The organism is Tepidibacillus sp. HK-1, assembly GCF_001748485.2.
Taxonomy (GTDB): Bacteria; Bacillota; Bacilli; order Tepidibacillales; family Tepidibacillaceae; genus Tepidibacillus_B; species Tepidibacillus_B infernus.
Genome location: NZ_BDGM02000003.1, coordinates 1 through 115,343, shown reverse-complemented (window position 1 = coordinate 115,343; position 115,343 = coordinate 1). Strand labels below are relative to the sequence as shown.

Sequence of the window (115,343 nt, the reverse complement as noted above, 5' to 3'; positions counted from 1 at the left end):
CAAGAACAATTGCAAAAAGAAATGATTCGTTTGGGTGTACGGCAGTATGCCAATTCCAAGGTAGTGGGTAGTCATCGAGTGAATCAATGGATTGAATCCGTGATGGCACGGAATACCCATAACACGATCGAAGTAAAGGGCAAATCATTTGTTTTAGCCACAGGTGGAATCCTGGGTGGAGGACTAGAGCAATTGGTGAATGGTGTGACAGAAACAGCTCTAGGATTAGAAGTGGATGAGCAAGGCAATCTTGTGAATCCATGCGAGAATCTTTTTCTCGTAGGAGCTGCACAAGGTATAGGTGTCACAAAATACGGCATTACAGGTGGAATTTTTTCGATTCTATCCAGTTATGAGTCGGTGATCAAGAATAGCTATCGTTTACAAGTAGGAGGAGAACAACATGATAAACTTACTCGAAACCAGTTATGATCAATGTCTCAAATGTAATGCTTGTGTAGTCAGTTGTCCTGTCTCCAATGCAACACTAGATTTTGGTGGACCAAAACATCTAGGACCTGAGCTGAAACGATTGATGGAGAATCAAGAACTCATTGATGATCCACGTATTGAGCTATGTACGCTATGTGGAAACTGTGATATCTCTTGCCCAGAAAATGTGCATGTCACTACGTTAACAGCACAAGTCAAAGCTATTCATGCGGAGATGTTAGGTACTAAGTTTCGCGATAAAATCTTAAGTCGAGCAGAACTTGTAGGAAAAGTGGCTTCAACTTTTGCACCAATCACAAATACAGTGATGGAGATCAAACCCGTGCGTAAAATAATGCAAAGGATAATGGGAATTCATGCTGAACGAAAATTTCCTAAGTACACCTTCAATAATTTCAACCGTCGTTATAAAAAGAAAACGGCAAAAACGAAACGAAAAGTGGCCTATTTTGTCGGTTGCTATGCTACATATAATGCCCCTGAAGTAGCTGAGGCTTTTGTGGAAGTCATGGCTTACAACGGAATTGAAGTAGCATATCCTGAACAACATTGTTGTGGCATTCCTATGTTAGCAAACGGCCAAATGGATCAAGTGATGAAAAATGCAACATTTAATGTGAATAGCCTGCTTGAATATACACGTCAAGGATACGATGTGGTACTCACTTGTACTAGTTGTACTTTAGCTTTGAAAAAAGAGTATGTTTCTATTTTAAATATACCTGGAGCCGAGGAATTAGCAGAACATGTATATGATGCTGATGAATACTTAAGAATGTTGCATGAGCAAGAGGAAATGAATACGAATTTGGCTCCAATGAATGTAAAAGCAGGATACTATGCTCCTTGTCACATGAAATCCCAAGGAATTGGCAACCCAGCCATGGATGTTCTTGAACTGATCCCTAATTATCAAATTCAGGATTTAGCTGCTGGTTGTTGTGGCCAATGTGGAACTTTTGGATTTAAAGAAGAGAAATTTGACCTATCGCTAAAAATAGGAATTCAGATGAAGGAAGCAGTGGAAGAATTAAATGCAGATTATACAGTAACAGAATGCGGCATGTGCAAAAATCAACTAGATCAGCTTACAGATAAAAAAGTATTACATCCGATGCAAATTCTATCTGAATCTTATAATAATGCAAACAATACAAAAAAGCGGCACGCCTAATGGAATGCTGCTTTTTTAATACCCACATTTTACAAACAAATGTATAATAAATGCTGAAGGTTTTCATACAACATTTTATAAAAGGAGTTGTGTGTTCGTTTTATTAGTTCTTAGAATATATCTAGATTTTTCGTTTGCAAAAAATCAGATCAAGAATATAGCAGACCTAATCATTGTAAAATATTCCAATTGAATTTAAGCAATATCATTAGCTTTGGACTTATGTGGCTTGTGTTTATCATCGTTCGTTAATATGGGATTTTCTATAGAAATGCTTTTAACATAGAATAGAGCTAATTTTTTTGAATTGAGAGCGAAGCAGTTCTCTTTTTTTACTAAAAATATTGATTCAGGTTATGAAATTTCTACATTTATTCTTAAAATGACATAACCTAAATTAGCTAATGTTATCGTTTTCTGGTAGAAATATTAAAGAGTAAAGTTATTGACAAGTTGTTTAAACAGGGTTATATTCAAATCAAGGTAAAAAATTTCCTAAAATTTTTACTTGAATTTTTTTGTTTTTTAAACGATAATGTAAGCGTAAACAAGTAAGGGTTTTCTGAAAAGGGATACGCTTAATTCTACTAAAAAAGGAGGGGGGAGATTGAAGGAGAAATACCGAAAAGTGTTCTTAATCTCTAGTATTTTGTTGTCTGTTGCGGTTATTGCAGGAATTGGGGTGTTCTATTCATTGTTGGCGCAAAAAACGATTACTTATAAAAATCCTGTTGGAGATATGACTGACATTGGTGATCCGTTTGTATTGAGAACAGGGAACTCCTATTATATGTATGCAACTTCTGAAGCTACAAGGGGATTTAAAGTATGGAAATCTAATAACTTAGTAAGTTGGGAATATAAAGGGTTGGCATATGATCATTATGAGCAGGCAAACAGATGGGCAACTGGTGATTTCTGGGCTCCAGAAGTGATTAAACACGATGGTATGTTTTATATGGTTTACAGCGCTCGGAATAATGATGGATACTTACGGATTTCAATTGCAACAAGTAAAGATCCATTAGGACCATTTAAAGATACTAGCGTTGATATTATTAAAAAAGAAGGTTCCTATATTGATGGGCATGTCTTTATTGATAATGATGGGACACCCTATCTATATTATGTTAAGGATAACTCTGAAAATATCATCAATGGAAAACACGTCAGTCAAATATATGTTCAAAAAATGGATCAGAGTCTAACTCAATTAATCGGTCAACCTCAATTGCTAATTACCCCAGATCAACAATGGGAAGGTCTTGACAGAGACTTTCAATGGAATGAGGGTCCATTTGTTCTAAAACATGATAAAAGATATTATCTTATGTACTCAGCCAATTTTTATGCAAGTGCAGATTATGCTATCGGATACGCTGTTTCTGATCATCCAATGGGTCCGTTTAAAAAAGCTAAAGAAAATCCAATCCTATCAAAAGATCTCGAACATGGAATATCCGGCCCAGGTCATAATAGTGTAACTCTTGGACCAGATGGTGAAAATCTTTACATTATTTATCATACTCATACTTATCCTAATGCACCTAGCGGATTAAGACAAATGTATATTGATAGGCTTTTTTTTGAAGATGGAAGAATAAAAATTGAAGGACCTACTTATTTGGAACAGGAAATAAGAATAGATTAAAAAAACATTATTAAAATTCACATCTTTTAATGCAAATGCTAACAATAGACAATGAAGAATTAAAGGAGGAAAGAGTAAGATGATTAAAGTTTCAAAATGGGTTAGCTTAATGCTGGTAGTCGTATTGGTGTTTACATTATCTGCTTGTTCAGGCAGTAATTCAAATGATAATGCGGATAACTCAGGAGCAAGTGGTGCAACAAAAGTTGTCTTTTGGGCGCCGTTTTCAGGCCCGGATGGCCAATATATGAAAGATATGGTTAAAAAATTTAATGAAGAGAATCAAGGAAAAATCAATGTAGATTTAAATATCGTTCCACAAAATCAATACTATAATATGATTGATTTAGCTTTTTCTGGAAAACAAACGTTACCAAATTTAATGATTATGCATACTGACCAAATTCCAACATATGCAAGTAAAGGTTTATTAGAAGATTTAGGGACTTTTGTTCAAAAAGCTGGATTAAAAGAAAGCGATTTCGCTATTACGGCTTGGAATGCATCGCTTATTAACGGAAAGCGTTATGGTATTCCACTAGATATTCATCCATTGGTATTATATTGGAACAAAGATTTATTTAAAGCTGCGAACTTAGATCCAGAAAAACCACCAAAAACTCGTGAAGAATTCTTGCAATATGCTCAAAAATTAACTGATGTAAGTAAAGAACAATATGGTTTTGTCGTTCCAACTTTATGGCCACAACAATTTATTTTCCCAACAGTTTTATATCAAAATGGTGGTCAATTAGCTGATGCTTCAACGAAGAAGGTTACTTTTAATAGTCAAGAAGGTGTTGAAGCTTTACAATTCTTAAAAGATTTAATTTTCGAATATAAAGTTTCGCCAGCAAATGTACAGCAAGATGGAGAGGTAACTTTATTTAAACAAGGTAAAAATGCAATGCATTTAAATGGGCCTTGGATGATGGCCGCATGGGAAGAGGCAAAAATTAATTATGGAGTTGCACCTGTTCCAATGTTAGGGACAAAAGAACAATCCGTGTATGCAAATGGACATAACTTTGTAATCCCAGCTAGTGTAAATGATGAAAAAATAAATGAAGCCGCACAAACCTTTATGAAATGGATTTCTGAAAATGCAATTGATTGGGCGAAATCTGGTCAAGCACCTGCATCGGTGAAGGTTAGAGAATCTCAAGAATTTAAAGATATGTACCAACAACCAAAAGTAGCCGAAGAGTTTGAATATGCAAAATTCAGTCCGCAAATTGAAAAATGGGGACAAATTTCTAACCCATTATGGGAAAATGTTAATTTGGCATTATTGAATAAATTACCCGTAAAACAAGCGCTTGATGAAGCAGCTAAAAAGGCACAACAAATCATTGATGAACAAAAATAGCCTTTAAGATGTGAACCTTTAATGGGGGAGAATTTCTCCCCCATTTCTATAAGGAGGACAATATGAAGCGAAAAAACTATCTAACATCTTATTTGTTTTTATTACCTTATACGTTGGCGTTTTTATTTTTTATGGTTGTTCCACTGATTTATGGAATTTATATTAGTTTGCATGATTGGGAATTAATAGGAAATGCTCACCCTTTTATAGGATTTGAGAATTATATAGACTTGTTTAATCCAGATAAACGAATTCATACAATATTTTGGGATGGGCTTTGGAAAACCATTAAATTTGTTATATTTAGTGTGCCATTTTTAGTTGTTGTTGGTCTGGTATTAGCATTGATAATTAAGAATTTGCCAAGTAAATTCAAAGGATTCTTCCGTTCGATCTATTTCTTGCCAACAGCCATATCTGTAACGGTGATTTCAGTTTTATGGCTATGGATCTTAGATACAAATAGTGGTTTAATTAATGCTTATCTATCCGATTTAGGAATACCTAAAATAGCATGGTTAACGACTACTTCTTGGGCATGGGTATCAATTGTAGTTGCAACCATTTGGTGGACAGTAGGGTTTAACATGATTATCTTTCAAAATGCCTTAGATGAGGTGCCACAGTCCTTATATGAAGCAGCAGAAATTGACGGAGCTGGGTCATGGCAAAAATTCATAAATATTACCTTACCGTCTATTAAAAATGTGACATTGTTTATCTTTGTTACCTCTACAATTGCTTCATTTAATATTTTTGGGCAGCCATTTTTAATGACTCGTGGTGGTCCCGGAACAGATACAAAAGTACTGCTAATGAGTATATATGAAGAAGCTTTTTCAAATTTATCTTTAGGTACAGCAACTTCTATGGCTGTAAGTTTATCTTTAATTATTATGTTGGTCTCCTTACTTCAGTTCCGCTTGATGGGCAAAGAAGGAAAATAGAGGAGGTTAAATAAATGAATAAAAAAATAAATAAAATATTACTTGTACTACTTGCGATCTTAGTCAGTCTATTTTTTATTATTCCTATTTTATGGATGGTTTCAACATCTCTAAAGACTGATGCAGAGGCTTATTCCTCTATAATTCACTGGTTTCCTGAAAGACCAACACTAGCGAATTACATTTATACTTTGTTTGAAAATACGAATGAGACCCCAGTTTTAGGTTGGTTAGCGAATTCAATTTTTGTTGGGGTATCTGGTTCTTTATTAGTAGTAATTATAGATGCTCTAGCAGCCTATGCGTTGGCAAGATTAGAATTTCCATTTCGTAAAATAATTTTTGGGATGTTCCTTGCAACGATGATGATTCCATTTATTGTTATTTTCTTGCCGCTTTATTTGGAATTTAACAATTTTAACTTATTAGATACGTATTGGGCTTTAATCTTGCCGTATACCTCGAATGCTTTTGGTGTTTTTTTATTAAGACAATTCTTTTTAACCATACCAAAGGATATTGAAGAAGCAGCAATGATTGATGGAGCAAATAAATTTAAAATTTTTTTGACGATTATGCTTCCACTAGTCCACCCTGCATTATTAACACTCGGCATATTTACTTTTATATCTATTTATAATGACTTTTTATGGCCATTAGTCGTCACTTCCTCGCCGGAAATGAGAACTGTTTCCGTTGGAATTGCCATTATGCAATTAGGAAGTTTTGTAAGCTCGCCAAGTAAATTAATGGCATTAACAACAATTGCTACGATTCCAATGTTAATAGTCTTTATTTTTGCACAAAAATACTTTGTTCAAGGAATTACATTTAGTGGAGGAAAAGAATAGTATTGACTTTTAAAGTGATTATTACATGATACGAATAATTGACTAGAATATAAATGGAGATGAATGTTAATGAAAAAAATCCCTCGATCAGAATACCCCAGACCACAACTAGTACGGAAGGATTGGTTCAATTTAAATGGCGAATGGTGTTTTGCCTTTGATGATAATAATGTTGGCTTAAAGGAAAAATGGTTTCAAAAGGATGAACCATTTGATCGAAAAATTAATGTTCCATTCGCATATCAAACGAGATTAAGTGGAATTCATGATCCTTCGTTCCATGACTGGGTTTGGTATAAAAGAGAATTTACGATTCCAAACGAATGGAATGACAAAAAAATTCTTATTCATTTTGGTGCCGTAGATTATCGTGCATGGATCTATGTTAATGGACAATTTGCTGGATATCATGAGGGTGGACATACACCTTTTTCCTTTGACATTACTGAACATCTAACATGGGAGAAAGAATCGATCGTTGTAAGAGTTGAAGACCCATCGACTGATGAGACCATTCCAAGAGGAAAACAATTCTGGATTGAGAAATCGGATTCCATTTGGTACACACGTACAACAGGTATTTGGCAAACGGTTTGGGTAGAACCTGTGAACTCGACTAGAATTTCGAAGTTAAGATTGACTCCAGATATCGATCGTGGTTCGATTGACGTAGAGTTTGACGTAATAGGAGAATTTGCGAACAAGAAAGCAGAAATTGAAATTCAAATTAAGAATGATTTCGTTGCTCGAGATACAATTGAAATCTACGAGTCGTACAATAAGCGTTCAATCAATCTATATAATCAACATATTTTTAGAACAGGGTTCCATCATAATGGTTGGAATTGGACACCAGAAACTCCAAATTTATTTGATATAAAGATTACTTTAAAAGATGAAGATAACCAAAATGTTTTGGATGAAATAGAATCTTACTTTGGTCTTAGGAAAATTCACACAGAAAATGGTATGGTTTATCTAAACAATAAACCTTATTACCAAAAACTCGTTCTCGATCAAGGATACTGGGAAGATGGTTTAATAACTGCCCCAACAGATGAAGACTTAAAGAAAGATATTGTTTTAGCTAAAGAAATGGGTTTTAATGGCTGCAGAAAACATCAAAAAGTAGAAGATCCTCGTTTCCTATACTGGGCTGATCAATTGGGATACTTGGTCTGGGGTGAGTGTGCGTCATCGCCTTATTATAGTCAAGATGCTGTAGCTAGGCTAACAAAGGAATGGATTGAAATTATTGAACGGGATTATAATCATCCCTCTATTGTGGCTTGGGTTCCGATAAACGAAAGTTGGGGAGTTCCAATGATTCGGGCAAATCACCAACAACAACATCATTCATTAGCGATGTATCATCTGATTCATTCGTATGATCCAACTCGTTTAGTCATTTCAAATGATGGTTGGGAGTTAACGAAAACAGATATTTGTGCGGTTCATAATTATAACCATGGAAGTGAAGATGAAAAAGAAAAATACGAAGCATTTAAAGAGTCTTTATCCACCAAAGATGCTATTCTTCACTCACAACCTGCACGTCGTCGGATTTATGCCAATGGTTTTGAACACCAAGGGGAACCTATTCTTCTAACAGAGTTTGGGGGTATTGGTTTTAAAGTTGGTGAGGATGCTGGATGGGGTTATACATCTGTTAAAAATGAGCAAGAGTTCGTTGCGGATTATCGCAGAGTTCTTGAAGCAGTCTATGCTTCAAAAATTTTACATGGATTCTGCTATACACAATTAACAGATGTTGAACAAGAAATTAATGGCTTACTCACGTATTCTCGAAAACCAAAATGTGATTTGAAAAAAATTAAAGAAATAAATGAAACTTGGCATAATGAAATTATAAAAGACAAAATTAACTAAAAATATTATTATAATAAAAATCTTACTATATTTTTACTAAAATTTTTTATTAACTTATGTTATAGTAGTTTTGAATAAAAGAATTCAGATTAATAAGAAGAAAGGAGTAGCTTAGATGGCTACAATTAAGGATATTGCAGAAAAAGCAGGAGTTTCCATTGCAACTGTTTCTAGAGTGTTAAATTACGACGCAACGTTATCGGTAACTGATGAAACAAGGAAGAAAATCTTTGAAGTGGCTGAAGAGCTATCCTATAAAAAAAGATCAGTTAGAACTTCAACAGCAAAAATTGCAATGATTCATTGGTATACCGAAAAGGAAGAATTAGAAGATTTATATTATATGTCTATCCGCTTTGGAATTGAACAACGTTGTCAACAATTAGACATCCAAGTTGTTAAATATTTTTATAACAATTTAGAGGAGATAAAACAAGAAGAGATACAAGGAATGATTGCAGTAGGTAAATTCAGTGAAAATCAAGTGGCGACACTGGCTGAAATTACAGATCATATTGTATTTGTTGATTATAGCCCTGACGAGGATGCCTATGATTCGGTTGTTGTTGACTTTGAAGTTGCAACCAAAAAAATAATCAATTATTTAATTGAAAAGGGGCATCAGAAGATTGGCTATATTGGTGGCCGAGAAACATTCAAAGATGGGTCAGCAGAAATTGAAGATCTTCGAGATAAGACGTTTCGTTCATACATGCAAGAGCTTAACCTTTTTGATGAAAATTACATGTATATAAAAACCTTTACAGTGAATGATGGGTATAAAATGATGAAGCAGGCAATTCACGATCATGGAGAAAACCTGCCAACAGCCTTTTTTGCAGGAAATGATTTAATCGCTATTGGCGCATTACGAGCTCTGCTTGAGGAGAATATTTCTGTTCCTGAACGAGTAAACATTATTGGAATTAATGATATTAGTGTATCTAAATATATTTATCCCTCATTAACAACATTAAAAGTTTATACGGAGATCATGGGAGAAACAGCAGTTGATTTATTGATGGAAAGAATATCAGGACGAAAGATAGCAAAAAAGGTTTTCATTGCAACCGAACTAATTAAACGAAATAGTAGTTTTTAAGATACCATCAAGATAATTGAGGGGAAGTTGTTTTTATGGATATTCAATTACTAGTTAATAAATTTTATGAAATATTTCTAAAAGGAGAAAGCGAGGAAATCCGCGCTTTCTTCTCACCAGGCCGAATTAATTTAATTGGTGAGCATACCGATTACAATGGCGGTCATGTATTTCCCTGTGCGATTACTTATGGCACATATGGACTTGTAAGAAAACGTGATGATCGATCGGTCTACTTATATTCAATGAATTTTTCAGAAGCAGGAATTATTAAATTTAATCTGGATGATTTAGATTATAAAAAAGATCATGGTTGGGCCAATTACCCAAAAGGGATGATTCGTTATATACTGGAAGCTGGTTGGAAGGTTGAATCAGGATTTGAAGTGCTAGTATATGGTAATATTCCAAATGGAGCAGGCCTTTCCTCCTCTGCATCACTAGAAATGTTAATCGGGGTGATGATCAATGAGATTTTTACACTAGACATTGATCGTTTAGAACTTGTTAAACTTGGCAAAAAGGTAGAAAACGAATTTATTGGTGTAAATAGTGGTATTATGGATCAGTTTGCAATTGGAATGGGTAAAAAGAACAATGGGATCTTCCTAGATACGAATACCCTACACTTTGAATACGCACCAATAAATCTGACAAATTATCAAATTATCATCATGAACACAAATAAAAGAAGAGAATTATCGGATTCGAAATACAATGATCGTCGCAGTGAATGTGAACTAGCACTTTCTCAGCTTCAAAAAGAACTTTCGATACAAACATTAGGTGATTTATCAGAAGAGGAATTTGAGCAACACAAAGAGTTAATTGAAGATGACGTTCTAAGACGAAGAGCTAAGCACCCAGTTTATGAAAATCAACGAACGATAAAGGCCCTTCATGAATTGAAAAATAGAAATATTGAGAGCTTTGGCCAATTAATGAATGCCTCTCATCAATCATTAAAAGAAAATTATGAAGTAACGGGGGTTGAACTGGATACATTAGTAGAAGCGGCATGGCAACAAAAAGGAGTATTAGGGGCAAGGATGACAGGCGCAGGATTTGGAGGTTGTGCAATTGCGATTGTTGAAAATGATGAAATCGAAACATTTATTCAAGAAGTAGGAAAAAAATATAAAGAAAAAATTGGTTATGAGGCCACATTTTATGTAGCAAGTATTGGCGATGGTACAAAAGAAATTACCATGGAGGTTGGACTATGAGTATTTTAGTACTTGGTGGTGCTGGATATATCGGTTCCCATGCCGTTTATAAGTTAATTGACCAAAATGTTGAAGTTGTGGTTGTAGATAATTTACAAACAGGACATCGACAAGCGATTCATCCAAAAGCTAAATTTTATCAAGGAGATATTCGCGACAAAGAATTTTTACGCCATGTATTTGAAAATGAAAAGATCGATGGTGTTATCCATTTTGCTGCAAATTCACTCGTTGGAGAATCAATGGAAAAACCATTGAAGTATTTTGACAATAATGTATATGGCACACAAGTATTATTAGAAGTAATGGTTGAATATGGTGTCAAGAATATTGTCTTTTCATCGAGTGCTGCTACCTATGGGGAACAAGAGGTGATGCCTATTACAGAAGATGCTCTAGCCGTTCCCACAAATGCCTATGGGGAAACGAAATTAACGATGGAGAAAATGTTCAAATGGTGTGATGCTGCACATGGAGTAAAATATGTATCCTTACGTTATTTTAACGTAGCAGGCGCTAGACCAACAGGTGAGATTGGCGAAGACCATCATCCGGAAACACATCTTATTCCAGTGATTCTACAAGTTGCTTTAGGCAAACGTGAATATATCTCTATTTTTGGTGATGATTATGATACAGAGGATGGAACAGGAATCCGTGATTATATTCATGTTGAGGATTTAATCGATGCACATATCCTTGCTCTTCATTACCTACAAAATGGAGGGAAAAGCGATATTTTCAATCTTGGAAGTAGTAAAGGGTTTTCAGTAAAAGAGATCATTGAAGCTGTTCGTACCGTAACTCAACATCCAATTCCAGCAAAAGTTGCACCAAGAAGGGCTGGCGATCCTAGCAGACTTATTGCTTCGTCTGACAAGGTTAAAAAAATTCTTGGTTGGAATCCCCAAAGAACATCGATTCATCAAATCATTGAAGACGCATGGAATTGGCATCAATCACATCCTAACGGTTTTAATGATTAGGAGGGGATGTTATATGGAAATATATTCAGCTATACAGGCACTTGTCACACAGGCTCTCTCTGTTCAATTAATAAATATAGAAGATGAAATCTATACACGAAACCAAATTTTATCTTTACTAGCATTGAATGACTTTCCAGAGGAAGTAAAACTGGATATTGATCTAGATATCCCTGGTTTATTGGATGTGATCGTTAATTTTGCAGTAAAGAAAGGTATAGTTGATGATTTGCAAGCAGAAAAAGAAATCTTGTCTGCGAAGATCATGAATGTATTTTTGCCAAGACCTTCAGACGTAAATAAGGAATTTTACGAAAAATACAGTAAAGATCCTGCTGAAGCAACAAATTATTTTTACAAGTTAAGCAGAAATAGCAACTATATTCAAACAAAGAGTATAGCAAAAAATATAAATTATGTTACAGAAACACCCTTTGGAGAACTAGATATTACGATTAATTTATCTAAGCCAGAGAAAGACCCAAGACAGATCGCACGAGAACGGGAACTGAAAATCCCTTCTACTAAATATCCGAAATGTTTGCTTTGTATTGAAAATGAAGGCTACGCAGGGAGGATTAACCATCCTGCTCGTTCAAATCACAGAATCATACCAATTGAATTATCAGAGGAACCTTGGTTCTTCCAGTATTCTCCATATGTTTATTACAATGAACATAGTATTATTCTATCTGGTGAACATAGGGATATGAAGATAGATAGAGGGACATTTCAAAGACTATTGGAGTTTGTCGAAAAATTTCCTCATTATTTTATTGGTTCAAATGCAGATTTACCGATTGTGGGTGGTTCAATCTTATCTCACGACCACTATCAAGCTGGAAATTATGAATTTGCAATGGCAAAGGCGGTTGATGATTATACATTTTCGTTAAGTAATTATCCATCTATTCAAGCTTCTGTCATTAAATGGCCAATGTCAGTAATTCGTTTAAGGGGAAAAGATAAGGAAGAGCTTGTTGATGCCTCCAACGTGATTTTGGAAAAATGGATAAATTATAATGATCCAGAAGTAAACATCATCGCTTATACAAACGAAACAAGGCACAATACCATTACACCGATTGCCCGCAAACGTAATGGTCAATACGAGGTTGATCTTGTTTTACGAAATAATCGTACGAGTGAGGAATATCCGCTTGGTATATTTCACCCACACCAAGATGTACACCATATTAAAAAAGAAAATATCGGTTTGATTGAGGTCATGGGCTTAGCTGTTTTACCTGCACGTTTAGCAACAGAGTTAGTTGAAATAGAAAAGTTCTTATTGGGAATGCCACATCAGGTGAAAGACTATCATATGCAATGGGCTAAGGAGATTAAAGAACAATATGGTGCATCAATTACTAGTGACACAGTAAAGGATATATTGAAAAAAGAGGTTGGATTTAAGTTTCTAAAGTGTCTGGAAGATGCAGGGGTATTTAAGCGAGATGAGGTTGGGCAAAAAGCTTTTAAACGATTTATTGAACAATTATAATTGATTGGAGTATTGAACATGAAAGTGGTAAAGGAAAAATTTGCAGAGTTGGACGGGCAGATCGTTAGGTCTTTTACACTAATCAATGATCATGGTATGGAAGTAACCAGTATTGATTATGGATGTATTATTACTCGTATTATGGTACCTGACCGCTTTGGTACAATTGAAAATGTTGTTTTAGGTTTTGATACACTTGACGAATACGTACAGCATTCCCCTTATTTTGGTGCAATCGTGGGTAGACATGCTGGTAGAATTAAAAATGCGGAATTTGAATTAGATGGTAGGATCTATCATTTAGCAAAGAACGATAATGGTAACCATCTTCATGGTGGATTACAAGGATTTGACAAAGTAATATGGCATGTAGAGGTAAAAGAAAATAAAGATGATGTCAGTCTAGTATTTCAATATATTAGCAAGGACGGAGAAGAAGGCTATCCAGGGAACTTGCAGATGAAAGTGATATATACACTAAATAATAGTAATGAGTTAATCATTGAATATGAAGGGATAAGTGATCAAAGAACGGTAATCAATGTTACCAATCACTCTTACTTTAATTTAAGCGGGAATCTAAAAAGAAACATTCTTAATCATGTATTAACATTGAAAAGTGATCGGTTTCTTGAATTGGATGAACAGTTGCTACCTACTGGACAGATACTCTCTGTAGAAAATACAGTTTTTGATTTTAGAACAGGACGAAAAATACGGGATGGAGTTGTATCAAAAGATCAGCAAAATGTATTAGCCGGAAATGGTTATGACCATCCATTCCTATTATCAGAAAATAATAATGATGAAATATATTTACAGGATACTGAAAGTGGTAGGGCTTTAATCATTGAAACAGATCAACCGGGGGTTGTCCTTTATACTGGTAATCAATTATCTGAAGATTTTACAATACGAGGTGTAAAAGCGCAACGTTATCTTGGTTTATGTCTTGAAACACAAGGTCTACCAGATGCTATTCATCATCCCAATTTTCCATCAACAATAGTTGAGAAAGATGAAATATATCGATCTGTTACAAAATATAAATTTAAGACAAACTAGTTGGATTTAATTTTCGTCATATAAAGTGGCACGCTTATCAGCATGCTGCTTTATCCGTTCTATTCATAAAGAGGGTTTCTTTTTTTTGTGTTGAGCCGTTTTTGAAATCTTTTCTTCAAAAACTTTTATGCATAATTTTAATATTGTATAATAAGAATAGAGAAGGGAAGGGACAAGGACAGGTTGCCCCTCCCGGAAGGATGTGCTACCTACTTTAGCTGATTGGGGCCATCCTTTTTTTTTGGTTAGATTAAATACTTGCCCAATTGAAACCAAGGATGAAAAGAGATAGTATAAAATAGGGTTTATAAAAATGGAATACATTTCATGTTGAAGGGTAGCCTACAAAATAGGAAAAAGTTGATAAAGAAAGGTGAGCAAGCAAATGGCAAAACAGCAAATTGGTGTGGTAGGTCTTGCCGTTATGGGCAAGAATCTAGCCTTAAATATTGAGAGCAAAGGATTTTCCGTATCTGTATATAATCGTTCTCGTGAAAAAACAGATGAATTAGTCAAAGAGGCAAAAGGAAAGAACCTTATTGGTACATATAGTATTGAAGAATTTATTGAATCCTTAGAAAAACCAAGAAAAATCATCATTATGGTCAAGGCAGGAGAACCAACTGATGCAACGATCAATCAACTAAAGCCCCATCTAGAAAAAGGGGACATTCTGATTGACGGTGGAAATGCCTATTTTATGGATACCATTAGACGAAATAAAGAGTTAGAAGCAGCAGGAATACGCTTTATTGGCGCAGGTATTTCCGGTGGAGAAGAAGGGGCATTAAAAGGCCCTGCAATTATGCCAGGGGGGCAAGAAGATGCCTATAAATTAGTAGAGACTATGTTAACTAGCATCGCTGCAGAAGTGGATGGCCAACCTTGTTGTTCTTATATTGGCCCTAACGGTGCAGGTCATTATGTAAAAATGGTGCATAATGGAATTGAATATGGTGATATGCAACTGATTAGTGAATCTTATCATTTATTAAAAGAACTTTTACAATTAGATGCAAACGAACTGCATCAAGTATTTTCTGAGTGGAAGCAAGGAGAGTTAGATAGTTATCTGATTGAAATCACAGCAGATATTTTCACCAAAATCGACGAAGAAACAGGTAAACCCCTAGTAGATGTGATTATGGATGCAGCAGGACAAAAAGGAACAGGGAAATGGACAAGTCAAGGTGCTCTTGATTTAGGAGTTCCCCTTCCAGTCATTACAGAGTCTGTATTTGCTCGTTTTATTTCAGCACTTAAAGATGAACGTATCAAGGCTAGTAAAATTTTAAATGGTCCAAAGAGAGAACCGTTATCAGAAGATAAAACGCAATGGATTGAAGACATTAGAAGAGCTTTATATGCAAGCAAAATTATTTCTTACGCACAAGGTTTTGCCCAATTAAAAGCCGCGTCTAAAGAATATGATTGGAATTTAAAATTTGGAGAAATCGCTATGGGCTGGCGCGGTGGTTGCATTATTCGGGCGAAATTCTTACAGAATATAAAAGATGCATTTGATCAGAATCCACAATTAGAAAATTTATTATTGGCTCCTTATTTTCAAAAGATCCTTGAGAGTTATCAAGATTCTTTAAGAAAAGTGGTATCGATTGCTGTATTAAATGGAATTCCCGCACCAGGTTTTGCGAGCGCAATCGCTTATTATGACAGCTACAGAACTGAGAGACTACCAGCTAATTTAATTCAAGCCCAAAGGGATTATTTTGGAGCTCATACCTATCAACGAATCGATAAAGAGGGTACCTTCCATACAGAATGGTTAGAAAAATAGATGAGGATGTTGTTATAGAATGTCGGCAATTCAACGAAAAGGCGAATGGTTGGAATTTCGCGTTTCTAATCAAGAGCATGGGAAAACGATCGAAGAAGTGTGTAAAACCAACTTACAAATCTCTGGAAGAATGGTTCAAAAATTAACACATCGAAATGGTATTCAGGTGAACGGAAAAAAGAGCTTTCTAGCTTACAGACTAAAACCAGGGGATCGGCTTCAGATAAAAGTTTTTGAACGAGAGAATTACGGGCTAGAACCAGAGCCAATTCCAATCGACATTCTCTACGAAGACGATCATGTTTTAGTTGTGAACAAACAAAGTGGAATTTCTGTTCATCCAACAGATCCAAGCCAAAAAGGAACATTGGCTCATGCAATTGCTTTTTATTACCAAACGCAAGGTTTGCAAACCAAAGTAAGGCATATTCATCGTTTGGACAAGGATACGACAGGAGCAATCTTAGTGGCGAAGCATGCTTTAGCTCAAGCGATTTTAGATGAAGACTTAAGGGAACGGAAAATTAAGAGGGAGTACTTAGCCATTATCTCAGGAATTCCTAATCCTCCTAAAGGAACCATTGATCTGCCTATAGGGAGAGATCGTCATCATCCTACACGTCGCAGAGTATCAACGGGTGGTGACACTGCAATCACTCATTACCAGGTGATCGAAACCTTTGAACATGCATCAATGGTTAAACTTCAACTAGATACAGGAAGAACTCATCAAATTCGTGTTCATCTTGAGTATATTGGCCACCCATTGTTTGGGGATACTCTTTATGGGGGGTTGAAAAAGGGAATCAATCGCCAAGCTTTACATGGAGTAAAGTTAAGCTTTAATCATCCATTTCTTCACGAAAAAATTGAGATTGAAGCCCCTATACCTGAAGATATAAAAAATCTGATTCGAGAACTTAAAAATGAAAATTAGATAAGATTAAAAAAAATAAATAAAAAGGGAAAAAATGCTTCTACCTAGGTAGGAGCATTTTGATTTGGCATAACGTAAAACAGGCTAAAATAAAGCGTTTTCAAAGTTTTTTTACCTAAATCAAAAATAAATTTTAAAAAAAAATTTTAAACCAAAAAGTCCAATAATGGCAATTGGTTAAGCGTTTTCAAAAATTTACAAGAACGAAAATTCAGAAAAAAAGCAATTGACATGTAAATTTTACGGCATTATAATTCCAATAACACTTTAAAAAATTAAAGCAGTTGTTAAGCAATACGTAAAAAGATGATGATAAGGACAAGTAACAAAGGAAACCGTTATGTTCAGAGAGCTAAGGAAAGCTGAGATCTTAGCCGTAACCCCTTTGCGAACTCACCTTTGAATCAACTTTGTGAACTGATCGATATAGATCACAGTAATAAAGTTCGGCCTTGGCCGTTACGCCATGACGTGCAATCTTTTACTGCACGTATCGAGGTTTTCCTTTGTGAAAAGGAAAGCGAAGATGGGTGGTACCACGAAGACTTCGTCCCAAATGATGTGAAAATTCATGTCATTTGGAATGGAGTCTTTTTTGTATATTCCAAAAGCAATGATGGAATATACAAGCTAAACAAACTAAAGCGAGGGAGGAAGAAAACAGATGAATTCACATAAAGTAACAAAAGGAATTGAAAGAGCACCACACAGAGCTTTGTTTAAAGCAATGGGGATTACCGATGAAGAGCTACAACAACCACTGATTGGTGTAGTGAATTCCTTTAGTGAGATCGTGCCCGGTCACAAACATTTACGTCGGTTAGCTGAAGAAGTGAAAGCAGGAATTAGAATGGCGGGCGGTACTCCATTTGAAGTGAATACGATTGCCGTATGTGATGGGATTGCGATGAACCATACGGGAATGCAGTATTCTTTAGCCAGTCGTGAATTGATTACAGATAGTGTTGAAACAGTAGTGTCTGCGCATCAATTCGATGGTCTAGTTTTAATGCCAAACTGTGATAAAGTGGTTCCAGGTATGTTAATGGCTGCAGCAAGATTAAACCTTCCTTCCATCATTTTAAGCGGTGGCGCGATGTTAGCTGGCCAAGTTGGAGAACAATATGTAGACTTATCTACTGTTTTTGAAGCGGTTGGCGCAGTAAAAGCAGGTAAAATGTCAGAAGAAGAATTACAGATTTTAGAAGAAAGTGCATGCCCAGGTGGTGGTAGCTGTTCAGGAATGTTTACAGCAAATTCAATGAATTGTTTAACAGAAGCCCTTGGAATGGCGTTACCTGGAAATGGAACGATTCCAGCTGTGATGGCAGCAAGAGATCGGTTAGCCAAATACGCTGGGATGAAAATCATGGAATTAGTAGAAAAAGACATTCGTCCAAGTCAGATAATGACCAAAGCAGCATTTGAAAATGCATTAAAAGTAGATATGGCTTTGGGAGGGTCATCCAATACAGTTCTTCATGTGTTAGCGATTGCCCATGAAATGGGAGTAAAGCTCACCCTAGAAGAAATTAACCAAATTTCTGCTGAAACCCCGCAACTTTGCAAATTAAGTCCTGCTGGTTCTAATCATGTGGAAGTCTTAGACCGGGCTGGTGGGGTATCTGCAGTGATGAAAGAATTGATGGATCATGGGTATTTAAATAAAGAAGTGCTTACTGTATCAGGAAAAACCTTAGAAGAAACGATTTCGAAGATGGAGGTAAAAAATAAAGATGTCATCCGATCTGTAGAAGATCCTTATTCACAAACAGGAGGATTGGCCCTTCTTTTTGGTAATCTAGCTCCAAATGGGGCAGTTGTAAAACAAGGAGCTGTTGCACCAGAAATGTTAGTTCATCAAGGTCCAGCAAGAGTATTTAACGGGGAAGAAGAAGCAGTAGAAGCAATTATGGGTGGAAAAATCCATTCAGGGGATGTCGTTGTCATCCGTTACGAAGGCCCAAAAGGGGGTCCAGGCATGAGAGAAATGTTAACTCCTACTTCTGCCTTGGCAGGTATGGGATTAGATTCAAGTGTCGCCTTGATTACGGATGGACGGTTTTCAGGAGCAACACGCGGTGCATCGATTGGCCATGTTTCACCGGAAGCAGCTGCCTTTGGTCCAATTGCAGCAGTTGAAGAAGGTGACATCATTTCCGTCGACATTCCAGCCCGAAAAATTGAAGTTGAATTAAGTGAAGAAGAAATGGAAAGTCGATTGAATCGTTTAAAAGAAAACCCATATGTCAAGAAGGACTTAAAAGGATATTTAAAACGCTACGCACAATACGTCACATCAGCAAATACAGGGGCAGTTTGGAAGTATTAAAATTTCCCATAAAAGTGACAACTATCTTCGGAGCGAACTCCGATTACTTTTGCGGGGGTCAGGAATATGGGAAAGAGAGGTTTAGTTTCTTTATTAAAAATGGAGAGAAAGGTGGAGAGAAAATGCGAGCAGAAGCCTATCAGCATGTAGAGGAGCAATTGGTAGAGGAACCGGTAATCGTGATGAAAACGGGTGCGGAGATGGTAGTTGAGTGTTTAAAACAAGAAGGAGTTGATGTCCTGTTTGGCTATCCTGGTGGGGCGGTTATTCCCATTTATGATGCATTGTATGATTCTGGTTTAAAGCATGTCCTTTCCCGGCATGAACAAGGTGCGATCCATGCAGCCGATGGTTATGCGAGGGCAACGGGAAAAGTTGGGGTTTGTATAGCCACCTCTGGACCTGGTGCCACTAATTTAGTAACAGGAATTACAAACGCATTTATGGATTCTATTCCACTTGTCGTAATTACTGGTCAGGTTCCAACCTCATACATTGGAACAGATGCTTTTCAAGAAGCAGATATTACAGGGATTACGATGCCAATAACCAAGCACAACTACTTAGTACAAAGAATAGAAGATTTACCGAAAATCTTAAAAGAAGCTTTTTACATTGCTAGGACAGGTCGTCCAGGTCCTGTTTTAATCGACATCCCAAAAGATATTTCTGTTCAGTCAGCACCATTTGTTTATCCAGAAACGGTTCATATTCCTAGCTACCAACCTACAGTTGATCCAAATCCAAGTCAAGTGACGAAAGTAATCAAAACGATTCAACAAGCGAAAAGGCCACTTATCCTAGCTGGTGGGGGAGTCATTCTTTCCAATGCTTCTAAGGAACTGCTTCAATTTGCGGAAAAATTACAGATTCCTGTAACCACCACACTGATGGGAATAGGAGGGTTTCCTGCAAGCCATCCTCTATGGTTAGGGATGCCTGGAATGCATGGAACCGTAACTGCCAATCATGCGATTCAAAATGCGGATTTACTCATTGCTTTTGGTATGAGATTTAGCGATCGTGTGACAGGAAAAATTGAAAGATTTGCACCAAAAGCAAAACTGATTCATGTCGATATTGATCCAGCAGAAGTTGGCAAAGTGGTTACTGCACATTTACCACTAGTTGGTGATGTAAAACGTGTACTACAAAAATTGGTCAAAGAAACAAAACACCTTCATCATAACGATTGGATCGAACATCTACAACAATTAAAAAAGGAAAAACCAGTAAGATACAGGGATTCTAAAGAACGAATAAAAACTCAATATGTCATTGAACGATTATCCGATTTTGCGAGTCAGGATGCAATCGTTTCTACCGATGTTGGGCAACATCAAATGTGGACGGCACAATTTTTTAAATTTGAAAAACCTAGAACCCTATTAACTTCAGGTGGTCTTGGAACGATGGGGTTTGGTTTACCTGCAGCAATCGGTGCCCAGTTAGCTCATCCAGATAAACAAGTGATTTGTATTTCAGGTGATGGAAGCATTCAAATGAATATTCAAGAGTTGGCGACAGTTGCACAAGAAAATATCCCGATTAAGTTAGCGATTATGAATAATTCTTTTTTAGGCATGGTACGGCAATGGCAAGAGCTATTTAATGAACGACGTTATTCTTCTACAACCATTACGAATCCAGATTTTGTTAAACTTGCAGATGCTTATGGGATTCTCGGATTGAAGGCAACGAAGAAAGAAGAAGTAACTGAAGTGATTGAAAAAGCATTCAACCATCCTGGACCTGTTGTGATGAATTTTATAGTTGAAAATGAAGAAAATGTTTTTCCATTTGTTCCTGCTGGAGCTTCTTTGGATGAAGCGATGGAAGGGGATGATTTCTAATGAAGCATACTTTATCGATTATCGTCAATGATCAAGCTGGTGTGTTAACAAGAATTGCAGGGATGTTTAACCGAAGGGGGTTTAATATCGATTCGATTACTGTTGGAAGGACAGAAGGAATAGGCTTATCCCGAATGACGATTGTAGTCCATGGCGATCAATCATTGGTTGAACAAGTGAAGAAACAGTTGCATAAGCAAATTGATGTTCATAAGGTGATGGATATTACGAATGAACCGATTGTGACAAGGGAATTGGTCATGGTAAAAGTGAGAGCAAATCCTGCTTCATTGCCAGAAATTACCAATTTAGTTGAGCCATTTCGAACAACAGTTGTAGATGTATCTCATAATACGATTACCATTCAGGCAACAGGGGATGAAGATAAATTGAACGCCATGATTGAATTGCTTCGTCCGTATGGAATTAAAGATTTGGTACGTACAGGATTTGCTGCAATTCAAAGAGGTTAAAAGGAAAATATCCATATGAAAGATATATACTTACAATTTACATTATCTGAATATTAAAAATATTAAATACCTAGGAGGAGAAAAAACGATGAAAATGTACTATGATCAAGATGCTAATTTGGAAGTTTTACAAGGGAAAACAATTGCGGTGATTGGCTATGGTAGTCAAGGTCATGCACAAGCACAAAATTTACGGGATAGTGGATTTCACGTTGTGATTGGTTTAAGGAAAGGTAAATCATGGACACAGGCAGAGAAAGATGGATTTGAAGTTTATACGGTTAGTGATGCGGTAGCCTTAGCAGATCTTGTCCAGATTCTGCTTCCAGATGAACGTCAAGCTTTCGTGTACAAAGAAGAGGTAGAGCCTAACTTGAAACCAGGCGCAACTTTGGTTTTTTCCCACGGGTTTAATATTCATTACGGCCAAATTGTGCCATCTTCAGAACATGATGTTATTATGGTGGCACCAAAAAGCCCAGGCCATCTGGTACGTCGAACCTATGAACAAGGCGCTGGAGTTCCTGGATTACTAGCTGTTTATCAAGATGCCTCAGGGCAAGCGAAGGAAGTTGCTTTAGCTTATGCCAAAGGAATTGGTTGTACCAGAGCAGGAGTAATTGAAACCACGTTTAAAGAAGAAACAGAAACAGACCTTTTTGGAGAACAAGCGGTATTATGTGGTGGAGTTACTGAATTAGTCAAAGCAGGTTTTGATACCTTAACAGATGCAGGATACCAGCCAGAAATTGCCTATTTTGAATGTTTGCATGAATTAAAGCTGATTGTTGATTTGATGTATGAAGGCGGACTTAGCTATATGCGTTATTCCATTAGCGATACAGCACAATATGGAGATTTCATGACAGGAAAACGGATTATTACTGAAGAGACTAGAAAAGAAATGAAAAAGGTATTAAGCGAAATCCAAAATGGGGAGTTTGCAAAGAGTTGGATTTTGGAAAATCAGGTGGGAAGACCAGTTTTTAATGCGATCAATCGCAAGGAACAGGAACATATGATTGAACAGGTAGGAACAAAGCTACGAGAAATGATGCCTTTTGTCAAGGTGAAAAAATAAAATGGGAAATGGGGGACCTCAAATGCGAAAGGTTAAGGTGCTTGATACAACATTAAGGGATGGAGAGCAATCAGCAGGTGTTAATTTGAATGAAAGTGAGAAAAAGGAGATTGCCAAACAGTTGGTTCGATTAGGGGTTGATGCAATAGAGGCAGGGTTTCCTATTGCATCACCAGGAGATTTTCAAGCTGTAAAAAAAATCGCAGATGAGGTTAAAGGAGCAACGATTGTTGGTTTTGCAAGGGCGACAAAGACAGATATTGACTCTGTTTATGAGGCAATTAAACATGCAGAAGATGCGAGAATTCATATGTTTATTGCCACCTCGCCTATCCATATGCAATATAAATTGCGTAAATCTCCTGATGAGGTATTAGAGACAGCTGTTGAGATGGTGAAATACGCAAAGCGATATTTCCAAAATGTGCAATTTTCTGCTGAAGATGCTGGAAGAAGTGAATTAGAGTTTTTAGCTAGATTTACTAAAGCCATTATTGATGCAGGGGTAACGATTGTCAATATTCCTGATACAGTAGGATACATGATGCCAAATGAGTATGGAGCCATGTTCAAATATCTTAAGGAAAAGGTTCCTAACAGTGATCGAGTATGGTTTAGTGCCCATTGTCATGATGATTTAGGGCTAGCTGTTGCCAATACCCTAGCAGCAATTGAAAATGGAGCTGATCAAATCGAAGGAACGATCAATGGAATTGGTGAAAGGGCAGGAAATGCCGCACTAGAAGAAGTGGCTACTGCTTTATACACTAGGAAGGATTATTTTAACGCAACCACCAATATGCAATTAGAACAAATTGCACGTTCTAGTAAATTAGTAAGTAAACTTACAGGAATGATCGTTCCAGGAAACAAAGCGATTGTTGGTGCAAATGCCTTTGCACATGAATCTGGAATTCACCAAGATGGAATACTAAAAGAAAGATTAACCTATGAAATTATTCGACCAGAGGTTGTTGGATTTCCAAGTAATAAACTCGTTTTAGGAAAACATTCTGGCCGTCATGCTTTTAGAGAAAGATTGGTTGCGCTTGGTTTTACTTTAACGGATGAGCAAGTAAATGTAGCTTTTCAAAAATTTAAGGAGCTCACGATGAAAAAGAAAGAGATTATCGATGATGATTTAATGATGATTATCGATGAACAACAATTAAAAGAAAGCAAAAAAGAGGAAGAGTATCAGTTAGATTATCTTCACATTGCAGGCGATACTGCCGTTTCTACAGCAATGGTGCGTGTTAAGCTACCTAATGGCGAATATAAGGAGGAAGCAGCTCGCGGAGATGGACTTATCGATGCAGTCTATAACGCTATTGATCGTGTATCTGAACTTACCATTCATTTAAAAGATTATCAAATTAAGTCTGTGGGCTACGGAAGAGATGCAGTTGGAAGTGTTCATATCAAAGTAGAATATCAAGGTGAACTTTTTTCTGGTCGAGGCATGTCAACCAATATCGTGGAGGCAAGTGCTAAAGCATATATTGATGCCATGAATCGTGCCATTCACAAAAAAGGTCGATTGGACTATCTAAATGTTGCTCAAAGAGAAATCGGATAAAAACACTATGGATAGGAGAGATAAAGATGGGGATGACATTAGCAGAAAAGTTATTGGCAAATGGAGCTGGCTTGAAAGAAGTAGAACCAGGGCAACTCATCAAAGTAAAAACAGATGTTGTATTAGGAAATGATGTCACAGCACCTGTAGCTATTCAGGAATTTAATAAATTAGGTGTAAACGAAGTCTTTGATAAGGAGAAAGTGGTGCTTGTACCCGATCATTTTGTTCCAGCCAAAGATATAAAATCAGCAGAATTATCTAAGCAAATGCGCGATTTTGCTTATGATAAACAAATTAAGAACTATTTCGAGATTGGTGAAATGGGGATTGAACATGTTATTTTACCTGAAAAAGGCCTCGTCCTTCCTGGGGACATTGTAATTGGGGCTGACTCCCATACCTGTACATACGGGGCATTAGGTGCTTTTGCCACTGGTGTAGGAAGTACAGATATGGCTGCAGCTATGGCCACAGGGGAAACATGGTTCAAAGTTCCTGAAACGATCAAATTCCATTACCATGGAAAACTTAATCCATTTGTTGGAGGAAAGGATTTAATTTTACACACCATAGGGAAAATAGGCGTAGATGGTGCTAGATATCAAGCAATGGAATTTGTAGGGGAGACCATTCGAAAGCTTTCGATGGATAATCGCTTTACCATGTCTAATATGGCGATTGAAGCAGGGGCAAAAGTAGGATTGATTGAACCTGACGAGGTGACTCTTCATTATGTAAGAGATCGAGCTAAACGACCATTCAAATTGTTCTATAGTGATGTCGATGCGAAATATGTTGAAGAGTACGATTTCGATGTATCTAAAATCGAACCAACGATTGCCTTCCCGCATTTACCAGAAAATACTCATCCGATTAGTGAAGTAGGGGAAATCTGGGTGGATCAAGTGGTGATTGGTTCTTGTACAAATGGTAGATTAGAAGATTTACGTGCTGCTGCACAGGTACTAAAAGGGCAGAAGGTGAACCCAAATGTACGTTTAATCGTCTTCCCTGGAAGCCAAAATATTTACCTTCAAGCGATGAAAGAAGGATTAATTGAAATCTTTATTACTGCTGGTGCTGCTGTTAGCACCCCAACCTGTGGACCCTGTTTAGGTGGTCACATGGGAATTCTAGCAAAAGGGGAGCGAGCGATCTCTACAACAAATCGGAACTTTGTCGGAAGGATGGGACATCCTGAATCTGAGGTATATTTAGCAAGTCCTTATGTGGCAGCAGCTTCGGCAGTGAAAGGAAGAATTGCTAGTCCAGAAGAAGTTATAAAACCAGGGGAGGTGGCCTAAATGCGATTGGAAGGAAACGTGTGGAAATTCGGAGATGATGTAGATACTGATGTCATTATCCCTGCTAGATATTTAAATTCAACTTCACCTGAAGAGCTAGCTCTTCATTGTATGGAGGATGCAGATGCCACCTTTTCGCAAAAAGTAAAACAAGGGGATATTCTTGTGGCTGGCAAAAACTTTGGTTGCGGTAGTTCTAGAGAACATGCTCCGATTTCAATTAAAGCTGCAGGAATTTCCTGTGTGGTTGCAGAATCCTTTGCACGAATCTTTTATCGCAATGCGATCAATATAGGCTTACCGATATTAGAGTCACCTGAAGCAGCCAAAGAAGCAGAAGAAGGGGATCAGTTTGTAATTGAGGTTGAGACAGGACTGATTCAAAATGTAACAAAGGGAAAAAGCTATTCTTCTACACCTTTTCCTGAATTTATGCAAGAATTAATCAATGCTGGTGGATTGATTTCCTACGTGAAAAGGAGGATTATGAATGCCTAAAATCGCAGTATTGCCTGGAGATGGAATCGGACCAGAGATTATGGTAGAAGCGCTAAAAGTATTAAAAACAATCGAAGAGCAAAGTGGAGTTCAGTTTGAATTAGAGGAATATTTGGTAGGTGGGATTGCGATTGATCAGACTGGGAATCCATTACCACCAGAGACATTAGAAGCTTGTTTGAAAAGTGATGCTGTATTATTAGGTGCGGTTGGTGGACCAAAGTGGGATAATCTTCCTGGGGAATTAAGACCAGAGAAGGCTCTCTTAGGAATTCGTAAAGAATTGCAACTCTATAGCAATTTACGACCTGTGAAAACACATGAATCATTAATTGATGCGTCTACCTTAAAACCCGAAGTGATTCAAGATGTGGACTTACTTGTGATTCGTGAACTCACTGGAGGAATTTATTTTGGTGAGAAAACACAAGAAATGACTGAGAGAGGAATACGAGTTACCGATTCTCTTACTTATACAGAGGAAGAGATAGAGAGAATTGTTCGCCTTGGCTTTGAAACTGCAATGAAGCGTCGAAAAGTATTAACCTCTGTTGATAAAGCAAATGTTCTCGAATCTTCTCGCGTTTGGAGAAAAGTAGTTGAGAAGGTTGCAGCAGACTATCCAGAGGTAGAGTTAAATCATATGTTAGTCGACAACTGTGCGATGCAGCTTGTTCGTTATCCAAAACAATTTGATGTGATCGTGACAGAGAATATGTTTGGGGATATTTTGAGTGATGAAGCAGCCATGTTAACAGGTTCAATTGGAATGTTACCATCCGCAAGTATTGGTACAGAAAAAGTGGCCATGTATGAGCCGATTCATGGTTCTGCACCTGACATTGCCGGCCAAGGACTAGCGAATCCATTAGCTACCATTTTATCGGTTGCCATGATGCTTAAATACTCGTTCAATATGGATCAAGAAGCAGAACAGATTGAGAAAGCAGTACAGCAAGTGCTTGATGCAGGTTATCGTACAAAAGACTTAGCTACAAATAAAATAGAATCCACTAAACTTACAGGAACAAAAGAAATGGGGGATTTAGTAGTTCAAGTGCTAAAAGGGGAGTTTATCTCTTAATTTCTGAGTTTATTGAGTCCATTGTAAAAATAATTATAGAATCTTTTTACCCTAACTTCTTAGGGTATTTTTTTTTAAACGCTAAAGGTTATGGTAGTCCCCTTGTCTACATAGAATGGATATTGAACCAAAGGACTTTCTTTACCATTAAAAGAAAATGAGGAAAAAGCTATGAAAACTTATACTATAATAACGATTGGGGCGATCATCCAAGGAATCGCGATGGATGTTTTTCTATTTCCAAATAACATTCCATCCGGAGGGGCAGGGGGGTTAGCAGTTCTACTCAATTATTTGTTTCAAGTTCCTGTAGGATTTGCTTTATGGTTTGTTAATTTTTCAATGCTCCTTGCAGGGATAAAATGGTTAGGGAGTTCTAGTGCGATTGGTACCATATACAGCATTTCAGTAGCATCTTTAACCATTCATCTATTTGATGCACCATGGTTAAGGGAATATACCAATGTTTGGGGTGATCTTTTCATTGGATCCATCATCTTAGGGTTTGGTGTAGGGATTTTGTTAAGACAAGGAGTTTCTAATGGTGGTGTAGGTGTTCTTGCTTTAATTATCGCAAAATATAGGAACACAACGCCAGGAAAACCGCTTTTTTGGATCAATGGATCGATCTTTCTTCTTACCGCATCCATTATTGCTTGGCAAATCATTATTCAGGCGATTCTTTCCCAATGGATTGTAGGGAAAATCGTTGATTTTATTTATCATTTCACCCTTCATCCTAATGTTGTAGTGATTCAATCTATAAATATTCGTAAGAAATAACACCAAAAAATGGGCGGATACATATCATAGGATGTAATAAGTTTGTATATTCCTAAAGCCACTGCTTTTGGAATATACAAACCATTTGACACATTAAAGAAGAGGTGTTGATATGTGAAGTTCAAACTGTTTATGATTTCTATTGTTTTGATACTGGTCCTTACAATCGTTAGTGGATGCTCTAATTCAAATGGTACCGTAGATAATTTTCCAAATAAGCCGATTCAATTGATTGTTTCTTTCACACCTGGTGCTGCAACAGATACTCAAGCGAGAATCATTTCCAAATATGCAAGTAAATATTTAGGGCAAGAATTAGTGATCGTAAATAAACCGGGAGGTGGAGGATCTGTCGGTTGGAATTCCTTCTCAACCGTTTCACCAGATGGATATACCTTAACAGCCTATAATTTACCCCATATCATTACTCAACCTCTTGTTGGTCAAACGGCTTTTTCAGTAGATGATTTTGAGCCAATTATTAACTGGGGCCAAGATCCAACGGTTTTTGTCGTAACGCCAGATAGTCCAATCAAGGATCTTAAAGATCTGATCGAAAAAGCACAAAAATCTCCAGGGGTTCTTACAGTAGGAACGGCGGGAAAATTTGTAGGGCAACATATGGGAATGTTATTATTAGAAAAATCTGCATCCATTGATTTAAAAGATATTCCCTATAAAGGTGCTTCGGAATCGATTGCAGCGTTACTAGGAAAACAAACGGATTTAGTATCTGGCAACTTATCGGATATGTATCGTCTAGGGGATCAAGTACGAATTTTAGCGATTGCAACAAAAGAACGGCATCCATTAGTTTCTAATGTTCCTACTTTTACTGAATTAGGTTATCCAGAAGTGATCATAAGTACAGACAGAGGGATTGCTGCACGAAAAGGTACACCAGAAGAGATCATTAAAAAACTAGAAGAAGGATTTTTGCAAATCATGAAAGACCCTAATTTCTTAGAGGATATGAAAAAGGCCGGCGCTGATTTATTGATTTTAAACCATGAAGAAGTGAAGAAAGAATTTGAAATGAGAAAAGGCCTTTATGAAAAATTAATCAAAAGCGTTAATATCAATGAGTAGTAAGAAATAAAAAGAGGAAAGATCAATCATTACTTTCCTCTTTTTTTTTTTCAATACTCGTGGGTTCCCACAAAAATAATCGAAATATGTTCGAAGGAAGTCATTGCTTTTGTGGGTTTTCACTTACCTTAAAAAGAAGTTTAATAAGTTTAGTGCCAAGCCACTAGGGAGAGGTACTTTGATCAAACCTGAAAAAACCAGATACATGATTAGAGTAAAGGAAGTAGAGATAAACATAATCTGATAGAGATTGGCAATTCTTTTTCTTTGTAAATATACATAAAATGGAACAGAAATCATTAAAATTAAGACTTGAGTATAGAAACCTAAAATATCCGTTAATAAGCTAATGACAGAAATAAACGTTAAAAAATAGATGGTATTTAATGGGGTTCGCTCATGATCGGTTATCCTTTTGATATGAGAGTTTAAGATCAATTTCACAATCTGAATCATATTAAAAAGAAGCAGTAAAGATAGTGTAATCAGTGGGAAGAGCTTCATTTCAAAAGCTAATGACCTAACATTGTAAATAGCAACTAATGTGAGTACGCTAAAAATTAACCATGAAATTCCTTGCCAGGTAAGAAGTGAATGCAGTGAAAAGGAAATGTCTCTTTTTTCCTTTATACGATCTTTTTTCTTAAAAGATTGCCATAAGGAATAGGATATGGTTAAGATGGTGAGGGAAATGAGTATCCAATTATAAATTCCTGTGGTGAAATAGTGAAAAATAGATCCATCGGATTCCCCTAAGGCTATGCCTTGTAGAAGTCCCTCTTCTGCAATAGGCCCCAAGATAAATCCTAAAGCAACTGGAGCAGGGGAAAAATCGAATTTTTGAAAGAGATACATGAAGATCCCAATGATCACCATAGAATAAATATCGAAGGTGTTATTTTGCGTTGTGTAGGCGCCAATGATGGAGAAAGAGATAATCACCGGGGCCATAAAATAATTGGGGACGTTCACTAACTTGCTCAAGTAACGAATTGCAATCAACCCAATCAACAAGAGAAGAATTTGAATCACTAACATGCCATAAAGGAATAGATTAGCAACCTCTGCATGTTGGACGAATAAATCCCGACCAGGCCAAATTCCATGGATCATTAATCCACCTAAAAAAATGGCTGATGTGGGTGATCCGGGAATCCCTAATGTCAATAAGGGGATCAGTGCACCGCCAACTTCAGCGTTATTGGCACTTTCCGATGCGATAATACCTTCTTTATTTCCTTTGCCAAAGGCTTCTTTATTTTTCGAGAATCGCTTTAGTTCATTATAAGCCATAATGCTAGCAACATTTCCACCTGCACCTGGAGCAACGCCAACAATCAGCCCTACAATGCTTCCTAGTGACAATGCTTTAAGGTTTTTAAAGACATCGGCAAAAGAAGAAAGAAGCGAAGTTTTTTTTGAACTAGAATATCGATAAATTTGGCTTCCTTGTTGATGATTTCTCAAGTTTTCAATTAAGCGCAATGCTTGAGGAAAGGCGAAGAGTCCAATCAAAACGGAAACGACATTTAACCCTCCTACAAAAGAACTCATTCCAAACGTAAAACGAGGCATTCCAGTCATTGAATGAATCCCAATCATAGAAATGAGAATCCCAACCGCACCGCCGATCATATTTTTAATACTTGAACCATCAGAAATCACTGCAATGATGGTAATTCCAAAAATGGCGATCCAAAAATTTTCAGTGGCTCCAAAACGTAAGGAAAAATCAGAGAAAACAGGTGCGAAATACAATAAAAGGAGCATTCCCAGTATTCCACCTATTGTCGAGGAAATTGTAGAAAGCTCTAGTGCTTTTTTCGCTTCACCTTTTTGTGCCATTGGGTATCCTTCAAAGGTTGTGGCAACAGAAGCAGGAGCACCGGGAATATTAAACAAGATGGCAGGAATAGAACCACCATACACGGCACCACTGTATATGCCACCTAATAAAAGCAGCCCATATTCAGCAGGCAAAGAGAATGTAAAGGGAATCGCCATCGCCACACCCATTGTTGGAGTAAGCCCTGGTAGAGCACCAATAATGATGCCAAGCAAAACACCGATTGCCATGACAAAAAGATTTACTGGTTCAAAAAGTTGTAGAAAAATATCCATTGTTACACCCCCATATACTGTTCAGGGATAGGATATTCACCTAGAAAAGCAGGAGTGTGCCTATTTTTTGGGAAGTGTTTTTTAATTTTCTTCCAATTGGATTTTTTTTCCTCCAACTGATAAGTAAGCATAAATATCAGCCTCTGACTTTACCTTTTTTAGCCCTCCTAAGTAAGGCTTAATCAGATCCTTAAAATCTCCTTCAACCCCACCTTCTTCAAGGTTTCCATGAACGTAAATTTTGTTTTGGTTGAAAATGATGGTTACAAATCCCACCGCTTTTTGGTTTTGGTCTACGATATTTAAAATTTGGGTATCTTGTGCAATCAATTCTGGGGAGAAATAGATTTGCAAAATATTTTCCTCCTTTTTCTATTGCAAGTTTATTGGGAGTTTGTATATTCCATAAGCAGCGACTTTTGGTAGTGTATTTCTTACCTTATTTTTTATTCAAAATGAATTTTTAATTTTTGAAACAAGCTTTCAATCTCTTCTGATGAAGGGGATTGTGGTTTTACATGAATCATGGCCAAAGATAAAATAGCAACGATGAATGTTAAACCTGCTGTACTTAAAAACATCCCTGTTCTTGACCATTCCATCAACCAACCAAAAACTGGAGGGCCAAAAGCAACTCCTAAGAAGCGAACTGATCCATATAAAGAGGTAACGAACCCTCTTCTTGTTTTTTCCACAGAACCTGTAATAAAGCTATTTAAACAGGGGAGAACCATTCCGGTACCAACGCTGCTGATCACTAATACAGCAATAAAAGGGATGAGTTTTGTGAAAAAGATAAGCGTAGCAAAAGAAATCGTCATTAAAATTAATCCGATAATAATTAAAGACTTCATCAGATAAAATTTTTTCTTAATTTTGCTACCTGTGATATATGCTGTCGTCATCATAAATAATAAGGGGATAGCAAGAATGAGACCTTTAATAACCCCATCAATATGATATTTTTTTTCCAAAGTGTCCGATAAATAAAAAAGGATTCCAAACAATGTGAAAAGACCTGTAGCACCTGCTAGGTAGGTAACAAATAGCCATCTTCCTTCATGTTTAAAGACAGAAAATAATCCTTTTACATACTGTCCTAAAGGAGGAGGAGGTTGTTTTTTGGGATTTTCTCTAATGAAAATCCAGGTTAATAGAATAGAAACAGAGCAAAATGCCGGGAAAGCCCAAAAAACGGCATACCAGGAAATTAAAGCTAATAAGGAACCGACAATAGGGGATAGAACCTTTCCAAATCCATTGGAAGCTTCTACAAGGCCAAGTACTTTGCTCTGTGCCCCACCTTTAAACAAATCACCTGTTAATGCCATAGCAATTGGAGCCGTTCCAGCTGCACCAATGCCTTGTAAAGCGCGTCCCATTACTATCCAAAAAAATGGCTTAGTAAACCAAGCTGCCGCAGCTCCAGCTAAAAATCCACCCAATCCATAAAGAAATAAAGCCGGTAAGATAATTGCTTTTCTAGAAAGTCGGTCAGATAGATAACCTAAGATGGGTATTGTAATCGCTGCCGCTATAGAAAAAACGGTAATTGTCAAGCTGACTTGAAATTGGGATAAGTCCAATTCTGATTTCATTTTCGGTAATATGGGAATTAACATAGAATTGCCTAATGTCATAATAAGAGGAATGGACCCAATGGCTAAAACGGTCATTCCAGTTGGTTTTTGGGAGGACAAGTTTAAAACACATCCTTCATTCTTAGTTGAAGCACGATACTATTTTTTCAAAGATACTAGAAAAATATTCTTTAAAATAGATGAAAATCCTATATAAAAACAAGAACCTGACAATTCGTTTGTCAGGTTCTTTTCATGTTAATAAGCACGGGCAAACATAACAGTAGTGGTACTTTCTTTTCCACAGCACACACATTTTCCGCTACCTTCTCTTTGTTTAAATGGGATATTACGAGCCGTTGCTCCGGTTTCTTCTTTTATTTTATCTAAACAAGCGATATCCTCACACCACCAGCTTTGCATAAAGCCTTTTTCTTTTAGCAATTGTTCTTTCATTTCCTCAATGCTATTTACTTCAAAAGTATGAGTTTCCATAAATGCTTTTGCTTTATTAAACATATCTTCTTGAATTTGATCTAACTTAATTTTAATCGTTTCAACAATATTAGCAAGAGGAAGAAACTCTTTTTCACCAGTGTCCCTTCTTGCTAAAACAAATTGTCCTTTCTCAATATCTTTAGGGCCTAGTTCGATTCGGATTGGTACGCCACGCATTTCATACTCATTGAATTTCCATCCAGGTGTATATTCTTCACGGTCGTCTACTTTTACGCGTACACCTTGTTGTTTTAATTGTTGGGCTATTTCTTGAGCTTTTATTTTTACTCCCTCTTTATCACCACGAAGGATTGGTACGATAACCACTTGAATAGGTGCGACACGAGGAGGTAAAGCAAGACCACGGTCATCACTATGGGTCATAATCAGGCCACCGATCATTCGAGTCGAAGATCCCCATGAGGTTTGGTAAACATATTGTAACGTATTGTTTTGGTCGGAAAATTGAATCTCAAATACTTTAGAGAAATTTTGGCCTAAATTATGTGAAGTACCAGCTTGTAATGCTTTACCGTCACTCATTAAAGCCTCGATACTATAAGTATGATCAGCACCAGCAAACTTTTCATTTTCAGTTTTCTTACCAACGATAACAGGCATAGCAAGGACTTCTTCAACAAAAGATCGATATACTTCTAACATTGTTAACGCTTCTTCTTCTGCTTCTTCATTTGTAGAATGAGCAGTATGACCTTCTTGCCATAAGAATTCAGATGTACGTAAAAATGGTTTCGTACTTTTCTCCCAGCGCATCACGTTAGCCCATTGGTTTAATTTCATAGGTAGATCACGATAAGATTGAATCCATTGGCTCATCATCGAGCAGATAATGGTTTCAGAGGTTGGACGAACCACAAGGCGTTCCTCTAAAGGCTCATTTCCGCCTTGAGTAACCCATGCAACCTCCGGCGCAAAACCTTCAACGTGACTCATTTCTTTTTGTAAATAGGATTCAGGGATTAAGAGTGGGAAATAGGCATTATCATGTCCAGTTTCTTTAATTCTAGAGTCAAGTTCCTTTTGCATATTTTCCCAAATGGCATAACCATATGGCTTAATCACCATTGTTCCTTTGACAGGACCGTAATCCATTAAATCTGCCTTTTTCACAATATCTAAATACCAGCGGGAATAATCTTCTTCTTTACTCTGGATTTCTTTAACAAACTTTTTGTCTTCCATTTCTAACGCTCCTTTTTTAATGGTAAAAAATAAGGAGCCATTTCATCCTAAAGGACGAAAGACTCCGTGGTACCACCTTTATTAACACATAGAAAAAATCATATGTGTTCACTCAACCCTTGTAACGTAAGGGGAACGATCAGTTCCTCACAGATTTCTCGGGAATGGGTTCTGTTTGTAGATTGGAAGAACTTGCAGCCAAGGTTCTTCTCTCTATAGCAATCGAAACAAACATACTAGTTCCTTCATCGAATTGCATTTATTAGGTTAATTGTTATTTTATTATAACGATTGAAAATAAAAAGTCAAGTATACAAGAAAATATAGTTTTTAGTTTATTTAGGTTATTTTGCAGTAAGTAATGAAACAAAGTCTTTAAATTTATAAATTTGTTTATCATGTTCAATTAGTTTAGCTTCAAGGTATTTAAGATCTTCTTTTGTAGTCATATTTTCCATGATATGATTAACGTTTGCGGATAGCTCTAAAATAGCAAGTTTTAGTGCATCAAAGTCTTCTTTTGTCGCCATTTTCTCAAGATCTTTCTTTGTAGCCATAGATTGTCTGATGGACTCAAGTTCGTCTTTAGTGGCCATGGATTGTCTGATGGACTCAAGTTCGTCTTTAGTGGCCATAGATTGTCTGATGGACTCAAGTTCGTCTTTAGTGGCCATAGATTGTCTGATGGACTCAAGTTCGTCTTTAGTGGCCATGGATTGTCTGATGGACTCAAGTTCGTCTTTGGTAGCCATAGATTGACGGATTGCATTTAGTTCGTCTTTCGTAGTTAGTCTGAAAGATTCAAATTCAACCTTAGTAGCTTGTTTGAAAGATTCAAGTTCTTCTTTAGTGGCCATGGATTGCTTAACTTCTTTTAATTCGTTAAGGATTTGAAATAAAATTTCTTCGTTCATTCGTAAACACCCCATCTTAAGATTATTACGAACATGTATTTTTCAAAAATGTAACTGAATAAGCTTGTACAACTCTTAACAAAAATCGATCAAAAAATTAGCTATATAACTATATTGTACCCTAGAAGATGATAAAATGGAAGTAAAACCGATTGGGAATATATGTTCGCATGCCAAAATTATACAGCTTAACGGGTGTTCTGTCAACAGGGAAAATCCACTTCAAAAGAGAAGTGGACTTAACGAACGATGCTTATTTTTGTTTTAATATATCCCTTGCCACAACGACACCACAAGCGCTTGCTTGGGCAAGGCCTCTTGTAACACCTGCTCCGTCGCCACCCACATACAAGCCTTTAATTTCTGTTTCAAATGTATTCTTTAGCTTTGGTCGAGCTGAATAAAATTTTGCTTCAACTCCATATAAAAGTGTATGCTCACTAGCAAAACCAGGGGAAACTTTATCTAGTGCTTCAATCATTTCAATGAGACTCGTTACCGTGCGATGAGGAAGAACCAGTGCTAAATCACCTGGAATGGCTGTTTTTAAGGTTGGTTCAACAAATCCTTTTTTCATTCGTTTTTCTGTTGAGCGTCTGCCTTTCTTAAGATCGCCGAAACGCTGAACAATCACATTCCCATTACTTAACATATTGGCCAAACGAGAAATATATTTGGCATATTGAATCGGTTCGTTGAATGGCTCTGTAAAATGATGGGAAACAAGCAAGGCTAAATTAGTATTAAATTGCTTTTCGTAATCTTCTTTAAAAGCATGGCCATTTACAGTCATCACACCACTATGATTTTCAATTACTACACGACCGGAAGGGTTTGAACAAAAGGTTCGGACAGTATTATTAAAAGTAGGGGTGTTATAAATGAGTTTTGCTTCATACAGATGTTCATTGATATCTGTCATCACCGTATTAGGCACTTCCACTCGAACACCAATGTCTACTTGGTTATTGGTTAGAGTAAGACCTTGTCCTTTCAAAAGATTGGCTAACCATTCACTTCCATCTCTGCCAGGAGCAATAAAGACGTGATCGGAAAAAAGAATTTCATCGTTTTCTAAAACTATACCTTTCATCTGTTGATTTTCAACGATGATTTCTTTTACTTTTGTACGATGTCGAATCTCTAATCGATCTTTTAAATATTCATAGATTCGAGTTAAGATCTTTAAATTTTCTTCGGTCCCCAAGTGGCGGACTTTTGCTTTTAATAGTTTCATACCCACTGATGTGGCCCTTTGTTCAATTTCATGAATTTTTTTTAAAGAATAAAGTTCTTTTTTCTTTGCTTTTAATTGTTTTTTTTGTTCTAACGTTGTATCTTCGTCGATTAATATTTCTAATTCATCAATTTCATGTTCCAATGCTTTTATCGTTTCCGAAACTTGCAAACTACCATGTGTTTCTTCCGTAGCACCAAAAGAAAGATTGATTTGATCCACATATTCAATCAGATCTAGTAACTCAGCGGAAGGAATATAATCTCCCATCCAGCCACCAAAATCCGTGGTGATGTTAAACTTTCCATCGGAAAATGCACCTGAGCCACCCCATCCTCCTGTAAGGGCACAGGTTGGGTAACAGCTTTGATATTCAAATCTTTTAGTTGTCGGGCATTCAGTTAAAATCCCTTTATGAATAGGACATGAACGATGATAGATATCTTGTCCTTTGTCTATGAGAATCACTTTTAATTCTGGATTTAACTTGGTTAATTCATAGCTTGCAAAAATTCCAGCTGGTCCAGCACCAACAAGGATTACATCATAATAATTTTGTGTGTTCATCTTTATCACCCTCATTCCTGAATTTCCATTCATAATGATAACATAGAATAGCTAAAATACAAACAATATTTTTTAATATTTATTTAATGTTCGTATTTTAATTGATGTGTACATTGTTTCTATATCATATTTTCATTAATTTGGACAAATTGTCGAACTAAGGGGGATAAAGTTCTAAGTGAAAAACTAAAACATCAATCCTACAAGTTCATCGGATTCAAGGTTCTCTATGACATTATTAAAAAATATTAAAATAGAGTGCTCTATTCCCAATTGAATGAGCACTCTTTCATGTTCCTACTCCAAATCCTTCTTTATTTTTTTTCCTAATTGTTTTGCGGCTAATATTGAGTCCTCATCTTCCAAAACCTCTTTTGGCTTGACTCCTTTTCCGATCACGTAACCAGCAAACTCCATTTGTAAAAATTGTGAAATTAATTGAAATTGTTGAACAAGAGGTAACCCAGTTAGAGGGGAAGCTGGTCCACCAACGATCAACACATACATTTTCTTTCCTTTCATGATTTCTTTAAAATCATATTCCTTACTACGTAAACTTCCAGTCCACCGATCAATAAAGTTTTTTAAATGTCCAGACATTCCATACCAATATAATGGGGTAACAAAGAGTACAGCCTGATGATTTAGCATTTTTTGAGCAATCTCTTCATAATCATCTTCTACAGGTTGAAAGCCTTCTTCTGAATGTCTTTTATCTACGATTGGTTTAATATGATAATTCATTAGATAAATCTCATGGTAATCTTCTTTATTTAATTCTTGTAATAATACTTTGGTCAAGGATTCTGAATTTCCATTTTTTCGTGAGCTCCCATAAAGGGTAAGAAGTTTCATTTTGGTTAGCCTCCCTAAATCCTATTTTAAATAATAATGTATGCTAGAAAAAAGGAAATATGAATAACATAAAAATAAAGGGCTAGGATTTTTTCTAGCCCTTAAACGAAAAAGAAAGTAATAACACTCTTCTAATTATATATATTTTTTACGCAAATTGTTTTTCAATTTCTTCTAATATGGAAACGTCAAGACTTAGATCTTGTTTTGTTATTGCGATTTCTGGGAAATCTGGTGTTAATTCTTGGAATGTTGGACGATCTTCTTTAAAGAGGATTCCTGTTACTAAGCCGTTTGTTTCACGAACTTTTTGAATGGCTTGCACACGGTCAGTTGGATCATAGTTTTCAAATGAAGAAACATCCACCAAGTTTTCTTTGTAATAATCATAAGTGTTCACTTTATTAAAGGTTACACATGGACTATATACGTTAACTAATGCAAAGCCTTTATGTTGTAAAGCTGCCTTCATGATTTCATTTAGGCCTTTAATATCCCCAGAGAAGCCTTGAGCCAAGAAGGTAACACCATTCACTAATGCTGTTTCTAATGGATGAACAGGGCTTTCAACACTTCCCTTTGGAGAAGATTTTGTTTTAAAGCCTTGGGCAGAAGTTGGACTTGTTTGACCTTTTGTTAAACCATAAATATTGTTATCCATGACGATATATGTCATGTTCACATTACGGCGTACAGCATGAACGAAATGGCCAACACCAATTCCGTAACCATCACCATCTCCACCTGCTGCGATCACTTTTACATCTTTATTTCCAATGGCAGCACCTTGAGCAATGGGTAAGGAACGACCGTGTAGGGTATGGAATCCGTATGCACGGGTATATTCTGAAATTTTACCAGAGCAACCAATACCACTAATGATTGCAATATCATGTGGTTCCATGCCTAAGTCGACAGCAGCTTTTTGAACGCCTGCCATCACACTGAAATGGCCGCAACCAGGACACCATGTTGGTTGATCTCCACGAAAATCTTTCATAGTAGCCATATTATATTACCTCCTTAGCCATTATTGCATTGATTTGGTCAACAACTTCTTTTAATGTAAATGGATTACCATCGTATTTTACAATGCTTCCTAATTCTTTACCTGTATTACATTCCATTTGAATTAGACGTTTTAGCTGTCCAGTATAGTTATTTTCAATCACAACCACTTTCTTTGCAGCTAAAATATAGTCTGTTAAAGATGTATCAAATGGTGTAAGGCGTTTGATATGGGTGTGGGTTACTTTTAACCCTTGTTTTTCTAAAGATTTTTTTGCTTCTTGAAGAACACCAAATGTTGAGCCAAACCCAATGATCAATAGATCTGAATCTTTTGTGCCATCTACACTAAACCCTTGATCAGTAAGAGTTGCGAGTTTACCTAAACGTTTTTTCATCATGTTGACACGGTTTGTTGTATCCTCATCAATATGGCCGGTTTGGTTATGTTCATTGGAGTTTGCTGTATGAACACCACCTTTTTGACCAGGAATAGATCGGTTTGAAATCCCATCTTCTGTTACTTCATAACGCAAGAAATAACGATCTTCATTTTGAGCGACTTCTTCATCTGAAAGCAACTTACCACGGTTGATTTGAATTTTGGAGAAATCTAACTTATTCACTGTTTGATTAAATAGGGATAAATATAAGTCCATCGCTAAGATGACAGGGCATTGATACTCTTCCGCATAGTTAAAGGCTTGTGCTGTCATATAAAAAGCTTCTTCAACAGTAGAAGGCGCTAATACAATACGAGGAATCTCTCCATGTCCTGCATTGATCATCGTATTTAAGTCAGCTTGTTCATATTTGGTTGGTAGACCAGTTCCAGGACCCCCGCGTTGAGTATTCATAATCACTAGTGGGGTTTCGGAGATACCTGCTAAACCTAGTGCCTCTGTTTTTAGGGAAAAACCTGGTCCAGAAGTAGAGGTCATTGCTCGTACACCAGAATATGCAGCACCAATCGCCATGGTAATTCCTGCAATTTCATCCTCTGCTTGTACAACAGTCCCACCCACTCGTGGTAATTCTTTCTTTAACCATTCCATTACTTCAGAAGCTGGAGTAATAGGATAAGCAGATAGGAAACGACATCCACCTGCTAAAGCACCAAATCCAACTGCAGCATTACCGATCATTAAGCTACGACTTATTTGTTGCTCAGGTTTTTCTAATTGAATCACAGATAATTTGCCAGCTTTAATGAATTCTTTTGCTTTTTTGTGGCCTGCACGAACCGCGTTTTTGTTCATGCTGATGATCTCTTCACCTTTTTTACTAAATTTGTCTTCAATTAATGAATCAAAAAGATCCTCGTCTAAACCAAACAATGCGGCGGATGCACCAAGTGAAACCATGTTACGAACGATTTTCCCGCCAATTTCTTCAGCCATTTGTGTAAGCGGTAATATAAAGGTGGTAATATGGTTATTTTTCTCGACAGTTTCTTCTTTTCCATCACGAAGAATAATTGACCCTTCACTCATCACTTCGAGGTTATTGTCGATTGTTTCTTGGTCAAGTGCCAATAATACATCAGTATAATCACCATGATAATAAGCTGGTTCAGTGGTAACACGAATCTGATAGTGGGTATAACCACCTTTAATACGAGAAGCAAAATGCTTATTGGATGAAATAAAATAACCTTTTCGTGCCAATGCTAAGGCAAAGATTTCACCAGTACTGTCAATACCTTCACCTTGTTGGCCGCCAACTTTCCAAACAACTTCATTTCGCATAATAATACTCCTTCCCATTTCAAATATAACAGTTTTAACAATTCCTGAATAAACAGGTGTTAAAATAATTTAAAACTATAGTATATTAGCAAAACAAGCCTATAAAACAGTTGTGGAAAATATAATACTACAGTTTATTTATTACTATTATAACGTTAAAAATAGTAAAAATAAATATAAAAAATACTTTTGTCTGTGTATTTTTAACGATAAAAAAAAGCCCCTAGTTTACTAGGGACTAAGTTCGTTTAGAAACGAATATATGAACGAGAAGATCTCGCTTATAATTTTTCTACATTAGCAGCTTGTGGACCGCGTGCACCTTCAACGATTTCAAATCTAACTCTTTGGCCTTCATTTAATGTTTTGAATCCTTCGCCTTGGATTGCGGAGAAGTGTACGAATACATCGTTTCCACCTTCAACTTGAATAAATCCATAGCCTTTCTCAGAATTAAACCATTTAACTGTTCCTTCTTGCATAAAAAATACCTCCTAAATTCGCGTTACAACGCTTACCTTTTGCCATTATTCAATATGGATGATAAGAAATAAAAAAACGAATTTACACAAAAGATGTAAGACGAATAATACGTAATACATCAAATTGTAAATCCGTTCATTATTCAAATCTTACGAACACATATGTAATAATGGTGGGACTATAATAACATGAATTTTTTAAATTGTCAATCGTAATTGAATTTTACTATTTAAATAGTTAAAATGAGGTAAGATTATTAACAGTAAGGAGCGGTACAATGAATCAAGTGATCGAAATCATGAAAAACCATCGAAGTATTCGTAACTATTCGGATCAAGAAGTAGAACAGAAAAAAGTTGAAGCGATTCTTTCTGCTGCACAGCTGGCTTCTACCTCCAACTTTATCCAAGCTTATAGTGTGGTTCAAGTCACAGATCAAGAAAAAAGGAAGCAATTGGCTCACTTTAGTGGGGATCAAACCTATGTTGAACAGGCTCCAGTATTTCTCGTATTTTGTGCAGATCTTTTTCGCTTACAACTAGTTGTAAAAAAGGAAAAGATTGAGCCAGATTTCTCAACATTGGAGAGCCTTTTGCTAACGACGATCGATACAGCTTTGTTTGCCCAAAATGTGATGCTTGCAGCTGAATCCTTTGGTCTTGGTGGTGTTTACATTGGTGCAATTCGTAATCAACCTCAGGAAGTGAGTGCAATTCTTGAGCTTCCTGAACTGGTGGTTCCGTTATTTGGTATGTGCCTTGGCTATCCTAAAGAACCCGTACCAGAACAAAAGGAACGTTTACCCCTATCTGTGATTCTTCATCAAAATAGCTACAATAAAAATCAGCTGAATGTGATTAAACAGTATGATCAAAAAATAGAAGAATACTATGTAAAAAGAACAGATGGAAAAAGAAATGATAATTGGTCGAAGATGATGGCAAGATTATTTTCGAAACCTTTAAGAAATCATTTACGTAGATTTATACAAGGTAAAGGGTTTAACATGGAATAAGGGGGAATCGTTTTGATGTTAATTTGGTGGATATTAATTATCCTGTCTTTTCTAATTAGTTTTATTGGGATTGTTATGCCAGTGATCCCGGGCGTTCCGTTTATTTGGTTAGGTTTTGCCATCTACCATTTCGCTATTTCCCCTTTGGTAGGTTGGCAATTTTGGCTCACGATGCTTCTATTCTCTGCTTTAATTTTTATTGTGGACTTTGTAGCAAGTGGCTCTTGGGTCAAGAAACGTGGGGGTTCGAGACAAGGGGCCTGGGCAGCAGTTTTAGGAATGATTATCGGCCCTTTGTTGATTGGACCTTTAGGGGTGATCATTGGTCCATTTGTTCTAGTGATCACAGTTGAAATGATGAGAGGGGTTCAATTTAAAAAAGCAATTCAAATCGGTACCGCTTCTTTAATCGGTTTATTAGGCGGAAGCATTGCAAAGGTTATTTTACAAATGGTGATGATTGTCCTTTTCATCTTTCGTGTGATCGACTAAGTGCGATTAAATATATGTTGAATTCACTAAGTCTAGTCATTGTTGGTTTATTCTTATTTCCTATTGTATTTCTTTTTTCTTAAAAAGGAATCGCAAAAGACAAAGAAAGGAATTCCAAAAAAAGGAATTCCTTTCTTTAAATTTTAACGGAACCCCACAAAAGTAATCAAAATACGCTTCGAAGGAGGTCGTCACTTTTTTGGGTGTTTTTTTAATCTTTTGTTAGTGATTCCATTTCATTTACATAAGCTTCTTCATCGTCACTTGTTGCTGTATGCCAGTGTTGTTGTTCTGAGGTTACTTTAGAGGTAACGCTAGGACCCATTTGTTGTTGCTGCTTTTTATCCTTCTTAGTCATGTTAGATCCTCCCTATTACAATTAGAATTATCTGACTCAAAAAGTCATTATTCTTAGTATGTTCTAGATTTCAAGGAATTCACTTGGTATATATTGGTTCCTGTTTAAACGGCTTTGGTTCGGAGATGATGGTTATTACAAATGTATGTTGAAATAGATCGATCAACAAACGAAAGATCGATGGCTTTAAATAGCCTTGAAAATAAAGATGAAAGGTGCTTGAAAATTCTTTTGTGCATTCATCTATGGCTAAATTTAAAATTTCTTGAAAGTTATTTTTTTGCTCTTGGAAAATATAATGAGCTAATTTCTCTCTTTCTTCTTTTGTATACTGTGTATAAAAATCATTGTTTGCAAAACCTTCTTTAATCGTATCAAGTGCAATTGAACAGGAAAAACCAGCGATTTTTCGAATAAATGAATGAAAATCTTCTTCGTATTTAAATAGCTCTTCCTTGGTTACTTGGAGGGGAGGAAGACGATTAAATACATCTTCAACTTCAATAATAGTTGTCAAAACAAATGGAAACAAAAAATCATGATGCTTGTGATATCGCAATAGATATTTTTTTTCATGTAACATCGCATTTGCTAATGATTGATATGATAACCCCATTGTTTTCACTTCCTTAATTATAATCATACTAGACAAGGAATAAAGTGTCACCAAAAGATGAAAAATAATTAAACATGCTTTTAATTAAAAAGGAATATCATGAAAAGCAACTGAATAGTTAATCATGAGATATTAAATGGTCAGATCAGCAAATGGAGGTACGAAAATGAAAGTTCAGAAGTTATGGTTAATCGTGGGATTACTATTAGGGGTAAGTTTGTTACTTACTGTGACTCTTAATCCACCCACTTTTACAAGCCAAAAAGAAAGTACAACATCGAACGAACTTGCGGGTTCTGAAAAAATGGATACACCGGTAATCCACCTAGACGAAGAATCTCCAGAACAAACGGTTGGAATCAATCGGTGGAATAAAGCACCTGATTTTACATTGACTGATGAACAAGGACGAGAAATCTCCTTGTCGCAATTTGCTGGGAAAAAAGTATTGTTAAATTTTTGGGCTTCTTGGTGCCCGCCTTGTAAAAAGGAAATGCCTGATCTGATCCGTATTTATGAAAAAAATAAAGATCAAAATGTAGTTGTTTTGGGGGTTAACGTAACGACTGAAGAAAAGAGCATTGATAATGCAATACTATATATGAAAGAAGCCGGAATTTCCTTTCCCGTTGTCTATGACGTAGAGGGTGAAGTTACAGAACTTTATCGAATTCAAGGGTATCCAACCAGTTATTTTATTGACACAAATGGTGTAATTCAACAAAAAGTGCTAGGTGCAATCGTTTATGATGATGTAGAGACGATTTTAAGGGATATGAATTAACAAGTAATGGGATAAGCTGGGCAGGAAAAGCCCAGTTTTTTTATGTCTACTATTATTTAATGAATTTTTAGAATTTTTAGAAAAAACTATTGAAAGTCTGTTATATAACAATTATAATGACTTTATAACAATAACGTATCAAAGGAGGACATCGATATGAAAAATGCGAATATAGGTAATTATGAAGAAACATATCATCGTTTTCAGTGGACAGATGCAGAAAAACACTTTACTTGGGCAAAAACAGACAAAGTGAATATTGTGTATGAAGCGATTGATCGCCATGTGGAGGAAGGAAAAGGAGATCATCCTGCTATCTTATATTGGGATGGGCAAAGGGAAGAAACGTATACTTTTGCAGATTTAAAACAACTTTCATCTCAATTTGCAAATGGATTAAAAAATTATGGCATACAACAAGGAGATCGTGTATTTCTTTTCATGCCACGCAGTCCTGAATTGATGATTTCTTTACTTGGAATTATTCGAATTGGGGCGATTGCTGGTCCCTTATTTGAAGCATTCATGGAGGAGGCGGTCAAAGATCGATTATTAGATAGTGGTGCTGTAGCAATTGTGACGACACACCAGCTTCTTTCTAGGATACCAATTCATGAATTACATGAACTTAAATATGTGATTTTAGTCGGTAGTGAAGAGGTAGAATCACCAAATCAAGTATTATATCAAGATCTAATGAATCATTCTCAGGAATATACGATTGAATGGGTTAGCCGAGAAACACCAATGCTGATTCATTATACTTCTGGGTCAACGGGAAAACCAAAAGGGGTTTTGCAGGTACATGATGCGATGTTACACCAATATATGGCAGGAAAATGGGTATATGATTTAAAAGAGACTGATATCTATTGGTGTACTGCAGATCCCGGCTGGGTAACGGGAACATCTGCAGGAATATTTTCTCCATGGTTAAATGGTGTTCCAATTGTTGTCCGAGGTGGGAGATTTAGTGTAGATGATTGGTATAAAACGATTGAAAAATATCAGGTTACGGTTTGGTTTAGTGCACCTACGGCATTTCGGATGTTAATGCGGGAAGGAAATGAGATTCCAAGAAGGTATGATCTTTCTACATTAAGGCATATTTTATCAGCAGGGGAGCCCTTAAATGCCGAAGTGATTCGTTGGGGTGAAGAAGTGTTTCAGCAACCAATCTATGATAATTGGTGGATGACAGAAACAGGAGCATCGATTTGTGCCAATTACAAGACAATCCCTATTCGACCAGGATCAATGGGAAAACCAATACCTGGCATACGTTTAGCAATTGTGGATGACAAAGGAAAAGAATTACCACCCTATGAAATGGGGAATTTAGCGATAAAAAAACCATGGCCTGCGATGTTAAGAACGATCTGGAACAATCCAGAAAGATATCAAGAGTATTTTATTAACGATTGGTTCATCTCAGGTGATAAAGCTTATCGAGATAAGGATGGCTATTTTTGGTTTCAAGGAAGAAAGGACGATGTGATCAACACCTCAGGTGAACGAGTAGGCCCATTTGAAGTAGAAAGTAAGCTGATCGAGCACTGGGCTGTTGCTGAAGCAGGAGTCATCGGGATTCCTGATGAGCTTAGAGGGGAAGTAGTTAAAGCATTTATTACTGTTAAAAATGGAGTCGTTCCCACAGAAAAACTAAAAGAAGAAATTCGTCAATTTGTAAAAGAAAATCTGGCTGCACATGCCGCACCAAGACAAATTGAGTTTATTGATACACTCCCCAAAACAAGGTCAGGAAAAATTATGCGCCGAGTATTAAAAGCATGGGAATTAGGATTACCACCAGGCGATTTATCTACAATGGAAGTTTAACTAAAACAATCCCTTGAAATCACGTAATGTGATAATCAAGGGATTCCATATGTTTAAGGGTATGTCATTTTTAATGTAGTATTATTTTATCTCACCATGTACCCAACTGAACAAAGTTGCATGCTCTATTTCATCATGTTGAATGGAATAAAGGAGATCGCGAATGGTTTGGCAAAACACGGAAAGATACATTTCCTTGTAGAATTTAGCAGCTTCCACTTCATCAACAAAAGCCTTTTGAAGTCCATCATAAAAGTGTTGGAATTCTACCTTTTCTATCTGAATTTCTGGTTTTTGGCCAGTTAAGCGAATATATAATTGTGTTAATTGTTTATTGTGTATTTTTTCATCATCTAATGCCGTTTTGACACTGTATTTCGCTATTTCGGTTGGTGCCATGGTTAATAGTTGTTTATAAAATTGAATAGCCGCTCTCTCATCAGCAATCGCCTTTTTAAGATTTTTTAAAAACTGTGGAAAATCTTTAAAACGCAAGGACATCCAATCCATTTGTGGATATGGATACATTATTCTTTCCATCGGTTACATCCTCCTAGGCATTTCATTTTCCATATAGTCTATGGCCTAGCAAAAGAATTGGTTATTAAAACTAAAAAAATGGGCTTGTATCTATATATTTGTCTCGTTTCCAACAAGTTACTAGGTACAAAACCCTTTCTTTTTTATAAAATCAAAATGTATGAATGTGAACATAATGGAAGGGGAATTTTTACATATGACAAAAAGATGTGAATGTGGGGCGGAGATGGAGATCACTATCAGAACACTTTATTTTAACAAGAATGTAGAGATTAAACACGTACCAACCTATACTTGCCCAGTCTGTTCCCTAAATCAAGTGATGGATCAAGTAAAAAGCAAACTAATAGAAACCATAAAAAAATTAGAGTCTTCAGAAAAGAAAAAGACTGTAAAATTTGATGAAGTCTCCGAATTTACTCAATTGATGATGATGGTATACCAAGAACAAGAATTTTCTTCTAATGGAACTATGCTACAGGAAGAAGTTCAACAGTTATTAGAGCAATATTTACTAGAAGAAACAAAAGAAGAATATTGGGAAAAACAAATACATAAAAAGATCGAGCGTTATGTTCAATAATTATTTTTGCCGGGTCCTAATAAGCAATGGAAAGTATGTATAAAAAAGGCCACCAAGTATATCACTTAGTGGCTAAGTTTATTTATTGAGTTATTTCAATCAGAAATCTATGATGTTGCCTTCATCTGTGTTTCTTTTTTTTGTTGTTCAAAGTCCTCTTTGTATTGTAGCTGATAAAGATTATAATAGAGTCCACCTTGTGTGAGCAGTTCTTGATGAGTTCCCATCTCACGGATTTTCCCTTTATGCAGCACAATGATTTTATCCGCATGCTGGATTGTTGAAAGACGATGGGCAACGACAATCGTTGTACGTCCTTTAATTAACTTGTTTAATGCATCTTGGATTAAAAGTTCTGTTTCTGTATCAATATTTGCTGTTGCCTCATCTAAAATCAGAATGGATGGGTCAAAGGCTAGAGTTCTTGCAAAGGCCAATAATTGTCTTTGTCCTTGAGAAAGGGTAGACCCTCGTTCTTTTACTTCCTCATGATATTGGTTCGGTAATTTCTCAATAAAATGATGGGCATTCACATAGTTGGCCACTTGTTTGATTTCCTCGTCTGTTATATCTGGATTATTTAAGCGAATATTGGAGTTAATATCGCCTGCAAATAAGAAGACGTCTTGTAACACGACTCCAATTTGCTTTCTTAATTCGAATTTATCCATTTGACGAATATCTACACCATCAATTTTAATCGTGCCTTTTTGGATATCATAAAAGCGACCCAAAAGGTTAATGATTGAGCTTTTTCCTGCTCCAGTTGCACCTACAAAAGCGACCATTTCCCCAGGTTTAATCGTAAAGTTCACATCCCTTAAAACCCAATCCTCATTTTGATAGGCAAACCATACATGGTCAAATTCGATTTCACCCTTTATTTTATCTAGGTGTATTGGGGTACTTGGATTAGGGATGGAATCTTTTTGATCAAGTAACTGGAAAATTCGTTCTGATGAGGCCATAGCTGATTGCATGATTGTATATTTTTCCGTTAAATCATTGATCGGTTGGAAGAAACGACGTATATAATCAATAAAAGCATACAACACCCCGAACTCTACCGCTCCTTGAATTACATTTTTACCCCCAACCCAGAGTAAAAAGGTTAGAGAAATGGAATAGATAAAATCCATTGATGGGCGGAAGATTGCAGCTGTTTTCAATTCTTTCATATTGGCTTCGTAATGAGAAGTATTGATTTGATCAAATTGTTCAAATTGTTGTTTCTCACGTTTAAAAATATGAACCACACGCATACCTGATAAGTTCTCATTTAGGGTTGCATTGATTCTAGCAAGTCGTGTACGTACGATACGAAATGCATCTCTAGCTAACTTTTTATAAACAGTGGAAGATAAAATGATAAGGGGTAAAGCAATAAAACTGACCAATGCAAGTTTAACATTTAATTGCAGCATCACAATAATAATACCAATAAGAATAAAAACATCTTTAAACAAATTAACTAATACGTTGGAATACATATCGTTTAACGTTTCAGTATCGTTAGTGACCCTAGTTACGAGACGACCTACAGGATTCTTGTCAAAAAAAGATAAGGGTAATGTTTGAATATGAGAGAAAATTTCCTGCCTCATATTAAAAATAATCTTTTGACCTGTATATTGTAATAGATAGGTTTGAATATAGTTTAGAATAAAGCCTAGAACTAAAAATCCAAAGAAAATAGCACCAATTTTATAAAGGGAAGAAATATCTTTTTGCCTAAAAATCCGTAGATCTTCATCTGTTAAAGCTTTGGTTGGATACGTTTTGCCATTTTGAGTAAGGATTAGTTGACCATTTTCTTTTATCCATTGATAGGGTTGGTTTTTTGCTATAATCCCTTTAACTAAGTAATATTGATTTTTCTCTTCAATGATTTGATAACGTGGTAAGTGATCTACTTTTTCTTCCGTTAAATTTTTTTCCCGAACGAATTCTTTCCCTTGAAACAGCACCCCTTCTTTATTTGCTTTGCCTGGTTCAAAAGCAACCATTGGATCACTAATCGCATTGATATGATCATCTATCGCGATTTTGATTAAGTAAGGGCCAGCTAGATCAAGAACTGTAATGATCATGAGCAAGGTAATGGTCAGTATGATCAATAACCGGTAAGGTTTGGCATATTGAAGCAAACGTTTCATCAATCGATAATCATAAGCTTTGCCAATTGCTTCTTCTTCATGAATGTTTGACATTTCCTCACATCCTTCTTAAATCTGATTGGCAATCATCTCTTCTAGCAACTGTTTTTGGTATAGATCATAGTAGTGGCCTTGAAGCTCCATTAAATGGCCATGGGTTCCTCTTTCAACGATTTTTCCTTCATCTAGAACAATAATTTCATCCGCCTCTTTCAGTGTAGAGATCCGGTGAGCAATAATAATACTGGTTCGATTTTTCATCAATTCATGTAGTCGTTTTAAAATCGCTTCTTCTGTTTTTGTATCTACTGCAGATAAACTATCATCAAGGATTAAGATGCTAGGGTTCTTAATTAGCGCTCTTGCAATCGAAACCCTTTGTTTTTGGCCACCGGAAAGAGTAACTCCTCTTTCGCCAAGCAGTGTATCAAATTGGGCTGGAAAATCTTTGATATTATCTAACACTTGAGCATCATCAGCTGCCTTTTCTACTTGTTCTTGGGTATAATGATCTAATCCAAAACCAATATTTTCGCGGATCGTCGTCGAGAATAAGAAGTTATCTTGGGGAACATAACCGATATGTTGTCGCAATACTTCTAAAGGATAAGACTTAATATCTCGTCCGTCGATTTTGATCATTCCTGTACTAACGTCATATAACCTGACTAATAGATTGACAAGGGTTGTTTTGCCACTTCCTGTTTTCCCTACAATAGCAAGGGTTTTACCTTGAGGAATTCGGATATTGATATCAGAAAGCACTTCTTTAGTCGTACCAGGGTAGGTAAAAGAAAGATGGTTGAACTCAATTTCGCCTTGTATTGTTGTTAAATCTGGATCCACCAGTTGAGGATGATCAACGATTTCTGGCTCTGTGGCAAAAATTTCATTTAAACGGGACATAGAAGCAGATCCCCGTTGGAGAATGTTAATCACCCAACCAATTGCCATAATTGGCCATGTTAATAAGCCCAGGTAACTGTTAAAAGCAACAAAATCACCTAATGTGATTTGTCGGTTGATGACAAGGATGCCTCCATAGGCTAGAACGATAAGAAAACTTAAACCTGAGATAAATTGAACCAGTGGGTTAAAAATCGCTTGGATTCTAACAAGCTCCATATTTTTATCTACATAATCTTGGTTGGCATGTGTGAACTTTTTGATTTCTTCTTGTTCTTGGACAAAGGCTTTAATTACTCGAATCCCAGAAACATTTTCCTGTACATTTTCTGTTAAATGAGAAAATGATTCTTGTGCTTTACGAAAACGTTGGTGAATTAATTTTCCAAAATGGCTGGTTAACAACGCCATAAAAGGTAATGGAAGTAGAGCGATGATGGTTAATTTCACGGAGATGGTTTGAACCATCATAAAGATCGTTGCACTTAATAAAACCAAAGTATCAAAAATCATGACGATACCTGGGCCGGCAGCCATACGTACCGCATTAATATCATTGGTCGCATGAGCCATAAGGTCACCCACTTTATGGTGATTATAATAATTGGTAGATAACTTTTGGAAATGGGCAAATAAATCGCTTCGTAGTTTATATTCCAAAAACCTTGCTGTACCCATTACATACATTCTCCATAAATATCTGAACAGGAACATGAAAAAGGCAACAGCAATGATAGAAAGTCCATAAAGGATCATGCTTTTTGTTGTGATTGATTGATTTTTCAAATCATCTGTAAAGGCTCCCAAAATTTTAGGTAGAATAAGCTGAAGAACGTCGACTGCTATTAACCAAACGATTCCAATGATATAACGCCATTTGTGTTTGATAAAAAAGTCTTTTAAGGTTAGAAAATGTTTCATGCAAGCCACCTCTGAGAAAATTTCGCCATACGAAATAATAATAACATAAAACAAATAAAAAAAGGCCAACAAAGTACCAAAAAGTACAAGTTATGTCTGATTTCATCTAAAGATTTTATGATACAATACACACAGTATGAAAACTATCTAAGAAATAGCTTTAATGAAGAGTGAAAAGAGGATAAGAAAATGAAGAAAAACAGATTATGGATATGGGGAATTCCTTTAATTTTTATGGTTTTGATGTTAATAACATATCAGTTGCAGCAACAAAAATGGCTGATGATTTTGATCATTATATTCAATCTTCTTTCCTATTTTGTCTTTGGTTATGACAAGCATAAGGCAAGAAGGGGTAAGTGGCGAATACCAGAACAGCTATTCTTTGTTTGGGCTTTTTTTGGAGGCGCTATAGGGATCTTTGCGGGTATGCGTACTTTTCACCACAAAACCTTACACCCATCATTTAAATATGGAATTCCCATCCTTGTGTTGGTTAATATTTTATTGTATAGATGGTTTATTTATTAGTTATGATCGTGTCATATGAAAGTGTTACATAGTTTCCTTTAAAATTGTAGACATTAAATAATGACTATTCATTAAGGGAGAAATTACATTGAAGCCGCATATCATGCGTAAGTCAGAATTTTTGTCTGACAAAGGATCACGGTATGGTAATTATTTCCACGAGTAAAGCGATCTTTTTTCTATTTAAAAAAACTCCTTTTTAAAGGAGTTTTTCTTGTCTTCTCTTATTGGTTTTATCCTAACCAGGACAGAATTTTATCGATTAGATTCTTAATGAAATTTAATAATTCTCTGAAGAAGGATTTAGCTTCTGGATTGTTTTGGACAAAGTTTTGAAAACCTGTCTTTATTTGGTCTAATCGTTGACTCACTAAATCCCAATCGATATTGGCATTTTGCAGCTTTCGAAGTAACGAGATTAAGGAATTTAATTCGTCACCGGTTAATTGGATATTTAAATCCTGAGCAACTTGCTCAATTAAAGCCCTTAATTCTGCATCAGATAATTTTGCTGATTGCTTAGCCAGCTCTTCCTTAATGCGTTTCATAAATTCAACTGCTTTTTCTTTGTCGCCAATTTGATCGGCCAATTGAGCAGTTCTAACCATTTCTTCGTTGGCTACTTTTTTTACATCTTCATTAATTTCTTTGCCTGTGGCTTGTTCAAAAGCTTTAATAATCCCAGTTAAAGCAGCAGTACCAGAAACAGGAAAGGGTGCAGTTACCTTTATTTCTGCATCAGAGATACCTGCGGTTGTTAATGCACTTATATACATCTCATTGGTAACCCATGTGATATTGTTGCTATCAATGGTTAATCCCGAGCCTGATTCTCCAAAGGTAATCATTGACGAAGAGATCGCTTTGGAACCAATCACCTTTGCAGGAAGCGTATCACCTAGATATTGGTGTTCTTCTTGATTGGTTACTTCAACAATTGGTACGTCTTGTGCGGCCTCAAACTGCTGAAGTATTTGATCTCTTTGGGTTTTACTTAAATCTTTTCCTAATGTAATGATTTGACTGCCTGCCATCGAATCTGCAAAAACAGGGTTGATACTAACAAATAAAAATATGGAAATGAACATGATTAAACTTAATTTTAATTTAAATTTGTTTTTTATTTTAATCATTCTTGATCCCTCCATTTTAACATTATAAACCAATTTTTTAAAATTTAGTACAAGATAGGTTTTTTTATTCATTATTAAATAATCGTTCGTGAATAGAAGGAAATATTAATGGGTAGAAGACGAAATCGCAATAAAACCGTAGTACCTGAAGCAAGGCGAGCATTAGCAAAGAAACGATAGCCGTGATTTGACGAAAAGGAGAGAAAATCCTATACTGTATTTGAAATAGAGAGTGTTATACTTTCTTCCTTTTTAAAAAAGGGTTTGTGGAATGGAGGGATGGTTTTGAAGGTTAATGAGATTATGCAAATTCTCAAGGAACAAGGGTATAAACTAACAGAACAACGAAAAGAAATCATTGAAACGATTTTTAAACAAAACCGTTATGTATCAGCAAAGGAAATCTTAAATGAAGTTCAAGACCGATTCCCTGGCGTTAGTTTTGATACCATATATCGAAACCTATCCATTCTTTCAGATCTAGATCTACTAGAAGAAACCCAATTTGAAGGGGAAGCAAAATACAGAGTTACTTGTATCGAGGATCATCACCATCATTTAGTTTGCACAAAATGTGGGCAAACCTCGGTATTACCTGAGTGTCCAATGGATTTATTACAAGGTTTAGCAGGTGACTTTAGAGTCACTGGGCATAAGTTCGAGATTTATGGATTATGCAAAGAATGTCAACAGGGAAAAAATACCTGAAACTTTTTAGGACATGTTACGTTACTCTAAATATAGAGAAAAATATCAATACATTTACCATAAATTTACCATATAAAAATTTAAAGGGTAGAAATGGGTTGAGGAATATGAATAGTAATCAATATACAATTGAGCATAAAACAGGGAAAAAAGATGAATTTCTAGAGCGGATCCTTGAACACAGCCGCTATTTATACCATTTGGCTTATCGGTTAACCGGTAATCAAGAAGATGCTGAAGATTTGACGCAAGAGACCATGTGGCAGGCTCATCGTAAATCGGACAAGTATGTTTACGAAAAGTCTTTAAAAGCTTGGCTTAGAATGATGATGACAAACCGATTTAGAGATAAAGTTAGAAAGAAAAGTTTAAAAGTGGTGGCAATTGAAGATCAAGTACTCTCACCAACTCAAGTAAGCCAATATACACCATCTGTTGAGGAACAAGTAGAACAAAAATTAGCTCTTGAAAAAGTAAAAAATGAGATAGAACAGCTCCCTGATATTTATCGCAATGTACTAATATTGCGCCATTTTGAAGGATATAGTTATAGTGAAATTAGTGAAGCGCTGCAAATTCCCGAAGGTACGGTAAAAACACAACTGTTTAGAGCAAGAAAAATGCTAAAAAGCAGACTTTCAAATTAAGGGAGTAATGCCTATGCCTATGTCTTGTGGTCGCTATGAACGTTTAATTCAGGATTATGTTGATCAAACCATTAGTGAAGGGGAAAAAAGGGAATTAAATGAACATATAAAGTATTGTGATCATTGTAGAGAAGATCTGCAAGATATGGTAAAAATGGTTTCATTGATGGAAGACATCTCTTTTATACAAGAGGAAAAAGGGAAAAAAAGAGCAAGAAGGATAACTTATAAATGTATCACTGCTTGTTTTGCTGTATTTAGTGCATTTTTCTTGGTTGTATATGATCCTTTAGGTATCGGTTTGATGAATTTTAAAAGAAATCTTCCTGTTTATCGAAATTATGTCTTTGCAGATGATACGGAGCAGTTACCGATTCCATTAGAAAACCCTGAAGTGATTTTACTTCGACCTAAGAGTAGAGGGATGGTGTTATTACGAACCCATCGAAGTAACGAGCACGGGGAGCATCAATATATTGATGTAACCTGGGTTTATCCTAGTGCCTATAGTCAAATTCCAACATTTAAAACGGTTTTTCCCTCTGATCATTATGTTTTTGTTGATGTTCCCGATAAAAAAACTCTTATGGAAATCATGACTTTTATTACTGGTTCTAAAATTGAATTTGATGAAGAGAATATTCAATTTCCTACTTCTGTAGCTCTTGTACAAGAGGAAGGACATTCTACTTTTAAAGCCTTTCAATTTCCTAAAAGCAAGGATAAGGTTAGTCAATTATTTGAACACTTTACAGAAGTCTCATATCAACAACCATTGCAACTACAATAATGAATCTTCACCAATGAAATGTTTGGTGAAGATTTTTTTAAAAGATTAAGAAAGTATAACTTTCTTCCATTTGTCATTTAGGGGTTTGTATGGAATACACAAACCTTTTCTTATGGAAAGGAAAGTTTTGTGTTAAAATGTTGTACAGAGAGAGGTTAGGAGGGATGAAGGTGCTGCAAGATAAATACATAAAGCTTCAAAAAATTTTAAGTGAACTTGAAAGCGTGGTTGTCGCCTTTTCAGGTGGAGTTGACTCTACATTATTGTTAAAAGTTGCAATAGATGTTTTAGGATCTGATAAAGTAATAGCCGTTACTACGGATTCAGAGTCTTACCCATCTAGTGAGCTGGTATTAGCAAAACAAACTGCTAAAAAAATAGGGGCAAAACATATTGTGATTGAAACATCTGAGTTGGCAATCCCTGGATATAAAGAAAATACCAAAAATCGTTGTTATTTCTGCAAAAAAGGATTATTTGAAGAATTAGCACCGATTCAATTAAAACATGGGTTTAAACACATCGTTTTTGGTTTAATTGCTGATGATACGAATGACTATCGGCCAGGAGTGAAGGCAGCAAAAGAGCATGGGGTCAGAGCCCCACTTCAAGAAGCAGGATTATTTAAAGGGGAGATTAGAGAATTATCCAAGCAACTTGAATTAGAAACATGGGATAAGCCTTCTTCTGCCTGTCTATCTTCTCGGATTGCTTATGGAGAAGAAATAACGGTGAAAAAGCTAACAAGGGTGGAACAATCTGAAGAATATTTAAAGAGACTAGGTTTTCGTCAAGTGAGGGTTCGTACACATGGCGATATCGCGAGAATTGAGGTTGAGCCAGATAAACTAAGTAAGATCGTGGAGATGCATCAAGAGATTACTTCGATGTTACATTCTTTTGGATTTGATTATGTAACAGCTGATTTAGAAGGATTTAGAAGTGGAAGCATGAACAAACTTTTACAAAGATAGTAGCGGGTTTGTATATTCCATAAGCCGTGTTGGAATATACAAACCTTTTCTTATTCCCAGTATAATTCTAATTGATCCCCTTGTTTAATGGGGGTATTAAAATCTCCTTCTTCCCCATTCACTTTAATCACAAATTTACTTGCCCCCGATGGTGGAGTTGTATCAAATTCAACATAGCGAAAAACATCACTAAAAACGATTTGCTGGTCTTCCACATGAATGGTGATGTCACTATTCTGCTCGATAGGGGAATCAACAGAATTTTTTTTGTTATTGATGAGTACCTGTAAGCTAGAAGGTTGAATATGAACAGGCTTCCCATTAAATATCACATCTATCCCCCATTGGAAATCAGGATTCTCATTCATTAAATCACGTATAGTAGGATACGGGTTTGTTTCTTTTGCAAAGGTGATCACATCTCCGCCAGCGATCGGTTCTTTCAATAAAACCTTCTTACCATTGCGGAAAAGATCTTTAGAAACATAGACGATTTTTCTAGGCTCTCCTTGAAAAATAAATTGTATGATTTTCTCTTCAAAAGGGATCGTTGAGAATCCAGAAAGGATTAAAGCCTCTTCAATATTTCTAACAGAATGAAAAACGATCGAATCGCGATCTGAGATTGGTGTAGAAAAATCAACATCGATTCCATTGATCTCAACTAAAACAGGTAATTCAAGCAATTTTCCATCAATTGTAACTTGATAAGGGCGAATAGGACTTAATAAAAGGGCTTGATCCAATGTAAGGGTAGCATTTTTACCATTTTTCCCAGCCTTTACTTCAATTTTGTCTCCATTAGCCACTTGAGTATCCATTGTTGCAGGTACTTCATTTAATAAAATTTCTGGCAGAGTGCCATGCTCTCCAGGAATGATTTTCATCTGACCATTAATATTAACAGTCATAGCAAGCCCTGGTCTACCATATAGACTTTTTATCGAAATTCCTGCAGCAATTAAAACATCGCCAATGGTTAGGGTTTTCATCTCAAACAAATGAATAAATTCGCCATTCACTTCAATGGTAAAATATTGAATCGGATTTTGACGAGAAGAAATCCCTATCCCGATGGGCGTAATCAGTTCAGGGCCTTTAACTAGATTTTTTGGCCAAATGATTGGCTGTTGAATCGCATCTGCCCCTCTAACAGCAACTCTTTGTCTAGGTAGATTTAATATTGTTGCAATTTTATCGGAAAGTTTTGGTGTCTGACTACCCCCGCCAACCAACATCACAGCTTGTGGAGATTTACCCCCATTTAATTCAATGATTTTATTTGCAATTTGAGTTGCCAATTGTTCAATCTCTTGATCGATTTGTTCGATGAGTTCACTAGAGTTAAGTGTGTAAGACATCCCTAAAATATCAGAAAAATGAACGGTCTCTTGTGTCGAACATTGCCGCTTTATTTCCTCGGCAATATGAAAATCTAAAATGTAGGATTGACTGATGGCTTCGGTAATTTCATCTCCAGCAACTGGCACCATTCCATAAGCGATAATCGTCCCTTCTGCCGTAATGGCGATATCTGAAGTACCTGCACCTATATCGACAAGTGCGAGATTTAATTTTCTCATCGATGGTGGTATCAATACATGGATAGCCGCAATTGGTTCTAATGTTAGTGCCTCCAACCCTAACTCAGCACGTGTAAGAGAGGAAAGAAGTGAATCAACGACCACACGAGGAAGAAAGGTAGCGATGATTTCCACTGTTGCTTTTTGTCCTCGTTGATCAATCAGATTACCGATAATTTGATCATCTAAAAAATAATTGATCACACTGTAGCCGACACAATGGTAATGGGTCGTATCCTCGATCTGGCTCTCTGTTGCGATTTGTCTTTGTGCTTCTTGAACAGCAGATAATTCTAAGGCGCGAATATCTTCTTTTCTAAGTAATGGTTGACCCTGAATCGATATATCTAACTTTACACGACGAGTTTTTAGAGAACGACCAGCTGCTGCAACGGCTACGTTATGTAAGGGGCCGTTATTTTGCTCTAATTCTTTTTTTACCTGTGAAATAATTTCAGAAACCGCTACAACATCATGAATTTGGCCATCCAACATCGATCGTTCTCTATGTTCAATCATTTTCAAATCTTTTATTTCAAATTGTCCTTCTTTAGTAGGAACTAAAATCAAACCAACAACAGTTCGTGTTCCTATATCTAAGGCAAAGATGGGAAGATGTTGTTCCAAGTTTGCCCCTCCTTCGACAAAATTTCGACAATATCTGTATTATTCTCTATTGGTGAAGAGATTCCTTTTTCATTTTGAAAGTAATTTGGGCCTTTTATCCTTTTCATTTTAACGATAAATCTGTATAATCTAAAGTATATTTTTTACAATACTTCGGAGGTGGCTTATTATGAGTAATCAAGAGTTAGATGAGTTAAGATTGAGATTAGATGAAATTAACTTGCAGATTTTGCAGTTAATCAATGAAAGAGCTGAGATCGTTCAGGAAATAGGTCATCTAAAAGAGAAACAAGGTACAAAGCGTTTCGATCCTGTTAGAGAGAGAGAAATGCTTGATAAAATTGTAGCTCATAATCATGGCCCATTTGATGACAATGTAGTTAGACATTTATTTAAAGAAATCTTCAAAGCTTCTCTTGAGTTACAAGAAGAGGATAAAAATAAACAGTTGTTAGTTAGTAGAAAACGTCATCCTGAGGACACGATCGTAAAGGTTGGGGATGTGGAAGTTGGAAGAAAGCCAGTGATGATTGCAGGTCCATGTTCAGTTGAGACCGAAGAACAAGTAGATACTGTTGCAAAAGGATTAGCTGAACAGGGGATAAAACTGATTCGTGGTGGCGCATTTAAACCAAGAACTTCCCCTTACGATTTCCAAGGATTAGGTATTGAAGGACTTAAAATATTAAAGAAAGTAGCAGATCGGTATGGGCTAAAGGTGGTTAGTGAAATTGTTAACCCTGCTGATATTGAAATGGCTACCCAATATGTGGACGTGATTCAACTTGGTGCACGAAACATGCAAAACTTCGAATTACTTAAAGCAGCTGGCCAAATTAAAACTCCGGTTTTACTAAAAAGAGGTTTGGCAGCGACGATCGAGGAATTTTTATTTGCAGCCGAATACATTGTTTCAAGGGGAAATAATCAAGTGATTTTAGTAGAACGTGGTATTCGTACCTATGAGAAGTGGACACGAAATACCTTGGATATCCTTGCTGTTCCCATTTTAAAACAAGAAAGCCACTTACCAGTGTTAGTAGATATTAGTCATTCTGCTGGACGTAAAGATATTGCGATTCCTATAGCAAAAGCAGCTTTAGCTGCTGGGGCTGATGGTATTATGGTGGAGGTTCATCCTGATCCAGCTGTTGCATTATCCGATGCAAATCAACAACTCAATTTAGATCAATTTAACGAATTGATGACTGCTTTAAAGGGTTCCCAATTATTATAGAATTTTGCGATTTAAAAGTAGCTCATAATGAAACGTTACCACTAAGGTTAGCGTTTCTTTTTTTAATACTAAAGAAAGCATAACTTTCTTGTCATGATTAAAATGGGACCCCGTAAAAGTAATCGGAATACACTTCGAAGGAGGTCGTCACTTTTGTGGGCTATTTTGTATGGTTATGGTATTAAATTGGGGAAAATATATGAAAAGATTGTAGGAATTGCTTTTTTGACGTAGAATAATTAACATTAAATGATGAAAATTAATGAAAATAAATTAGTCGAACGGAGAGATTGAAATGCCAGTAACTATTTATGATGTAGCCAGAGAATCTGGAGTATCAATGGCTACGGTTTCAAGGGTCGTTAATGGGAACCCTAATGTAAAACCAAGCACAAGAAAAAAGGTTTTAGAAACCATTGAAAAGTTAGGTTATCGTCCAAATGCAGTAGCAAGGGGATTAGCGAGCAAGAAAACAACAACGGTCGGTATCGTAATCCCAGATATTTCCAATGCTTTTTTTGCCGAAGTTGTTCGAGGAATAGAAGATATTGCAAGTATGTATCACTATAATATTATTTTATCCAGTTCAGATAAAAAGGTGGAGAAGGAGTTAAGTCTAATCAATACCTTATTGGAGAAACAAGTGGATGGCTTGTTGTTTATGGGAGCAGAAGTGACAAATGATCATTTAGAGATTTTTAAAACCTCAACCGTTCCAATTGTACTAGCAGCTACCAAAGACCCTAGCAAAATGTTTCCATCTGTAGATATTGACCATTTCCAAGCAGCAAAGGACGCTGTCAACGCCTTTATTCAGGGTGGACATCGTAAAATTGCCATCATTACTGGGCCACTGACTGATCCTTTAACTGGATTAGATCGATTTAACGGATATAAGGCGGCTTTAGAAGAAGCGAATATACCATTTGATGAACAATATGTTCGCGTAGGGGATTATCATTATGAATCTGGTCTGGAAGCAATGAACGACTTTCTTTCCTTAGCAGAAAAACCAACAGCTCTCTTTGCCGCTAGTGATGAAATGGCTGTGGCTGCGATTCATGCTATTCAAGATAATGGACTTCAAGTACCGCAGGATATTGAAGTAAGAGGATTTGATAATATACCGATTTCATCAATGGTAAGGCCATTACTTTCTACAGTTGCTCAACCTCAATATGATATTGGAGCAGTTGCAATGAGATTTTTAACGAAACATATGAATGAGGAACCAATCACAGACCAGTTTGTCATTTTACAACATCAATTGATCAATAGACAGTCAACGAAGTAGCGAACTTGTTCAATACAAAAAACAACCTATAATGGATAAACCATCATAGGTTGTTTTTTTAGATTAAGAAAGTATAACTTTCTTCCATTTGTCACTTAATTGTCATTTAAGGGTTTGTATATTCCATAAGCTGCGACATAGCGTGACTAGCAGCTTTAGCTGTGTAGCACGACTTGTACACTTTGTGTGCCTTTAGAAGTGCCCTTCTCTCCGTAATCTTTATTCATAGAAGGGCACGGATGACGGAGAGCGATGGAATATACAAACCTTTTTTTATATTATTGATTTTTCACTGGGATTTTGACTACTTTAGATGGTTCAGATTCACCATTTTCATTCGTTGCTGTTACACGGTAATAAGCATCACCTAGTGGAACAGATGGATGAACGAAAGTGGTGCCTTCTGTTGTTCCAATCAATTGGTATTTGCCACCTTCTACATCACTAAAGTAAACATTGTAATTAAGTACCTGATCTTCTACAGGATTTGCAGCCCAGGTTAAGGTAACTTGTAATCCAGATGCACTTCGCTCACCAGAGACCCCTTTTGGCCGTTTTGGTATAGTCGCAGCAGGTGGTTCATTTGATGTTCCATCTTGGTTTCCTTGATCTTGAGGTTCATCTAGTCCAATGGGTAGGCTCGTATTGCCCACGATTGCTGAAGGGTTAGACTCATTATTTGCAACATCAACTGTTGTAATGTAATAAGCAAAAGGCCCATTATTTGCTCCTTGATCTGTAAAGGAATACCTTCCTGCTTTTAGATCTGTTTGCTTCACGACACCAACTTTTGTAAAGCCTAAATCTGAAGCAGAAGCACGATAGATTCTGTATCCCACCACACTATTACTTAGATTCTTTTCCCAAGAGATCGTATTTTTATTTCCTTGGGTTGTGATGCTAGGCGATGAAGGTGGAGCAGGTTGCCCTGCAGATTCCCTTGGGTCAGACTCAGTTGGTAATTCTTTATCAACATCTAATGGCTTTGGTTTTCCAGGTGGGATAACATAAGGCTCTCGTTTAAAGAAGATTCCTGTATCCACCATGTCATCAGGCGTTTCATCTTTAGCCAAATAACGTTTACCGTTAAATTCAACCACTCTCGCTTTTTCTAAAGAATCATCAATCTCTGTTGGAATGAATTTTTTATTAAACCAGTCAGTGACTAAATAGCCAGCTTCTTTTGTCAAGTCAGATGGTAACTTTCCAGAAGTACTAGATACCTGCATTTGAATTAATCCACCTGGTCGTTCAAATTTTGCATTTGCAGGAGATAATTCTGGGTCAGCTTTAAAAATTTCTGTTATAATCTTACCCCAAGATGTTTTAGCAATATTACCAGATCTAATGGTTGTTGGATAATCGTAACCTGTCCATACACTTAAAGTAATTTCAGGTGTGTAACCCACAAACCATAAGTCTTTTGTGTCATTCGTTGTTCCTGTTTTACCAGCAACATCTCGACTGCCAATATATCTCAAAATCGTTTTTGCTGTTCCATCCTTAATAACGGTTCTTAACATATCCGTAATTAAATAGGAAGTTTGTTCGCTAAAGACGACTTCAGGTTTTGCTTTGTGTTCATAGACCACATTGCCATCACGATCCACAATCCGTTCAATCATGTAAGAGTCAAGATGGGTACCGCCATTGGCAAAGGTTGAGTAAGCACTAGCCATCACTTCTGGTGATGATTCAATCGTACCAATCGCTGGAGTCAAACCAGCTTCAAGGAATCTTTTTTTATTTAATTGAAAACCAAGTTTACTTAAAAATTCGTAGCCATTTTCTGGGCCAACCATTTTATATACCTTTATGGCAGGAATATTAAATGATTGATTTAATGCATGTCTAGCCGTTATACGGCCATTATATTTGCTGTTCCAATTGTCTGGCTCCCATTTTCCACCTAATGGGATATCATCAATTGGAGTTGCTGGCTGAACCTTACCTAATTCAAGAGCTGGACCATAATCCAACAATGGTTTAATCGATGAACCGGGTTGTCTTTTTGTCGTTCCTCTAAAATTAGAATGGTTGACAGCAGAAACATTATAATCGCGTCCACCAATAAAACCTAAGATAGCTCCTGTCTTATTATGAATGAGTGTAGCACCGATTTGGATATCTTCATTTTCAAGGTGTTTCGTTTTTCCATCTCCTAAAGAGAAGTTATAGGAGATTGGATTTGGAAAATTCTTAGGGTCTTTTGCCACATTATTCATCGCTTCATAGATTTTACGATCTACGGTCGTGTAAACTTTGTAACCACCACTTAAAATCTCTTGTTTGGCATTTTCTAATGCTTCGCTATACTCTTTAGCATCTGGCGTAATCCCTTGCGCTTCAACAAACTTTTCAGCTGCTTGGTTTTCCACCTCTAAGATTAAGTAGGGATATTTACTATACGCTTTTTTAGTGGAGGTATCAAAAGCAGCCTTAATGTCAAATCTAAGGGCTTCTTCATATTCCTGCTGAGAAATAAATTTTTCCTCCAGCATACTCTTAAGTACTAATTCCTGACGTTTCTTTGCCAAATTGTAGCCTTCTTCATCAAACCCCTTGCTATTAAATGCAGAATATGCAGTAGGGCGTTGGGGGATTCCAGCTAAATAAGCAGCTTCGGCTAGATTAAGTTCACTCGCATTTTTGTTAAAATATCCTTTTGCAGCTGCTTGAATTCCATAGACATTATTTAAATTAGCAGCTTTACCAAACGGGATTTTATTTAAGTAGGCGGTGAAGATATCATCTTTTGGCATCACTCGTTCCATTCTTAAGGCCAGAAAGATTTCCTTTGCCTTTCTTTGATAGCTTTTTTCTAAAGAAAAGAACGTATTTTTGGCTAATTGTTGAGTAATTGTACTTCCACCCGTTTGAACATCACTTTGAAAAATCTGTTGAAGAACGGCACGTGTGAAAGCTTTAAAATTAACACCATGATGATCATAAAAAGCACGGTCTTCTACCGCAAGAAAAGCATTTTTTACGTTTGGTGAAATCTCCTCAAATTTTACAAACCGACGATCTTCATCATTTCTAAAAGCACCGATCAGTTCAAAGGTACCATTCTTGTCTTGATTAGAGAAGTATGCAAAACCAGTTTCCGTGTTTTTAAATACCTGTTTGCGTATTTCCTCAGCACTCCGAACTGGTTCATCTTTTACAAGTGCGGCAACAAAACCTGTGGCAGTCCCTGCACCCAAAAAGAATCCTAAAAAGATTACTATTAATATAAACTTTAATAAATTCCTTGGTCGAAGCCCATTTGTTCTCTTTGATTTATTGGGCGAATGAGATGATGTCATAAAATAATTCCCCCTTAATAAAGGTATTATAGCATAAATAAGAATGATAAGTACATTTTCAATCATCTGCATTGACATTGCTAGTATAATATGATAAAAGAAGAGTTGAATTGAAAATACAATTAAAATGAATAAGAAATCGCGATGATTGTAGTTAGTAGGTGGTAATGACTGCTTTTTAGAGAGCCGGTGGTTGGTGAAAATCGGTACATTATTATCAAACCGAATTACCCTACAAGAGCTGAATAGACGAAGCTGAAAAATCGTCTTTTCCGGGAATCCCGTTATGCAATGAAGTGAAGAAGACAGACCCCACAAAAGTAATTAGAATAGCTTTTAAGGAGGGCATCACATTTGTGGGCATTAATTTTCCTGTTTTTTTAAGTAGGGTGGTAACGCGTCTAAACCACGTCCCTAGCTAGATGGGATGTGGTTTTTTTTATCAAAAAGTATAACTTTCTTTTCACAATTATAATGGGGCCTCATAATAGTAATCGTAATAGGCCTCGAAGGATATCGACACTTGTGTGGTTTATCATAAAAATGGAGGTTGACATGATGACAAATGAATTTGAATTAACAAAGGAACAGGAACAAGAATTACAAAGACAATGGGAGATTCTTAGCCGTGGGGCTGTTGAAATCATCCCTGAAGATGAGTTCAAGCAGAAATTAGCAAAGGCGATTATCAAAAAGAACCCTTTAAAAGTAAAATTAGGATTAGATCCTTCTGCACCAGACATTCATATTGGTCATACGGTGCCATTACAGAAGTTAAGACAATTTCAAGATTTAGGCCATATTGTTCAATTAGTTATTGGCGATTTTACCGGACAAATTGGTGATCCTACTGGTAAATCAGAAACAAGGAAACAATTGACACCTGAACAAGTAAAAGCAAATGCTAAGACCTATATCGAGCAACTATTTAAAGTGTTAAATCCAGCTAAAACAGAGGTTCATTATAATAGTACTTGGTTAGCTCCATTAACATTTGCTGAGGTTGTACAATTAGCTGCAAAAACAACAGTAGCAAGAATGTTAGAACGTGACGATTTTGAAAAAAGATTTAATAACAACCAAGCGATCAGTGTCCATGAATTTTTCTACCCTCTGATGCAAGGTTATGATTCCGTTGCTCTAAAAACAGATGTTGAATTAGGGGGAACTGACCAGAAATTTAACCTTTTAATGGGCAGACAATTACAAAAAGAATACGGACAAGCTCAACAAGCAGTGTTAATGTTACCATTAATTGAAGGACTTGATGGTGTTCAAAAAATGAGTAAGAGTTTAGGAAACTATATTGGTATCAATGAAGAGCCAAATCAAATCTATGGGAAAGCCATGTCCATTCCTGATGAGTTAATGGTTAAATATTATAAGTTAGTAACCGATCTCGCACATGAAGAAATTCAAGTCATGGTGGAAGGATTAGAGGAAGGAACGATTCATCCAAGAGATGCAAAAATGAAGATGGCCTATACGCTTGTCCGAATGTATCATGGAGAAGAAGCAGCCAAGGAAGCTGAACACCATTTTAAAACGGTTTTCCAAAAAAGAGACATTCCTGAGGATATCCCTGTTACTGAAATAGACCAAAGCAAATTGGGGGATGGGAAAATTTGGGTTGTTAAATTGCTGGTAGATTTGGGATTAGTTCCATCGAATGGCGAAGGGCGTCGCATGATCCAGCAAGGCGCCGTTAAGATCAATGGAGAAAAAGTTGAAGATGTTGATTATGAAGTGATTGTTGAAGACGGAATGATTATTCAAGTAGGAAAACGTAAATTTGCAAAAATCAAGCTCAATTAGATGAAGAAGCCCATCACTAATGGGTTTCAACCATGAAGTTTAGTTATTTAAAAATAAAAAGCATCCAAAGGATTTCTCCAATGGATGCTTTTCGTTCATCCTATCTTGAGTAGTACTCAACGATAAGTTTTTCGTTAATTTCTTGTGGCAATTCAGAACGCTCTGGTAAGCGAATTAATTTACCTTCCATTGCTTTATCGTCAAATGTGACGTAATCTGGAAGATAGTTACGATCTTCTAAAGCTTCTTTAATAACAGTTAAATTACGACTTCTTTCACGAACGCCAATCACATCACCAATTTGCACATGGTAGGAAGGAATATCAACCTTTTTACCATTTACAGTGATATGTCCATGGTTGACTAATTGACGAGCACCTTGACGAGTATGAGATAATCCCATACGATAAACAAGATTGTCTAAGCGAGTTTCAAGAAGAACCATGAAGTTTTCACCAACAACGCCAGACATTTTGTTTGCTTTTTCGAAAAGGTTAGCAAATTGCTTTTCGTTTAAGCCATACATAAAACGAAGCTTTTGCTTTTCATTTAACTGTAAACCATATTCGCTTAATTTTTTACGTTGGCCTGGTCCATGTTGACCTGGAGGATAAGGACGCTTCATCTCCTTACCTGTACCACTTAATGAAATACCTACACGACGACTTAATTTGTGTTTTGGTCCTGTATAACGTGCCATATTAAACAATAACCCCTCTCAAAATAAATATTTTAGGATGGTCTAATATGACGTGCTCTATTTGTTTTACATAAATTGCGGGATAGCAACAATTTATGACTTATAAGAATAAATCAGCCGCGTCTTATAAGCACAAAAAGAGCGAGGGTGTTCACGTCCTTTTTACCATTTAAATGATAAAGCTACCCATAATCACAACTTATATAATATAACTTTTCTAAGGACAATGTCAATATCTCTTCGACGCTGGAAGAAAATATGATAAGATGGTGGATTGAAAAGGATAAGTGAGGTGAGAACATGTCCGGAAAAGAAAGACAACGTTTAGATAAAATATTAGCCCATATGGGATTTGGGACTCGAAAACAAATCAAAAAAATGATCAAAGAAAAGAGAGTTACTGTAAATGGGGCTTATGCAAAAGACTCAGGAATGCAAGTCACTCCAACCCTTGATCAAATCATTGTTGATGATGAAGTTGTTAAATATCGAGAATTCATTTATTTGATGATGAATAAGCCACAAGGGGTTCTTTCAGCAACTGAGGATCATTTTACAGAAACCGTGATCGATCTTCTAGAACCGATGCACGCGGTATTTGATCCTTTCCCCGTAGGAAGATTAGACAAAGATACTGAAGGACTTCTTCTACTAACCAATGATGGTCAATTGGCTCATCAGCTTTTGTCTCCAAAAAAGCATGTTCCCAAAACCTATTATGCCATGATTCAAGGAGTGGTGACAGAGGAAGACCAAAAAGCCTTCCACAAAGGTGTCTATCTTGATGATGGCTATCTAACCTTGCCGGCAGAACTTAAGATTCTTCAGTCTGGACATCAGTCTGAAATTGAATTAACCATATATGAAGGAAAATTCCATCAGGTTAAGCGAATGTTTGAAGCCATTGGCAAAAAGGTTATCTTTTTAAAAAGGCTCTCAATGGGTTCACTCCTTTTGGATGAAACATTAGAACCTGGAGAATATCGTGAATTGACAGAAGAAGAGATAGGGATAATTCACCTTCTTACTTAGTATTCAAAAAGGAAGCCTTTAATGGACTTCCTTTAGTTTTATTCCTCTTCTAATTCCAATACCTTTAGATAAAGTGCATTTTCAAAACGTTTTTTTGTTAATGCACAGCCAACTGCATAGGGCTTACTTAAATCATTATTAAAACCATAAGCATTAACATGACAGCCACCGCCACACAAATGACGGGCCCAACAGGTTTTGCATTCAGGTTTTGTATAAATATTTGTATTTCTAAACTGATTCATTAGTTTTTTATTCGTAAAACCTTCTTCAAGATTACCGATTTTCGTTTCCTTTTTACCTACAAATTGATGGCAAGGATAGATATCTCCTTCCGGTGTGATCGCCATATACTGATAACCGGCACCACATCCTGTTACACGTTTAGAAAAACAAGGACCTTCTTCCATATCTACTTCAAAGTGATGAAAATGAAATTCCTTATCAGTACTTTTCCTTTCAAGATACGCATCAGTTAAAATATCATATTGCTTAAACAGTTCAGGTAAATGTTCCTTTGTTATAGCGTATTTTCGATTCTCCGGCAAAATAACTGGTTCGACAGAAATCCTTTTAAAACCAAGATCAGACAGATGTAAAACATCATTGGAGAAATCTAAATTCTCACTGGTAAATGTTCCGCGAAAATATGTATAGATGCCTTTGCCGTAACGGTTATCAGCAGAACCATAACGCTTCGAATTTACACGCAAAAAATTATTGACAATGGTTTGGTAGGACCCCGCACCATCTGCCATTGGCCTCATCCGGTCATTAACCTCTTTGCGTCCGTCAATGCTTAAGATCAGATTTATGTTTTCCTGTGCGACGAATTCTCCAACTTCTTCATTTAAATCGACACCATTAGTTGTCAAAGAAAATTCAAATGTCTTCCCTATCTGCTTTTCCTTTTCCCTCGCATAGGCCACAATTTCTTTAATAACAGGGAAATTCATTAAAGGCTCCCCGCCAAAAAAATCTATTTCAAAATGAGTCGTATACTTAGCCTGAGCAACCAAAAAATCAATTGCTTTTTTACCCGTCTCTGCTGACATAAGAGTTCTTTTTTGTCCGTACGGGCCAGTTCCGGCGAAACAATATTTACACCTTAAATTACAGTCATGTGATACATGCAGACACATTGATTTCATTTCAAATTCTTCCGGGTTATACTCTTCGTTTGGAGTAACGCCTTCAGAAAATAAAATACCTTCCCGAATAAGCTCTTCTATTTCCTCATATGCTTCAGCAATTTTATTTTCATCATATTCATTCTCTAATTTTGCTTTTATTTCAATTAATGAAAAAGAAGGATATAACTCAATTATTTTTTTTGCTAATTCATCTATCGTGAATAAAGAATTACTGTTTACATCAAGGACAACATTATAATTTTTATAAGTGAATACATGTACTTGTCCCTTTATCATTTTTGCTCTCCTCTCAAAAAAAAACGGCTCCCGAAGGGAGCAATCTTCTATCTACTTCATTTCAATCTTAGCATAACAAATTGTATTACCTACAGTGATAGAGGTTTTACATGCTGATTGGCAAGAAGCAGAACATTTACTACAAGTTCCAGATAACATAGTATCTTGTAGACGATTGCGAGATAAAACTTTGATGTGTTTCATGTTTCTTCCCCCCCTCATAAAGCAATTTGACTATTATATTTTACCATAAATTACATTTTCGTAAAGTAAAATATCAACATTTTCAATTTGAAATTAGATTGTTAGAATTTTCGGTTTTCTAATATAAATTGAATATTGTCCCAATTTTTTTATAATGTTAGACTGTATGTATAGAGGTGACTAAAGTTGGAGGAGAAAATCAATAGAATTGAACAACTTATCATACAACTCATCAACATGGTTGCAGAAAATAATAAAATTGTGTTTTTTTGCATCTTTCCTTGACAGACAAGTTTAGAGTAAAGTAAGATTATTGTTAAATTAAACGATTTTGTTTATCAAAAATGAAATCCTAAGTATGAGTTTAGTTGAGTAGAGAGAAGAGTTTAGTTAAGAAGAGAAAAGTTGAGTGGAGGAATTGCTTAGGGTAAGTATGCTTACTACTAGGAGTATTCCTAGTTTTTTCTATTTTTTACTCCTTATTCCTCCTTATTCCTCACTCCTCTTCTCGCAAGAAGGAAATCATCCTTCTAAACAGGTACAAGAGAGGAGCGTATCACAATGTTACCCCTAGAACATTTTTTAGAATTAGCTACTCATTATTCTGTCATCCCATTAAAACATTCACTGGGTTCTTTTGAAGGGTTTCAACTTGATTTATTTAAGCTCAGCCAAGATTACCCTTATTCTTTGTTATTAGAAAGTGGTGAACATGGCAAGGAAAGGGGTCGATTCACCTATTTTGCTGACCAACCTTTTTTAGTGATTCAAGTAGAGGACAATCAAGTGAAGATCGAGGCCGATCCTGATGAGTTGCAACAGTTAAAAACAAATGGTCTATATGAAAAGATTATTGACGATCCAGTAAGTGGGATTGAAAATATTAGCAAGAGATACCGTTCGCCTAGAATTTTAGGATACCCACCTTTTACAGGCGGGGGAATCGGATATTTTTCCTATGAGTTTATCAAAAGGCTTGAAAGAATAGAAAACGCTAATCAGAAGCCTTCCCCATTTTCAGAAATCCATCTAGCTTTTGTTAAAGAGTTACTCGTTTATGACCATGCGGAAAAAGAATTACAACTGTTTTATAACGTAATGATTGAAACGGAAGATACAGAAGAACAAAAGAAAGATAAATATTTGCGAGCTATTGAATATCTGAAACAGCGAGCTCAATTTTGGCAAGAACGTATAGATCAGTGTTTACAGAAACCCATCCCACTTCATGATTTACCTGAAATAAGGAAAAACTTTGAACAACCTTTTTTGCCCGATCAATTTATGGCAGCAGTAGAAACGATTAAGAAAAATATTCTTAAAGGGGAGATTTTCCAAGCGGTTCTTTCGCAAAAATTGATCACGAAGACAAAAGTACATCCAGCAATCGTTTATCAAGTATTGCGGCAAATCAACCCTTCTCCCTATATGTTTTATTTGCAAATGAATGATGAAACGATTGTTGGTGCCTCACCTGAAACACTGGTCAAAGTGTTCAACGAGGAAATTTCTACATTCCCCATTGCCGGCACAAGGCCAAGAGGAAAGACAGAGCAGGAAGATCTCGCTTTAGAGCAGGAGCTTTTGGCCGATGAGAAGGAACGAGCAGAACATGTAATGTTGATAGATTTAGCAAGAAACGATATCGGCAAAGTAAGTAAACCAGGCTCTGTCATTGTGGCAGAAAAGATGAAAATTGAACGTTATTCTCATGTCATGCATATTGTTTCAAAAGTGATAGGCCAACAAAAGGAAGAGAAATCTGCATTTGATGTATTAAAAGCGGTTTTCCCAGCAGGAACGGTTTCGGGGGCACCAAAAGTAAGAGCGATGGAACTAATTGCTGAACTAGAACCAATCGAGCGAGGTCCTTATGCTGGTGCGGTAGCAGCGCTTGCCTTTAATGGAAATTTGGATACTTGTATTACGATTCGTTCGATCTTTTTTAAAGAAGAAACCGCCTATGTGCAAGCAGGTGCAGGGATTGTCGCCGACTCTGTACCGCTTAACGAATATATGGAATCCATGAATAAGGCAAAGGCGATGTTAAAAGCGATTGAGATTTCAGAGAGTTTAAGTTGAGAGGAGATTAGTAGAGATGAGAAAGATATTAGAAAAATTGTTAGCTGGTAACCATTTGACAAGAGAAGAGAGTAAACAGTTTATGGAGGAAATCATTTTAGGGAACGTACCTCCCCACCAAGTGACCGCTTTTATGGTTGGACTAAAGGTATTAGGAGAAACAACAGAAGAGATTATCGGGATGGTTGAAGCAATGAGAGAGCAGGCTAAGACACCATTTCAGATCAATGGTCCCTTACTTGACACCTGTGGAACAGGAGGAGATGGCAGCGGTACGATCAACGTATCGACTGCAGCCGCATTGATTGCAGCTTCTGGTGGAATTAAAGTTGCCAAACATGGAAATCGTGCCGTTTCAGGGAAAAGTGGCAGTGCCGACGTTCTTGAAGCAATGGATATTCCTATTCAACAATCCCCTGAAGATCTAGAACAACTATTAAATGAAGAAAATATTGCGTTTTTATATGCCCCAATCTTTCATCAAGGAATGAAGCATGCAGCCGTTTCTAGAAAAGAGCTAGGAATTCGAACCGTGTTTAATGTCCTTGGGCCATTAAGCAACCCTTTAAAAGCAGATCATCAAGTGATGGGCGTCTATCATCCTAACTTGACAGAACCAATTGCAAAAGTGTTACAAGGCCTTGGGGTAAAAAGAGCAATTGTCGTATCTGGCCTTGACGGAATGGATGAAATCACGATGACGAACGAAACCAAGGTGACAGAATTGAGAGATGGGGAAATCCAAACTTACTTTGTAACTCCTGAACAATTTGGTTTTACTAGATCTTCATTATCTGATCTACGAGGAGATACCCCCCAAGAAAATGCAAAAGATTTATTAGATATTTTCCAAGGGAAAAAAGGTCCAAAGCGCGATTTTATTTTGATCAATGCTGGCGCTAGTTTTTATGTCACCGGAAAAGCAAAAAGTATTGCGGAAGGAATTGAACTGGCAAAAGAACTAGTAGATACAGGTAAAGTCTATCAAAAGATCCTTAAGCTACAAAGGTTCTCAAAGAAGGTGGATCATGTTTCATGAATATCTTAGATCGCATCGTATCCAAAAAGAAAGAAATCATCGCTGAAAGTAAACAACGAATCAGTCAATCTGAACTAAGGTCTTTGCCTTATTATCATGCATCCACCTGTTCTTTAAGAAAAAGTCTAATTGAAACACTAAGACCTGTTGGGATCATCGCCGAGATGAAAAAAGCTTCTCCTTCAAAAGGGGTTTTGATGGAAGATTACCAACCAACGGTTCTCTTTAAGAAGTATAAAGAGGCGAAAGTTGAGGGAATCTCCATTCTAACGGATCAGGAATTTTTTCAAGGGAGTATCAATCACCTCTTACAAATACGAGAATTAACGGAAACGATTCCTTTATTAAGGAAGGATTTTATCATTGACCCCTACCAAGTAGATGAGGCCAAAGGATATGGGGCAAGCGTAATTTTACTAATCGCGGCGATTTTAGAACCAAGTCAATACCAAGAACTTTATCTTCAAGCAAAAGAACTCGGATTAGAAGTGTTAACAGAAGTTCACGATCAAGACGATATTCAAAAAGTGCTTAAAGATTTTACTCCTGAAATGATCGGCATCAATAATCGTGATTTAACGACCTTTAATACTTCAATCCAACATACTCATCAGTTGTTGGGTCAACTTCCAAAGGAAACGTTGTTGATCAGCGAAAGCGGAATTCATTCCCATGAACAAGTAGAAACTCTAAGCAATTTAGGAATTAAAGGGGTATTAGTTGGCGAAAGGATCGTAAAAGCGGTTAACCAAGTTGAAGCGATATACGAGTTGGTGGGAAAAAGATGAAAGTGAAAATCTGTGGTATTTTTCAAGAAGAAACCCTGATTGAATTAAAGGAAAGGCAGATTTGGCCAGATTATATCGGTTTTGTTTTTACGAAAAGTAGGCGACAAGTCAGTGCTGAACAAGTTAAACAATGGAAAATGCATATTCCAAATTTTGTTAAAACGGTTGGCGTATTTGTAAATCCAAGTATAGAACAAATCGTTGAAGCTCCAGTAGATATCATTCAATTACATGGAGACGAAACAGCTAACTATTGCCAACTTATCAAAGATATGACTGGAAAGCAGATTTGGAAAGTCCTTTCCGTAGAAGGAGAAGAGCTTCATCTTCCCTACCAACCTTATCTTGATGTGGTAGATGGTTTTATCTTTGATACAGCAGGAGCGAATCGTGGCGGTACTGGAACCAAATTCGATTGGGGAGTTCACAAAGAAACTTGGGAGAAAATCAAGTTGCCTATTCTGGTTGCTGGTGGAGTAACAGCAAATGATCTAAAGCAACTTAAACCATATTCGATTGATGGTGTTGATCTATCCAGTGGAGTAGAGGTAGAAGGATTAAAATCCGTAGAAAAGATTGTAGAGGTTTTAGAGGAGGCTAGAAAATGATCAATCCAAAGGAATGGACTGTTGAACTGGATAATGGAAGGTTTGGGGATTTTGGTGGGACTTATATCCCAGAAACCTTGATGCATGCGGTAAAAGAATTAGAAGCCACATATCAAGAAATTCGGGAGGACGAAGCGTTCAAAGAAGAATATTTAACATGGGTGAAGATGTATGCAGGACGGCCAACTTTACTTTATTATGCAGATAAACTGAGTGAATCTTTAGGTGGAGCCAAAATCTATCTTAAGCGTGAGGATCTGAACCACACGGGTGCACATAAAATCAATAATGCGATTGGTCAAGGATTACTAGCAAAACGGATGGGAAAAACAAAAATCATCGCTGAAACTGGTGCAGGCCAACATGGAGTCGCATCGGCAACGATCGCTGCTAGGCTTGGCTTAGAATGCAAAGTTTTTATGGGAGCAGAAGATATTGAACGACAAAAGTTAAATGTATTTCGAATGCAGTTATTAGGAGCGGAAGTGGTTCCTGTTCATAGTGGTCGAGGAACTTTGAAAGATGCAACCAATGAAGCGATTCGTTATTGGGCTGCCCATGTAGAGGATACCCATTATTTAATTGGTTCTGTTGTTGGCCCACATCCTTATCCAACAATGGTAAGAGATTTTCAAAAGGTGATTGGAATTGAAGCACGTCAACAAATGCTAGGACAAGAGGGTCGTTTACCAGATGTGGTGATAGCAAGTGTAGGAGGAGGAAGTAACGCGATTGGTATCTTCCATCCATTTATCGAGGATGAGCAAGTGCAACTTATTGGTGTAGAGGCTGCAGGAAAAGGTCTCGATTCAGAGCATGCTGCGACCTTAACCAAAGGCAAACCAGGGATTATTCATGGAGCCTATACCTACTTACTTCAAGATAAACACGGAATGATTCAACCAGCCTATTCTATCTCAGCAGGATTAGATTATCCGGGGGTTGGACCAGAACATGCTTATCTACAATCGAGTAGAAGAGCTACCTATACCACGATTACTGACGAAGAAGCCATGAATGCGTTAAAGCGATTAAGTCAAGAGGAAGGAATTATTCCTGCGATTGAGTCAGCACATGCCGTGGCTCAAGCAATCAAACTAGCTCCTACCCTGAAAAAAGAGAATATTATTCTTGTCAATCTATCTGGAAGAGGAGATAAAGACATGAACACGATCCATCAGTTCTTTACAGAGGAGGGAGTCGAATGAAGTTTATTCCTTTTATTACTGCAGGTTTTCCAACAGAGTCATTATTCAAGAAAATTCTATTTTTGTTGCAGGAAGAAGGAGCTGAGATGATTGAGGTCGGTGTTCCTTATTCTGACCCCTTAGCAGATGGACCAGTCATTCAACAATCTTCTCTTAGAGCGATTGACCAAGGCATGAATTTAGAAAGAACTTTAGAGCTAGTTAGCGAGGTAAGAAAAGAAGGGCTTCAAGTTCCTTTAGTTTTGTTTACCTATTATAACCCCTTATTGCAAATGGGCTTAGATCGATTGGCCAGAAGATTATCTGAAAGTGGCTTTAATGGGGTTCTTGTCCCAGATTTACCCTTAGAAGAAAACGGTGCATTGAAAGAAGCTTTACAATCATACAAGATTCCAATCATTTCATTGATTGCTCCTACCTCTAAAGAAAGAATTAGACAAATTGCCGAGCAAGCAGAAGGATTTATTTATATTGTCTCTTCCTTAGGTGTGACAGGTGAACGTTCAACCTTTCATCAAGAAATCGCGACATTAATTAATGAAGTAAAAAATGTGGCTAAGGTTCCTATCGTGCTTGGCTTTGGCATTAAGGAAAAGTCTCAACTTGAGCCTTTAGCTGAAAATCTAGATGGCTTTGTGATAGGAAGTGCATTGATTCGAGCAATTACAGAGATCGAACAACGATTACTAACAAGAGAAAATATTTTGCAGGACGAAGCAATCTCAAAGCAATTTGAAAAGCAATTGATCGAAGAACTCCGTCTTTACTTGAGGGAGGTTCTTCAATGATCGTAGTGATTGATAATTATGATTCCTTTACCTATAATCTAGTGCAATTGGTTGAAGATCTAGGAGAAACATGTTACGTCATCCGTAATGACCAAGCCACAGTAGAAGAGATACGTAAATTAAATCCTGACTTTATTCTTATCTCACCAGGGCCTGGGATTCCTGAGGATGCCGGGATTAGCTTAGAAGTGATTAAACAATTAGGGACAGAAGTTCCTACTTTAGGCGTATGTTTAGGACACCAAGCAATTGCGAAAGCCTTTGGAGGAGAAATAAAGTTAGCTGAACGATTGATGCATGGGAAAACATCAACCATTTCCCATAATCATCAAAAAATTTTTACTCAAGTTCCAGAACTATTTGAAGCAGGGAGATATCATTCCTGGGTAGTTGATCGAGAGTCTTTGCCTGAAGAAATCGAAGTTACAGCAGTAACAGAAGAAGGAGAGATCATGGCCATTCGCCATAAGGAGTATCCAATTGAAGGAGTACAATTTCATCCCGAATCCATCTTAACCCCTTACGGAAGGCAAATTTTGCAAAATTTTATCCAGTATTATAAAGGAGAACATAAAGCTAGCAATAAAAAGGGAAAAAGGTACGCTTAAAAAGTACGGGTTCTATTTTAAGTGAGGTAGGTTGTTTATCGCCTACCTTTTTTTATTAAAAATAAAATAGAAAATTTAAAAAAAGGTTTGTATATTCCATCGCGCTCCGTCATCCGTGCCCTTCTATGAATAAAGATTACGGAGAGAAGGGCACTTCTGAAGGTCGCAGCTTATGGAATATACAAACCTTTAAATGACAAATGGAAGAAAGTTATACTTTCTAAATCTTAAAAAAATATTCAAAATCTTCTGAAAATTATATACAATAGAGATACACATTAAAAAATATATTGAGGAGGGAAAAGATGAACAAGGATGAATTTAATAAAGTTTGGTTATCTTCCTATCCAAAAGAAGTTCCGGCAAGTATCGCATATCCAGAGATTCCTGTAACGGATTTGCTAGTTCAATCTGCAAAGGACTTTCCTAATCACGACGCCATTTCTTTCATGGGCAAAACGATGAAATACAATGAATTAATGAATGATGTGTACAAATTTGCTCATGGGTTAAAGCAATTAGGAATAAAGAAGGGGGATCGTATATCCCTTTTACTCCCTAATTCCCCACAATCCGTCATTTCCTATTATGGAGCGTTATTACTAGGTGCCATCGTGGTTCAAAATAATCCCATGTATACCGAGCGAGAATTAGAACATCAACTGGTGGATTCAGGTTCTGAAACGATTGTGACTCTGGACTTATTATACCCAAAAGTGATGAACATTCGATCCAAAACGTTCCTCAAGACCATTATTGTTACGAGCATTAAAGATTATTTACCTTTCCCCAAGAACCTACTCTATAATTTGAAGTTAAAAAAAGAAGGACAGTATGTGCCGATTCCCAAACAAGATGGTGTTTGTTTTTTTTCTAAATTACTCAAAAGTCAGCCGGTATTTCCAATCCGTGTCTCGATTGACCCCAAAGAAGATATTGCTCTTTTACAATATACAGGGGGAACAACAGGGGTAGCAAAAGGAGTCATGCTTACACATTATAATCTGGTTGCGAATGTGGTCCAGGAAACTCATTGGTTGTATCAGGCAAAGAAAGGACAGGAAAGAATTTTAGGTGTGTTACCTTTTTTTCATGTGTTTGGAATGACTTCTGTTATGAATTTAAGTATTCACTTGGCTTCTACCATGATCCTACTTCCACGTTTCAAAGCAGAGGAAATTTTGGAGACGATTCAAAGAGAAAAGCCCACCTTTTTCCCGGGTGCTCCTACTATGTATATCGCTCTTCTCAATCATCCAAATGTCAAACAATATGATCTCTCGTCCATCAATGCTTGCATTAGTGGCTCTGCTCCATTACCTTTAGAAGTGCAGGAAAAATTCGAGAAATTAACAGGAGCAAGATTGGTTGAAGGGTATGGTTTAACCGAAACCTCTCCTGTAACCCATGCCAATCCAATTTGGCAGAAGCGAAAAACAGGAAGTATTGGTTTGCCATGGCCAGACATTGACGCCAAAATTGTCGATCCAGTTACAGCTGAAGATGTAGAACACGGAGGGATTGGAGAATTGGCTATCAAAGGCCCAGTTGTGATGAAAGGATATTGGAATCGTCCAGAAGAGACGACAAAAGTATTTTTAAATGGTTGGTTACTAACTGGAGATATGGCAACAATGGATGACGAGGGGTACTTTTACATTGTAGATCGGAAGAAAGATATGATCATTGCAGGTGGGTACAACATTTATCCTCGAGAGGTTGAGGAAGTTCTATACGAACATGAGGCCGTTCAAGAAGCAGTTGTTATAGGGATTCCTGACCCGTATCGCGGTGAAACAGTTAAAGCATTTATCGTTCTAAAACAGGGAGTAACAATCACAGAAAAAGAGTTGGATGTTTTTTGTCGGGAACGCTTAGCTGCATATAAAATTCCGAGAGCGTATGAATTCAGAACGGAACTTCCAAAAACCATGGTAGGAAAAATATTACGACGAGCACTCGTTGACGAGGAAAAGAAAAAAATAGATCAGGATAAGGTGAGTTAGTTGATCGTAACTAAAATAACAGTATATGAACGACAACGTAAAAAATGTCTATTTGTCCCTAAAATTTTCTGAATATTTAAAATATATTGATTTTTCGTTCGTTTAACGATATCCTATAACTATACATGAATGAATCATCATTCAGTATAAAGGAGAACAGGATTATGGTGAAAAAAGCTGGAGATAAATATCATGCGATTATTGATGCGGCAGTCAAAGTGATAGCTGAACATGGCTATCACAATGCACAAGTGACAAAGATTGCACGTGAAGCTCAAGTAGCAGACGGGACGATCTATTTATACTTTGAAAGTAAGGATGACCTTCTTATCTCTTTATTTCGCTTAAAAATGACTCGATTCGTTGAGAAGGTTAAACATCAAATCGAGTTAGTCGATACCGTGGAGCAAAAGCTCTATCAGTTAATTTATATGCATTTTAAACAATTGGCAATGGATCCCGACCTTGCGATTGTCACACAAATTGAGTTAAGGCAATCCAACCGAGACATTCGGAAATTAATTGGAGCTACCCTCAAAATTTATCACCAACTGATAGAAGACTTGATCCGCCAAGGAATTGATGAAGGAAAATTTCATCAGCAGTTAGATATTCGAGTGATGCGGCAAATGATCTTTGGGACGATTGATGAAACAGTGACATCTTGGGTGATGAAAGAAATGAAATATGATTTGCTTTCATTGGTACAGCCAGTATTTTTCTTATTAATGAATGCACTGAAATGCAAATAAAAAGGAGTGGAAAACGAAATGGAATTTGAACGTTTGAATTATGAATTAGAGGATCGAGTTGCTGTGATTACGATTAATCATCCGCCAGTCAATACGTTAGGTATGAAGACGTTGCAGGAGCTAGAGACAGCTCTTGAAGCGATGTGTGTGGATTCACGAGTGAAAGCGGTGGTGTTAACAGGACAGGGAAAAGCATTTATTGCAGGTGCAGATATTAAAGAGATTGCCGCAATTTCTTCTCAAGAAGAAGGGGAACGATTAGCACGTACGGGACAACAATTGTTTGATCAAATCGAAAAGATGAAAAAACCAGTGATTGCCGCCGTCAACGGGGTATGTCTTGGAGGTGGAATGGAGTTGGCAATGGCTTGTCACATTCGGATCGCTGGAGATCAAGCGAAATTCGGTCAACCGGAGATCAATTTGGGAATTATCCCAGGTTTTGGAGGGACACAGCGACTCACTCGTTTAACCAACCGTTCTATTGCGATCGAATGGATTTTAACAGGGAACCTTTATTCAGCAGAAGAAGCCTATCATGTCGGGGTTGTTAATCATGTCGTTCCACATGAAAGCGTTTTAGTCGAGGCGAAAAAACTGGCTCATCATATTGCAACAAAGGGTGGAATCGCGATTGCAAAATCGATAGAGGCAATTGATCAAGGTTTGGCAGGAACGTTAGAAGAAGGATTGAAGAACGAGGCAAAGTTATTTGGTGAGGTTTGTACCACTGAGGATAAACAAGAGGGAACTCAAGCCTTCCTAGAAAAACGTGTTCCTTTTTTTGAAGATAAATAGTAGAGGAGGAAAAATGGATGGATATTCTAGTCCTATTAAAACAAACCTTTGATACAGAAGAAAAAATCGTCTTAAAAGATGGGAAAATTAGTGAAGAAGGAGTAGAGTTCATCATTAACCCCTATGATGAGTATGCGGTCGAAGAGGCCTTAAAAATCAAGGAAAACCATGGGGGAACGATTACTCTCCTTTCCTTGGGACCAGATCGTTTTGAGAGCTCGATACGTACAGCACTCGCAATGGGAGCAGATCAGGCCATTTTACTAGATGATGAGAACTTATTTGGGGATGAATATACGGTTTCACAAGTTCTTGCAAAAGTGATTCAAGAACAATCCTATGACCTGATTTTGGCGGGTCATGTAGCAGTAGATGATGGTTCTGGACAGGTGCCACAACGGATCGCGGAGATTTTAGGTATTCCTTTTATCGGAACCGCCGTCAAAATTGAATTGGATGATCAACATGTAACCGTTCATCGGGATGTTGAGGGGGATACGGAAGTTGTAGAAGCTTCACTACCTGTTTTAATTACGACTCAGCAAGGATTGAATGAACCCAGATATCCTTCTTTACCAGGTATTATGAAAGCCAAGAAAAAACCATTAAGTCGTCCAGATGTCGAGATAGAGAAAGAAGCGATTCAGGCAAAGACAGAAACGCTCGAAACTTATCTACCATCGAAGAAAAGTGCAGGAAAGATTCTTTCTGGTGAAATCAATAAGCAGGCAAAAGAATTAATTCAATTATTGCATAACGAGGCAAAAGTAATATAGAGAGGAGCAGACAAAATGAGCCGAAAGGTATTGGTTTTTGCGGAAGAAAAAAACCGAAAGCTGCGTAATGTCTCTTTTGAAGTATTAGCAGCAGCAAAAAAAATAGTCGACGGTGGGGAAATTGCTAGTGTCTTATTCGGCACGGACGCTGATGAATATGTTCAAGCACTAGCCGAACATGGTGCAGATAAAGTTTTTGTCGTTCAAGATTCATTATTAACGCAATATGTAACTGATGTGTACAAAGAAGCTCTTCTTGAGGTAGTGAACCAGTTTCAACCTGATGTGATCTTAATGGGTCATACATCCATCGTTCGAGATATGGCACCAAAGATTGCAGCCGCGTTACAAGTTGGGTTGATAACAGATACTATTGCAATAGAAATGATAGATGAAAAGATTGTCTTTACTAGACCGATTTATGCAGGAAAAGCATTTGTGAAAAAAGTAAGCAATGATTCACTTGTTTTTGCGACCATTCGTCCAAATAATATCGCAATGGAAGATGCAGATTCTTCCCGAAGTGGACTGAAGATTCCACTTTCCTTTACTCCTTCTAATAATGCGTTACGAGTAAAGGTGCGAGATGTTCTTCGTAAAGCAAGCAAGGGTGTAGATCTGAGTGAAGCGAAAATTGTCGTTTCTGGTGGGAGGGGAATGAAAAGCAAAGAGGGTTTTGAGAAGCTTTATGAATTGGCAGATCATCTTGGAGCCGCTGTTGGTGCCTCTCGTGGTGCTTGTGATGCCGAGTACGCTGATTACTCCTTACAAGTTGGTCAAACAGGCAAGGTTGTTACACCCGATTTATATATTGCTTTAGGTATTTCTGGTGCGATTCAACATGTGGCAGGAATGTCCAATTCAAAGGTTATTGTTGCTGTGAATAAAGACCCAGAAGCCCCGATCTTCCAAATTGCTGATTACGGAATCGTCGGTGATTTATTCGATGTCTTGCCCATCTTAGTCGACGAACTCAAAGTACTTAAAAATGAATGAACATCGACTCAATATATCCTGAAACATCGCTATTATGAAACAAGAAAAGAGGAGGGAGATGAATGTGGCAACTGTTTAACCTATTTGCGTTTATCGTTGTAGTTATCTATGGTTTCTGGCTATTTTACCGAGTGTTATATGCTCGTTACACCTATATAAAATTAGGGAAAGATCCCAACTTAGAGAAGAATACCAAGGCAAGATGGAAATCAATCGTTACATTTGTATTAGGTCAAAAGAAGTTGCTGAAGGATAAAAAGAGTGGGGTGATGCACGTCTTTTTATTTTATGGTGCGATTCTTGTTCAATTCGGAGCAATCGATTTAATTGGGAAAGGTTTTATGATGGTCAATGGATGGTACCTCCCAGTGCCTTTCTATCATTTCTTTACATTATCTCAAGAACTATTAGTCGGATCCGTTTTCTTTGCGGTACTTTTCATGGCTTATCGACGATATGTAGAAAAACTGCCACGATTACAACGGAGTTTTCGAGCAGGGCTTGTCTATTGGTTACTTGCTCCATTAATGACATCTGTCATTGTTGCCGGTGGAGCTGAAATGGTGATTCTACATGAGGATGCAACCATTTACAAACCATTCTCTTCTTTTATCTATTTTGTCATTCACAACATTCCCACTAACGAAGCATATATCCTCTTTTATGCGGCTTGGTGGGCACACATCTTACTTCTATTATCTTATCTCGTCTATCTCCCTCAATCTAAGCAGGCTCATGAGATTTTTGCAATCGTCAACGTCTATTATAAGAGATTACATTCACCTGGAAAGTTATCTACTATTTCCTTTGAAGATGAAGAACAAGAAGAATTTGGTGTAGGGAAAATTGAAGATTTTACGCAAAAGCAATTATTGGATCTTTATTCCTGTGTAGAATGTGGTCGTTGTACCAATATGTGCCCTGCTTCTGCCACAGGGAAAGCCTTATCGCCAATGAGACTGATCATAAAACTACGAGATCATCTTACAGAAAAAGGGGAGGTTGTTGCTCCACATACAACGCCATGGGCTCCGGGACATATTTTTAAAGATCCCGCATCCGTTGGGCTCCCGTCGGTACTTGCCCGTCAAGAGGCTGTGGTAACAACGGATGGTGCAACGGCATTAAAACCGCTTGATGAACTGCAATTAATTGGAGATGTCATCACAGAAGAAGAGATATGGGCATGTACCACTTGTCGGAACTGTGAGGATCAATGTCCGGTAACGAACGAGCATGTGGACAAAATCGTCGACTTACGGCGTTATCTAGTTTTAACTCAAGGAGAGATGAGTCCAGAAGCGGCACGGACTTTAAATAATATTGAGCGGCAAGGAAATCCTTGGGGAATAAATCGAAAGGAACGAGCCAATTGGCGGCAGGAACGAGAGGATATTATGGTACCAACGGTAAAAGAAACGAAGGAATTTGAGTATCTATTCTTTGTGGGTTCGATGGGTTCGTTTGATAATCGCAGTAAAAAAATTGCCCAATCCTTAGTAAAAATATTCCAAAAGGCAGGAATCACCTTTGCCATCTTAGGGAATGACGAAAAGAATTCAGGAGACTCTGCACGTCGTATAGGGAATGAGTATCTGTTCCAACAATTAGCGAAAGAAAATATCGCTAATTTCCAAAAGTATAACGTAAAAAGGATTGTAACGATCGATCCTCATGCCTATAACACATTTAAAAATGAGTATCCAGAGTTTGGTTTAGATGCAGAGGTCTATCATCATACAGAAGTCCTTGCAAAGCTAATTCAAGAGGCAAGAATTAAACCACAAAAAGAAGTAAAAGAACGAATTACCTATCATGACTCTTGTTATCTTGGACGGTACAACGAGAACTACGATACACCACGTTTGATCCTCAAATCTATCCCCGGTGTGGAATTAGTAGAAATGGAACGAAGTAAACAGGATGCGATGTGCTGTGGTGCAGGTGGTGGCTTGATGTGGTTAGAGGAAAAAGAGGGAACAAGGATTAATGTCCTTCGAACGGAGCAGGCCTTACAGTTAAACCCAACTACCATTGCAACCGCTTGTCCGTACTGTTTAACCATGATTTCTGACGGTACCAAAGCTAAAGGAGTCGAAGAAGATGTGAAAACGCTTGATGTGGTGGAGCTATTAGAAAGATCTTTGGTTTAGTAAAAGGAGGAGAGTCATTGTGAGGAAAACTGTGATTGTAAGTGGCGCTCGTACACCATTTGGGAAATTAGGTGGAGCATTCAAATCCATGTCGGCATCCGAGCTAGGTGGAATTGCGATACGGGGAGCCCTAGATCGGGGGAGAGTTCAAAATGATTGGGTAGATGAAGTGATAATGGGGATGGTTCTGCAAGGTGGAGCAGGCCAAATCCCTTCTCGACAAGCAGCAAGGAAAGCAAGATTGGATTGGGATGTTCCTACAGAGACGATTAACAAGGTTTGTGCTTCAGGCTTACGAAGTGTGACATTAGGTGACCAGATCATTCGTAGTGGGGATGCGGATACGATTGTCGCTGGGGGAATGGAGAGTATGAGCCAAGCTCCCTATGCGTTGAAAAATGGAAGATTCGGAATGCGGATGGGGAATGACGAGTTGATCGATATCATGGTTCATGATGGCTTAATCTGTGCCTTTCATAATGTTCACATGGCGGTTCATGGAAGTAATGTGGCTAAGGAATATGAAATTTCCCGTGAAGCACAGGATGAATGGGCGTTACGTAGCCACCAACTTGCTATTACAGCGATCGATAATGGCAAATTAGCCGAAGAGATTGTTCCTGTCACCATTAAGGAAAAAAAGAATTCGCTGGTTGTTGATACAGACGAATCACCGAGAAGAGATACGAGCTTAGGAAAACTAGCAACATTACCCCCGGTGTTTACTCAGGATGGGAGCGTTACAGCAGGAAATGCACCAGGAATTAATGACGGGGCAGCAGCGATGGTACTGATGTCAGAAGAAAAGGCTCAAGAATATGGTTTGCAACCATTAGCAACCATTCTCGGTCATACACAAGTTGCAGTGGAAGCTCCTTATTTAGCCATTGCCCCTGGTCAAGCGATTAATAAATTGTTGATAAAGACAGGATATACGATTGACCAAATCGATCTGATTGAGGTGAACGAAGCCTTTGCTTCCGTCGTTTTAACCAGTGCCACAATTGTCAAATGGAACCCGGAAAAAGTGAATGTCAATGGGGGAGCGATTGCCCTTGGTCATCCAATTGGCGCAAGCGGAACGAGAATATTACTCACCCTAATTTATGAATTAAAACGTCGTGGTGGAGGATTGGGAATAGCAGCCATCTGTAGTGGTGGCGGTCAAGGGGATGCTATTCTTGTTCAAGTTTAGAGTTTATGTTCTTCGTTTGATTGATGTAATGGTAGGTTATTGAAGTTTGGGTATAAGGTTGGGATATTGAAAGGGGTTGAGGAAAGTGTCCATACAAAAGATCATGGTGATCGGAGCAGGACAGATGGGAAGCGGAATTGCCCAAGTGGCTGCTCAAACAGGTTTTCAAGTTATTCTGCAAGATATTAAAGATGAATATCTTGCACGAGGTCTAAAGGTGATTGAAAAAAATCTTACTCGCAATATCGAAAAGGGAAGAATCTCAGTAGAAGAAAAGGAGCAGATCCTTGCTCGATTCCAACTGACGACAGAATTAGGCTTGGCGAGTGAGGCGGACTTCATTATTGAGGCTGCAACGGAAAATATGGGAACCAAAACGAAAATCTTTCAAGAACTTGATCAAATCGCTAGACCCGACGTGATTCTAGCAAGCAATACTTCCTCATTACCGATTACGGAAATTGCAGCGGTAACTGGTCGACCAAATCAAGTGATTGGAATGCACTTCATGAATCCGGTTCCTGTGATGCCACTAGTGGAAGTGATTCGTGGATTAGCTACAACGGATGTTGTGTACCAAACAGTTGAAAATTTAGCCAAAACAATGAAGAAAACACCTGTAGAAGTGAATGATTTTCCAGGTTTTATCTCCAATCGTGTTTTATTGCCGATGATTAATGAGGCTATCTATACCGTCTATGAAGGAGTGGCCACACCAGAAGCCGTGGATCAAGTGATGAAGCTAGGGATGAATCATCCGATGGGTCCTTTAGAATTAGCCGATTTTATTGGCTTGGATACTTGCTTGTCAATCATGGAGATTCTTCATGAGGGATTAGGGGATTCCAAATATCGCCCTTGTCCACTTTTACGAAAGTATGTTAAAGCTGGATGGCTTGGTCGAAAAACAGGCCGTGGTTTCTATGTCTATGAATAAGATGAATCTTCATTTTACCGAAGAGCAAGAGTATATACGAAAAATGGTACGGGATTTTGCGAAAAACGAGATTGCCTCAATTGCAGCCCAAATCGATGTAAGTGATCAATTTCCTTTGGAGTTAATCAAGAAAATGGGGAAACTTGGTCTTCTAGGTATTCCAATCCCAGAAGAGTGGGGTGGGGTAGGTGCTGATTTTATTTCCTATATTGCTACAATCGAAGAGATTTCAAAAGCAAGTGCTGCGGTTGGTGTCATTCTAGCGGTACATACTTCCGTTGGAACTTTACCCATCCTCAACTTTGGTACAGAGGAACAAAAGGGAAAATATGTAACAAAGCTAGCAAAAGGGGAGATGATTGGTGCCTTTGCATTGACAGAACCACAGGCAGGTTCAGATGCTGGAAGAATTAAACTTATAGCGATCGACAAAGATGATCATTATCAATTGGATGGAAGCAAAATCTTCATTACCAATGGTGGAGTTGCAGATCTCTATGTAACCTTTGCCGTTACCGATCCAACCAAAGGAACAAAGGGAATTTCGGCTTTTATTGTAGAGAAGGATACGCCCGGGTTTACAATTGGCAAAAAGGAAAAAAAGATGGGACTTCATGGTTCCAATACAACGATGCTTCATTTTGATCAGGCCAAAGTACCAAAAGCTAATCAGTTAGGGCAAGTAGGTGAAGGCTTCAAAATTGCAATGTCCAATTTAGACGGGGGACGAATCGGTATTGGTGCTCAGGCACTAGGAATCGCGCAAGCAGCCCTTGAAGCAAGTATCCAGTATGCGAAAGAAAGAAAACAGTTTGGACAGCCGATTTCTACCTTTCAAGCGATCCAGTGGAAGCTTGCAGATATGGCCACACAGATTGAAGCAGCAAGATTACTCATCTATCAAGCAGCATCAGTTCATCAAGCAAAGGGGAATAGTACAAAATTGTCATCCATGGCCAAAATGTTTGCCAGTGATGTCGCGATGAAAGTGACAACAGAAGCGGTTCAGATTATGGGCGGATACGGGTATATGAGAGATTATCCAGTTGAGCGATATTTTCGAGATGCGAAGATTACACAAATTTACGAAGGTACAAATCAAATTCAGCGAATGGTGATTGCGAATCAACTATTTAAATAGAAAGCTTTGGGGGAGTGAGTGATATGGATTTTCGTTTAACTGAGGAGCAAGAAATGTTTCGGAAGATGGTACGGGACTTTGCGGAGAATGAGGTGGAACCAACAGTGGCACTTAGGGATGAACAAGAGTTTTTTGATCGAGAGATATTTGAAAAGATTGCAGAATTAGGACTTACAGGGATTCCTTGGCCAGAGGAATATGGTGGGGCAGAATCAGACTTTTTGAGTTATGTGATTGCCGTTGAAGAGCTTTCAAGAGTCGATGCATCGGTTGGCGTTACCTTGTCAGCCCATATATCTTTAGCCAGTTGGCCCATCTATAAGTTTGGCAATGAGGAACAGAAAATGAAATACTTAAAGCCTCTAGCAACGGGAGAAAAACTAGGTGCTTTTGCAATTACGGAAAATGGTGCTGGGTCTGATGCTGCCAATCTCAGAACCACGGCGGTGAAGGATGGGGATGATTACCTGATCAATGGTTCAAAGATTTTTACAACAAACGGAATGGAGGCAGACACCTATATTGTCTTTGCCACTACAGATAAAGGAAAAAAACATAAAGGGATCAGTGCCTTTATTTTAGAAAAAGGGATGGAAGGCTTTACCTTTGGAAAGAAAGAAAAGAAGTTAGGAATTCGTTCATCTACAACCGTTGAATTGCATTTTGAGAACGTACGGGTTCCAAAAGAAAATTTATTAGGGGAAGAAGGGCAAGGGTTCAAAATTGCAATGATGACATTAGATGGTGGAAGAAATGGAATTGCGGCACAAGCGGTTGGAATTGCTCAAGGAGCCTTGGATGCAGCGCTGAACTATGCGAAGGATCGGGTTCAATTTGGCAAACCGATTAGCGCCCAACAAGGGATTCAATTCAAACTCGCAGATATGGCAACAAAAGTTGAAGCATCAAGACTCTTAACCTATCAAGCAGCATGGCTAGAGAATCACGGTCTTCCATATAGCAAACAATCGGCCATGGCCAAATTGATGGCTGGAGATACGGCGATGGAGGTTACCACTGAAGCCGTTCAAATCTTTGGTGGATATGGCTATACCAGAGATTATCCAGTAGAACGGATGATGCGAGATGCCAAAATTACGCAAATCTATGAGGGCACAAATGAGATTCAACGGGTAGTTATAGCTAACTACTTATTGAAAGAGTAATGAAAAAATAGAAAAGGTGTATATGATCTCCTTAATTTGACACTGAACATTGAAATTGAAATGGAGGTTTGTCCATGAAAAGGAAAATTAAAAAAGCCGCGGTGATAGGTTCAGGGGTGATGGGTTCAGGAATCGCAGCCCATCTGGCCAATGTAGGAATATCTGTTTATCTATTGGATATCGTTCCAACGCAACTAACGCTTGATGAAGAGAAAAAAGGTCTTACACTTGATCATCCAGCAGTAAGAAATCGACTGGCAGCTACTGCAAAACAAGCTCTATTAAAAACGAAACCTTCGCCACTCTACTCAGTTGAAGATGCTGACATCATCCAAATCGGCAATCTGGAAGATGATTTGCATCGTTTATCAGAGGTGGATTGGATCATTGAAGTTGTTGTGGAAAATCTAACAATAAAAAAGAAAGTGCTAGAAACGATTGAAACATATCGTAAGCCAGGAACCATCGTTTGTTCCAATACATCAGGGATATCGATTAACGAAATGGTGGCTGATCGATCTGATGAATTCAAAAAGCACTTCTTAGGTACTCATTTCTTCAATCCACCACGCTATATGAAACTATTAGAAGTAATTCCTGCAGAAACAACCGATTTGGAGATTGTAGAATTTATGGTGGATTTTGGTGAGAACGTCCTTGGTAAAGGAATTGTGTTGGCAAAGGATACACCTAACTTTATTGCCAACCGGATTGGCACATATGGATTAATGGTTATCATACATGAGATGGAGAAGATGGGATTACGGGCAGATGCGGTGGATTTGATAACAGGCCCATTAATGGGACGGCCAAAAAGCGCCTCTTTCCGAACGTTAGATTTGGTTGGAATCGATACATTTGTCCATGTGGCCAATAATGTAAGAGACAACTCAGAGGATGAAGAGGAAAAACGCGTCTTTACGATTCCAAGTTATATTCTTGAAATGGTGAAAAAGGGATGGATTGGTGATAAGAACAAGCAAGGTTTTTATAAAAAGGTGATGACTGAAAAGGGCAAAGAAATCTTTGTATTTGACCAGAAGACAATGGAATATGTGCCAAAGGAAAAATTCAAATCGGCATCCGTCGAAATGGCGAAACAGACCAAAACCCTAAAAGATAAATTAAAGACACTTGTTTATGGCAAAGATGAAGCGGCACAATTTGCTTGGAACACGTTAAAACAAGTATTGCTCTATTCAGCCAATAAATTAGGTGAGATCGCTGACGATATTGTGAATATCGATCAAGCGATGAAATGGGGGTTTAACTGGGAATTAGGACCTTTTGAAATCTGGGATGCCATTGGTGTTGAAAAATCTGTAAAACGAATGGAAGAAGAGGGTGTTCAGATTCCTCTATTTGTAAAAACACTTCTAGAAAGTGGTAAAACTCATTTCTATGAGAAAGTAGAAAGCAAACGATTCTATCTGTCTATGAATGGAAACTTTGAAAGCATTTCAAAAAATCCTAAGAAAATTTCTTTAGCCGACTTAAAAGAACAAAAGAAGGTGATCAAGTCTAATTCTGGTGCTAGTCTTATTGATTTAGGCGATGATGTAGCTTTACTTGAATTTCATTCTCCGAATAATTCGATCGCTACGGATATTATTTCGATGATCAACCAGAGCGCAGAAGAAGTGTCGAGGAACTATCGAGGTCTTGTGATTGGCAATGAGTCGAAGAATTTTAGCGTTGGTGCCAATTTAATGATGATTTTAATGGAAGCACAGGATGAAAATTGGGATGAATTAGACTTAATGATTCGAATGTTCCAAGATGCCAACATGAAGTTGAAATATTTAGATAAGCCTGTTGTAGCTGCACCTTTTGGAATGACATTAGGTGGTGGTGCCGAAGTCGCATTTGGAGCGGACTATGTTCAGGCGGCCGCAGAAACCTATATGGGACTTGTCGAGGTTGGTGTTGGCGTCATCCCTAGTGGGGGCGGTACGAAAGAATTATTACTTCGCAGTCTGGAAGGAATTCCAGATGGTCTAACAATGGATGTTCAGCCACTTGTGAATCGGTCATTCGAAACGATTGCGATGGCAAAAGTTTCGACGAGCGCAAAAGATGCAAAAACGCTTGGTTATCTCAGAAAGCAGGATGGAGTATCAGTGAATCGGGATACGCTAATCTATGATGCGAAACAAGCGGTTATAGCACTTGATCAACTTGGCTATTGGCCACCAAAGCCAAAGAAAATTCGAGTAGTAGGAGAAACGGGCTATAACACTTTACGCCTAGGAATTTATTCCTTCCTCGTTAGTGGCATGATTAGTGAACATGATCAAAAGATTGCTGAGAAATTAGCCTTTATTCTCGCAGGAGGTAGTGTACCAGCCAATACAATGGTTTCCGAACAATATTTGCTCGATTTAGAACGGGAAGCATTTTTAAGCTTGGTTGGTGAACCAAAAACACAAGCAAGAATGCAACATATGTTAACAACTGGAAAACCACTTCGAAACTAAAGGAGAGGATGGAAAATGAGAGAGGCTGTCATTGTTGCAGCAGTAAGAACTGCGGTGGGTAAAGCACCTAAAGGCATGTTAAAGGATACTCGCCCTGATGACTTAGGAGTCTATGTAATTGAAGAATTATTACGTCGAACACCAGGTTTAAAACCAGAAGAAATTGATGATGTAATCATCGGTTGTGCTTTTCCAGAGGCGGAGCAGGGAATGAATATGGCTAGGAACATGGTTTTGCGTGCGGGATTACCAAAAACCGTTCCAGGAATGACGGTGAACCGTTATTGTTCCTCTGGGATTCAGACGATTGCAATTGCAGCTGAAAAAATTATGGTTGGGTTTGCTGATGTGGTTATTGCTGGTGGCGCAGAGAGTATGAGTATGATTCCAATGGGTGGCAATAAGCTAGCTCCGAATCCATGGTTAATGGAACATATGCCAGAAGCTTATATGGCGATGGGATTAACGGCAGAACAAGTCGCAAAGCAATTCGAAGTCTCTAGAGAAGAACAGGATGCTTTCGCATTACAAAGTCATCAGCGAGCAGCAAAGGCAATTGCGGAAGGGAAATTCAAAGAGGAAATCGTCCCTGTTAAGGTAACGAAAACAATGATGGATGAAACAGGCAAGGTACGTAAAGAAGAGATTATCTTTGACACCGATGAAGGGGTTCGTACGGATACGTCAATGGAAGCATTAGCAAAGTTAAAACCCGCATTTATGGCAAATGGCACGGTGACAGCGGGGAACTCCTCACAAACCAGTGATGGGGCTGCTGCAGTGATGGTCATGTCAAGGGAAAAGGCCGAGGAACTTGGATTAAAACCAATCGCTCGTTTTATAAATTATGCAGTATCAGGTGTTGCACCAGATATCATGGGAATTGGGCCTGTAACGGCGATTCCAAAAGCACTCAAAAGAGCAGGATTAACACTTGAGGATATTGATCTGTTTGAATTAAATGAAGCCTTTGCCGCACAAGCAGTTTATGTCATTCGCGAATTAGGACTTGATCCAGAAAAAGTAAATGTTAATGGTGGAGCAATTGCACTCGGGCACCCATTAGGTTGCACAGGTGCCAAACTCTCTGTGACACTCTTACATGAATTAAAACGAAGAAATGGCAGATATGGTGTGGTTTCGATGTGTATTGGCGGAGGAATGGGAGCCGCAGGAGTCTTTGAACTGTTATAAAAATAATAGATTTGATGGAGGGGATTCGGATGGAAGATAAAAAGCAAATCAAAGGTGGTAGTTTTTTAATTGAGGATGTAAAGCCAACAGATATTTTTACACCAGAGGATTTTAATGAGGAGCATGTGATGATCGCTAAAACGACATGGGACTTTGTCGAAGGAGAAATCCTCCCTCAAGCTGAGGCGATCGAACACAAAAATTTTGATTTGGTTGTGAAACTATTAAAAGAAGCAGGAGAATTAGGGCTACTCGGTGCAGATGTACCTGAGGAATATGGCGGAATTGGGTTAGATAAGATCAGCTCGTCCTTAATTACGGAGAATATCGCAAAAGCAGGATCATTTGCCTTAAGTCATGGAGCGCACGTCGGGATTGGTACACTTCCCATTGTGTTTTTTGGAAATGAAAATCAACGTCAAAAATATCTCCCAGCTTTAGCATCTGGGGAGAAGATCGCCGCTTACGCCTTAACCGAACCTACATCAGGCTCTGATGCATTAGGGGCAAAGGCAACCGCCGTATTAAGTGAAGATGGCAAATATTATATTTTAAACGGAACGAAACAGTTTATTACCAATGCAGGTTTTGCTGATGTCTTTGTCGTTTATGCGAAAGTTGATGGGGATAAATTTTCTGCTTTTATCGTGGAGAGAGAGTTCGAAGGCGTATCAGTTGGACCGGAGGAGAAGAAAATGGGAATCCGTGGTTCTTCGACTCGTCCATTGATCCTTGAGGATGCAAAGGTTCCAGTGGAAAATCTTTTAGGTGAAGTCGGAAAAGGTCATGTGATCGCCTTTAATATCTTAAATATTGGTAGATACAAATTGGGAATTGGTACAGTGGGTTCTTCCAAACGAGTAATTGATCTTGCGGTGAAGTATGCCAAGGAACGGAAGCAGTTCAAGACCCCGATTAGCTCATTCCCACTGATTCAGGAGAAGTTGGCAGATATGGTAATTCGAACGTATGTGAATGAGACCACTGTTTATCGGACGGGTGGATTAATTGAGGATTCATTAAACGCATTAAAAGGTGTCAAAGAAGACGAAGGGCGAAAAGTGGCCAATGGAATTGCCGAATATGCAATTGAATGTTCCATAAACAAAATTTACGGTTCAGAAGCCTTAGATTTTGTTGTTGATGAAGGGATTCAAATCCATGGAGGGTATGGCTTTATTGAGGAATATGAAATTGAGAGATTGTATCGAGATTCTCGAATCAATCGAATTTTTGAGGGAACGAACGAGATTAACCGTCTTTTAATCCCGGGAACTCTATTGAAAAAGGCATTAAAAGGCGAGCTCCCACTTCTAGCAAAAGCACAAGGGTTACAACAAGAACTGATGGGAATCATGCCTTCCATACTTGAAGAGACTCCATTAAACCAAGAAAAGGATCTGCTAGAAAAAACCAAGAAAATGGCACTAATGGTGGCTGGAATCGCAGTTCAAAAATATCAACAAAAGCTAGAACAGGAACAAGAAATTTTGCGCAATATTTCCGATATGATCATCGAAATCTATGGATTAGAAAGTATTCTTTTACGGACATTAAAATCCATAAACAAGGTCGGCGTAGAGAAGTCTATCCAAAAGATTGAAATGACCCAAGTCTACTTCCAAGAGACTTTTGAAAGATTGTCTCAACTAGCAAAGGTGACCCTAGCGTCGTTGGAAGAGGGGGATGTGTTAAGAACACAACTCTCGATCTTAAAGAAACTCACTCGTTACACCCCTATCAACACGGTTCAATTAAAACGCAACATTGCTGCACGTATTTTGGAGGCGGAGAAATACGTGGTGTAAGGAAATGAAAGAGGATGGCTGTAGGAAGCCATCCTCGCAGGGAGTGTCAAAAGGATTTTGAACCCTTGTGTCGAATATGTTGAATATAATGATAGTTGATCAGTAGGGAGACAATTCATGTAATGGAAAAAGGATCAAGATTTACTTACAAATTGAAGAAATATATCAATATTATTTTATTGATTTTGATTGTGACCATTAGTTTTATTTTTTATAAGATTCAAACCTATGAACAAATAGAAGTTTTACAAAAACCAAAATATCATTTTTTTGTGATTTTGCAAAGTTCTGTTGATCCATTTTGGGAGGAGATTAGGCTTGGAATTGAGAAGGCAGCCAAACAGAATAATGTGGCAGTCGAATTTAATAGTCCTAGATTTAACAATCCTGAAGAAGAATTAAAATATCTAGATATTGCTGTAGCTTCACATGTTGACGGTATTATTACCCATGTATCACCTAATGCGAATTTTAAGGATGTAATAGATAAAGCTTATCTAAAAAATATACCTGTGGTAACTGTGGAAAATGATGATGTAAATAGTAGCAGAAATGCCTTTGTTGGTACAAATAGCTTCCTGCTTGGAAAAGAGGCAGGAAATTTAATGGTTCAAGCAACAGCCGGAAAAGCAAAAATTGCTATTATCATGAACAATGATTATGAACTGGATGAAGTAAGTCAAAATCTTAAAATTAACGGTTTCTTCAGTACAATAAGAGATTATAAAGAAATGGAAGTCATAAAAATATTTAGTTCAAGGCTAGGGATTTTAAGCGCGGAGGAGATCACTCAATCTATCCTAAAAGATTATCCTCAAGTAAATGCGATCTATACAACTAACTCAGTAGATACTTTAGGTTCAGCTCAAGTTATCGTTGATAGTAATAAAGTTGGGGTTGTTACATTAGTTGGTTATGGTGATACAGAAAACATCCTAAGATATATCGGGAAAAGTATTATATATGGTACTGTAATGAGCGATCCATACAAAATGGGTTATGAAAGTATTGAAGCATTAATAGATATTAAAGAAAAAAAGACAACATCTACTTTTATCGATACAGGAGTAAAAGTGATTACGATGAAAAATCTGCAAGATTATCAAAATATCAGATATAGTAAAGTAGAATAGACGGTGAAGAGATGTTCAAGAGCTTGTTTCGTTTTACAGGGATTAGAAAAAAACTGATGATTTACTATTTAATTACAATTATTTTATTAGGGGCAACCAGTACTTTTTCGTATTATAATGCCAAATTAATGCTGTCGAAAGTAAAAGATATTTTTGTAGACTATATTTATTTAAATAATTTAAATAACGAAGTGACATTACTTACAACAGAGGTAGAAAAATATCTAACATCTAAATCATCGGATGCTCTTTTAAATTATTACACTTATTATAATCGCCTTCAGGAAAAATCAGCAAAAATCTCTAGAGAACCCAGTTTTGAGTTGGATAATCTAATGTTGAAAGATGTAGGGTATATGATTGATCATTTACTTGAAGAAACCGATCGTGCCATAATGGCTAAAAGGGGAAGAATTAGTAGTGAATATATAGCAAGTTTTAAAAGATCTAATGAAATAAGTGAATATATTAAATTTTATATTAATAATCTTCTAAATATGAAATTGCAAAACGGATCAGCAAAATATCAACTGCTAACAAAAAATATGTCTTTTATTAGTTATCTTAATTTATTGTTGATTATATCCTCGCTAATTATCAATATTTTTCTTGCTATTTTCTTTACTTATCGTTTAACAAAACCAATCATTGAGTTGTCTCATTCAGCGGAAAGAATATCAAAGGGCGACTTTGATATTGAACCAGTGAAGATAGAAACAAATGATGAGATCAATCTATTAGTGAAAGCGTTTAATAAAATGGTCGTCAATATCAAAAGTTATATTGATGACATAAAAGGACAGGCTGAAATTGAAAATAGACTTAAAGAGCAGGAAATGCAAAATCTGAAGATGAAAAGTCTGTTAAAAGATGCTGAGCTTAAATCACTTCAATCACAAATAAACCCACATTTTCTGTTTAATACATTAAATACCGCAGCACAGTTAGCTATGTTAGAAGGAGCAGATAAATCATCACAATTTATCGACAATATGTCCGAATTATTCAGATACAAATTGAGAAAGCTTGATCAACCTGTAACCTTAAGAGATGAATTAGCTAATGTTAAGAACTATATGTACATTCTAAAAACCAGATTTGGCGATCGAATATCTTTTAATATTGATATTGATGAAACGATACTTGAAGCAAAGATCCCTTGTACGATTATTCAACCAATTGTTGAAAACGCTTTTATACATGGGCTAGAAGATATTGAAAGAAATGGTGAGATTTATCTTAGCATTAAGGCTAAGGGGAATAAAATATATATTGAAGTTCGAGATAATGGAAAGGGTATGAATAAAAAAGAAATAAAAGCAATTGTCTCAGATCGTAGCAACTCTTCTAAGGGACATGTTACAGGTATCGGGTTACAAAACGTAATAGACAGATTACGTTTGTTCTTTAATATTTACGATATAGAGGAAGTTATTAAAATAGAGAGTGTAATTGATAGGGGAACGAGTGTTATACTTATGATCCCAAATAATAAGGACGTGGTTTATCATGATTAAACTGTTAATCGTCGATGATGAGCAAATTGTTCTTGATTCAATAAAGTATATTGTAGATAAATTTATTGATCAGGCAACTATAGTAGGTACTGCCAGATCGGGGAGAGAAGCAATTGAAAAGGCTTTAGACCTAAAGCCGGATGCCATTTTCATAGATATTCGCATGCCAGGAATCAATGGGATCGAAGCGATTAGACAGATCAAGGCGGAAAATAATCATGTTGTATTTGTCATTATTACAGCCCATGAGTATTTTGATTATGCAATTGATGCAATTAATTTGGGTGTTATTGACTATTTACTTAAGCCATTAAACAAGCAAAAAGTGATTGATGTAATCAAAAAAATAATAGAAAAAGTTTCTTTAAGGAAAGAAGAATTAAAACAAGGAATTTTATTAAAGGAAAAAATGAATAAAGTAGTTCCATTTATGGAAGGCCAGTTTGTTTATTCCCTACTTATAAATGGTAGATTGGCAGAAGATATATCCTTTTATGAGGAAATGCTCGGCACAAAATTAGACTATGGTTATATTATAGTAGCAATAATTAATGGTACGGATAGCTTATCAAAAGAGGAAAATATGAAGTCTCATTTTTTAAAACAGAAATTTTATGACAATTTTAGTATGGAACTTAAAAGAGAATGTTTTTGTTTAGTTGGTCCACCACAATTAGATAGAATTGTTGCATATATCCCTATACAGGATGATTTAAATAATGATAATAATAAAAATAATTCGATTAACATTGCTAAGAAAGTAACTGAAAAAATAGATAAAATAATGAAAATCAATTATAGAATAGGAGTGGGTAATTGTTATCATTCCAATCATTTTTCAAAGTCTTATAACGAAGCGATCATGGCAGCAACCGTTTCTGATGAAGAGACAATAACACACTATAAAGATGTTGTGATGTCTATAGACAAAATGGATGATTATTCAACTAATAAGATAGAACAGATTCTTATTGATAGTATATTATCTGGAAATACAACAGGCACTTTAGAGGCCTTTGATGAAATTTATTGGTGGTACTCTACTCATTATAAGAATGATATTGACAAAATAAAATCAAAGTTAATCGAACTGTTAATTGTATTACGAAGGGCTATTCCCTACAAAATAGAAGAAAACAATACATCCCTTCAAAATTTTTTAATCAATCTTTTAAAAATTGACAATCATCAAGAGCTTAGAATCAACTATATGAACTACTTAAAAAAATTTATAATAATTTTAGAAGAGTCTAGAGCAAATGAATTAAATGGCTTAATATTGGAAGCGATTCAGTTTATTCATCATCATTATGAAAATAATATCACCTTAGATGATGTTGCGAAAGAGATCAATATGAGTTATCACTATTTCAGCAAATTTTTTAAAGAATCGACTGGAAAGAATTTTGTTGATTATCTTACTGACTTAAGGATCGAAAAATCAAAGGAATTGCTAAAGACGACCTCAATTAGTATTAAGGAAATAGGTTACAAGGTTGGCTACAGCGATCCGAATTACTTTAGCAAAATATTTAAGAAAAGTACAGGACTAACACCGACAGAATATAGAGAAAATAAAGGTTCGGGTGAGGTGATATCTTGGTGAAAAAGACGAGTTTTCTCAATATAATAACCATATCGCTTCTCATGATATTATTAGTACTTATTTATCTGACAGTCTTAACTTTAATCTCCAGATCTTCTGATCAAAGTACAAATCAGGGCAATGATAATGAGGTTGAGGATAAAATTAAAATTGGCTTCTCTTTAGGCACTTTAAAAGAAGAGCGTTGGATTAGAGATAGAGATATTTTAATGGCGAAGGTTAAAGAACTGGGTCAAGAGATTATCGTTCAAAACGCTAATAATGATGACCAAGATCAGTTGGAACAAGTCAAATATCTTCTAGATCAAGGGATTGATGTGCTAGTCATTGTACCAAATGATCTAAAGAAGGCCGCAAACGCAGTTGAACTAGCAAAAAAAGCAGGAGTAAAAGTGATTTCTTATGACAGGTTAGTATTGAATTCAGATATTGATGTCTATTTATCTTTTAATAATGTAAAAGTTGGAGAACTAATGGCAGAATATGTTTTAAACAAAATACAAACTGGTAATATTTTGATTATCAATGGTGCTAAGAGTGACCATAACACAAAAATGATTAAAGAAGGTTATGATAAAATATTAAATCCTCTAGTAAAAAATAAAAGAATACAAATCATTAATGAAGAATGGGCACCTAATTGGATGAAAGAATATGCGTTTAAAGTCGTTGATAACGATCTTCAAAAGGGGAGAAGAATAGATGCGATTATTGCAGGAAATGACGGACTTGCTGAGGGTGCCATTGAGGCATTATCTGAATATAGAATGGCTGGTAAAATCATTGTGGTGGGGCAGGATGCAGACCTTGTAGCCAGTCAAAGAATAGTAGAAGGCACTCAATATATGACAGTCTACAAACCAATTGAAAAGCTTGCTGATATAGCAGCAAGTTTGGCAATTAAATTGGCAAAAGGAGAAAATTTAGAAATAGAAGAGACGATATTTAATGGTAAATATGATGTTCCCTATTACTCACTGGAGCCTATTGCTGTCACGAAGGATAATATTGATGAGACCATTATCAAAGATGGCTTCCATTTACGAAATGCGGTATATAGGAATCTTGAATAAAAGAACGGATAAACAGGCTAACATTTTAGGTCTGTTTTTTTTTGTCATAAAAAAATACATTTCTTTTTTGTTACAAAATCATCTCAGCAAAATATTATAGAATTTGCTTAAAAAAGACTAAGGTAAAAAATGAGATAAAAGGATATGATTTAACCAGTTGAGAAACCGCTTACATATCTCAAATATGATGAGGAGGCGTCAAGATGAAAAAAAGTAAAATTTTATTATTCTTGCTGGCTGTTATTATGATTGTAACATTATTTACGGGTTGTGGCAGTAAAGAAACTACAACGACCAATGGTACTGAGGAAAAGGTCAGTGATACTGGTAAAACCATCAAAGTTGGATTATCTTTACCTACACAAAGAGAGGAAAGATGGGTAAGAGATAAAGAAAAAATGGAGGAAGTTGCTAAAGAAGCAGGTATAGAATTAATCGTTAAAGTGGCTGATGCAAATATGCAAGAACAAATTTCACAAGTTGAATCCTTGTTAACTCAAGGTATTGATGTGTTAATTTTAGCTCCACATGATGCTTCAGCAGCTGCAACATTAGTAGAAAAGGCAACAAATGAAGGAGTTACGGTAATCTCATATGACCGTTTAATTACGAATACAGAGAAACTAGGCTATTATTTATCATTTGATAATGTAAAGGTTGGAGAGTTACAAGGTAAATATATAACAGAAAAAGTACCGGAAGGTAAATATATCATCATGTCAGGTGCTCCAACAGATAACAATGCAAAGCTATTTAAGGAAGGAGCAATGAAATTCATTCAACCACTGATTGATGCTGGCAAGATTCAAGTTATTGCTGAACAAGCAGTAGAAAACTGGGTACCTGAAAATGCTTTAAAGATAGTTGAAGCTGCATTAGCTGCAAATAACAATCAAGTTGATGCCATTCTTGCACCTAATGATGGGACTGCAGGTGCTGCGATCCAAGCATTAGCCGCCCAAGGGCTGGCTGGGAGTGTTCCAATTACAGGGCAAGATGCAGAGAAAGCAGCCGCAAAAAGAATCATGGAGGGTACTCAGTCCATGACGATTTTCAAAGATACAAGAGAACTAGGTAAAAAAGCTATTGAAATGGCCATCCAACTAGCTAACGGTCAAAAAGTTGAAACGAATGGCGAAGTAGACAATGGTAAGATCAATGTCCCATCTGTACTACTTGAACCACAAGTCGTAACTAAGGACAATTTAATTAAGGTGTTAGTTGAAAGTGGATATATTAGTGAAAATGATTTGAAATAGTTTATGTATGTTTGTGGATTGGGGAATAGCTGACAGGTTATTCCTCTATCTTTTAGAAAGGATGAAAGATTTAAATGAACGACTATGTGTTAGACATGATTAATATCGTAAAAGAATTTCCTGGAGTACGAGCCCTTGACAATGTGGATTTTAAAGTAAAAAAAGGGGAAATCCATGCATTGGTTGGGGAAAATGGAGCTGGAAAATCAACGTTGATGAAGGTTTTAAGCGGTGTTTATCCTTACGGAAGCTATAAAGGAAAAATATTATTGAACGGCAAGGAACAAAAATTCCAAACTATTAAGGATAGCGAAGCGGCTGGTATTGGTATCATTTATCAGGAATTAGCATTAATAAAGGAAATGTCAATCGCTGAGAATATATATCTAGGAAATGAATTTGCAAAACATGGTGTAATCAATTGGAATAAGGCGATGTTTAAAACTAAAGAGCTATTAAAAGAAATCGGACTATCTGAAAACCCAGATACAAAAGTGATCAATTTAGGAATCGGGAAACAACAGTTGGTAGAAATAGCTAAAGCATTATCTAAACATGTAAATATACTGATCTTCGATGAACCTACCGCAGCGCTTAATGAAGATGATTCAGAAAATCTATTAAATATTATAAGAAAATTAAAAGAACAAGGGATTAGCTGCATTTATATTTCCCATAAACTAAAAGAAGTTAAAGAGATTGCTGATACCATTACCATTTTGAGAGATGGAAAAACCATTGGAACTTATCCTAATCAGGATAGCTTCACAATAGATAAAATGATAACTGGAATGGTTGGCAGGGAGCTTACCCAGCTTTTTCCAAGAAAAGAACACATTCCTGGTGAAGTAGTCTTGGAGGTTAAAGATTGGACGGTTTATAATCCAGAACTTCCAGATAAAAAAACCATTGATCGTATCAGTTTTACAGCAAGAAAAGGAGAAATTCTTGGTATTGCTGGATTAATGGGAGCAGGTAGAACGGAGTTAATGATGAGTTTATTTGGAGCTTATGGAGTTAATAAATCTGGAGAGATCTATATTGATGGTAAAAAAGAAACGATTAAAGATCCTAGAGAATCAATTGTAAAAGGATTATGTTACCTTTCAGAGGATCGAAAAAAAACAGGATTAGTTTTAATGATGGATATAAAAGAAAATATTACCCTAGCCAGTCTAAATAAAATTTCTAATATTCGAGGAATTAATGAGAATGAAGAAATTAGAATATCAAATCATTATGTAGAGCTTCTAAAAATTAAAACTCCTTCTATTGAACAAAAAACTCAGAATTTAAGCGGTGGAAACCAGCAAAAGGTAGTGATTTCTAAATGGCTTATGGCTACCCCAAAAATTTTAATACTGGATGAGCCAACCAGAGGAATAGATGTGGGAGCAAAATATGAAATCTACAATATTATGAATGATCTAGTTGATCAAGGGGTAAGCATTATCATGATTTCTTCCGAGTTACCTGAAATATTAGGGATAAGTGATCGAATTCTTGTTATGCATGAAGGAAAATTAACGGCTGAATTGGACTGGAAGGAAGCAAGCCAGGAGAAAATTATGCATTATGCAACTGGTGGTATAAATGAATAAACTGCTGGGATTTAAAGGAGGCTTTAGAATGACAACAAAATCTGGAAGTCAAACCTCATTAGAAATCATCAAGTTTTCAATGAGAAACAATATAAGACAATATACGATGTTTATTGCTTTAATCGGTATCATGTTCATTTTTTCTATGATAAATGATGTATTTTTCACCCCAAGAAACTTATCTACTCTATTTATGCAAACAGCTCATATTGCAATTCTTGCAAGTGGCACAGTATTAGTGATTGTTGCCGGTCACATTGATCTATCCATTGGTGCAGTTGTTGGCCTTACAGGAGCGATTGCAGCTATTCTTCAAGCAAATTATGGACTAGGTGTTGTACCCGCAATTGTAGTTACATTAGCTATAGGTGCACTTATAGGATTATGGCAAGGATATTGGGTAGCTTATAGAGATGTGCCTGCTTTTATCGTCACTTTGGCTGGAATGATGATTTTTAATGGATTATTATTGGGGGTTACAAAAGGAGAAACCATTGCAACAAGCAATACCTTTAACAAAATCGGCCAAGATTATATTCCAACACTTTTTGTAGAAAATTCACCAAAAGATTTGCTTCCACATGATACAACAATTATATTTTTGGTTTTAATCGTTATAGGTTATTTGTGGTATGAAATAAAGAGAAGAAAAGAACGAATCAATTATGGGTTTGAAATTTTACCATTAAAATTGTTTCTTCTTAAGATTGGTTTAATTACATCGTTAATAACGGTTATCTTTTTAATTATGGCACTTTATTTAGGAATTCCTTATTCAATTTTGATTTTAATGATAATTGGTAGTATCTATACGTTCATCACAACAAAAACAACCTTCGGTAGACACGTATATGCAATAGGTGGTAATAAAGAAGCAGCCAAATTATCAGGGATTAATATTAGACAACGAACATTATGGATATTTATTTCTTCAGGTATTCTTGGTGCCATTGGTGGTATTATATATACGGCTAGAGTTGGATCAGCAGCTGCATCGGCAGGGCAAGGGATGGAACTTGATGTTATTGCAGCAGCAATTATTGGTGGTACAAGTACATTAGGGGGACAAGGTACAATCATCGGTGCAATCATTGGTGCTTTAGTCATGTCTACCTTGAATAACGGTATGCTGTTACTAGATGTAGGTACAACAGAAAGGCTCATTGTCAGAGGATTGGTTTTATTATTAGCCGTATGGATTGATATATCATCCCGTAAAAGAAATGCCTAGCAAAAAAGCTTAGCAGAGATTTTTTCTCCGCTAAGCTTTTCTCATTTTAATAATAATATTGTGGGTTTTCTCGATAGTTGTTTCTAACTTCAAGGAAACGATAGAAAGCTTTTGCTGCAACAGCACGAGTAACTTTCTCGTTCGGTTTGAAGTTGGTACCATCTCCATTCATAATCTGAAGAGCAGACACAATCGCAACATGGCCAGGGTATTTTAATTGATCCTGATCTTTAAATTTGATTGCGAACAATCCTTTCGTTTGCGCTAACTTGTCATATCCTAATGCTTTTACGACAAATTGAGCCAATTCTTCGCGTGTTATTGCTTCATCTGGCTTAAATTCTTTGTTTTTATCTATGGTAATGAGGTTACGTCTTACCGCATCTTCAACAAAAGCATAGTAAGCAGATTCTTTACCTACATCTTTAAAGCTTTGTTGGCCTCTCGTGTCAATGTATGGATAATAGTTGCCACCACTTTGTGCCATGATAAACATTTTAATCAATTCACCACGGGTGATGTTGGCATCAGGAAGGACTTTGCCGTCTTTTACATCCAATGCTTTGTAATTCACCATCACTTGAAGCTCTTTTTCTGCCCAGTGGCCTTTAATATCTACAGGTTGCACTTTATCTTGGATAATTGAGCCATCTTCTCTACTTCTCCATTCACCTGTTGTGGCATCAAGGAAAGTAGGGGCATAATTGTATTTATACATATTTGTATCCTTTGGCCGGTAAACAAGGTAAGCCTTTCTCGTTTGTTCTTGTGAGGTGGGCTTTCCATAGATTGTATAGGAAGGATATGGAGCAAAATAGACAAGCTCTAAATCTACCTTACTTAACATGATTTCTTTAGCTTTTTCCATATCTATGGTTTTGGGTAATTCTTTTGGATAATTCACAACTCCCCAATAGGAATCATAGTTCGTTACTTTTCCAGTTTTTAAGTTTACATTCACATTGATGTTTTCTCGATCAGTCGGAATACCATGAACAAGACGTCTAAAGTTAAAGTATGCACGACCTTCTTGTGACATTAGTTCTGTATTTTCTACATCTTGTAGATAAACCTCATGGGCTTTAGAAGGTGAGAAGGTTTTAACAGCATCAATTGCTACTTGTTTAGCTTGTTCATAAGTGAGTTTATTCTTATCTGTATCTTTTGTCGCAGTATAATCATCCATATAGAAGCTGAGAAGTTCGCCTGTTATCGCATCAATCGCCATACTGGAATAAGACCGTTTATCTTCATTTGCGAAGGAAATATTCCATGCAGCATGACCACTTGGATAGTAGTTAGAATTATAATAGAGGCTTTGAAGTTTTAGATCGTCTACTGAGAATTTTTTGATTAAATCTTCAGCGATTTTTGTAATTTGTTCTTCTGTCAATTCCTTACCTTCTTTAGGTGCAGAAGCTAATGGTTGATCTACGATGGGCTTAAATGTTGATGCATCCACTGCTTTAGGCTGGCCTGGTAAATAGAAGGTTTCACCTGTTTTTGCATTGATGTATTGAGGTTCTAAGGATGTATAAGCTAAGTAAGCTGTACCATTACCTTTATATTGTCGATATGGAAGTATAAAAGAAAGATTGATGTTAAATTGTTCAGCAAATTTAGCTTTTGCTTCTTCAGCTGTAAGATATTGATCAGCATCCTCAAATTCAATGTCTCCAGTAAAATTATAATTGAAATTGGTGACTTCCCCATCCCCATTGACTTGTACATAAATGCTTTGGTCACTAAATGGAATCCCATTTACCATTCGACGATAGGGGAAAGAGTAATAAACAGGTCCATTTAATGGGGGTTGGTAATTGGCGAGAAAATTAGGATCGACTTCAACCTGATTTAAGAGATCTGGATAGATTTTTTTAACATATTCATCCGCAATTTTCTTTGCTTCTTCTAGGCTTACTTTCGCAGGGTACATTGAAGGAGATTCTTTGTACTGATAACTATCTAGTGATAATAGTATACCTTCGTTTGCATCAATCGTTACGGATATGTGTGCCTTTGTCTGGTTATTCTCTTCTAGTCTCCAATATAGGCTCCATGCTGCTCTATTGGGATAACCCCAATTGGAAGAAAAATTAACACTGTTAAGCTTGTAATCATCTGGGATCGTTACATACTTTTTAGCAAGCTCAATCGCTTCGTCTTTTTGAATTTTCGCTGAAGTGACAGCAATTTTTTCTGCTTGAGTCATTGTAGATGGGATAACTTCTTCTGCGGCAAAAGTTAAAGCTGGGAAGGAAGTAAAGACTAACGCACTTGCTAGTGAAACAGATAGAATTGCTTTTGTTCCTTTTTTCATTCCATAACTCCTCTCCTTGTATTTTTTTCCTTCACCCTAATAGACGATTTACATTTGGAAAAGGTTTCAAAAAAATAAAAATTTTTTACCTAAAGCATAAAATGATGATATACTTTCTTGTATGGTAAAATATAGATATTATTTTCATAGGGGGTGTTCTTTTTGAAATCTAAAATTTGGTTAATTGGACTTATCATTTTGCTGATCATGATCATAGTAAGTGTCACATATCTAATAAAACAAGAACCTGTACCCCCTGAGGAAACAGATTGGAATCAACCAGATGAAAGAAACCCGACATCAGAAATTGATTCTTTATATGAGCAGGGTAAGGTTCCAAAGTTAGAGAAACTTATGGTGAATAACATATTTATCCAAACCGTTTATTTCAATCGGATCCCCTATTTTTTGGGGTTTAGTTCTGACGGTCATTATGCAGCTTTCATTCATTATAATGACACAGATGAGGTTGGATATCTTGTACAAATATATGATACTTGGTTAGGAGATTTGACGTATTCATTTTTTATTCCAGACCAAGAAAAAATAGTTGAATCAGAGGAGATTAAACTGGCTCAAGAGGTATTAGATCATGGATTTAATATCCAAGTCTTTCCACGTAAATTAAATTGGAAAAATGGAATGAAATATAAGAACGGTCAAGAAACTTGGGTTTTTCAGGAATTAAGCAAACAAGAAAAATCTAAGATAAAGCTATCAAATAATCGATCGCAAGAAGAATGGTTGTTTCCTGGATTAGCTGATGAAGGAGAAAAATATATTGATCTATTTTCTTTCCCTGGCAAAACAAACTGGCTAGCGTTTGTGCAAACGGGATTTGATTCAGAAGAAACTAATAGAGCAAATCAGTTTAAACCGATCTTTATCCAGTTAGAAAAGTTAACAGTTAAAAATAGTGAAAAAGGAAAGGACAAAGAAGCAGATAACTGGTTATATGGGAATTTTAAATTTATCTATGATCAAGGAGTAACAGGAGTTAGAAAAGGGTATATCGCTATTTCAACAGATAATAGTAGCTTAAAAAAAGAAATAGGTCAGAAAAAAAACATAACAGAACAATGGGTTTATTTAGACCCAAAAGGAACTATGATTTGGTATGGGAGTCCACAGGGGATTTTTAATCGGGATACAAAACCCATACATCCGCAAAAAGGGTATTATTATTACCAAGTCAATATTACAATGAATGGTGAAAAAGATATATTACAATATTTTGTTGTTGATCAATATGAGAGTTCAACAAACAAATTAATAAGAACAATAGAGTTTCAATGGGATGACAAAGTAGGAGAAATGAGACCAATTCAACCAATATAGGTCTTTTTAACTAGCGATTGTCAGTTTATGTTTGTGACTTCCCCTGGTTTTTCGTAGAAATCAGGGGACTTTTGTATGAAAAAGTCGCAATTTGTCGATAGGAAAATAGTCTTATTTTTATATAGAAACTGGTGTAATTGTTATATATAATGTTAATAGGTTTTTGAACCTATTATTTTTTTTTGGAGTGGAGCATAAAATGATGAAGACAACAATTTTTTTAATCAGACATGGTGAAACAGAATGGAATAAAGAAAAACGATTTCAAGGACAAAAGGATATTCCTTTAAATAGATTTGGTCAATCTCAGGCTGAAAAAGTTGCGCAACGATTTTACAAGGAAAACTATAAAGTTGATGCAGTCTATTCTAGTGATTTAAAACGGGCAAAGGAGACAGCAAAGGCAATTGCTTATCACTATGGGAAAGATGTTCAAGTACATATTGGTTTAAGAGAAAGGTCCTATGGGCTTTTAGAGGGAAACAAAATTGAAGATATCACTGCAAAATATGGAATTCATTTAGGAAATCTTGAAGAAGCAGGGGCTTTTGATGTTGAACCCTTTCATTTATTGAAAAATAGGGTCTATAGTGCAGTAAGAGAAATTGTAAAGTGGCACGCTGGTGAAAATGTGGTCATTGTTAGTCATGGAGGAGCCATCAATTCTTTATTGCATGAAATTAGTCAAGGTGAGTATGGACCAGGGAAAACAAGAATTGTGAATACTAGCATCACTACAATCACGTATGATCATCTATTAGATTTTTTTCATATAGAAGACGTCAATAACGCATCACATGTAGAGTAAAAGAGGTATCAAAGGGAGAGGAAGGGAAGTAAAATGGCATCTTGCTGTGGCCAAAATTTTGAAGATTTTAAAGAAAGTAATCGTCGAGAAGACTTGATTAACATGGCAAATCAATATGCAGCAGAACAACAACTAGATGCTACCCGTATTCCTCTAGGGATCAGATTAAACCTTACAAATGATCATCATTTAGCACAAGTCTTCCAACTTTTTGTTAAACATATTCAAGACAAAGAATATGTTTGGAAGCATGGTATTTTAGCCTTGGCAAATCATCAAGGTCAAGTGCTCGAGTTAACCTATGAAAAAGACCTACCCTTATTCCTTCAAAAAAAGGATCATGAGTATTTTGATTGCAGGATAGAAGCAATTGGTGCAAATGCATTTGGTTTAACAGCAAAAACTTGTAAAGCTGAATTTGTAAATGGGAAGGAACATTTTCTTCAATATTTGCATGATGCTCAAACGACCTCTGTCCCTATTTTTGATTCTAATCAACAGTTTATTGGTATTCTAGGATTTATCTCTAAGATGAATGATAAATGGCAAACGATCGGTTGCTTACAGGGCTTGTTGGTCGCTTTTGAACTGGCACTAACCGAACATGAGAAAATCGAAACGTTGGAAAGAGAAGCAAAAAAAAGAGAAGCCCTATTGGAAATGACACAAACCTTGTATTCCACAATGGATGTAAATGAAGTTTTATCAGTGGCAATTCATCATTTTCAAAGATTTTATCCTAATGTACAATTAGAACTGTGGTTAACACAGGAATTATTGATTCCTAATCTTCCAATTAAACAAATGACTTTTATCCCTAATAGTGAAGATATTAATGGGCAAGCCTTTTTGGAAGGAAAATTAATTCGCAGAACAAAAAGAGAAAACCGGCAACAGGGAGAAATCGCTGCACCATTAAAAGGAAAACAAGGGATTTATGGTGTAATTCATATTGCTTGTCAACACTCGAATGTATTTACGGATGAAGAGATTAGTTTTATTTCTAGTGTAGCAGATATTATTGGGACAGCTTTTGAAAAAGCAAGATTATATCAACAATCGAATAATCTAGTCAAAGAGTTACAGGTGATTAACGATCTGACAAAACGCTTAAATCAAAGTTTAACAAAGGATTCTATCCTGCAATTTGTTCTTACTGAACTTGGACAATTATTTGATGCAGAACATGTCTTTGTTCTTGAAGTGAATGACAGAAAAGATATTTTAAAAGTGATTGCCTCTAATTCTGATGAAAACGTAGGTACGATTGTTTCTGTAGAAAACGGATATATGGGACTCGTGTATAAAAATAAAGAACCGATTATTATTTCAGACACAGAGACAGATTTAACCATAAAAGATGCTTATGCAAAACAATTAGGCTGCCGTTCGTTAATGTCGGTACCTATTCTTTCAAATGATGAAATTATAGGAATCCTTTCTGTATCAAATCAAAATCCATTGCATTTTTCCTATGATAATTTTAAAATGCTTCAAGTTTTTGCTCAACATTTAGGTTTAGCACTAACAAATGCCATCCTGCATGAACGTTTGCAACAGTTGGCAATCACTGACTATTTAACCGGTTTATATAATCGTTCTTATTTAGATGAAAAAATTCAACAATCGATGAATGGAGATGAACAAGGGTCGATTTTATTACTAGATATTGATGATTTCAAAAAAATTAATGATACCTATGGTCATCAAGTAGGCGATCAGATCTTAGTACAAGTAGCGATGATTCTTATCTCAAGTATTCGAGACACAGATACTGCGGTCAGATGGGGAGGGGAAGAGATTGCTCTTTATCTGCCAAATGTAGATCCAAACGTTGCAAAAAAAGTAGCCTTTCGCATTTTAAATCGAATTAGCCAAGAAACAAATCCTAAGGTAACAGTTTCTTGCGGTCTTGCCTCATGGAAAAGAGAAGATCAAGAGGTTAATCGATTATCCCTATTTCGGATGGCTGACAAAATGTTATATGAGGCTAAAAATAGTGGAAAAAATCAAGTTAGAGTCTTTCAAAAGTAATCATATTTCCCCCTTTATGATTGAAGAGAATCTCTAAAAACTGTACAATGAATTTAAGGAATTTTCTGATATTAAAAACTTGACTTAAAGGGGATATCATCGTGAATCGGTTACAGACAAACTTAGAAAACCAAAATATAAAGTTGATTTCGCTAAACCTTCCAACCCCTTTTCCAGTAGGTGATGTTCATGCCTATCTTCTGGTAGGTGACAAAATCACATTAATCGATGCAGGAATAAAAACAGAACAAGCCTGGAAATCATTGATATATCAAATAAATGAAAATGGTATCCGTCTTAAAGATATTGATCAAGTCTTACTTACACATCATCATGTTGATCATATTGGTCTTTTGGACATATTAAGACAACACCATTCTAAATTAAAAGTTTATGCCCATCAATGGACCATTCCATGGGTTGAAAAAGAACCAATTTTTAATCAACAACTTACTCTCTTTTATGAGAAACTCTATCTTGAAAATGGATTATCAAAGGAGCAGGTGCAAAGAATCAAATCGTTTAATCAATATTTGAATCAATTTATGGATCCTGTTAGCGATATTGAGTTGATTGAAGATGGTTCATCATTACCTCATCTTCCAAATTGGAAAGTACTACATACTCCTGGTCATTCTCAAGGGCATATCGTATTATATCATGAGAAAAAAGGAATTCTTATTGCTGGAGACTTTATTTTGGAGAATACAAGTTCAGGGATTTTTGTAGAACCCATTTTAATAAACAATCTTTTTTCTAGAGCGAAAAGTGGAATAGATTATCTACATTCGCTTGAAAAAATAAAAGGATTAAAGATCGAAAAGGTTTATTCTGGACATGGTAAAGTGATCGTCAATCTAGATGAAATGATAGATCGGCAATTCTCTCGTTTTAAGCAACGTTCAGAGCAATTAAAAGAAATTCTTGAACAGGGTTCTTTTACTGTATATGATTTGATGAGAAAAGTATATCCAAACCGGTACGAGAAACACCTGAACTTATTTTTTTCTGAAATATTAAGTTTTCTTGATTATTTAGAGTACAATGGTGAAATTTCCAGCTTCAGACAAGATCATTTAATCAAATACCAATTAAAAACGTAAAAAAACCACAAAAGTGACGTCTTGGAGGAGATTAATTGAATATACACCATAAAAATAAACAAAAAACAGGAAGAAAAATAGGGTTTCTCCTACTTCTTAGTTTTGGTTTAATTGCTGCCTTTGTTAGTTTTAATAAAATTCAATGGTTTGACTTACCGATCATCATATGGGTTCAATCATTGGAAAATTCTTATTTAACAGAGGTTATGAAGTTTTTTACATGGATAGGTTCTACTAAAATTGTCATAGCCATTATCATCATAACCTCCATCATATTGTATGTTTTACTAAAACATCGTATCGAGTTAGTCTTTTTTGTGATTGTGATAATTGGATCAACAGCTTTAAATAATTTGTTAAAGGTTATTTTCCATAGAGAACGTCCAACGATTCATCGCATCATTGAAGAAACTGGATATAGTTTTCCAAGTGGACACTCTATGGCAGCTTTTACGTTGTATGCAATGATATCCTTTCTACTATGGAAACACCTTCGCTCCCGATTTGGTAGAGGATTGATGATTCTCTTTGCAACAGTCATGATTCTTTTAATTGGAATCAGTCGAATCTATTTAGGGGTGCATTTTCCAAGTGATGTGTTAGGTGGATATTTGGCAAGTGGTGTTTGGTTTACGTTAAGTGTGATGATCTATCAATGGTATCTTGAAAGACGGGCAAAAAGGAATAAATAGGCCTTCTTACACTGGGAAAATAGTGTAAATATTAAAAATATGTTAAAATTAAAAATGTACTTTCATTTTCAATAGGTAAAAGGATTTAAAAGGGGGTTAATAAACATGCAATATCGTCATTTAGGAACAACTGGAGTAAAAGTGAGTGAAATCTCATTGGGTAGTTGGTTAACTTATGGTGGTTATGTAGAAGATCAAAATGCAATTAACACGATACATAAAGCCTATGAATTAGGGATTAACTTCTTTGATACCGCCAATGTATATCGTCGTGGTGAAGCAGAAAAAGTAGTAGGAAAAGCCTTGAAAGACTTTCCACGTGAATCCTATGTTCTTGCAACTAAAGTCTTCTGGCCAATGGGAGATGGCGTGAACGACCGCGGATTATCTCGCAAACATGTGATTGAGCAATGTAATGCGAGCTTAAAGCGTTTAGGTTTAGATTATGTAGATCTATACTATGCTCATCGTTATGATCCAGAAACACCATTAGAAGAGACTTTGCGAGCTTTTGATGACCTTATTAACCAAGGTAAGGTTTTATATGTTGGGGTAAGTGAATGGACACCAGCTCAGATTGCTGAAGCTATCCATATTGCAGATAAAAAATTATTAGACCGAATTGTGGTCAACCAGCCCGTATATAACATGTTAAACCGCTATATTGAAAAAGAGATCATTCCATTGTCTGAAGCACATGGAATTGGTCAGGTTGTTTTTTCCCCACTTGCTCAAGGGGTATTAACAGGTAAATATAAAAAAGGAGCACCTGCACCAGCAGGAAGCCGCGGTGCCGATCCAGAAGCAAGTCAAATGATTGCACGGTATATGAAGGATGAATTCTTTGAGCGTATTGATCAATTAGAAGGTGTAGCTAAAGAGCTTGGCTTGACATTAGCACAATTGGCGATCGCTTGGATATTACGTCAAAAGAACGTATCCAGTGCGCTCATTGGTGCCAGCCGACCAGCACAAGTAGAAGAGAACGTTAAAGCAGTAGGTGTAACTTTATCTAAGGATGTTTTAGATCGTATCGAAGAGATTTTAGCTTAATATAGGGCTAGCTTAGTGAAAAACCAGAGGAGTACATGAAAAAAATGTACTCCTTTTAAGTCAAGTACAATGGGTAAGAGGAGGAGGATGTAAAATGAAGTTTGCTGTGATGGGTGCAGGAGGAGTAGGTGCCTATTTTGGGGGATTATTGGCACAAAAAGGTCACGAAGTCACCTTAATTGCTAGAGGAGAACATTTGAAAGCACTTCAGGAGAATGGCCTAACAGTACATAGTGTTCACGGAGATTTTCAGCTACCATTAAAAGCAGTTGCTGATCCACAAGATGCTGGATTGGTTGACGTCGTTTTATTTACTATAAAAGGCTTCGATATCAAAAAAACGACCGAGCAGATCCTACCTATTTTAAAAGAGGATTCAATGGTTTTAAACCTACAAAATGGTGTAGGTAATGAGGAAATCATGGCTGAAGTTGTAGGAAAAGAGAGAGTATTGGGCGGTCTTACATACATAGAAACAACGATAGAAGCACCTGGTATCATTGCTCAAAAAAGTGCAAAACGAGATATCATCTTTGGAGAAATGGATGGACAAATTACAGAGAGAGCTAAGCAATTACTATCTGTTTTTCAAGAAGCAGGTATACCAACGGTTCTTTCTGGCAACATTCAAAAGGATATTTGGAAAAAGTTTATGTTTATTAGCTCTTTTAGCGCAATTACTACGATTACTGAATTACCGGCAGGTGATGTTTGGGCTTGCGAAAAAACAGACCAACTTTTCCGGAAACTTCTTAAAGAGGTAAAGCATGTTGCCAGAGCGAATGGCATTGAATTATCAGATGAAGATGTAGAAGTAGCTTATCAAATTGGACACAATTTTGCTCCGACAACTAAATCCTCAATGCTCGTTGACTTTGAACGGAGAAAGCCAATAGAGGTGGATAGCTTAAGTGGTGCTGTTGTTAAATATGGAAAAAAAGCAAATGTTGAGACACCATATCATGAAATGGTGTATGGTGTTCTAACATTAAAGGCCTCGAAGTTTTAATAACACCCACAAAAATGTCGACTTCCTTCGAAGTTTAGTCCGATTACTTTTGCGGGATCCTATCAAAAATAAACACCTTATACTGCACAAAAGTATAAGGTGTTTTTAAAATTTGCTTAGAAGATTAAAATGTAATTGCTGCAACAAACAAACCAGCTTTGTTTTGTTATAGGTTATATTTTACATTTAGTTTTGAAAAAGCCTGTTCGAAATCAGCTAACAGATCTCTAGGATTTTCTAACCCAACAGATAAACGAAGCAACCCATCTGTAATTCCTCGTTTTTCCCGTTCTTCCTTCGGCATGGCTGCATGGGACATTTTTGCAGGGTAAGATAGGATCGATTCAACTGCTCCAAGGCTTACAGCAAAGACAGGAATTTTTACTTCTTTAACAAATGTTCTCACGGCTTGTTCATCTTTTAACCGAAAAGAAAGCACTGCACCAGCTCCTTTGGCCTGAGATTGTTGAACTTCAAAACCTTTGTGTTCTCGTAACCCTGGATAATAGACTTGTTCTACTTGAGGAATTTGCTGCAAGTACTTTGCGATTTCCATTGCAGACTCTTGTGATTGCTTTAAACGAACATGTAATGTTTTAATTCCTCTTAAAATAAGCCAAGCATCTTGTGGACCTAATATAGAACCAAAAGTATTTTGAAGGAAATAAAGTTTTTGTCCTAACTCTTCATCCTTAACCACAGCTAAACCAGCAATCACATCACTATGGCCAGCAATGAATTTGGTTGCACTATGTAAAACAAGATCTACGCCCAATTCTAAAGGTTGCTGTAATGCAGGGGTTAAAAAAGTGTTGTCAATAAAGGTTAAACATCCGTGTGTTTTAGCTAAATCAACAATTGCTCGAATATCAGTGATTTTAAGGGTAGGATTGGATGGTGTTTCAATGTAGATCACTTTCGTATTCGGACGAATGCTTTTTTTTACCTGATCTAAATCTGTCATATCGACAAAGGTATATTCAATACCGAAACGAGAAAGAACTTGGGTAACAAGACGATAGGTACCACCATAAACATCTTCAGTGACTAATACATGATCTCCTTTAGAAAAAAGCATAAAAGCTGTTGAAATAGCGGCCATTCCAGATGCAAAGGCAAAACCCCTTACTCCATTCTCAAGTTCAGCAATGGTTTGCTCTAGGGCATCTCTTGTTGGATTTCCAGACCGACTGTAGTCATATTGGCCAAACTGATCGAAATTAAATTGATGAAAGGTAGATGCATGCTGAATAGGAACGCTAACTGCTCCTGTAGAAGGATCTATCGAGTGTTTATTGTGAACTAATAGCGTCTGAAAACTTAATTCATTTTGATTCAATTGGAAAACCTCCCATTATTAAAATCATTTCATATAAATGTACATGATGAAAATAAGTTTTTCAACCGCAAAAAGTAAAAATTCTTATTTTGAATAATAATAATTCTTAATTGAATCAATTTCATAATTCCTTCTTTTAAAGAAAGACAGACCTGCAGAATTTAAATCGTTTTTAAAATTTTTAAGTTTTTAAGCAGCTTTTTGTTGGTTCAACTTGGCATTAATCCGATCAACAGCT

The 115,343-nt window shown here is 36.7% G+C and carries 95 protein-coding genes and 3 other annotated features (1 of these 98 running past the window's edge); of the genes, 72 read left to right on the top strand and 23 right to left on the bottom strand.

Features of this window, described 5'->3' with window-relative positions:
* The 24 genes from BEN26_RS02300 to BEN26_RS02185 all read left to right on the top strand — a co-directional run.
* Positions 1–432: the 3' portion of an FAD-binding protein gene (locus BEN26_RS02300; protein ID WP_069799319.1), read on the top strand. Its footprint begins 741 nt before the window's first position; 432 of the gene's 1,173 nt are visible here — the last part of the coding sequence; its start codon lies beyond the left edge, outside the window; the stop codon is at positions 430–432.
* Positions 404–1,627, top strand: a complete 1,224-nt coding sequence (locus BEN26_RS02295; protein WP_069799318.1) for an anaerobic glycerol-3-phosphate dehydrogenase subunit C — start codon at positions 404–406, stop codon at positions 1,625–1,627. Before BEN26_RS02300 ends, BEN26_RS02295 begins: the two co-directional genes overlap by 29 nt.
* A 607-nt stretch (positions 1,628–2,234) precedes the next feature.
* Entirely contained in the window at positions 2,235–3,278 is a 1,044-nt protein-coding gene (locus BEN26_RS02290) for a glycoside hydrolase family 43 protein (RefSeq protein WP_220126396.1), read from the top strand.
* A 79-nt stretch (positions 3,279–3,357) separates the two neighbouring features.
* Positions 3,358–4,647: an ABC transporter substrate-binding protein gene (locus tag BEN26_RS02285; RefSeq protein ID WP_069799316.1), complete on the top strand. Its 1,290-nt coding sequence runs from the start codon at positions 3,358–3,360 to the stop codon at positions 4,645–4,647.
* Positions 4,648–4,709: 62 nt separating this feature from the next.
* The gene (locus tag BEN26_RS02280; RefSeq protein ID WP_069799315.1) at positions 4,710–5,594 is read left to right on the top strand and encodes a carbohydrate ABC transporter permease; all 885 of its coding nucleotides are present in this window, start codon (positions 4,710–4,712) and stop codon (positions 5,592–5,594) included.
* Between the two features lie 14 nt (positions 5,595–5,608).
* Positions 5,609–6,445 (top strand): carbohydrate ABC transporter permease, encoded by an 837-nt coding sequence (locus tag BEN26_RS02275; RefSeq protein WP_069799313.1) that lies wholly within the window; start codon positions 5,609–5,611, stop codon positions 6,443–6,445.
* A gap of 69 nt (positions 6,446–6,514) precedes the next feature.
* Positions 6,515–8,335, top strand: a complete 1,821-nt coding sequence (locus BEN26_RS02270) for a glycoside hydrolase family 2 protein (RefSeq protein ID WP_220126395.1) — start codon at positions 6,515–6,517, stop codon at positions 8,333–8,335.
* Positions 8,336–8,450: 115 nt separating this feature from the next.
* Positions 8,451–9,437 carry a LacI family DNA-binding transcriptional regulator gene (locus BEN26_RS02265; protein ID WP_069799310.1) on the top strand — a complete coding sequence of 329 codons (987 nt, stop codon included), beginning with the start codon at positions 8,451–8,453 and terminating at the stop codon, positions 9,435–9,437.
* Positions 9,438–9,472: 35 nt separating this feature from the next.
* Complete coding sequence (locus BEN26_RS02260) at positions 9,473–10,663, top strand: galactokinase (RefSeq protein WP_069799308.1); 1,191 nt, start codon at positions 9,473–9,475, stop codon at positions 10,661–10,663.
* Complete coding sequence (gene galE / locus BEN26_RS02255) at positions 10,660–11,649, top strand: UDP-glucose 4-epimerase GalE (protein ID WP_069799306.1); 990 nt, start codon at positions 10,660–10,662, stop codon at positions 11,647–11,649. The genes BEN26_RS02260 and galE overlap by 4 nt, the downstream gene beginning before the upstream one ends.
* 13 nt (positions 11,650–11,662) lie before the next feature.
* Positions 11,663–13,153: a UDP-glucose--hexose-1-phosphate uridylyltransferase gene (gene galT / locus BEN26_RS02250; protein ID WP_069799304.1), complete on the top strand. Its 1,491-nt coding sequence runs from the start codon at positions 11,663–11,665 to the stop codon at positions 13,151–13,153.
* An 18-nt stretch (positions 13,154–13,171) separates the two neighbouring features.
* Complete coding sequence (locus BEN26_RS02245) at positions 13,172–14,218, top strand: aldose epimerase family protein (RefSeq protein ID WP_069799302.1); 1,047 nt, start codon at positions 13,172–13,174, stop codon at positions 14,216–14,218.
* 385 nt (positions 14,219–14,603) lie between these two features.
* The gene (gndA, locus tag BEN26_RS02240) at positions 14,604–16,016 is read left to right on the top strand and encodes an NADP-dependent phosphogluconate dehydrogenase (RefSeq protein ID WP_069799301.1); all 1,413 of its coding nucleotides are present in this window, start codon (positions 14,604–14,606) and stop codon (positions 16,014–16,016) included.
* Positions 16,017–16,035: 19 nt separating this feature from the next.
* Positions 16,036–16,953 carry an RluA family pseudouridine synthase gene (locus BEN26_RS02235; protein WP_069799299.1) on the top strand — a complete coding sequence of 306 codons (918 nt, stop codon included), beginning with the start codon at positions 16,036–16,038 and terminating at the stop codon, positions 16,951–16,953.
* Between the two features lie 300 nt (positions 16,954–17,253).
* Positions 17,254–17,511: a binding site (T-box leader), on the top strand.
* A 106-nt stretch (positions 17,512–17,617) separates the two neighbouring features.
* A complete protein-coding gene (gene ilvD / locus BEN26_RS02230; RefSeq protein WP_069799298.1) occupies positions 17,618–19,285 on the top strand; it encodes a dihydroxy-acid dehydratase in 1,668 nt (555 codons plus the stop codon).
* Between the two features lie 122 nt (positions 19,286–19,407).
* Entirely contained in the window at positions 19,408–21,138 is a 1,731-nt protein-coding gene (gene ilvB, locus BEN26_RS02225; RefSeq protein ID WP_069799296.1) for a biosynthetic-type acetolactate synthase large subunit, read from the top strand.
* Positions 21,138–21,611 carry an acetolactate synthase small subunit gene (ilvN, locus tag BEN26_RS02220; protein WP_068725279.1) on the top strand — a complete coding sequence of 158 codons (474 nt, stop codon included), beginning with the start codon at positions 21,138–21,140 and terminating at the stop codon, positions 21,609–21,611. Before ilvB ends, ilvN begins: the two co-directional genes overlap by 1 nt.
* A gap of 88 nt (positions 21,612–21,699) precedes the next feature.
* Positions 21,700–22,692, top strand: coding sequence for a ketol-acid reductoisomerase (ilvC, locus tag BEN26_RS02215; RefSeq protein ID WP_068725277.1), 993 nt, complete (start codon positions 21,700–21,702; stop codon positions 22,690–22,692).
* Between the two features lie 22 nt (positions 22,693–22,714).
* Positions 22,715–24,271 (top strand): 2-isopropylmalate synthase, encoded by a 1,557-nt coding sequence (locus BEN26_RS02210; RefSeq protein WP_068727568.1) that lies wholly within the window; start codon positions 22,715–22,717, stop codon positions 24,269–24,271.
* 26 nt (positions 24,272–24,297) lie between these two features.
* The gene (gene leuC, locus BEN26_RS02205; RefSeq protein ID WP_069799294.1) at positions 24,298–25,578 is read left to right on the top strand and encodes a 3-isopropylmalate dehydratase large subunit; all 1,281 of its coding nucleotides are present in this window, start codon (positions 24,298–24,300) and stop codon (positions 25,576–25,578) included.
* Positions 25,579–26,076 carry a 3-isopropylmalate dehydratase small subunit gene (gene leuD / locus BEN26_RS02200; protein ID WP_069799292.1) on the top strand — a complete coding sequence of 166 codons (498 nt, stop codon included), beginning with the start codon at positions 25,579–25,581 and terminating at the stop codon, positions 26,074–26,076.
* Positions 26,069–27,160, top strand: coding sequence for a 3-isopropylmalate dehydrogenase (gene leuB, locus BEN26_RS02195; protein WP_069799290.1), 1,092 nt, complete (start codon positions 26,069–26,071; stop codon positions 27,158–27,160). Before leuD ends, leuB begins: the two co-directional genes overlap by 8 nt.
* A 171-nt stretch (positions 27,161–27,331) precedes the next feature.
* Complete coding sequence (locus BEN26_RS02190; RefSeq protein WP_068725267.1) at positions 27,332–27,943, top strand: YitT family protein; 612 nt, start codon at positions 27,332–27,334, stop codon at positions 27,941–27,943.
* Between the two features lie 114 nt (positions 27,944–28,057).
* A complete protein-coding gene (locus BEN26_RS02185; protein WP_082732451.1) occupies positions 28,058–29,032 on the top strand; it encodes a tripartite tricarboxylate transporter substrate binding protein in 975 nt (324 codons plus the stop codon).
* A 123-nt stretch (positions 29,033–29,155) separates the two neighbouring features.
* On the opposite strand, the gene BEN26_RS02180 is transcribed toward BEN26_RS02185, so the two are convergent.
* The 10 genes from BEN26_RS02180 to BEN26_RS02135 form a co-directional block, all read right to left on the bottom strand.
* On the bottom strand, positions 29,156–31,153 hold the full coding sequence (locus tag BEN26_RS02180) for a tripartite tricarboxylate transporter permease (protein WP_069799286.1): 1,998 nt from the start codon (positions 31,151–31,153) through the stop codon (positions 29,156–29,158).
* An 81-nt stretch (positions 31,154–31,234) separates the two neighbouring features.
* A complete protein-coding gene (locus tag BEN26_RS02175; RefSeq protein WP_069799284.1) occupies positions 31,235–31,507 on the bottom strand; it encodes a hypothetical protein in 273 nt (90 codons plus the stop codon).
* Between the two features lie 92 nt (positions 31,508–31,599).
* The gene (locus BEN26_RS02170; RefSeq protein WP_255421842.1) at positions 31,600–32,829 is read right to left on the bottom strand and encodes an MFS transporter; all 1,230 of its coding nucleotides are present in this window, start codon (positions 32,827–32,829) and stop codon (positions 31,600–31,602) included.
* A 162-nt stretch (positions 32,830–32,991) separates the two neighbouring features.
* The gene (gene proS, locus BEN26_RS02165) at positions 32,992–34,434 is read right to left on the bottom strand and encodes a proline--tRNA ligase (RefSeq protein ID WP_069799280.1); all 1,443 of its coding nucleotides are present in this window, start codon (positions 34,432–34,434) and stop codon (positions 32,992–32,994) included.
* Positions 34,435–34,481: 47 nt separating this feature from the next.
* Positions 34,482–34,692 (bottom strand) — a binding site (T-box leader).
* A gap of 86 nt (positions 34,693–34,778) precedes the next feature.
* Complete coding sequence (locus BEN26_RS02160) at positions 34,779–35,348, bottom strand: hypothetical protein (RefSeq protein WP_069799279.1); 570 nt, start codon at positions 35,346–35,348, stop codon at positions 34,779–34,781.
* Between the two features lie 253 nt (positions 35,349–35,601).
* Positions 35,602–37,152 (bottom strand): NAD(P)/FAD-dependent oxidoreductase, encoded by a 1,551-nt coding sequence (locus BEN26_RS02155; protein ID WP_069799277.1) that lies wholly within the window; start codon positions 37,150–37,152, stop codon positions 35,602–35,604.
* Between the two features lie 297 nt (positions 37,153–37,449).
* Positions 37,450–38,007 (bottom strand): flavodoxin family protein, encoded by a 558-nt coding sequence (locus BEN26_RS02150; RefSeq protein WP_069799275.1) that lies wholly within the window; start codon positions 38,005–38,007, stop codon positions 37,450–37,452.
* A 148-nt stretch (positions 38,008–38,155) separates the two neighbouring features.
* Positions 38,156–39,016, bottom strand: coding sequence for a 2-oxoacid:ferredoxin oxidoreductase subunit beta (locus tag BEN26_RS02145; protein WP_069799273.1), 861 nt, complete (start codon positions 39,014–39,016; stop codon positions 38,156–38,158).
* 1 nt (position 39,017) lies between these two features.
* Positions 39,018–40,763, bottom strand: coding sequence for a 2-oxoacid:acceptor oxidoreductase subunit alpha (locus BEN26_RS02140; RefSeq protein ID WP_069799272.1), 1,746 nt, complete (start codon positions 40,761–40,763; stop codon positions 39,018–39,020).
* A 281-nt stretch (positions 40,764–41,044) separates the two neighbouring features.
* Positions 41,045–41,245: a cold-shock protein gene (locus tag BEN26_RS02135; protein ID WP_068725245.1), complete on the bottom strand. Its 201-nt coding sequence runs from the start codon at positions 41,243–41,245 to the stop codon at positions 41,045–41,047.
* Positions 41,246–41,523: 278 nt separating this feature from the next.
* Here BEN26_RS02135 and nfsA point away from each other — a divergent pair, with 278 nt between their 5' ends.
* Both nfsA and BEN26_RS02125 read left to right on the top strand, forming a co-directional pair.
* Positions 41,524–42,261 (top strand): oxygen-insensitive NADPH nitroreductase, encoded by a 738-nt coding sequence (gene nfsA / locus BEN26_RS02130; protein WP_069799270.1) that lies wholly within the window; start codon positions 41,524–41,526, stop codon positions 42,259–42,261.
* A gap of 15 nt (positions 42,262–42,276) precedes the next feature.
* Complete coding sequence (locus tag BEN26_RS02125; RefSeq protein ID WP_084818804.1) at positions 42,277–42,753, top strand: DUF456 domain-containing protein; 477 nt, start codon at positions 42,277–42,279, stop codon at positions 42,751–42,753.
* A 211-nt stretch (positions 42,754–42,964) separates the two neighbouring features.
* Here BEN26_RS02125 and BEN26_RS02120 read toward each other — a convergent pair whose 3' ends face one another.
* Complete coding sequence (locus BEN26_RS02120) at positions 42,965–43,111, bottom strand: hypothetical protein (RefSeq protein ID WP_161937312.1); 147 nt, start codon at positions 43,109–43,111, stop codon at positions 42,965–42,967.
* Positions 43,112–43,190: 79 nt separating this feature from the next.
* Positions 43,191–43,727 (bottom strand): hypothetical protein, encoded by a 537-nt coding sequence (locus BEN26_RS02115; RefSeq protein WP_069799265.1) that lies wholly within the window; start codon positions 43,725–43,727, stop codon positions 43,191–43,193.
* A gap of 166 nt (positions 43,728–43,893) precedes the next feature.
* Between BEN26_RS02115 and BEN26_RS02110 the strand changes: the two genes are divergently transcribed.
* Both BEN26_RS02110 and acsA read left to right on the top strand, forming a co-directional pair.
* Positions 43,894–44,511, top strand: a complete 618-nt coding sequence (locus tag BEN26_RS02110; protein WP_069799263.1) for a peroxiredoxin family protein — start codon at positions 43,894–43,896, stop codon at positions 44,509–44,511.
* A gap of 156 nt (positions 44,512–44,667) precedes the next feature.
* Positions 44,668–46,350, top strand: coding sequence for an acetate--CoA ligase (gene acsA, locus BEN26_RS02105; protein WP_069799261.1), 1,683 nt, complete (start codon positions 44,668–44,670; stop codon positions 46,348–46,350).
* Positions 46,351–46,431: 81 nt separating this feature from the next.
* On the opposite strand, the gene BEN26_RS02100 is transcribed toward acsA, so the two are convergent.
* Entirely contained in the window at positions 46,432–46,890 is a 459-nt protein-coding gene (locus BEN26_RS02100) for a ferritin family protein (RefSeq protein ID WP_069799259.1), read from the bottom strand.
* Positions 46,891–47,086: 196 nt separating this feature from the next.
* Between BEN26_RS02100 and BEN26_RS02095 the strand changes: the two genes are divergently transcribed.
* Complete coding sequence (locus tag BEN26_RS02095) at positions 47,087–47,473, top strand: hypothetical protein (protein ID WP_069799258.1); 387 nt, start codon at positions 47,087–47,089, stop codon at positions 47,471–47,473.
* Between the two features lie 107 nt (positions 47,474–47,580).
* Here the strand turns inward: BEN26_RS02095 and BEN26_RS02090 are convergent, their stop codons facing one another.
* Together BEN26_RS02090 and BEN26_RS02085 are read right to left on the bottom strand one after the other, a co-directional pair.
* Positions 47,581–49,683, bottom strand: coding sequence for an ABC transporter ATP-binding protein (locus tag BEN26_RS02090; protein ID WP_069799256.1), 2,103 nt, complete (start codon positions 49,681–49,683; stop codon positions 47,581–47,583).
* Positions 49,684–49,698: 15 nt separating this feature from the next.
* A complete protein-coding gene (locus tag BEN26_RS02085; protein WP_069799254.1) occupies positions 49,699–51,456 on the bottom strand; it encodes an ABC transporter ATP-binding protein in 1,758 nt (585 codons plus the stop codon).
* 189 nt (positions 51,457–51,645) lie between these two features.
* On the opposite strand from BEN26_RS02085, the gene BEN26_RS02080 reads away from it, so the two are divergent.
* Positions 51,646–51,987 (top strand): DUF1294 domain-containing protein, encoded by a 342-nt coding sequence (locus BEN26_RS02080; protein ID WP_255421837.1) that lies wholly within the window; start codon positions 51,646–51,648, stop codon positions 51,985–51,987.
* A gap of 233 nt (positions 51,988–52,220) precedes the next feature.
* Here the strand turns inward: BEN26_RS02080 and BEN26_RS02075 are convergent, their stop codons facing one another.
* On the bottom strand, positions 52,221–53,120 hold the full coding sequence (locus BEN26_RS02075) for a DUF1002 domain-containing protein (protein WP_068725211.1): 900 nt from the start codon (positions 53,118–53,120) through the stop codon (positions 52,221–52,223).
* Positions 53,121–53,399: 279 nt separating this feature from the next.
* Here BEN26_RS02075 and BEN26_RS02070 point away from each other — a divergent pair, with 279 nt between their 5' ends.
* The 4 genes from BEN26_RS02070 to larE all read left to right on the top strand — a co-directional run bounded on the left by BEN26_RS02070 (position 53,400) and on the right by larE (position 56,239).
* Entirely contained in the window at positions 53,400–53,828 is a 429-nt protein-coding gene (locus tag BEN26_RS02070) for a Fur family transcriptional regulator (protein WP_308789510.1), read from the top strand.
* A gap of 107 nt (positions 53,829–53,935) precedes the next feature.
* Positions 53,936–54,475: an RNA polymerase sigma factor gene (locus tag BEN26_RS02065; RefSeq protein WP_161937311.1), complete on the top strand. Its 540-nt coding sequence runs from the start codon at positions 53,936–53,938 to the stop codon at positions 54,473–54,475.
* A 13-nt stretch (positions 54,476–54,488) separates the two neighbouring features.
* Positions 54,489–55,265 carry an anti-sigma factor family protein gene (locus tag BEN26_RS02060; RefSeq protein WP_069799250.1) on the top strand — a complete coding sequence of 259 codons (777 nt, stop codon included), beginning with the start codon at positions 54,489–54,491 and terminating at the stop codon, positions 55,263–55,265.
* A gap of 170 nt (positions 55,266–55,435) precedes the next feature.
* Positions 55,436–56,239, top strand: a complete 804-nt coding sequence (gene larE / locus BEN26_RS02055) for an ATP-dependent sacrificial sulfur transferase LarE (protein WP_069799249.1) — start codon at positions 55,436–55,438, stop codon at positions 56,237–56,239.
* 50 nt (positions 56,240–56,289) lie between these two features.
* Here the strand turns inward: larE and BEN26_RS02050 are convergent, their stop codons facing one another.
* A complete protein-coding gene (locus BEN26_RS02050) occupies positions 56,290–58,449 on the bottom strand; it encodes a cell division protein FtsA (protein WP_069799247.1) in 2,160 nt (719 codons plus the stop codon).
* Between the two features lie 169 nt (positions 58,450–58,618).
* On the opposite strand from BEN26_RS02050, the gene BEN26_RS02045 reads away from it, so the two are divergent.
* Positions 58,619–59,686 carry a bifunctional 3-deoxy-7-phosphoheptulonate synthase/chorismate mutase gene (locus BEN26_RS02045; protein ID WP_069799245.1) on the top strand — a complete coding sequence of 356 codons (1,068 nt, stop codon included), beginning with the start codon at positions 58,619–58,621 and terminating at the stop codon, positions 59,684–59,686.
* Positions 59,687–59,981: 295 nt separating this feature from the next.
* Positions 59,982–60,980, top strand: coding sequence for a catabolite control protein A (ccpA, locus tag BEN26_RS02040; protein ID WP_069799244.1), 999 nt, complete (start codon positions 59,982–59,984; stop codon positions 60,978–60,980).
* Positions 60,981–61,258: 278 nt separating this feature from the next.
* On the opposite strand, the gene BEN26_RS02035 is transcribed toward ccpA, so the two are convergent.
* Positions 61,259–64,288, bottom strand: coding sequence for a PBP1A family penicillin-binding protein (locus tag BEN26_RS02035; RefSeq protein ID WP_069799242.1), 3,030 nt, complete (start codon positions 64,286–64,288; stop codon positions 61,259–61,261).
* 135 nt (positions 64,289–64,423) lie between these two features.
* Positions 64,424–64,707, top strand: a binding site (T-box leader).
* A gap of 139 nt (positions 64,708–64,846) precedes the next feature.
* Between BEN26_RS02035 and tyrS the strand changes: the two genes are divergently transcribed.
* Positions 64,847–66,103 (top strand): tyrosine--tRNA ligase, encoded by a 1,257-nt coding sequence (gene tyrS, locus BEN26_RS02030; RefSeq protein ID WP_069799241.1) that lies wholly within the window; start codon positions 64,847–64,849, stop codon positions 66,101–66,103.
* Between the two features lie 100 nt (positions 66,104–66,203).
* On the opposite strand, the gene rpsD is transcribed toward tyrS, so the two are convergent.
* Complete coding sequence (gene rpsD / locus BEN26_RS02025; RefSeq protein ID WP_068725195.1) at positions 66,204–66,803, bottom strand: 30S ribosomal protein S4; 600 nt, start codon at positions 66,801–66,803, stop codon at positions 66,204–66,206.
* Between the two features lie 300 nt (positions 66,804–67,103).
* Here rpsD and BEN26_RS02020 point away from each other — a divergent pair, with 300 nt between their 5' ends.
* Positions 67,104–67,835, top strand: a complete 732-nt coding sequence (locus BEN26_RS02020; RefSeq protein WP_069799239.1) for a pseudouridine synthase — start codon at positions 67,104–67,106, stop codon at positions 67,833–67,835.
* Between the two features lie 38 nt (positions 67,836–67,873).
* Here the strand turns inward: BEN26_RS02020 and scfB are convergent, their stop codons facing one another.
* Entirely contained in the window at positions 67,874–69,265 is a 1,392-nt protein-coding gene (scfB, locus tag BEN26_RS02015) for a thioether cross-link-forming SCIFF peptide maturase (protein WP_069799237.1), read from the bottom strand.
* A gap of 51 nt (positions 69,266–69,316) precedes the next feature.
* Positions 69,317–69,469, bottom strand: coding sequence for a six-cysteine ranthipeptide SCIFF (gene scfA / locus BEN26_RS02010; protein ID WP_068725191.1), 153 nt, complete (start codon positions 69,467–69,469; stop codon positions 69,317–69,319).
* A gap of 561 nt (positions 69,470–70,030) precedes the next feature.
* On the opposite strand from scfA, the gene trpE reads away from it, so the two are divergent.
* The 27 genes from trpE to BEN26_RS01875 all read left to right on the top strand — a co-directional run bounded on the left by trpE (position 70,031) and on the right by BEN26_RS01875 (position 103,409).
* Positions 70,031–71,551: an anthranilate synthase component I gene (trpE, locus tag BEN26_RS02005; protein ID WP_069799236.1), complete on the top strand. Its 1,521-nt coding sequence runs from the start codon at positions 70,031–70,033 to the stop codon at positions 71,549–71,551.
* 16 nt (positions 71,552–71,567) lie between these two features.
* Positions 71,568–72,590, top strand: a complete 1,023-nt coding sequence (gene trpD / locus BEN26_RS02000) for an anthranilate phosphoribosyltransferase (protein WP_069799234.1) — start codon at positions 71,568–71,570, stop codon at positions 72,588–72,590.
* On the top strand, positions 72,587–73,378 hold the full coding sequence (gene trpC, locus BEN26_RS01995; protein ID WP_069799232.1) for an indole-3-glycerol phosphate synthase TrpC: 792 nt from the start codon (positions 72,587–72,589) through the stop codon (positions 73,376–73,378). The genes trpD and trpC overlap by 4 nt, the downstream gene beginning before the upstream one ends.
* Entirely contained in the window at positions 73,375–73,986 is a 612-nt protein-coding gene (locus BEN26_RS01990) for a phosphoribosylanthranilate isomerase (RefSeq protein WP_084818800.1), read from the top strand. Before trpC ends, BEN26_RS01990 begins: the two co-directional genes overlap by 4 nt.
* Positions 73,983–75,194: a tryptophan synthase subunit beta gene (gene trpB / locus BEN26_RS01985; protein WP_069799230.1), complete on the top strand. Its 1,212-nt coding sequence runs from the start codon at positions 73,983–73,985 to the stop codon at positions 75,192–75,194. The genes BEN26_RS01990 and trpB overlap by 4 nt, the downstream gene beginning before the upstream one ends.
* Entirely contained in the window at positions 75,191–75,982 is a 792-nt protein-coding gene (gene trpA, locus BEN26_RS01980) for a tryptophan synthase subunit alpha (protein WP_069799228.1), read from the top strand. The genes trpB and trpA overlap by 4 nt, the downstream gene beginning before the upstream one ends.
* Complete coding sequence (locus tag BEN26_RS01975; protein ID WP_068725178.1) at positions 75,979–76,590, top strand: anthranilate synthase component II; 612 nt, start codon at positions 75,979–75,981, stop codon at positions 76,588–76,590. The genes trpA and BEN26_RS01975 overlap by 4 nt, the downstream gene beginning before the upstream one ends.
* Positions 76,591–76,895: 305 nt before the next feature.
* Positions 76,896–78,596 carry a long-chain-fatty-acid--CoA ligase gene (locus BEN26_RS01970; protein WP_068725176.1) on the top strand — a complete coding sequence of 567 codons (1,701 nt, stop codon included), beginning with the start codon at positions 76,896–76,898 and terminating at the stop codon, positions 78,594–78,596.
* Between the two features lie 164 nt (positions 78,597–78,760).
* The gene (locus BEN26_RS01965) at positions 78,761–79,348 is read left to right on the top strand and encodes a fatty acid metabolism transcriptional regulator FadR (protein WP_069799226.1); all 588 of its coding nucleotides are present in this window, start codon (positions 78,761–78,763) and stop codon (positions 79,346–79,348) included.
* A gap of 18 nt (positions 79,349–79,366) precedes the next feature.
* Positions 79,367–80,146 carry an enoyl-CoA hydratase-related protein gene (locus tag BEN26_RS01960; RefSeq protein ID WP_069799224.1) on the top strand — a complete coding sequence of 260 codons (780 nt, stop codon included), beginning with the start codon at positions 79,367–79,369 and terminating at the stop codon, positions 80,144–80,146.
* Positions 80,147–80,163: 17 nt separating this feature from the next.
* On the top strand, positions 80,164–80,922 hold the full coding sequence (locus BEN26_RS01955) for an electron transfer flavoprotein subunit beta/FixA family protein (protein WP_069799222.1): 759 nt from the start codon (positions 80,164–80,166) through the stop codon (positions 80,920–80,922).
* A gap of 15 nt (positions 80,923–80,937) precedes the next feature.
* Positions 80,938–81,918: an electron transfer flavoprotein subunit alpha/FixB family protein gene (locus BEN26_RS01950; protein ID WP_069799220.1), complete on the top strand. Its 981-nt coding sequence runs from the start codon at positions 80,938–80,940 to the stop codon at positions 81,916–81,918.
* 62 nt (positions 81,919–81,980) lie between these two features.
* Positions 81,981–84,071: a (Fe-S)-binding protein gene (locus BEN26_RS01945; protein ID WP_069799218.1), complete on the top strand. Its 2,091-nt coding sequence runs from the start codon at positions 81,981–81,983 to the stop codon at positions 84,069–84,071.
* A 19-nt stretch (positions 84,072–84,090) separates the two neighbouring features.
* On the top strand, positions 84,091–85,266 hold the full coding sequence (locus tag BEN26_RS01940; protein ID WP_069799215.1) for an acetyl-CoA C-acetyltransferase: 1,176 nt from the start codon (positions 84,091–84,093) through the stop codon (positions 85,264–85,266).
* Positions 85,267–85,351: 85 nt separating this feature from the next.
* Positions 85,352–86,203: a 3-hydroxybutyryl-CoA dehydrogenase gene (locus tag BEN26_RS01935; RefSeq protein WP_069799213.1), complete on the top strand. Its 852-nt coding sequence runs from the start codon at positions 85,352–85,354 to the stop codon at positions 86,201–86,203.
* Position 86,204: 1 nt separating this feature from the next.
* Complete coding sequence (locus BEN26_RS01930; RefSeq protein WP_068727555.1) at positions 86,205–87,344, top strand: acyl-CoA dehydrogenase; 1,140 nt, start codon at positions 86,205–86,207, stop codon at positions 87,342–87,344.
* A 23-nt stretch (positions 87,345–87,367) separates the two neighbouring features.
* On the top strand, positions 87,368–88,510 hold the full coding sequence (locus tag BEN26_RS01925; protein ID WP_069799211.1) for an acyl-CoA dehydrogenase: 1,143 nt from the start codon (positions 87,368–87,370) through the stop codon (positions 88,508–88,510).
* Between the two features lie 74 nt (positions 88,511–88,584).
* Positions 88,585–90,987: a 3-hydroxyacyl-CoA dehydrogenase/enoyl-CoA hydratase family protein gene (locus tag BEN26_RS01920; protein ID WP_069799209.1), complete on the top strand. Its 2,403-nt coding sequence runs from the start codon at positions 88,585–88,587 to the stop codon at positions 90,985–90,987.
* A gap of 15 nt (positions 90,988–91,002) precedes the next feature.
* Entirely contained in the window at positions 91,003–92,181 is a 1,179-nt protein-coding gene (locus tag BEN26_RS01915) for an acetyl-CoA C-acetyltransferase (RefSeq protein WP_069799207.1), read from the top strand.
* 29 nt (positions 92,182–92,210) lie between these two features.
* On the top strand, positions 92,211–93,989 hold the full coding sequence (locus tag BEN26_RS01910; RefSeq protein WP_069799205.1) for an acyl-CoA dehydrogenase family protein: 1,779 nt from the start codon (positions 92,211–92,213) through the stop codon (positions 93,987–93,989).
* A 122-nt stretch (positions 93,990–94,111) separates the two neighbouring features.
* Positions 94,112–95,122 (top strand): substrate-binding domain-containing protein, encoded by a 1,011-nt coding sequence (locus tag BEN26_RS01905; protein ID WP_069799203.1) that lies wholly within the window; start codon positions 94,112–94,114, stop codon positions 95,120–95,122.
* 23 nt (positions 95,123–95,145) lie between these two features.
* Positions 95,146–96,639, top strand: a complete 1,494-nt coding sequence (locus BEN26_RS01900; protein ID WP_220126394.1) for a sensor histidine kinase — start codon at positions 95,146–95,148, stop codon at positions 96,637–96,639.
* Positions 96,632–98,245, top strand: a complete 1,614-nt coding sequence (locus BEN26_RS01895; RefSeq protein ID WP_069799199.1) for a response regulator transcription factor — start codon at positions 96,632–96,634, stop codon at positions 98,243–98,245. Before BEN26_RS01900 ends, BEN26_RS01895 begins: the two co-directional genes overlap by 8 nt.
* Positions 98,242–99,318 (top strand): sugar ABC transporter substrate-binding protein, encoded by a 1,077-nt coding sequence (locus BEN26_RS01890; protein WP_220126393.1) that lies wholly within the window; start codon positions 98,242–98,244, stop codon positions 99,316–99,318. Before BEN26_RS01895 ends, BEN26_RS01890 begins: the two co-directional genes overlap by 4 nt.
* Positions 99,319–99,521: 203 nt before the next feature.
* The gene (locus BEN26_RS01885) at positions 99,522–100,577 is read left to right on the top strand and encodes a sugar ABC transporter substrate-binding protein (RefSeq protein ID WP_069799197.1); all 1,056 of its coding nucleotides are present in this window, start codon (positions 99,522–99,524) and stop codon (positions 100,575–100,577) included.
* Positions 100,578–100,651: 74 nt separating this feature from the next.
* Positions 100,652–102,178 carry a xylose ABC transporter ATP-binding protein gene (locus BEN26_RS01880; RefSeq protein ID WP_068725140.1) on the top strand — a complete coding sequence of 509 codons (1,527 nt, stop codon included), beginning with the start codon at positions 100,652–100,654 and terminating at the stop codon, positions 102,176–102,178.
* Positions 102,179–102,206: 28 nt separating this feature from the next.
* A complete protein-coding gene (locus BEN26_RS01875; RefSeq protein WP_069799195.1) occupies positions 102,207–103,409 on the top strand; it encodes a sugar ABC transporter permease in 1,203 nt (400 codons plus the stop codon).
* Between the two features lie 46 nt (positions 103,410–103,455).
* Here BEN26_RS01875 and BEN26_RS01870 read toward each other — a convergent pair whose 3' ends face one another.
* Complete coding sequence (locus tag BEN26_RS01870; RefSeq protein WP_069799193.1) at positions 103,456–105,729, bottom strand: YcdB/YcdC domain-containing protein; 2,274 nt, start codon at positions 105,727–105,729, stop codon at positions 103,456–103,458.
* A gap of 162 nt (positions 105,730–105,891) precedes the next feature.
* On the opposite strand from BEN26_RS01870, the gene BEN26_RS01865 reads away from it, so the two are divergent.
* The 7 genes from BEN26_RS01865 to BEN26_RS01835 all read left to right on the top strand — a co-directional run bounded on the left by BEN26_RS01865 (position 105,892) and on the right by BEN26_RS01835 (position 113,766).
* The gene (locus tag BEN26_RS01865) at positions 105,892–107,067 is read left to right on the top strand and encodes a hypothetical protein (RefSeq protein ID WP_069799191.1); all 1,176 of its coding nucleotides are present in this window, start codon (positions 105,892–105,894) and stop codon (positions 107,065–107,067) included.
* Between the two features lie 202 nt (positions 107,068–107,269).
* On the top strand, positions 107,270–107,875 hold the full coding sequence (locus tag BEN26_RS01860) for a histidine phosphatase family protein (protein WP_069799505.1): 606 nt from the start codon (positions 107,270–107,272) through the stop codon (positions 107,873–107,875).
* 33 nt (positions 107,876–107,908) lie between these two features.
* Complete coding sequence (locus tag BEN26_RS01855; RefSeq protein WP_069799190.1) at positions 107,909–109,909, top strand: sensor domain-containing diguanylate cyclase; 2,001 nt, start codon at positions 107,909–107,911, stop codon at positions 109,907–109,909.
* A gap of 101 nt (positions 109,910–110,010) precedes the next feature.
* Positions 110,011–111,012 carry an MBL fold metallo-hydrolase gene (locus BEN26_RS01850; protein ID WP_069799188.1) on the top strand — a complete coding sequence of 334 codons (1,002 nt, stop codon included), beginning with the start codon at positions 110,011–110,013 and terminating at the stop codon, positions 111,010–111,012.
* A 35-nt stretch (positions 111,013–111,047) separates the two neighbouring features.
* The gene (locus tag BEN26_RS01845; protein WP_255421836.1) at positions 111,048–111,704 is read left to right on the top strand and encodes a phosphatase PAP2 family protein; all 657 of its coding nucleotides are present in this window, start codon (positions 111,048–111,050) and stop codon (positions 111,702–111,704) included.
* A gap of 105 nt (positions 111,705–111,809) precedes the next feature.
* Positions 111,810–112,757 carry an aldo/keto reductase family protein gene (locus tag BEN26_RS01840; RefSeq protein ID WP_069799186.1) on the top strand — a complete coding sequence of 316 codons (948 nt, stop codon included), beginning with the start codon at positions 111,810–111,812 and terminating at the stop codon, positions 112,755–112,757.
* Positions 112,758–112,851: 94 nt separating this feature from the next.
* Complete coding sequence (locus tag BEN26_RS01835) at positions 112,852–113,766, top strand: ketopantoate reductase family protein (protein ID WP_069799185.1); 915 nt, start codon at positions 112,852–112,854, stop codon at positions 113,764–113,766.
* Positions 113,767–113,932: 166 nt separating this feature from the next.
* Here the strand turns inward: BEN26_RS01835 and metC are convergent, their stop codons facing one another.
* Positions 113,933–115,105: a cystathionine beta-lyase gene (gene metC / locus BEN26_RS01830; RefSeq protein ID WP_069799183.1), complete on the bottom strand. Its 1,173-nt coding sequence runs from the start codon at positions 115,103–115,105 to the stop codon at positions 113,933–113,935.
* Positions 115,106–115,343: the final 238 nt, after the last annotated feature.

What these genes read in the sequence shown, in the direction of transcription:
- BEN26_RS02295 (WP_069799318.1), top strand. Translation starts at nt 404, where the DNA reads ATGATAAACTTACTCGAAACCAGTTATGATCAATGTCTCAAATGTAAT.
- BEN26_RS02285 (WP_069799316.1), top strand. Translation starts at nt 3,358, where the DNA reads ATGATTAAAGTTTCAAAATGGGTTAGCTTAATGCTGGTAGTCGTATTG.
- BEN26_RS02280 (WP_069799315.1), top strand. Translation starts at nt 4,710, where the DNA reads ATGAAGCGAAAAAACTATCTAACATCTTATTTGTTTTTATTACCTTAT.
- BEN26_RS02275 (WP_069799313.1), top strand. Translation starts at nt 5,609, where the DNA reads ATGAATAAAAAAATAAATAAAATATTACTTGTACTACTTGCGATCTTA.
- BEN26_RS02270 (WP_220126395.1), top strand. Translation starts at nt 6,515, where the DNA reads ATGAAAAAAATCCCTCGATCAGAATACCCCAGACCACAACTAGTACGG.
- BEN26_RS02265 (WP_069799310.1), top strand. Translation starts at nt 8,451, where the DNA reads ATGGCTACAATTAAGGATATTGCAGAAAAAGCAGGAGTTTCCATTGCA.
- BEN26_RS02260 (WP_069799308.1), top strand. Translation starts at nt 9,473, where the DNA reads ATGGATATTCAATTACTAGTTAATAAATTTTATGAAATATTTCTAAAA.
- galE (WP_069799306.1), top strand. Translation starts at nt 10,660, where the DNA reads ATGAGTATTTTAGTACTTGGTGGTGCTGGATATATCGGTTCCCATGCC.
- galT (WP_069799304.1), top strand. Translation starts at nt 11,663, where the DNA reads ATGGAAATATATTCAGCTATACAGGCACTTGTCACACAGGCTCTCTCT.
- BEN26_RS02245 (WP_069799302.1), top strand. Translation starts at nt 13,172, where the DNA reads ATGAAAGTGGTAAAGGAAAAATTTGCAGAGTTGGACGGGCAGATCGTT.
- gndA (WP_069799301.1), top strand. Translation starts at nt 14,604, where the DNA reads ATGGCAAAACAGCAAATTGGTGTGGTAGGTCTTGCCGTTATGGGCAAG.
- BEN26_RS02235 (WP_069799299.1), top strand. Translation starts at nt 16,036, where the DNA reads ATGTCGGCAATTCAACGAAAAGGCGAATGGTTGGAATTTCGCGTTTCT.
- ilvD (WP_069799298.1), top strand. Translation starts at nt 17,618, where the DNA reads ATGAATTCACATAAAGTAACAAAAGGAATTGAAAGAGCACCACACAGA.
- ilvB (WP_069799296.1), top strand. Translation starts at nt 19,408, where the DNA reads ATGCGAGCAGAAGCCTATCAGCATGTAGAGGAGCAATTGGTAGAGGAA.
- ilvN (WP_068725279.1), top strand. Translation starts at nt 21,138, where the DNA reads ATGAAGCATACTTTATCGATTATCGTCAATGATCAAGCTGGTGTGTTA.
- ilvC (WP_068725277.1), top strand. Translation starts at nt 21,700, where the DNA reads ATGAAAATGTACTATGATCAAGATGCTAATTTGGAAGTTTTACAAGGG.
- BEN26_RS02210 (WP_068727568.1), top strand. Translation starts at nt 22,715, where the DNA reads ATGCGAAAGGTTAAGGTGCTTGATACAACATTAAGGGATGGAGAGCAA.
- leuC (WP_069799294.1), top strand. Translation starts at nt 24,298, where the DNA reads ATGGGGATGACATTAGCAGAAAAGTTATTGGCAAATGGAGCTGGCTTG.
- leuD (WP_069799292.1), top strand. Translation starts at nt 25,579, where the DNA reads ATGCGATTGGAAGGAAACGTGTGGAAATTCGGAGATGATGTAGATACT.
- leuB (WP_069799290.1), top strand. Translation starts at nt 26,069, where the DNA reads ATGCCTAAAATCGCAGTATTGCCTGGAGATGGAATCGGACCAGAGATT.
- BEN26_RS02190 (WP_068725267.1), top strand. Translation starts at nt 27,332, where the DNA reads ATGAAAACTTATACTATAATAACGATTGGGGCGATCATCCAAGGAATC.
- BEN26_RS02180 (WP_069799286.1), bottom strand. Translation starts at nt 31,153, where the DNA reads ATGGATATTTTTCTACAACTTTTTGAACCAGTAAATCTTTTTGTCATG.
- BEN26_RS02170 (WP_255421842.1), bottom strand. Translation starts at nt 32,829, where the DNA reads ATGACCGTTTTAGCCATTGGGTCCATTCCTCTTATTATGACATTAGGC.
- proS (WP_069799280.1), bottom strand. Translation starts at nt 34,434, where the DNA reads ATGGAAGACAAAAAGTTTGTTAAAGAAATCCAGAGTAAAGAAGAAGAT.
- BEN26_RS02160 (WP_069799279.1), bottom strand. Translation starts at nt 35,348, where the DNA reads ATGAACGAAGAAATTTTATTTCAAATCCTTAACGAATTAAAAGAAGTT.
- BEN26_RS02155 (WP_069799277.1), bottom strand. Translation starts at nt 37,152, where the DNA reads ATGAACACACAAAATTATTATGATGTAATCCTTGTTGGTGCTGGACCA.
- BEN26_RS02150 (WP_069799275.1), bottom strand. Translation starts at nt 38,007, where the DNA reads ATGAAACTTCTTACCCTTTATGGGAGCTCACGAAAAAATGGAAATTCA.
- BEN26_RS02145 (WP_069799273.1), bottom strand. Translation starts at nt 39,016, where the DNA reads ATGGCTACTATGAAAGATTTTCGTGGAGATCAACCAACATGGTGTCCT.
- BEN26_RS02140 (WP_069799272.1), bottom strand. Translation starts at nt 40,763, where the DNA reads ATGCGAAATGAAGTTGTTTGGAAAGTTGGCGGCCAACAAGGTGAAGGT.
- BEN26_RS02135 (WP_068725245.1), bottom strand. Translation starts at nt 41,245, where the DNA reads ATGCAAGAAGGAACAGTTAAATGGTTTAATTCTGAGAAAGGCTATGGA.
- nfsA (WP_069799270.1), top strand. Translation starts at nt 41,524, where the DNA reads ATGAATCAAGTGATCGAAATCATGAAAAACCATCGAAGTATTCGTAAC.
- BEN26_RS02125 (WP_084818804.1), top strand. Translation starts at nt 42,277, where the DNA reads ATGTTAATTTGGTGGATATTAATTATCCTGTCTTTTCTAATTAGTTTT.
- BEN26_RS02120 (WP_161937312.1), bottom strand. Translation starts at nt 43,111, where the DNA reads ATGACTAAGAAGGATAAAAAGCAGCAACAACAAATGGGTCCTAGCGTT.
- BEN26_RS02115 (WP_069799265.1), bottom strand. Translation starts at nt 43,727, where the DNA reads ATGGGGTTATCATATCAATCATTAGCAAATGCGATGTTACATGAAAAA.
- BEN26_RS02110 (WP_069799263.1), top strand. Translation starts at nt 43,894, where the DNA reads ATGAAAGTTCAGAAGTTATGGTTAATCGTGGGATTACTATTAGGGGTA.
- acsA (WP_069799261.1), top strand. Translation starts at nt 44,668, where the DNA reads ATGAAAAATGCGAATATAGGTAATTATGAAGAAACATATCATCGTTTT.
- BEN26_RS02100 (WP_069799259.1), bottom strand. Translation starts at nt 46,890, where the DNA reads ATGGAAAGAATAATGTATCCATATCCACAAATGGATTGGATGTCCTTG.
- BEN26_RS02095 (WP_069799258.1), top strand. Translation starts at nt 47,087, where the DNA reads ATGACAAAAAGATGTGAATGTGGGGCGGAGATGGAGATCACTATCAGA.
- BEN26_RS02090 (WP_069799256.1), bottom strand. Translation starts at nt 49,683, where the DNA reads ATGTCAAACATTCATGAAGAAGAAGCAATTGGCAAAGCTTATGATTAT.
- BEN26_RS02085 (WP_069799254.1), bottom strand. Translation starts at nt 51,456, where the DNA reads ATGAAACATTTTCTAACCTTAAAAGACTTTTTTATCAAACACAAATGG.
- BEN26_RS02080 (WP_255421837.1), top strand. Translation starts at nt 51,646, where the DNA reads ATGAAGAAAAACAGATTATGGATATGGGGAATTCCTTTAATTTTTATG.
- BEN26_RS02075 (WP_068725211.1), bottom strand. Translation starts at nt 53,120, where the DNA reads ATGATTAAAATAAAAAACAAATTTAAATTAAAATTAAGTTTAATCATG.
- BEN26_RS02070 (WP_308789510.1), top strand. Translation starts at nt 53,400, where the DNA reads ATGGTTTTGAAGGTTAATGAGATTATGCAAATTCTCAAGGAACAAGGG.
- BEN26_RS02065 (WP_161937311.1), top strand. Translation starts at nt 53,936, where the DNA reads ATGAATAGTAATCAATATACAATTGAGCATAAAACAGGGAAAAAAGAT.
- BEN26_RS02060 (WP_069799250.1), top strand. Translation starts at nt 54,489, where the DNA reads ATGCCTATGTCTTGTGGTCGCTATGAACGTTTAATTCAGGATTATGTT.
- BEN26_RS02045 (WP_069799245.1), top strand. Translation starts at nt 58,619, where the DNA reads ATGAGTAATCAAGAGTTAGATGAGTTAAGATTGAGATTAGATGAAATT.
- ccpA (WP_069799244.1), top strand. Translation starts at nt 59,982, where the DNA reads ATGCCAGTAACTATTTATGATGTAGCCAGAGAATCTGGAGTATCAATG.
- BEN26_RS02035 (WP_069799242.1), bottom strand. Translation starts at nt 64,288, where the DNA reads ATGACATCATCTCATTCGCCCAATAAATCAAAGAGAACAAATGGGCTT.
- tyrS (WP_069799241.1), top strand. Translation starts at nt 64,847, where the DNA reads ATGACAAATGAATTTGAATTAACAAAGGAACAGGAACAAGAATTACAA.
- rpsD (WP_068725195.1), bottom strand. Translation starts at nt 66,803, where the DNA reads ATGGCACGTTATACAGGACCAAAACACAAATTAAGTCGTCGTGTAGGT.
- BEN26_RS02020 (WP_069799239.1), top strand. Translation starts at nt 67,104, where the DNA reads ATGTCCGGAAAAGAAAGACAACGTTTAGATAAAATATTAGCCCATATG.
- scfB (WP_069799237.1), bottom strand. Translation starts at nt 69,265, where the DNA reads ATGATAAAGGGACAAGTACATGTATTCACTTATAAAAATTATAATGTT.
- scfA (WP_068725191.1), bottom strand. Translation starts at nt 69,469, where the DNA reads ATGAAACACATCAAAGTTTTATCTCGCAATCGTCTACAAGATACTATG.
- trpE (WP_069799236.1), top strand. Translation starts at nt 70,031, where the DNA reads ATGTTACCCCTAGAACATTTTTTAGAATTAGCTACTCATTATTCTGTC.
- trpD (WP_069799234.1), top strand. Translation starts at nt 71,568, where the DNA reads ATGAGAAAGATATTAGAAAAATTGTTAGCTGGTAACCATTTGACAAGA.
- trpC (WP_069799232.1), top strand. Translation starts at nt 72,587, where the DNA reads ATGAATATCTTAGATCGCATCGTATCCAAAAAGAAAGAAATCATCGCT.
- BEN26_RS01990 (WP_084818800.1), top strand. Translation starts at nt 73,375, where the DNA reads ATGAAAGTGAAAATCTGTGGTATTTTTCAAGAAGAAACCCTGATTGAA.
- trpB (WP_069799230.1), top strand. Translation starts at nt 73,983, where the DNA reads ATGATCAATCCAAAGGAATGGACTGTTGAACTGGATAATGGAAGGTTT.
- trpA (WP_069799228.1), top strand. Translation starts at nt 75,191, where the DNA reads ATGAAGTTTATTCCTTTTATTACTGCAGGTTTTCCAACAGAGTCATTA.
- BEN26_RS01975 (WP_068725178.1), top strand. Translation starts at nt 75,979, where the DNA reads ATGATCGTAGTGATTGATAATTATGATTCCTTTACCTATAATCTAGTG.
- BEN26_RS01970 (WP_068725176.1), top strand. Translation starts at nt 76,896, where the DNA reads ATGAACAAGGATGAATTTAATAAAGTTTGGTTATCTTCCTATCCAAAA.
- BEN26_RS01965 (WP_069799226.1), top strand. Translation starts at nt 78,761, where the DNA reads ATGGTGAAAAAAGCTGGAGATAAATATCATGCGATTATTGATGCGGCA.
- BEN26_RS01960 (WP_069799224.1), top strand. Translation starts at nt 79,367, where the DNA reads ATGGAATTTGAACGTTTGAATTATGAATTAGAGGATCGAGTTGCTGTG.
- BEN26_RS01955 (WP_069799222.1), top strand. Translation starts at nt 80,164, where the DNA reads ATGGATATTCTAGTCCTATTAAAACAAACCTTTGATACAGAAGAAAAA.
- BEN26_RS01950 (WP_069799220.1), top strand. Translation starts at nt 80,938, where the DNA reads ATGAGCCGAAAGGTATTGGTTTTTGCGGAAGAAAAAAACCGAAAGCTG.
- BEN26_RS01945 (WP_069799218.1), top strand. Translation starts at nt 81,981, where the DNA reads ATGTGGCAACTGTTTAACCTATTTGCGTTTATCGTTGTAGTTATCTAT.
- BEN26_RS01930 (WP_068727555.1), top strand. Translation starts at nt 86,205, where the DNA reads ATGAATCTTCATTTTACCGAAGAGCAAGAGTATATACGAAAAATGGTA.
- BEN26_RS01925 (WP_069799211.1), top strand. Translation starts at nt 87,368, where the DNA reads ATGGATTTTCGTTTAACTGAGGAGCAAGAAATGTTTCGGAAGATGGTA.
- BEN26_RS01920 (WP_069799209.1), top strand. Translation starts at nt 88,585, where the DNA reads ATGAAAAGGAAAATTAAAAAAGCCGCGGTGATAGGTTCAGGGGTGATG.
- BEN26_RS01915 (WP_069799207.1), top strand. Translation starts at nt 91,003, where the DNA reads ATGAGAGAGGCTGTCATTGTTGCAGCAGTAAGAACTGCGGTGGGTAAA.
- BEN26_RS01910 (WP_069799205.1), top strand. Translation starts at nt 92,211, where the DNA reads ATGGAAGATAAAAAGCAAATCAAAGGTGGTAGTTTTTTAATTGAGGAT.
- BEN26_RS01905 (WP_069799203.1), top strand. Translation starts at nt 94,112, where the DNA reads ATGGAAAAAGGATCAAGATTTACTTACAAATTGAAGAAATATATCAAT.
- BEN26_RS01895 (WP_069799199.1), top strand. Translation starts at nt 96,632, where the DNA reads ATGATTAAACTGTTAATCGTCGATGATGAGCAAATTGTTCTTGATTCA.
- BEN26_RS01885 (WP_069799197.1), top strand. Translation starts at nt 99,522, where the DNA reads ATGAAAAAAAGTAAAATTTTATTATTCTTGCTGGCTGTTATTATGATT.
- BEN26_RS01880 (WP_068725140.1), top strand. Translation starts at nt 100,652, where the DNA reads ATGAACGACTATGTGTTAGACATGATTAATATCGTAAAAGAATTTCCT.
- BEN26_RS01875 (WP_069799195.1), top strand. Translation starts at nt 102,207, where the DNA reads ATGACAACAAAATCTGGAAGTCAAACCTCATTAGAAATCATCAAGTTT.
- BEN26_RS01870 (WP_069799193.1), bottom strand. Translation starts at nt 105,729, where the DNA reads ATGAAAAAAGGAACAAAAGCAATTCTATCTGTTTCACTAGCAAGTGCG.
- BEN26_RS01860 (WP_069799505.1), top strand. Translation starts at nt 107,270, where the DNA reads ATGAAGACAACAATTTTTTTAATCAGACATGGTGAAACAGAATGGAAT.
- BEN26_RS01855 (WP_069799190.1), top strand. Translation starts at nt 107,909, where the DNA reads ATGGCATCTTGCTGTGGCCAAAATTTTGAAGATTTTAAAGAAAGTAAT.
- BEN26_RS01840 (WP_069799186.1), top strand. Translation starts at nt 111,810, where the DNA reads ATGCAATATCGTCATTTAGGAACAACTGGAGTAAAAGTGAGTGAAATC.
- BEN26_RS01835 (WP_069799185.1), top strand. Translation starts at nt 112,852, where the DNA reads ATGAAGTTTGCTGTGATGGGTGCAGGAGGAGTAGGTGCCTATTTTGGG.